The 85,898-nt window shown below is 67.8% G+C and carries 90 protein-coding genes, 1 tRNA gene and 1 pseudogene; 58 read left to right on the top strand and 34 right to left on the bottom strand.

The annotated features are described in order from the left end of the window. Positions 1–388 precede the first annotated feature (388 nt). The 10 genes and pseudogenes from OXM58_01740 (at position 389) to OXM58_01695 (ending at position 6,806) form a co-directional block, all read left to right on the top strand. Positions 389–631: a hypothetical protein gene (locus OXM58_01740; GenBank protein ID MDE0147068.1), complete on the top strand. Its 243-nt coding sequence runs from the start codon at positions 389–391 to the stop codon at positions 629–631. 176 nt (positions 632–807) lie between these two features. Further along, positions 808–1,026, top strand: a complete 219-nt coding sequence (infA, locus tag OXM58_01735) for a translation initiation factor IF-1 (protein MDE0147067.1) — start codon at positions 808–810, stop codon at positions 1,024–1,026. A gap of 85 nt (positions 1,027–1,111) precedes the next feature. Further along, positions 1,112–1,732 carry a Maf family protein gene (locus tag OXM58_01730; GenBank protein MDE0147066.1) on the top strand — a complete coding sequence of 207 codons (621 nt, stop codon included), beginning with the start codon at positions 1,112–1,114 and terminating at the stop codon, positions 1,730–1,732. 91 nt (positions 1,733–1,823) lie between these two features. Continuing rightward, positions 1,824–1,946, top strand: a pseudogene (gene yacG, locus OXM58_01725) (DNA gyrase inhibitor YacG). A gap of 213 nt (positions 1,947–2,159) precedes the next feature. Continuing rightward, positions 2,160–2,235: transfer RNA gene (locus OXM58_01720), tRNA-Phe, on the top strand. Positions 2,236–2,297: 62 nt separating this feature from the next. Beyond that, the gene (locus OXM58_01715) at positions 2,298–3,281 is read left to right on the top strand and encodes a hypothetical protein (protein ID MDE0147065.1); all 984 of its coding nucleotides are present in this window, start codon (positions 2,298–2,300) and stop codon (positions 3,279–3,281) included. A gap of 205 nt (positions 3,282–3,486) precedes the next feature. Then, positions 3,487–3,780: an acyl carrier protein gene (locus OXM58_01710; protein ID MDE0147064.1), complete on the top strand. Its 294-nt coding sequence runs from the start codon at positions 3,487–3,489 to the stop codon at positions 3,778–3,780. 44 nt (positions 3,781–3,824) lie between these two features. Beyond that, positions 3,825–4,313, top strand: coding sequence for a beta-hydroxyacyl-ACP dehydratase (locus tag OXM58_01705; protein ID MDE0147063.1), 489 nt, complete (start codon positions 3,825–3,827; stop codon positions 4,311–4,313). Further along, positions 4,310–5,527, top strand: a complete 1,218-nt coding sequence (locus tag OXM58_01700; GenBank protein MDE0147062.1) for a beta-ketoacyl-ACP synthase — start codon at positions 4,310–4,312, stop codon at positions 5,525–5,527. The genes OXM58_01705 and OXM58_01700 overlap by 4 nt, the downstream gene beginning before the upstream one ends. A 7-nt stretch (positions 5,528–5,534) precedes the next feature. Further along, entirely contained in the window at positions 5,535–6,806 is a 1,272-nt protein-coding gene (locus OXM58_01695) for a beta-ketoacyl synthase N-terminal-like domain-containing protein (GenBank protein MDE0147061.1), read from the top strand. 328 nt (positions 6,807–7,134) lie between these two features. Here OXM58_01695 and OXM58_01690 read toward each other — a convergent pair whose 3' ends face one another. Continuing rightward, complete coding sequence (locus OXM58_01690; protein MDE0147060.1) at positions 7,135–7,296, bottom strand: hypothetical protein; 162 nt, start codon at positions 7,294–7,296, stop codon at positions 7,135–7,137. A 14-nt stretch (positions 7,297–7,310) separates the two neighbouring features. Here OXM58_01690 and OXM58_01685 point away from each other — a divergent pair, with 14 nt between their 5' ends. The 6 genes from OXM58_01685 (at position 7,311) to OXM58_01660 (ending at position 11,041) form a co-directional block, all read left to right on the top strand. Further along, a complete protein-coding gene (locus OXM58_01685) occupies positions 7,311–7,943 on the top strand; it encodes a helix-turn-helix transcriptional regulator (GenBank protein MDE0147059.1) in 633 nt (210 codons plus the stop codon). Between the two features lie 180 nt (positions 7,944–8,123). Then, a complete protein-coding gene (locus OXM58_01680; protein ID MDE0147058.1) occupies positions 8,124–8,924 on the top strand; it encodes an NYN domain-containing protein in 801 nt (266 codons plus the stop codon). A gap of 36 nt (positions 8,925–8,960) precedes the next feature. Further along, a complete protein-coding gene (locus OXM58_01675; protein ID MDE0147057.1) occupies positions 8,961–9,092 on the top strand; it encodes a hypothetical protein in 132 nt (43 codons plus the stop codon). 84 nt (positions 9,093–9,176) lie between these two features. After that, on the top strand, positions 9,177–9,380 hold the full coding sequence (locus OXM58_01670) for a type II toxin-antitoxin system VapB family antitoxin (GenBank protein ID MDE0147056.1): 204 nt from the start codon (positions 9,177–9,179) through the stop codon (positions 9,378–9,380). Between the two features lie 3 nt (positions 9,381–9,383). Further along, positions 9,384–9,758, top strand: a complete 375-nt coding sequence (locus tag OXM58_01665; GenBank protein MDE0147055.1) for a PIN domain-containing protein — start codon at positions 9,384–9,386, stop codon at positions 9,756–9,758. A 392-nt stretch (positions 9,759–10,150) separates the two neighbouring features. Further along, positions 10,151–11,041: a branched-chain amino acid aminotransferase gene (locus OXM58_01660; protein MDE0147054.1), complete on the top strand. Its 891-nt coding sequence runs from the start codon at positions 10,151–10,153 to the stop codon at positions 11,039–11,041. A 158-nt stretch (positions 11,042–11,199) separates the two neighbouring features. Here OXM58_01660 and OXM58_01655 read toward each other — a convergent pair whose 3' ends face one another. Then, positions 11,200–11,778: a phasin family protein gene (locus OXM58_01655; GenBank protein ID MDE0147053.1), complete on the bottom strand. Its 579-nt coding sequence runs from the start codon at positions 11,776–11,778 to the stop codon at positions 11,200–11,202. A gap of 369 nt (positions 11,779–12,147) precedes the next feature. Then, positions 12,148–13,815, bottom strand: coding sequence for a lysine--tRNA ligase (locus tag OXM58_01650; protein MDE0147052.1), 1,668 nt, complete (start codon positions 13,813–13,815; stop codon positions 12,148–12,150). A 128-nt stretch (positions 13,816–13,943) separates the two neighbouring features. On the opposite strand from OXM58_01650, the gene OXM58_01645 reads away from it, so the two are divergent. Continuing rightward, complete coding sequence (locus tag OXM58_01645; protein ID MDE0147051.1) at positions 13,944–14,777, top strand: outer membrane beta-barrel protein; 834 nt, start codon at positions 13,944–13,946, stop codon at positions 14,775–14,777. 40 nt (positions 14,778–14,817) lie between these two features. Here the strand turns inward: OXM58_01645 and OXM58_01640 are convergent, their stop codons facing one another. Next, positions 14,818–15,090, bottom strand: a complete 273-nt coding sequence (locus OXM58_01640; GenBank protein ID MDE0147050.1) for a hypothetical protein — start codon at positions 15,088–15,090, stop codon at positions 14,818–14,820. Positions 15,091–15,275: 185 nt separating this feature from the next. Here OXM58_01640 and OXM58_01635 point away from each other — a divergent pair, with 185 nt between their 5' ends. Together OXM58_01635 and OXM58_01630 are read left to right on the top strand one after the other, a co-directional pair. Then, positions 15,276–18,065 carry an ATP-dependent DNA helicase gene (locus OXM58_01635; GenBank protein ID MDE0147049.1) on the top strand — a complete coding sequence of 930 codons (2,790 nt, stop codon included), beginning with the start codon at positions 15,276–15,278 and terminating at the stop codon, positions 18,063–18,065. A gap of 73 nt (positions 18,066–18,138) precedes the next feature. Then, a complete protein-coding gene (locus OXM58_01630; GenBank protein ID MDE0147048.1) occupies positions 18,139–18,543 on the top strand; it encodes a tellurite resistance TerB family protein in 405 nt (134 codons plus the stop codon). A 231-nt stretch (positions 18,544–18,774) separates the two neighbouring features. On the opposite strand, the gene OXM58_01625 is transcribed toward OXM58_01630, so the two are convergent. From OXM58_01625 to OXM58_01605, 5 genes are all read right to left on the bottom strand, one after another. Next, entirely contained in the window at positions 18,775–18,948 is a 174-nt protein-coding gene (locus tag OXM58_01625; protein ID MDE0147047.1) for a hypothetical protein, read from the bottom strand. Further along, a complete protein-coding gene (locus OXM58_01620; protein MDE0147046.1) occupies positions 18,945–20,402 on the bottom strand; it encodes a DNA methyltransferase in 1,458 nt (485 codons plus the stop codon). Before OXM58_01620 ends, OXM58_01625 begins: the two co-directional genes overlap by 4 nt. Then, positions 20,395–20,820, bottom strand: a complete 426-nt coding sequence (locus OXM58_01615; GenBank protein MDE0147045.1) for a hypothetical protein — start codon at positions 20,818–20,820, stop codon at positions 20,395–20,397. The genes OXM58_01620 and OXM58_01615 overlap by 8 nt, the downstream gene beginning before the upstream one ends. Then, positions 20,817–21,797, bottom strand: a complete 981-nt coding sequence (locus OXM58_01610; protein MDE0147044.1) for an IS1595 family transposase — start codon at positions 21,795–21,797, stop codon at positions 20,817–20,819. Before OXM58_01610 ends, OXM58_01615 begins: the two co-directional genes overlap by 4 nt. Before the next feature lie 239 nt (positions 21,798–22,036). Continuing rightward, positions 22,037–22,219: a DUF1192 domain-containing protein gene (locus OXM58_01605; protein ID MDE0147043.1), complete on the bottom strand. Its 183-nt coding sequence runs from the start codon at positions 22,217–22,219 to the stop codon at positions 22,037–22,039. Positions 22,220–22,386: 167 nt separating this feature from the next. Here OXM58_01605 and OXM58_01600 point away from each other — a divergent pair, with 167 nt between their 5' ends. After that, complete coding sequence (locus tag OXM58_01600; GenBank protein ID MDE0147042.1) at positions 22,387–23,013, top strand: DUF1013 domain-containing protein; 627 nt, start codon at positions 22,387–22,389, stop codon at positions 23,011–23,013. A 33-nt stretch (positions 23,014–23,046) separates the two neighbouring features. Here OXM58_01600 and OXM58_01595 read toward each other — a convergent pair whose 3' ends face one another. From OXM58_01595 to OXM58_01585, 3 genes are all read right to left on the bottom strand, one after another. After that, on the bottom strand, positions 23,047–23,373 hold the full coding sequence (locus OXM58_01595) for a DUF5615 family PIN-like protein (GenBank protein MDE0147041.1): 327 nt from the start codon (positions 23,371–23,373) through the stop codon (positions 23,047–23,049). 3 nt (positions 23,374–23,376) lie between these two features. Continuing rightward, positions 23,377–24,018 carry a DUF433 domain-containing protein gene (locus OXM58_01590; protein ID MDE0147040.1) on the bottom strand — a complete coding sequence of 214 codons (642 nt, stop codon included), beginning with the start codon at positions 24,016–24,018 and terminating at the stop codon, positions 23,377–23,379. A 208-nt stretch (positions 24,019–24,226) separates the two neighbouring features. Further along, positions 24,227–26,128 (bottom strand): propionyl-CoA synthetase, encoded by a 1,902-nt coding sequence (locus OXM58_01585; protein ID MDE0147039.1) that lies wholly within the window; start codon positions 26,126–26,128, stop codon positions 24,227–24,229. Between the two features lie 212 nt (positions 26,129–26,340). Here OXM58_01585 and OXM58_01580 point away from each other — a divergent pair, with 212 nt between their 5' ends. Beyond that, the gene (locus tag OXM58_01580) at positions 26,341–27,966 is read left to right on the top strand and encodes an acyl-CoA synthetase (protein ID MDE0147038.1); all 1,626 of its coding nucleotides are present in this window, start codon (positions 26,341–26,343) and stop codon (positions 27,964–27,966) included. Positions 27,967–27,985: 19 nt separating this feature from the next. After that, positions 27,986–29,614 carry an AMP-binding protein gene (locus OXM58_01575; GenBank protein ID MDE0147037.1) on the top strand — a complete coding sequence of 543 codons (1,629 nt, stop codon included), beginning with the start codon at positions 27,986–27,988 and terminating at the stop codon, positions 29,612–29,614. Between the two features lie 337 nt (positions 29,615–29,951). Here the strand turns inward: OXM58_01575 and OXM58_01570 are convergent, their stop codons facing one another. Next, entirely contained in the window at positions 29,952–30,119 is a 168-nt protein-coding gene (locus OXM58_01570) for a YdcH family protein (protein MDE0147036.1), read from the bottom strand. 96 nt (positions 30,120–30,215) lie between these two features. After that, on the bottom strand, positions 30,216–30,788 hold the full coding sequence (locus tag OXM58_01565; GenBank protein ID MDE0147035.1) for a TIGR02444 family protein: 573 nt from the start codon (positions 30,786–30,788) through the stop codon (positions 30,216–30,218). 80 nt (positions 30,789–30,868) lie between these two features. Between OXM58_01565 and OXM58_01560 the strand changes: the two genes are divergently transcribed. Further along, a complete protein-coding gene (locus tag OXM58_01560; protein MDE0147034.1) occupies positions 30,869–31,102 on the top strand; it encodes a DUF465 domain-containing protein in 234 nt (77 codons plus the stop codon). Positions 31,103–31,317: 215 nt separating this feature from the next. Here the strand turns inward: OXM58_01560 and OXM58_01555 are convergent, their stop codons facing one another. Next, positions 31,318–31,722, bottom strand: coding sequence for a hypothetical protein (locus tag OXM58_01555; protein ID MDE0147033.1), 405 nt, complete (start codon positions 31,720–31,722; stop codon positions 31,318–31,320). A 232-nt stretch (positions 31,723–31,954) separates the two neighbouring features. Here OXM58_01555 and purE point away from each other — a divergent pair, with 232 nt between their 5' ends. From purE to OXM58_01510, 9 genes are all read left to right on the top strand, one after another. Next, the gene (purE, locus tag OXM58_01550) at positions 31,955–32,443 is read left to right on the top strand and encodes a 5-(carboxyamino)imidazole ribonucleotide mutase (protein ID MDE0147032.1); all 489 of its coding nucleotides are present in this window, start codon (positions 31,955–31,957) and stop codon (positions 32,441–32,443) included. Continuing rightward, positions 32,440–33,552 (top strand): 5-(carboxyamino)imidazole ribonucleotide synthase, encoded by a 1,113-nt coding sequence (locus OXM58_01545; GenBank protein ID MDE0147031.1) that lies wholly within the window; start codon positions 32,440–32,442, stop codon positions 33,550–33,552. The genes purE and OXM58_01545 overlap by 4 nt, the downstream gene beginning before the upstream one ends. A 245-nt stretch (positions 33,553–33,797) precedes the next feature. Then, positions 33,798–34,754, top strand: coding sequence for a glycine/betaine ABC transporter substrate-binding protein (locus tag OXM58_01540; GenBank protein MDE0147030.1), 957 nt, complete (start codon positions 33,798–33,800; stop codon positions 34,752–34,754). Positions 34,755–34,849: 95 nt separating this feature from the next. Beyond that, positions 34,850–35,164 carry a hypothetical protein gene (locus tag OXM58_01535; GenBank protein MDE0147029.1) on the top strand — a complete coding sequence of 105 codons (315 nt, stop codon included), beginning with the start codon at positions 34,850–34,852 and terminating at the stop codon, positions 35,162–35,164. Positions 35,165–35,197: 33 nt separating this feature from the next. Beyond that, on the top strand, positions 35,198–36,154 hold the full coding sequence (locus tag OXM58_01530; GenBank protein ID MDE0147028.1) for a glycine/betaine ABC transporter substrate-binding protein: 957 nt from the start codon (positions 35,198–35,200) through the stop codon (positions 36,152–36,154). A gap of 100 nt (positions 36,155–36,254) precedes the next feature. Then, positions 36,255–37,352 carry a betaine/proline/choline family ABC transporter ATP-binding protein gene (locus tag OXM58_01525; protein MDE0147027.1) on the top strand — a complete coding sequence of 366 codons (1,098 nt, stop codon included), beginning with the start codon at positions 36,255–36,257 and terminating at the stop codon, positions 37,350–37,352. Continuing rightward, a complete protein-coding gene (locus tag OXM58_01520; protein ID MDE0147026.1) occupies positions 37,349–38,872 on the top strand; it encodes an ABC transporter permease subunit in 1,524 nt (507 codons plus the stop codon). The genes OXM58_01525 and OXM58_01520 overlap by 4 nt, the downstream gene beginning before the upstream one ends. A 130-nt stretch (positions 38,873–39,002) precedes the next feature. Then, positions 39,003–39,317, top strand: a complete 315-nt coding sequence (locus OXM58_01515) for a hypothetical protein (protein MDE0147025.1) — start codon at positions 39,003–39,005, stop codon at positions 39,315–39,317. A gap of 18 nt (positions 39,318–39,335) precedes the next feature. Continuing rightward, positions 39,336–40,715, top strand: a complete 1,380-nt coding sequence (locus OXM58_01510) for a hypothetical protein (protein ID MDE0147024.1) — start codon at positions 39,336–39,338, stop codon at positions 40,713–40,715. Positions 40,716–40,749: 34 nt separating this feature from the next. Here OXM58_01510 and OXM58_01505 read toward each other — a convergent pair whose 3' ends face one another. After that, positions 40,750–41,430, bottom strand: a complete 681-nt coding sequence (locus OXM58_01505) for a COQ9 family protein (GenBank protein MDE0147023.1) — start codon at positions 41,428–41,430, stop codon at positions 40,750–40,752. 212 nt (positions 41,431–41,642) lie between these two features. Between OXM58_01505 and rpsU the strand changes: the two genes are divergently transcribed. Together rpsU and OXM58_01495 are read left to right on the top strand one after the other, a co-directional pair. Next, the gene (gene rpsU, locus OXM58_01500) at positions 41,643–41,849 is read left to right on the top strand and encodes a 30S ribosomal protein S21 (GenBank protein MDE0147022.1); all 207 of its coding nucleotides are present in this window, start codon (positions 41,643–41,645) and stop codon (positions 41,847–41,849) included. A gap of 109 nt (positions 41,850–41,958) precedes the next feature. Beyond that, positions 41,959–42,216: a DUF433 domain-containing protein gene (locus OXM58_01495; GenBank protein ID MDE0147021.1), complete on the top strand. Its 258-nt coding sequence runs from the start codon at positions 41,959–41,961 to the stop codon at positions 42,214–42,216. A gap of 367 nt (positions 42,217–42,583) precedes the next feature. On the opposite strand, the gene OXM58_01490 is transcribed toward OXM58_01495, so the two are convergent. From OXM58_01490 to OXM58_01480, 3 genes are all read right to left on the bottom strand, one after another. Continuing rightward, a complete protein-coding gene (locus OXM58_01490; GenBank protein ID MDE0147020.1) occupies positions 42,584–43,924 on the bottom strand; it encodes an AarF/ABC1/UbiB kinase family protein in 1,341 nt (446 codons plus the stop codon). Positions 43,925–44,103: 179 nt separating this feature from the next. Further along, positions 44,104–44,250: a hypothetical protein gene (locus tag OXM58_01485; GenBank protein ID MDE0147019.1), complete on the bottom strand. Its 147-nt coding sequence runs from the start codon at positions 44,248–44,250 to the stop codon at positions 44,104–44,106. A gap of 30 nt (positions 44,251–44,280) precedes the next feature. Continuing rightward, positions 44,281–45,288, bottom strand: a complete 1,008-nt coding sequence (locus OXM58_01480) for an NAD-dependent epimerase/dehydratase family protein (protein MDE0147018.1) — start codon at positions 45,286–45,288, stop codon at positions 44,281–44,283. A gap of 240 nt (positions 45,289–45,528) precedes the next feature. Here OXM58_01480 and OXM58_01475 point away from each other — a divergent pair, with 240 nt between their 5' ends. Beyond that, positions 45,529–47,028, top strand: coding sequence for a sulfatase-like hydrolase/transferase (locus tag OXM58_01475; GenBank protein ID MDE0147017.1), 1,500 nt, complete (start codon positions 45,529–45,531; stop codon positions 47,026–47,028). 115 nt (positions 47,029–47,143) lie between these two features. Here OXM58_01475 and OXM58_01470 read toward each other — a convergent pair whose 3' ends face one another. Genes OXM58_01470 through OXM58_01455 form a run of 4 tightly spaced genes read right to left on the bottom strand, consistent with a single transcriptional unit; the run spans position 47,144 to position 53,940 of the window. Beyond that, positions 47,144–49,246 carry a hypothetical protein gene (locus OXM58_01470; GenBank protein MDE0147016.1) on the bottom strand — a complete coding sequence of 701 codons (2,103 nt, stop codon included), beginning with the start codon at positions 49,244–49,246 and terminating at the stop codon, positions 47,144–47,146. A gap of 13 nt (positions 49,247–49,259) precedes the next feature. Continuing rightward, the gene (locus OXM58_01465; GenBank protein ID MDE0147015.1) at positions 49,260–51,980 is read right to left on the bottom strand and encodes a DUF4159 domain-containing protein; all 2,721 of its coding nucleotides are present in this window, start codon (positions 51,978–51,980) and stop codon (positions 49,260–49,262) included. Between the two features lie 34 nt (positions 51,981–52,014). Continuing rightward, the gene (locus tag OXM58_01460; GenBank protein MDE0147014.1) at positions 52,015–52,902 is read right to left on the bottom strand and encodes a DUF58 domain-containing protein; all 888 of its coding nucleotides are present in this window, start codon (positions 52,900–52,902) and stop codon (positions 52,015–52,017) included. 15 nt (positions 52,903–52,917) lie between these two features. After that, complete coding sequence (locus tag OXM58_01455) at positions 52,918–53,940, bottom strand: MoxR family ATPase (GenBank protein MDE0147013.1); 1,023 nt, start codon at positions 53,938–53,940, stop codon at positions 52,918–52,920. Positions 53,941–54,017: 77 nt separating this feature from the next. Between OXM58_01455 and OXM58_01450 the strand changes: the two genes are divergently transcribed. The 4 genes from OXM58_01450 (at position 54,018) to OXM58_01435 (ending at position 56,832) form a co-directional block, all read left to right on the top strand. Next, complete coding sequence (locus OXM58_01450) at positions 54,018–54,587, top strand: DUF1285 domain-containing protein (protein MDE0147012.1); 570 nt, start codon at positions 54,018–54,020, stop codon at positions 54,585–54,587. Further along, the gene (locus OXM58_01445; protein MDE0147011.1) at positions 54,584–55,234 is read left to right on the top strand and encodes a CoA pyrophosphatase; all 651 of its coding nucleotides are present in this window, start codon (positions 54,584–54,586) and stop codon (positions 55,232–55,234) included. Before OXM58_01450 ends, OXM58_01445 begins: the two co-directional genes overlap by 4 nt. Positions 55,235–55,247: 13 nt before the next feature. Next, positions 55,248–55,499, top strand: coding sequence for a DUF6111 family protein (locus OXM58_01440; protein MDE0147010.1), 252 nt, complete (start codon positions 55,248–55,250; stop codon positions 55,497–55,499). Between the two features lie 76 nt (positions 55,500–55,575). Then, the gene (locus OXM58_01435; GenBank protein ID MDE0147009.1) at positions 55,576–56,832 is read left to right on the top strand and encodes a CCA tRNA nucleotidyltransferase; all 1,257 of its coding nucleotides are present in this window, start codon (positions 55,576–55,578) and stop codon (positions 56,830–56,832) included. Between the two features lie 58 nt (positions 56,833–56,890). Here OXM58_01435 and OXM58_01430 read toward each other — a convergent pair whose 3' ends face one another. Then, positions 56,891–57,514, bottom strand: coding sequence for an NYN domain-containing protein (locus OXM58_01430; protein MDE0147008.1), 624 nt, complete (start codon positions 57,512–57,514; stop codon positions 56,891–56,893). A 113-nt stretch (positions 57,515–57,627) separates the two neighbouring features. Next, the gene (gene hemF, locus OXM58_01425; GenBank protein ID MDE0147007.1) at positions 57,628–58,533 is read right to left on the bottom strand and encodes an oxygen-dependent coproporphyrinogen oxidase; all 906 of its coding nucleotides are present in this window, start codon (positions 58,531–58,533) and stop codon (positions 57,628–57,630) included. Positions 58,534–58,903: 370 nt separating this feature from the next. Between hemF and petA the strand changes: the two genes are divergently transcribed. The 3 genes from petA (at position 58,904) to OXM58_01410 (ending at position 61,839) form a co-directional block, all read left to right on the top strand. Continuing rightward, positions 58,904–59,518 carry a ubiquinol-cytochrome c reductase iron-sulfur subunit gene (gene petA / locus OXM58_01420; protein MDE0147006.1) on the top strand — a complete coding sequence of 205 codons (615 nt, stop codon included), beginning with the start codon at positions 58,904–58,906 and terminating at the stop codon, positions 59,516–59,518. A 153-nt stretch (positions 59,519–59,671) separates the two neighbouring features. After that, positions 59,672–60,979 (top strand): cytochrome b N-terminal domain-containing protein, encoded by a 1,308-nt coding sequence (locus OXM58_01415; protein ID MDE0147005.1) that lies wholly within the window; start codon positions 59,672–59,674, stop codon positions 60,977–60,979. Next, positions 60,976–61,839, top strand: coding sequence for a cytochrome c1 (locus tag OXM58_01410; protein MDE0147004.1), 864 nt, complete (start codon positions 60,976–60,978; stop codon positions 61,837–61,839). The genes OXM58_01415 and OXM58_01410 overlap by 4 nt, the downstream gene beginning before the upstream one ends. Here the strand turns inward: OXM58_01410 and OXM58_01405 are convergent. Then, positions 61,787–62,755, bottom strand: a complete 969-nt coding sequence (locus OXM58_01405; GenBank protein MDE0147003.1) for a DMT family transporter — start codon at positions 62,753–62,755, stop codon at positions 61,787–61,789. The genes OXM58_01410 and OXM58_01405 overlap by 53 nt on opposite strands. A gap of 128 nt (positions 62,756–62,883) precedes the next feature. Here OXM58_01405 and OXM58_01400 point away from each other — a divergent pair, with 128 nt between their 5' ends. Both OXM58_01400 and trpA read left to right on the top strand, forming a co-directional pair. Further along, positions 62,884–64,836, top strand: coding sequence for an acetoacetate--CoA ligase (locus tag OXM58_01400; GenBank protein ID MDE0147002.1), 1,953 nt, complete (start codon positions 62,884–62,886; stop codon positions 64,834–64,836). Further along, positions 64,836–65,669: a tryptophan synthase subunit alpha gene (gene trpA, locus OXM58_01395; protein MDE0147001.1), complete on the top strand. Its 834-nt coding sequence runs from the start codon at positions 64,836–64,838 to the stop codon at positions 65,667–65,669. Before OXM58_01400 ends, trpA begins: the two co-directional genes overlap by 1 nt. A 34-nt stretch (positions 65,670–65,703) precedes the next feature. Here trpA and OXM58_01390 read toward each other — a convergent pair whose 3' ends face one another. Next, positions 65,704–65,985, bottom strand: a complete 282-nt coding sequence (locus tag OXM58_01390) for a hypothetical protein (protein ID MDE0147000.1) — start codon at positions 65,983–65,985, stop codon at positions 65,704–65,706. On the opposite strand from OXM58_01390, the gene trpD reads away from it, so the two are divergent. The 3 genes from trpD to OXM58_01375 are packed head-to-tail and all read left to right on the top strand — an operon-like array spanning position 65,972 to position 68,445. Then, the gene (gene trpD, locus OXM58_01385; protein ID MDE0146999.1) at positions 65,972–66,997 is read left to right on the top strand and encodes an anthranilate phosphoribosyltransferase; all 1,026 of its coding nucleotides are present in this window, start codon (positions 65,972–65,974) and stop codon (positions 66,995–66,997) included. The two genes, OXM58_01390 and trpD, sit on opposite strands and share 14 nt — an antisense overlap. Continuing rightward, the gene (trpC, locus tag OXM58_01380) at positions 66,994–67,809 is read left to right on the top strand and encodes an indole-3-glycerol phosphate synthase TrpC (protein ID MDE0146998.1); all 816 of its coding nucleotides are present in this window, start codon (positions 66,994–66,996) and stop codon (positions 67,807–67,809) included. The genes trpD and trpC overlap by 4 nt, the downstream gene beginning before the upstream one ends. Before the next feature lie 3 nt (positions 67,810–67,812). Beyond that, positions 67,813–68,445 carry a phosphoribosylanthranilate isomerase gene (locus OXM58_01375; protein ID MDE0146997.1) on the top strand — a complete coding sequence of 211 codons (633 nt, stop codon included), beginning with the start codon at positions 67,813–67,815 and terminating at the stop codon, positions 68,443–68,445. A gap of 52 nt (positions 68,446–68,497) precedes the next feature. On the opposite strand, the gene ahcY is transcribed toward OXM58_01375, so the two are convergent. Further along, on the bottom strand, positions 68,498–69,913 hold the full coding sequence (ahcY, locus tag OXM58_01370; protein ID MDE0146996.1) for an adenosylhomocysteinase: 1,416 nt from the start codon (positions 69,911–69,913) through the stop codon (positions 68,498–68,500). Between the two features lie 282 nt (positions 69,914–70,195). Here ahcY and OXM58_01365 point away from each other — a divergent pair, with 282 nt between their 5' ends. Then, a complete protein-coding gene (locus OXM58_01365) occupies positions 70,196–71,107 on the top strand; it encodes a DMT family transporter (GenBank protein MDE0146995.1) in 912 nt (303 codons plus the stop codon). 72 nt (positions 71,108–71,179) lie between these two features. On the opposite strand, the gene gcvA is transcribed toward OXM58_01365, so the two are convergent. Next, positions 71,180–72,169 (bottom strand): transcriptional regulator GcvA, encoded by a 990-nt coding sequence (gcvA, locus tag OXM58_01360; protein MDE0146994.1) that lies wholly within the window; start codon positions 72,167–72,169, stop codon positions 71,180–71,182. Between the two features lie 152 nt (positions 72,170–72,321). Here gcvA and OXM58_01355 point away from each other — a divergent pair, with 152 nt between their 5' ends. The 3 genes from OXM58_01355 (at position 72,322) to OXM58_01345 (ending at position 74,647) form a co-directional block, all read left to right on the top strand. Beyond that, a complete protein-coding gene (locus OXM58_01355) occupies positions 72,322–72,816 on the top strand; it encodes a PaaI family thioesterase (protein MDE0146993.1) in 495 nt (164 codons plus the stop codon). Positions 72,817–73,176: 360 nt separating this feature from the next. Further along, entirely contained in the window at positions 73,177–73,437 is a 261-nt protein-coding gene (locus OXM58_01350; protein ID MDE0146992.1) for a hypothetical protein, read from the top strand. 178 nt (positions 73,438–73,615) lie between these two features. Beyond that, positions 73,616–74,647, top strand: coding sequence for a PaaI family thioesterase (locus OXM58_01345; GenBank protein ID MDE0146991.1), 1,032 nt, complete (start codon positions 73,616–73,618; stop codon positions 74,645–74,647). A 10-nt stretch (positions 74,648–74,657) separates the two neighbouring features. Here OXM58_01345 and OXM58_01340 read toward each other — a convergent pair whose 3' ends face one another. Further along, positions 74,658–75,446, bottom strand: coding sequence for a methyltransferase domain-containing protein (locus tag OXM58_01340; GenBank protein MDE0146990.1), 789 nt, complete (start codon positions 75,444–75,446; stop codon positions 74,658–74,660). A gap of 91 nt (positions 75,447–75,537) precedes the next feature. Here OXM58_01340 and OXM58_01335 point away from each other — a divergent pair, with 91 nt between their 5' ends. After that, positions 75,538–76,023, top strand: a complete 486-nt coding sequence (locus tag OXM58_01335) for a MaoC/PaaZ C-terminal domain-containing protein (GenBank protein ID MDE0146989.1) — start codon at positions 75,538–75,540, stop codon at positions 76,021–76,023. A 245-nt stretch (positions 76,024–76,268) separates the two neighbouring features. Here the strand turns inward: OXM58_01335 and OXM58_01330 are convergent, their stop codons facing one another. Together OXM58_01330 and OXM58_01325 are read right to left on the bottom strand one after the other, a co-directional pair. Continuing rightward, on the bottom strand, positions 76,269–76,700 hold the full coding sequence (locus tag OXM58_01330) for a type II toxin-antitoxin system VapC family toxin (protein ID MDE0146988.1): 432 nt from the start codon (positions 76,698–76,700) through the stop codon (positions 76,269–76,271). Beyond that, positions 76,687–76,923, bottom strand: coding sequence for a type II toxin-antitoxin system VapB family antitoxin (locus OXM58_01325; protein ID MDE0146987.1), 237 nt, complete (start codon positions 76,921–76,923; stop codon positions 76,687–76,689). Before OXM58_01325 ends, OXM58_01330 begins: the two co-directional genes overlap by 14 nt. A gap of 135 nt (positions 76,924–77,058) precedes the next feature. Here OXM58_01325 and OXM58_01320 point away from each other — a divergent pair, with 135 nt between their 5' ends. Further along, positions 77,059–77,301: a hypothetical protein gene (locus OXM58_01320; protein ID MDE0146986.1), complete on the top strand. Its 243-nt coding sequence runs from the start codon at positions 77,059–77,061 to the stop codon at positions 77,299–77,301. Between the two features lie 231 nt (positions 77,302–77,532). Here the strand turns inward: OXM58_01320 and OXM58_01315 are convergent, their stop codons facing one another. Continuing rightward, positions 77,533–78,135: a hypothetical protein gene (locus tag OXM58_01315; GenBank protein MDE0146985.1), complete on the bottom strand. Its 603-nt coding sequence runs from the start codon at positions 78,133–78,135 to the stop codon at positions 77,533–77,535. Continuing rightward, positions 78,132–78,827, bottom strand: a complete 696-nt coding sequence (locus OXM58_01310) for a glutathione S-transferase N-terminal domain-containing protein (protein ID MDE0146984.1) — start codon at positions 78,825–78,827, stop codon at positions 78,132–78,134. Before OXM58_01310 ends, OXM58_01315 begins: the two co-directional genes overlap by 4 nt. Before the next feature lie 309 nt (positions 78,828–79,136). Here OXM58_01310 and OXM58_01305 point away from each other — a divergent pair, with 309 nt between their 5' ends. The 5 genes from OXM58_01305 (at position 79,137) to OXM58_01285 (ending at position 85,722) form a co-directional block, all read left to right on the top strand. Continuing rightward, positions 79,137–80,315 (top strand): phosphoserine transaminase, encoded by a 1,179-nt coding sequence (locus tag OXM58_01305; protein ID MDE0146983.1) that lies wholly within the window; start codon positions 79,137–79,139, stop codon positions 80,313–80,315. Positions 80,316–80,372: 57 nt separating this feature from the next. Then, on the top strand, positions 80,373–81,962 hold the full coding sequence (serA, locus tag OXM58_01300; protein MDE0146982.1) for a phosphoglycerate dehydrogenase: 1,590 nt from the start codon (positions 80,373–80,375) through the stop codon (positions 81,960–81,962). Positions 81,963–82,001: 39 nt separating this feature from the next. After that, positions 82,002–83,189, top strand: coding sequence for an ATP phosphoribosyltransferase regulatory subunit (locus OXM58_01295; protein ID MDE0146981.1), 1,188 nt, complete (start codon positions 82,002–82,004; stop codon positions 83,187–83,189). Positions 83,190–83,200: 11 nt separating this feature from the next. Beyond that, entirely contained in the window at positions 83,201–84,493 is a 1,293-nt protein-coding gene (locus tag OXM58_01290; protein ID MDE0146980.1) for an adenylosuccinate synthase, read from the top strand. A gap of 95 nt (positions 84,494–84,588) precedes the next feature. Next, positions 84,589–85,722 (top strand): serine hydrolase, encoded by a 1,134-nt coding sequence (locus OXM58_01285; GenBank protein MDE0146979.1) that lies wholly within the window; start codon positions 84,589–84,591, stop codon positions 85,720–85,722. The last annotated feature ends 176 nt before the right edge of the window (positions 85,723–85,898 follow it).

Raw genomic sequence — 85,898 nt, 5'->3', positions numbered from 1 at the left:
AGGGATTTTCGGTAGCGGTTTCAAGCGAAAAATGTGACTATTCGCTATAATTCCCAAAAAATAACAGGGTATGCGGCGGCGCGAAAACGCTCGTCTCTCCCGCTCCTTCCCGTCATTTCGACCGGAGCGCCGTCAGGCGCGGAGTGGAGAAATGACGGATACGGGATCGGTTCCGGCCGACGCTGAAACTCAAACTGACACATGACCGTATGTTTGAATTTGTTCGCTTTTTATTCAAAATTTTCAATGATTATACGGGATTGCCAAAAAAATTACTAATTTGCGAAAATATGCTCGACACGTATATTCAATATGACTAGTTGATTACACAATCTGCAATCCGGCCGGGCCGATATCCGGTCCTGCGCTTCAAATTCGGGCACGGGCCATGACATTCAAAGCAATCCGCCGCCCTCTCGTCTGGTTGTGCCCGGTGCTGGCCGTCGCCGCCGTCTTCGCGGCCACGTCGCACATGGATTACGCCATCGATCCGCGCGACCGCAATGGCGAAAAGTGGCTCGCCGAACATGGCGGCATGGCGTTCAATCTCGCCATCGTCGTGGACCGGAATGCGCCCTGCGTTCCGGCCGACCGCACCCTGTTCGCCAGCATACAGGCGCCTGTCCGGTAGCGCCGGATACCGCCGGGACCGCAATTCCGGCCGCCCGGAACCGCGACACTTCCGCCATTTTCCGGGCGCCCGGACCGGTACGATCCCGGCTCGATCCCGGCAAGCCGCTTGACCTGACCTGCGGGCCCGGCCATGTTCGGCCGCGACGAATTCACGGTTCCAAGGAAATCGGCCGCATGGCGAAAGAGGATCTGCTGGAGTTTTCAGGGACGGTCACGGAAATCCTGCCGGACGCGATGTTCCGCGTGAGGCTGGAGAACGACCATGAAATCCTGGCGCACACGTCGGGCAAGATGCGCAAAAACCGGATCCGGGTTCTGACGGGCGACAAGGTCAGCGTGGAAATGACTCCCTACGACCTGACCAAGGGGCGGATTACGTTCCGGTTCAAGTAGGGCCGCTTCAAGCAGGGCCGCTTCGGGCGGCGTCGCTTCTTTCGGGTGTCTGCGGCCGGACCGGTCTGTCGGGTGATTGCCGATCGTGACGTTCGTCCTCGCCTCCGCTTCGCCGCGCCGCCTCGACCTTCTCGCCCAGGTCGGCCTCGTCCCGGACCGGGTGCTTCCCGCCGAGATCGACGAGGCGCCGCGCCGCGCCGAATTGCCGGCGGCCTATGCCGCGAGGATGGCGCGGGAAAAATGTGCGCAGGTCAGCCGCCGGTGCAGCGCCGAGCGCGTGCTTGCCGCCGATACGGTTGTCGCCGCCGGGCGGCGCATCCTCGGCAAGCCGGCCGATGCGGCGGCGGCGCGGCGGTGCCTGAACCTGCTGTCCGGCCGGCGGCACCGCGTGATCGGCGCGGTTGCGCTGGCGCTTCCCGCTCCGGCGATACCCGGTCCGGCGGATTCCGGCCCGCCCGGTTCGGAACGGGCGGCCGAACCGGCGCGCATCGCAGTCCGGGTCGTGCAGACCGCCGTCACCTTCAAGCGGCTGCATCCCGGCGAGATCGACCGCTATGTCGAGAGCGGCGAATGGCGCGACAAGGCCGGCGGCTATGCCATCCAGGGCCGGGCGGCGATTTTCGTGCGCCGCCTGTCCGGCTCCTATTCCAATGTCGTCGGCCTGCCGCTGTTCGAAACCTGGGCCTTGCTGGAGGGCGCCGGATGACCTGGCATTGGATGACCCGGCACTGGATGACCGGGCGCGCGGCAACGCCCGGCGGGCCGGCGCGGCCGGAATTCATGCGGCGGGCGTTGCCGTGAGCTGTCCGGTCTGCGGCAAGCCGGCCGAAGCGGCCTATCGGCCCTTCTGTTCGCGCCGCTGCGCCGACGTCGACCTCGGGCGGTGGTTCAACGAGGACTACCGCATCCCGGCCCCGGAAGCGGACGACGGGCCGGACGACGATACGGAAACCGGAGCGGACGAAAGCGTCGGCCGCGGCGGCGCCGGCGCCGGAAACCCGCGCGGCGGGCTGGCGCATCGGGACGCAGGCGGCGGCGCAGCGGGTGGACTTGCCCGGACATCAAACCTATAAGTCGCCTTCTTCGCGCGGGGTCGCCGATCCGGTTCCAGGCCGCCGCCGCAGCGCATCGGGGCCCAGGTAGCTCAGTTGGTAGAGCACGTGACTGAAAATCACGGTGTCGGTGGTTCGATTCCGCCCCTGGGCACCATTCCGGCCCGTCATTACCGTCACATGGGCCATCGCATGGACCGTTCGGGGAGGCCCTGACGCATGGGGCGCCGACGGGCGGCTGCCACGGGGGCGGCCCGGTTGTTGCCGCTGATCCGGGCGCTCGAGGCCGTGCCCGTCTTCCTGTTCTGGGGCCTGATGCGGCTCGTGCCGTCGCCGGCCGCCTCGGCCATCGGCGGCTTCGCCGGTCGTACGTTCGGCCCGCTGCTGCCCTTTTCGCGGCGCGCGAAGGTGAATCTCAAGCGGATATTCCCGGATATGCCGGCGCCCCGGCGGCGCCAGGTCGTGCGCCGGATGTGGGACAATCTCGGCCGGGTCGCCGCCGAATCGGCGCGCATCGAGGCGCTGTGGGATCCCGCCTTGCAGGAGGCCCTTTCGGAGACCGGCATCGCGCGCCTGATGGCGGCGGCGCGGGCCGGCGAAGCCGTCACCCTGCGCGGCGGCCGGCTCGAGATAAGGGGCGCGGAAAACTTCGTCCGCCTGCTGACCCACCGGGGCCCCGCGCTGATCTTCGTGCCCCATATGGGCAACTGGGAGTTCCTGGCGGTCGGGGCGGCGAATTTCGGCGCGTTCACCTCCGTCGTCTTCCGCCGCCCGAACAACCCCTATGTCGGCTGGCTGCTGGACCGGAGCCGGGCCGGCCTGTTCGACCTGCTGCCCAAGGGCTACCAGGGCGGCGTCGCCGCGGGGCGGGTCATGGCCGAGGGCGGTCGCCTCGCGCTGCTGGTCGACCAGAAGAACAATCGCGGCGTCGCGCTGGATTTCATGGGCCGGCCGGCGATGACCGGGCTGACCCTGGCGCGCCTGGCTCTGCGCTTCGATGCGCCCGTGTTCGGCGCCTGCTGCCGGCGGCTGGACGGCCGGCGGTTCGCCATCGAAATCGCCGATCCGATGACGATCGAGCGGACCGGCGACGACCGGGCCGACGAGGCGCGCTTCATGCAGCGGGTCAACGACCGGATCGCCGGATGGGTGCGCGAGACGCCGGAACAATGGCTGTGGCTCCACCGGCGCTGGGGCCGTTAGCCCGGATTTTCCGCCGCATTCGCGGCCTGCGGCGCGACAAAACATACGATGCCCCGGCCCGGCCGCACGACTATTGTTTTCCGGTCTGCGAACTCCAGCCGTGGCCTCGCGCTAACCGTTTGAGATTACATCTTTTTCCGGCCTGTCTTCGGTGCGGCTCCCCGCGAATGGCAACCGGAATACCGCAGTGCGAGCGGAGACCTTGATGACCGCCTTCAACCAGGAAACCTTCGATTCGGTCGCCGACATCATCGCCGACATCTGCTCGATCGACCGGGCGGAGATCGCGCCGGACTCCCATGCCGTGAACGACCTCGGGATCGACAGCCTGGATTTCCTGGACGTCACCTTCGACATCGACAAGAAATTCGGCATCAAGATGCCGGTCGAACAGTGGATGGAAGAGGTCAACCAGGGCGATGCCGACGCCGACGAATTCTTCGTCATGAAGAACCTGGTGGTCCGGATCGAGGAACTGCGCGCCGCGAAGGCCGCCTGACCGGCCCGCCGACGGCGCACCCCGCTCCGCTCCGGCGAACGATCGTGAATCTCGAATATTTCCAGATGGTGGACCGGGTCGAGGCCTTCGACCCGGCGCGCCGGACCATCCGGTGCCTGGCGCAGGTGCCGGAACGCTCGACCGTCTTCGAGGGCCATTTTCCCGGTTACCCGGTCATGCCGGGCACATTGCTGGTCGAGGCGGTCGCGCAGGCCGGCGGGTTCCTCCTGATGGCGCTCAACGGCTACAATCGGATGCCGGTCCTGACCCAGGTCGTGAAGGCGCGCATTCGGGAGGTGGTGGAACCGGGCGCGGTGCTGACGATCGAGGCCGAAGTGCAGCAGGTCAGCTCCGGCCTCTCGGCCGTCGACGGCCGGATTTCGGTGGCGGGCCCCGAGTCCCCGACCCGTGCGGCGGAATGTGAAATCCGCTATAGGACGGTGCCGTTCCCGGCGCCCGGACTGCGCGACCTGGTCATCGCCCGGGCCCGGGAGATCGGCGCGCCGGTGACTTCGGGCGGGGCACAGAGGTGACGGATCGCGAGGTTTGCATAACCGGCTACGGCCTGCTTTCGCCGCTCGGCGAGACGCCGGCGGCCCGGTGGGCGGCGCTCAACGATCCCGCGACCCGGCGCGCCCGCATCGACGAGGCGGCGACGGCGCCGTTCCCGATCCATACCATCGGCGACTACGACCTTGCCGCCCAGGTGCCCCGGCCCGGCGACCGGCGCGCCATGGGGCCGATGATGCAGTACGGCGCCTATGCCGCCGGGCTGGCCCTCGACATGGCCGGCCTCAAGGACGACGCGGACCTGCTGCAGCGCACCCACATGATCGTCGCGTCCGGCGGCGGCGAGCGCGACCTGGAACTGGACCGCCAGATTCTCGAAGGCGCGCCGGGGCGCGGCGAGCGCGACGCCCGGGACGAATGGATTACCGCCCAAATGGCCGACGGGCTGCGGCCGACGCTGTTCCTGGCGCAACTGCCCAACCTGTTCGCCGGCAATATCTCGATCGTCCACAAGGTCGCCGGGTCGAGCCGGACCTTCATGGGCGAGGAAGCCGCCGGCGCCGACGCCCTGCGCATCGCCCACCGCCGGCTGGCGTCGGGCCAGGGCGAGATCTTCCTGGTTGGCGCCGCCTTCGCCTCCGAACGGCCGGAAATCCAGATTTCCTACAATGCCGGCGGCCTGCTGCTGCGCGGCGGCTTCGCCGACCTGTGGAGCCGGCCCGACGCCGGCATCTGTTTTGGCGCGGCCGGCGCCTTCCTGGTGCTCGAATCGCGCGAAAGCGCGGCGGCCCGCGGCGTCGCCGTGCGGGCGGTCCTGCGCGGCGTGGAAAGCGACCGGACCGACCGCCGCACCGGCGATCCGGCGGCGACCGCCCGGCGGCAGTTCGAAAAGCTGGGCATCGGTCCGGCCGGTTCGGACACGGCGGTCCTCAGCGGCGCCAGCGGCGCCGGTGCGGCGACCGGCATCACCGCCGCCGAGCGGGCGATGCTCGAAGATCTGGCCGCCGGCGCGCCGGTGCGCGGCACGGCCCAGGCGGTCGGCCACGCCGTCGAGGCGGCGTTCCTGCAGAATGTCATTCTCGCCGCGGCTTGTGTAGAACAGGGGCAGATCTTCGCTCCCCTGTCGCCGGATGCGCCGGTCGAGGCCGTTGGCGCCGGTCCGGTCTTCCGCGCGCTGGTCACCGGCTGGGGGCATGTCCGGGGCGAGGCCCTGGCGCTCGTGGAAAGAACAGGATGACCCGCCCATGACCGGCTCCCGCGATCCCTTTGCCCGCGCCGTCGCCGTCACCGGCATCGGCATGATCACGTCGCTCGGCCGCGGCGTGGCGGAAAACTGGCAGCGGCTGAGCGCCGGCGACTCCGGCATCCGGCGAATCGCCCGCTTTCCGACCGAGGGCCTGCGCACCCAGATCGCCGGCTGCGTCGATTTCATGGATGTCGATCCGGTCACCATCCCGGCGCTCAGCCGGGCGATGGCCGAAGCGGTCTCCGACGAGGCCGTCGCCGCCAGCGGCATCGCCGAGGACGGCGCCATCGACGGCGACCTGTTCCTCGCCGCGCCGCCGATCGAGCATGACTGGGAATCGCGCTTTGACCTGCTCGATACCGTCGATCCCGGCGGCGGGCCCTATGCCCGCGGCGACGGCGCCGCCGGAACCGAAGAAACGCTGCCCTGGCACCGCGAGTTCATGAACGGCTCGCTGGCCGACTGGCTCGCCGCCCGCCACGGCTGCACCGGTTCGCCGATCACGCTGACGACGGCCTGCGCGTCGGGCGCCTCGGCGATCCAGCTCGGCGTCGAATCGATCCGCCGCGGCGAGCGCCCGGCCGCGCTGTGCATCGGCACCGACGGCAGCATCAACAGCGAATCCCTGATCCGCTTCGCCCTGCTCTCGGCCCTCTCGACCAAGAACGACCCGCCCGAACAGGCCGCGAAGCCCTTCTCGCGCAACCGCGACGGCTTCGTCATGGCCGAGGGCGCCGCCGCCCTGGTGCTCGAACATCCCGACCATGCCAGGGCCCGGGGCGCGAAAGTGCTCGGCTGGATCCTGGGCTGCGGCGAGGCGGCGGACACCTTTCACCGCACCCGCTCGAACCCGGACGGCGGGGCCATCGTCCGCTCCATGGCCGGCGCCATTACCGACGCCGGGCTGGCGCCGGCGGACATCGGCTACATCAACGCCCACGGCACCGGCACGCCGGAAAACGACAAGATGGAATATCTCGGCATTACCGAGGTGTTCGGCGAGCACAAGGAGCGGCTGGCGGTCAGTTCCAACAAGTCGATGATCGGCCACACGCTGACCGCCGCCGGCGCGGTCGAGGCCGTGGCGACGGTGCAGGCGCTGGGCGACGGCCTGCTGCCGCCGACCATCAACTACCGCGAGCCGGACCCGAACATCGAGCTGGATGTCGTGCCCAACGAAGCGCGGGCGCAGACGGTCGAGTTCGCGCTCTCCAACAGCTTCGGCTTCGGCGGCCAGAATGTGAGCCTGGTGCTGGCCGCGGCGGGGTAGGCGGGGTAGCGCACCGGACCTGCGCCCGCACCGGCGGCCGGGTGCTTCGACTGAGGATGCCGGGCCGTAGGGGAGGGTTTGAAACCCTCCCCTGCAACCTTGCCCGCCGGGCGCGCCCGAAACCGCTTGAACCTGTCGTGCTCGCGTGCTAGTTCCCGTATTGTTCCACGCCTCCTCGGCAGTGTCGAACGGCTCGGCGGCGTCCGGTCCGGGCCCTTTGTGCGCGAATTTCGGTCTTTTCATCGGGCGGTCTCCTCCAGCGATCGCCGCTCATATATTCTTGATTTGTTCGATTAACAAGGGTAAAAATCTTATTCAGAAAATATATTCACGGAAACGCGCGGGTTTGTTTCAAAAATTGCTTGATTTTCTGGACTTCCGGCCAATAATAAATAATATTTCCTACCTGGGCGGTCCGGCACACATCCGCCCGGCGGAACGGCCCGCGGCAAAGGGCCGGCCGGGCATCGCCGGTATCCGTTTTCGCCATCGGGAGGCAGCGCCATGTTGACCCACAGCGACGTCTGGGACGCGATCGACCGGCTCGCAAAGAAATACGGCATGTCGGCGTCCGGCCTGGCGCGCCGCGCCGGGCTCGATCCGACGACCTTCAACAAGAGCAAGCGGATCATGCCGAACGGCCGGCAGCGCTGGCCGTCGACGGAGAGCGTATCGAAAGTCCTCAAGGCGACCGGCGCGTCGCTCGACGAGTTCATGGCTCTGCTCCAGGGCGCGGACGGGGACCTGCCGGTGCGGCGGATACCGCTGATCGGCCACGCCCAGGCCGGCGAGGCGGGCTATTTCGACGATGCCGGCTACCCGACCGGCGGGGGCTGGGACGAAGTCGACTTTCCCGACCAGGGCGGCCGCTTCGCCTATGCGCTGGAGATTTCCGGCGACAGCATGGCGCCGGTCTATCGCGACGGCGACCGCATCGTGGTCTCGCCCGACGCCAGCGTGCGGCGCGGCGACCGGGTCGTCGTCCGCACGGCCGGCGGCGAGGTGATGGCCAAGGAGGTCCAGCGCATGACGGCGAGCCGGGTCGAGCTGCTGTCGATCAACCGCGAGCACGACGACCGCAGCCTGGATCGCGAGGACATCGAATTCATCCACCGGATCGTCTGGGCGAGCCAGTAGCGCTTTGCGGCGCGACCGCAAATCGGAACAGCCCGTTGAAATCCGTCTCGACGCGCATTAGGTTCGACGGGTATCCGCCTCAAGCGAGTACGCCCGCTCCCTTATCCCGAGCGTGCGCCGAAAGCTTGGGGCTTTTTGTTTTCGATGCGGTCCGGAGCCATGAGGATACGGCGTATCGCCGTGCTGATCGACGGCGGGTTCTTTCTCAAGCGCTTACCGAAGGTCGTTGAACCGAAATTTCGCGATAGCCCCGACGCCGTTGCCGACACCGCCAGAATTCTGTGCAAACGCCATGTCCAAAGACTGATCGGCGAACCGCGGTCTGCGCAGGAAAGCCGTTGGCTCGATCATGTCTACCGCCTCTTCTATTACGATGCATCGCCCTATGAAGGCGTATCTCACCATCCTGTCCTCAACCGCCGGATATCGTTCGGCACAACCGATCAAGCGGGATTCCGGCGAGAATTATTCAACGCTCTCCGCCGCAAAAGAAAATTCGCTCTTCGTCTGGGCAAGGTGGTCAAGGAAGGCGACTGGCAGATATCGTCGAGACTGACGAAGCAATTGCTGAAAACCGGGGAATGGCTTTCTATCCTGGATGACTACCTGCATGCTCGGGACGTTCCGCCGCCGCCGCTCTCCGAAGACCGTTCCCGGGAGTTCGAAAAACTGATTGCCGCTTGGCGAAGCCTGGATGCGGGAAATGTAGTTTTGGGCTTACGTCAAAAGGGGGTCGATATGCGGATCGGGCTCGATATAGCGTCCCTTGCCCTGAAGAGGCAGGCGGACACCATTATCCTCGTAACGGGGGACAGCGATTTCGTACCGGCGGCCAAGTTTGCGCGCCGCGAAGGCGTCGAGTTCATCCTCGATCCGATGCGGCAAAGCATTTCGGACGACTTGTTCGAGCATATCGACGGCCTCGTTTCTCCGCTTCAGAGGGATGCTCCCGCCGACCGGGACGCCAGCGACGATAGCTGAAGGAAGGCCGTCGTCCGTACCGCCGCCGGCTAGGTGATGGCCAAGGAGGTCCAGCGCATGACGGCGAGCCGGGTCGAGCTGCTGTCGATCAACCGCGAGCACGACGACCGCAGCCTGGATCGCGAAGAGATCGAATTCATCCACCGGATCGTCTGGGCGAGCCAGTAGCGGCGGCGGCGTCCTGACAGGTTTGGGCCGATCGTATGCGATACGGATATTGAAGCGTCTTCAAAATACGCTCATTCTTGCGGCATGAAGACGACCGTCGATATTCCCGAGCGCGAGCTTGAGGAGGCCGTCCGGTTCACCAAGGCCCGGACCAAGCGCGAAGCGGTGGTCGGCGCCATCGCAGACTTCAACCGCCGCATGCGCATGGCCGAACTCGCAGGCTATGCCGGAACCTGCGAGAATTTGATGACGCCGGAAGAACTTCAGGCCCAACGCCGCGGCGCCTGATTCTTGATCCCGATCGACACGTCGAGCTGGATTCACATGCTTCGGCCGAATGGCGACCCGGTCGTACGGGATCGCGTTGTAGCGGCGCTCGCCAGCGGTCAGGCCTGTTGGTGTCCCCCGGTGCAACTCGAACTGTGGAACGGCGCCCGCGGTCAGCAGGAGCGGAAGGTGCTCCGACACTTCGCAAACGCGCTTCCGGAGCTTGCCGCGAACGAAGGCGTCTGGCTGGAAGCCTACAATCTGGCCCGGCGGGCGCGGGCGCGGGGCGTGACGGTGCCCGCCGCCGACGTGCTCATTGCCGCTTGCGCACGGTATCACGGCGCCGCTCTCGAGACGGCGGATAGCGACTTCATGCTTCTGGAAGCGATCGACAACTGACCGGCGCAACGACGGCGCCCCCAAGGCATGGCGGCGATGTGGTAAGGGCATCCGCCGTTTCGGCCGGGCGATCCATCCGTTTCGTCACTTCGACCCCGCGCAGCGCCCCGTCCGTCATTTCGACCGAGCGCAGCGAGTGGAGAAATCTTTCCGCTGCGACGCCCGGGACCTTGCACCGTACCGGAAAGATATCTCCGCTCCGCCCCGGATTGCATCCGGGGCTCCGGTCGATATGACGACGGTAAGCATGCCGGAAAGGCCGGCCGCGCGCGGCGCCGGTCCCAAAGCACGGCGGCGATCGGACTCGCAAAGCGCCGATACCGGGTGCTAGGGTGCCGCCCCTTCCCGCCCGGCCGCGCGATATCCGGCCGGCCACAGACAGCGGACGCGATATGGCCCATTATGTTGACAAGGACACGGGCGCCACGGCCTGGACCTGGTATGACGGCGCGTGGCACGACGAGCCGGTCAAGGTCATGGACGCCATCGGCCCGGGCTCCTGGCTCGCCTCCAGCGTTTTCGACGGCGCCCGCTATTTCGACGGCGTCGCCCCGGATCTCGACCTGCACTGCCGGCGCGTCGTCGATTCCGCGGCGCAGTTCGGCCTGAAGGCGATCAAGTCGGCCGAGGAGATCGCCGCCCTGGCGTGGGAAGGGATCGAACGGTACGCCCCGGACCGCTCGCTCTATATCCGGCCGATGTTCTTTGCCGGCAGCGGCTTCCTGATCCCGGATCCGGACGGCACCGAATTCGCCCTGGTCCTGGAGGTCATGGAAATTCCCGAACCGACCGGGTTTTCCGCCTGCCTCACCCGGTTCCGCCGGCCGACGCCCGAGACGGCGCTGACCGAGGCCAAGGCCGGCGCGCTCTATCCCAACGTCGCGCGCTGCCTCGCCGAGGCCCTCGACAAGGGCTTCGACAACGCCGTGGTGCTGGACGGCAACGGCAATGTCGCCGAGTTCGCCACCGCCAACCTGTTCCTGGTGCGCGACGGGGTCGCGGTCACGCCGGTCGCCAACGGCACCTTCCTCGCCGGCATCACCCGGTCGCGGGTGATGGCGCTGCTGCGCGAAGCCGGCGTCGGTGTGGAGGAGCGGCGGGTCACTTTCGCGGAGGTCAGGGCCGCCGACGAGGTCTTCTCCACGGGCAACTACGGCAAGGTGCTGCCCTGCACCCGGGTGGAGGACAGGGACATGCAGCCCGGCCCGGTCTACCGGCAGGCCCGCGAACTCTATTTCGACTGGGCGCGCCGCCAGCCCTCACCCCTGCGCCCGGCGGCCTGAGGTAGCGGAAGAAAAAAGGCCCGGAGCGGCGCTCCGGGCCTCGTTTCGGCTGTCCGGGGAGGACGGACGGTCGGACGGCGGTATTTGCATTTGCAAATACTAACCTCGTCCCGAGCAGCTCCGGATTAAATCCGGGGCCTATCGAGGGACGGGAAGGTTCAGGCGGCGGGCCGGAACGCCTCGCTCACCTTGGCCCAGCGGGCCTGCAGCGGCTCGGAGACCTCGGACGCCAGGCTGGCGGACATTTCCGAGATCTTGGTCGACTCGGCGACCACCCTGTCGAACGCGCTGCGCACCGATTCGGTCTGCTTCTGCACCAGCTCCGGATAGGACTTGACGGAAATCAGGTCCTTCGCGGTGGCGGCGGCGTCGGCGAGCGCGGCCTGGTTGAACGCGGCCAGTTCCCCGGCCATCGTTTCGGCGCCCTTCTTGGCGATCTCGCTGGCGGCGAACAGGGCATCGAGATTGCCCTTGTTCCATTCGGCCACCTCGTCGATCTTCGGGGCCATGGTCGGCCACACCCTGGCATACTGCTCCCGGGCGGCGGCGTAGAACTTGTCGACATTCTCGCTCAGCGCATCGGCGCCGACCTGGTAGGCCTTGTCGACATTCTCCTTGCCGGCCTTGAGCGCCTTCTCGGCGCTCTCCTGGCCGGACTTGACGGCGGCTTCGAACTGCTCGACGCCGGCTTTGGCGAAGTCCTTGGCTTCGGCCTTTTTCGCGGTCCTGGCGGTCATGGTTTCGTCTTCCTGTTTCGGGTTTCGGGGTGCAGCGCGCACCGGCCGCGTTTCGGCTTCTGTTGCAGTGCGGCAGGATATTGTGCGCTGCGTTATGAGCGGCATATATGCCGCGGTGCAGCAATGTCAAGAAGAAAATTGTGCAATGCACAAAATAACGGTTTGCAGCGAGATTCGGGCGCGGCAGGCCGTTGGGACAGGCGTCATATCGACCGGAATGGTCCGGAAGGACCATGGAGTGGAGATATCTCTCCGGCACGGCGCGATGAACCGAAGCGCGATGCGGGAAAGATTTCTCCGCCTCGCCCCGGATCAAGTCCGGGCCTTCGGTCGAAATGACGGCGGAGAGAGGCCGGATCGCCGCGCCGGTCAGGCCGCCCCGAGCCCGTCTTCGTCCAGCGCCTTGCGCAGCAGGGCAACGAAGTCCGGCAGGCCGTAGAGCGCCACGAAGGAGCCCATGCGCGGGCCCTGGCTCTGGCCGAGCAGGATCTCGTAGAGCGCCCGGAACCAGTCGCGCAGATTGTCGAAGCTGTGGCGCTTGCCGACCTCGTAGATCTGTGTCTGGATATCCTCGCCCGAAGCGCCGGCCGGCATCTTCGCGAGCACCGACGCGAGGTCTTCCAGCGCGGCCCGTTCGCCGCCCTCCGGCGCGCGGTAGGATTTGGCGGGCTCGACGAAGTCCCGGTAATAGGCGACAGCATATTCCGCCAGCCGGTCGAGCAGCGGATGGGTGGCCGGCGACGCCTCGGGCGCATAGCGCGAGACGAAGCCCCACAGCACGCCCTTGTCCGCGGCGTTCACGACGCTCGCCAGGTTGAGCAGCAGGGAGAAGGACAGCGGCGTCGCCTGCGCCGGCGGGCGGCCCTCGTGGATATGCCAGGCCGGATTCTCCGCCTGCTCGGCGGCGTCCTGTCCGCCGGCCTTGCCCAGAAAGGCCAGATACTCGTCGGTCGCCTTCGGGATGACGTCGAAATACAGCCGCTTGGCGCGTTTCGGCTGCTGGTACATGAACAGCGCCAGGCTCTCGTGCGGCGCGTAGCGCAGCCATTCCTCGACCGCCAGTCCGTTGCCCTTCGACTTGGAGATTTTCTCGCCCCTGTCGTCGAGGAACAGCTCGTAGGTGAAGCCGGCCGGCGGCCTGCCGCCGATGGTCCGGCAGATGCGGCCGCCGAGGCGCACCGAATCGATCAGGTCCTTGCCGGACATCTCGTAGTCGACGTCGAGCGCCGTCCAGCGCAATGCCCAGTCGACCCGCCATTGCATCTTGCAGCCGCCGTCGAGAACCGGGTGCTCGAACGGCTCGCCCGTCCGTTCGCCGCCATCGTCGACGCACTGGAACACCGCCGTCCCGTCTGCCGGCCGGCCCTCGACGACGACGGCGTTGTGGACCACCTGGCGGCGCTCCGCACCGACAGCGTCGTCCCAGGCCGTCACCACCGGGAAGAGCGGCGAATAGCTCTTGCGCCGCGCCTCGCCGAGCTCGGGCAGGACGATATTGCGCACCGGCTCGTATTTCTCCAGCACCCGCAGGATTGTCTCGTTGAACCGGCCCGAGGCATAGGCGTCCGTCGCGCTCAGGAACTCGTAGTCGAAGCCGAAGCGGTCGAGGAACGCGCGCAGCCGCCCGTTGTTCGCCGCGGCGAAGCTCTCGCTCTCGCCGAACGGGTCCGGCGTCGAGGTCAGCGGCGAGCCGTGGCGGATCACCCGCCCTTCGCCGTCCTTCGCTTCGGCATAGGGCGCCAGCCGGTCGCGGTTCGGCACGTTGTCCGGCACCTTGCGCAGCCCGTCCATGTCGTCGGAAAAGGCGATCAGCCGGGTCGGCATCCCGGTCAGCGCCTCGAAGGCGCGCCGCACCATGGTGGTCCGCACGACCTCGCCGAAGGTGCCGATGTGGGGCAGGCCGGACGGGCCGTAGCCGGTCTCGAACAGGACGTGGCCCTTGTCGGGCAGCCGGCCGTTCAGCCGCTTGGCGAGCGCCCGCGCCTCCTGGAACGGCCAGGCCTTGGCATGTTCGGCGATGTCGGCCCCGATACGCATGGGCGCTACCTATGCCGCACCGCACAACCGGTCAACGCGCCGGTCCCGGCCGCCGCTGCCTTGGGACAAGGAACCGCATGGAGGAACAGGCCGGCGGCGGGCGTCCGAATGAGGTTCGGAATTGGGGCGTGCCGTGCTATCGGTCGGGCATGTTGGGCGGGCACAACGGCGCCGGCGCACGGCGCGGCCGTGTCGCGGCCCTGGCGGTTGCAGCCGGCATGTGGCTCGCCTCCGGCGCCGCCGCGGCCGGCGAATTCTACCTGCGCGGCGGCTTCGGGCTCGACCGGCCGGGCGACACGGCATTCATGGACGAGGACTGTTCCAGCACCATGCCCGCGGCACTCTACGGCTGCGGCACCGGCGGCGACGGTGCGCCCTACCGGTCGGCCGGCGCGTTCGGGACGGTGCCGGCGGTCGGGCTCGGGCTGGGCTACGCTGCCGGCGCGGCGCGGTTCGAGGCGCTGGTCGAGTATCGTCCGGACCTTGCCTTCCGGGGCCGCACCAACTTTCTGGCGCCGGAGCGGCAGCAATCGGTCTCGGCGAACCTGTCCTCCGTGTCCGGGATGCTGGCCGGCTTCGTCGACCTGGGCGCGCTGGGGCTGCCGGAGCCGGGCCCGCTGGCGCCCTTCGTCGGCGCCGGCATCGGCGTCGCGCGTACCCGGATCGGGACGACGACCATGACCTTTCCGACGACCACGACGACAGTGCCGGGCGGGACCCGGACGGGGCTGGCCTGGATGGCGACGGCCGGGGTTGCGGTCGCGCTGGGCGAGCGGGTGACGCTCGATCTCGCCTGGCGCTACACCGACCTCGGCGCGGTCCGCACGAAACGCGGGCCGGGCCGGGTGGTCTGGCACGACGGCAGCCAGGAGCCGCGGCCGCTCGATCTCGCGCCGACCCGGGCGCGGTTTGCAGGCCACGGCGTCCGCCTGTCCCTGCGCTACGTCTTCGGCGAATTCTGAAGGCCGGAAGCCGGCCCTTGTGCCCGGCGCCGGGCGGCGGTTATTCGGCGGCTTCGATCCGGCCTTCGATATGGGACTGGCGTTCGGCAAGGCGCAGCATCTCCTGCCGGAAGGCGTCCATGGACGCCTGCCATTGCCGCCGGTCGGCGTCTGCCGCGGCCCTTGCAGCGCGGCGGTCGGCTTCGGCGGAGGCTCTGTCTTCGCCGATCCGCTTGTCGAGGCGGCTCGCCATGCGCCAGCCCATGCCGGCCAGGGCGAAGCCGACGGCAAGGATCGTGCCGATAATCGCGTAGGTGTCCGGGGCGAAATCCATGCCGTGACGATAGTCCCGGCGGGCCGGTAAGGTCAATCGGTGAAACGCCGGACCGGCGCACGCCGCCTTGTCTGTCGGGCCCTGGCTGTCGGGCCTTGCCAGTCGGGCCTTGTCTGCCGGCGCCGGTTCCGGGGCCTGTCGAATTGCCGGTGGCGGCGGAGGGCGAAACGGCTGCAAGATCGGTTATGACCGGGATCGATGGATTGCCCGGCGCCGTGCTGGTCGTCGGGTCGCGCGCAGCGCTGTGGCGGACCGGCGGCGTCGACGAGCCGCTCACCCTGCCGACGCTTGCCGGGAAACTGGCTGCGGACGCGGACCGGGTGCTGCCGCTGCACTGCTACGGCGCCGGGATCGCGCGGCGGCTCGGCGTCCGGCGCTTTCCGGGCCGGGATATCCTCGACCTGTTCGCCTTCGCCCGGCCCGGCGTCTTCTGCCTGCCGACGCCGGCCGGGATTGCAGCCGCGCTGAGCCTGGCCAAACCGCACACGCCCGCCGAAGAAGCCGATACGCTCACCGCCGCAGCCGCATCGCTGCTGGAAGAGATTGCCGATCTCGCCGACGACCCGGAGGCCCGGAATTTGTCGGGCGCGCGCCCGATCGCCCGCGCCATGGCGGCCGGCGGCTGGAGCTGGGCCGGCCCGGTGCTGGCGGCCCTGCACATCCCCGCGGCCGAGGCCGGGCGCCCCGGCGCGATGGCCGGCCTGGAAGCGTGGCGTGACCTGCCGGAATGGGCCGAGCGGGCGCCTGAGCCGCCGCCGGGTGACCGGCCCGTATCGGCGGAGGAAGCGCGCGCCCGATTGGCTGCCCTGGTGCCGGAGGAGGCCGAAGAGCGCCCCGAACAGGTGGACTACGCCGCGGCGGCGGCGGGCGCCTTCGTGCCGCGCCTTGCCGAGGACGCGCCGAATGTCGTGCTCGCCGAAGCGGGCACCGGCGTCGGCAAGACCATCGGCTATGTCGCGCCCGCCAGCCTGTGGGCGGAGAAGAACAGCGGCGCGGTCTGGCTCTCGACCTTCACGCGCAACCTGCAGAACCAGATCGACGGCGAGCTCGACCGGCTCTATCCGGACCCGGCCGAGAAGGCGCGCAAGGCCGTGCTGCGCAAGGGCCGCGAGAACTATCTCTGCCTGCTCAACCTCGACGACGCCGTCGCCGTCGCCCGCACGCGCCGGGAGGAGGCGGTCAGTCTCGGCCTCGTGGCGCGCTGGCTGACGGCGACGCGGGACGGCGCCCTGGTCGCCGGCGACCTGCCGGGCTGGCTCGCCGACCGGATCGGCCGCGGCCGGATCGATGCGCTCACCGACCATCGCGGCGAGTGCGTCTATGCCGCCTGCCGCCACTACAGCCGCTGCTTCGTCGAACACAGCGCCCGGCGCGCCCGGCGCGCCCGCATCGTCGTCGCCAACCATGCCCTGGTCATGGCGCAGACGGCGATGGCGGCGGTCCATCCCCGTGATCGTCTGGGCGATCCGCACGCCCCGGCCCGGCTGGTCTTCGACGAGGGCCACCACCTGTTCGGCGCGGCGGATTCGGCCTTCGCCGCCCATCTAAGCGGGCAGGAGACCGCCGACCTGCGGCGCTGGCTGCGCGGGGCCGAAGCGGCGGCCGGCCGCCGGTCGCGGGTGCGCGGCCTGAACAACCGGATCGGCGACCTGATCGTGGAGGACGACGGCGCGGCGGAGGCGCTGGACCGGGTATTGCGCCACGCCGCCCAACTGCCGGCGCAGGGCTGGCTGCAGCGATTGGGCGAAGGCAACCCGCAGGGCACGGCGGAGCGGTTCCTCGCCGCCGTCCGCGAGCAGGTCTATGCCCGCAGCCCGGAGCGCGACAGCCTCTACGGCCTCGAAGCCGATATCCGGCCGGTTCCGGAGGCGCTGCTCGAATGCGCGGGCGACCTGGACGCGGTCCTGCTCGGGCTGGCCGAGCCGCTGAAGCGCCTCCGGCTGGCTCTCGAAGACATGCTCGATTCGGAGGCCGAGACGCTCGATACCGCGACCCGGCAACGGCTCGACGGCGCGGCGCGCAGCATCCTGCGCCGCGCCCTGATGCCGCTCGCCGCCTGGCGCGCCATGCTGGAAACGCTGAAGTCCGATCCCCCGGACGAGTTCGTCGACTGGTTCGCGGTCGACCGCCGGTCCGGCCGCGACATCGATATCGGCATGCACCGGCGCTGGATCGATCCGATGGAACCGCTGGCCGCCGTCCTGTCGCGTCAGGCCCACGGCCTCCTCATGACGTCGGCGACCATGAAGGACCGGACCCGCGCCGACGACAAGGGGGAAGGGGACGAGGGCTGGGCGTCCGCCGACCTGCGCTTCGGCGTGCGCCATCTCGACGGGCCGACCGCGCGTTTCGCCGTCGCCTCGCCCTTCGACTATCCGGCCCAGACCCGGATTTTCGTCGTGCGCGACGTGAACGGCGGCAATGCCGACCAGGTCGCCGCGGCCTACCGGGAACTCTTCATCGCGGCCGGGGGCGGCGCGCTCGGCCTGTTCACCGCCATCGCCCGCCTGCGCGCCGCCCACGAGCGCCTCGCCGAACCGCTCGACGACGCCGGCCTGCCGCTGCTCGCCCAGCATGTCGACGGCTTCGACGTGGCGACCCTGGTCGACCTGTTCCGCGCCGAGCGCAACGCCTGCCTGCTCGGCACCGACGCGGTGCGCGACGGCATCGACGTGCCCGGCGACGCGCTGCGCCTGATCGTCTTCGACCGGGTGCCCTGGCCCCGGCCCGACCGCCTGCACCGGGCGCGGCGCGCGCGCTTCGGCGGCGCGGCGTGGGACGACATGCAGACCCGGCTCAGGCTGAAACAGGCGTTCGGCCGGCTGATCCGGCGCAAGGACGACCGCGGCGTGTTCGTCCTGCTCGATTCGCGCCTGCCGACGCGCCTCACGACGGCGTTCCCGGACGGCGTCGACGTGCGGCGCACCGGCCTCGCCGAAGCCGTGCGGGAAACGCGTGCGTTTCTGGCCGGTTGATTCCGCCCTGCCGGCCCCCTAAGTGCCGGTCCACCGCGCGATCCGCGCCGACGTCACGGCGGAGCCCCCCGGCATGAGCCAGCATCACAACGCCCTGATCTACACCATGGTCATCGTCTCGGCGGCGGACCGGGAAATGACCGACGCCGAACTGCGCCGCATGGGCCAGCTCGTGACGATCCTGCCGGTGTTCCGGGATTTTCCGGTCGACGATCTGCCGGCCGCGGCGCGGGACTGCGCGGCGCTGCTGGCCGACGAGGACGGGCTGGAGAAGACCCTGGGGCTGATCGCCGAGGGCACGCCGCCGAAGCTGCGCGAGACCGTCTATGCCGTCGCCTGCGACATCGCCGCGGCGGACGGCAAGGTCGAGGAGGAAGAGGCCTACCTCCTCCAGATGCTGCGCCATTCCCTGGGCGTCGACCGCCTCGCCGCCGCCGCGATCGAACGCGCCGCCCGCGCGCGGCATACGACGCTGTAGGGGAGCGGCCGGACTGTTACCTGTGTAACCGGTTTGCACTCCCCGGAATTCCCCCTTGGGATTCCTCTGCGAAAAGCCGCAAGTATCCGCCAACGGACGCTTTCCTATCCCTCCCCCTCTTCAGAGGGGGAGGTCAGGTGGGGGTGCAGTGGTGTCAGGCACGGCCTTGCCGGTGCGCGGACACCCCCATCGACCTCGCTGCGCTCGGCCACTTCCCCCTCTGAAGGGGAATTATATACTTGACCGAACAGGGCGGTCGGCTATGACAGGGGATGGCTCGCCCTTTCCGCCGCCGCCCTTCGGCTTGTGCTTCAGCAGCGCGCGGGCCACCATATCCGGCGTAGCGCCCGCATAGCGCGGGTTCAGAACTTCCACCTTCGGCGGCGGCTTCGGCTTGTCCGTCATCGCATGTATCCCCGTTTCTTGTTTTCGCGCCATAATCCCGACAGCGTGAAGATGTTCGACTTGAGCCGGTTGCACGGCCCGCAGAGTAGAATCCGGTTGGTCACATGGTTGATCCCGCCGTCGCTGCGCGGGACGTTGTGATCCAGTTCCAGGTAGCGCGGATCGTCGAATGATCGGTCGCAGCCCTGGCAAACGGGGCCGTGCTGATCGAGCAAGTGCGCGTACATTTCGGCACGCGTCCAGCGCGGCCCCTCCGGCTCTTTGACCCGTTGCTTGACGCGCAGGAACGGCGCGGCCTCGCCGCCATCGTCCGTCCGCTCTGGCGGCGCATCGGTGAACGTCACTTCCCCGAACAGTCCGGTCGTATCCCGCAGGCGCTCCGTGACCAGCCGGTGCGCGCTTTCCCAAATGTCCATGCCGACCCATTGGCGTTGCAATTTCTCGGCCGCGACAAGCGTCGTAGCGCAGCCGGCAAAGGGATCGCAGACAATCTCGCCGGGGTTGCTACTGGCAGCTATGACGCGCTCGTACAGCGCCAACGGCTTCTGCGTCGGGTAGCCAACGCGCTCGTCGGCTCGCGAGTTGATGGGAGCGACATCGTTCCAGACATCGCCCATGGGGCGACCCCTCTGTTCGTCCAAGTAACGTTTCAGTTGAGGAACGCGGCCCGGCCCGGTCTGGACAACCCGACCCTCGGCATGGGCCGCTTCCATCCGCTCGCGCGTCCAGCGCCACACCCGCGTGACGCCGAGAAACTCATAGGTCAAATTCGGGCGGTCGCGGTTCGGATTGATCAGATTATCCAGTCGATACAGGCGACCGCCATCGTCCCTATGGCGGTATTTCGACGCCGTTTTCTCGTCCATATTCGACTCGTCGTATGGACGGAAAACGACATCTGAATTCCATGCAGCTTGGTCGCTTCGCTGATAAGACAGGATCACGTCGTGGTTCGTCGGCAGCCGCTTCGTCATCAATGCCTTCGCTGGCGTCCGCTTCCAAACGATTTCGTTCCGGAAGTTCCGCCATCCGAATATCGCGTCCATGCACGCTTTCAGGTAGTGCGAGGCGGTGGGGTCGCAGTGCAGGTAGATCGAGCCGGTCGGCTTCAACAGCCGCCGCATTTCGAGCAATCGAACCGCCATGAAGCACATGTACGCGCCCATGCCGTCGCTATGCGCGTATCGCGCCGACTCGATGGCTTCCATCAGGAACGGGTAATCGTCCCGGATTTGATCGGACCAGTCTTCGTGCACGTCGCGTTCCCATGACCAGCGGTCTTGAAACTTGGCGCCGGCGGCGAGGCTGTCCGGAGTGGCGTGGAAGTCCCGCCCCTTGTTGAACGGCGGGTCCGTCGCGATCAAATCGACGGACTCGCTATTCATGGCCCGGAGAAAGCCAAGGTTGTCGCCGTGGAAAAGCGTGCGGTTCTGCCAGTTGGCAGATTCAGTCATCGCCGAACATCAGGTCGCCGATGGCCTTCTGACTGACTTGCCAAATCGAGTAGCACTTGCCGTCGATTTTCAGATCGCAGGCAAGCGTATCCTCGTTCCATTCATGCCGGGTCTGAAACAGGCATTGCTTACCGTGGAAAGCATGGATTTTAGTCGCCGCGCGGACTTCGATTTTTACTCCCGGCGATTCTTCTTCTTCGACCCAATCATTCTGACTGTTCAGCCGCCCGACGAACAAAACTGACATGTTTTTTCGTTCACACCTGAGAGTTCGTTGCAACCTTTTCGCCGGGTCGAGTTTGTTGAACCGTTCGACATCGCGTTCAATGGTATCGACGATTTGCTCGAACGTCCCCTGCACCGTGCAGTCCGCACGGATGGCAACCCAATTTCGTTGCCGGCGTTCTTCTTCGGTCATACCGCCCGCGCCCCGCTTGCCAGTCCGTTGTCGGCAATCAGTTCCCGGTACATCAGGCGCTTGCCGATCAGGCCGGTAACGACGCTCGCCATTTGGTCTGCCGTGTCCGCTTCCCGGACGTTGTGCTTGCCGGCGAACTGGCGGACGTAGCGGCCAAGATGCTTCGGGCTGATCTTGTGGTATGTGCCGTGGAAACCGCGCTCGAACATGGACCAGAACGACTCGATCCCCTGCGTGTGAATTTCGCCGTCCCGGACGTACTCGCCTGCCGAGTGATTCACCGCCTCATGCGGGCGGTCCAAGCCGAGATAGGCTGAATGCTCATCGGTGTAGACCGTCGCCGCCGGGTCCGTCCGGCGCTCGACAAACGCCGTCAACGTCGCGGTGCTGGTATCGGGAACGATCCCCGCGCTGACGCGGTTGGTATCCCGGTCTTTCACACCGGCGACGATGGTCTTGCCCGCCGCGCCGGTTCCGGTGCCTTTCAGCGCTTTCCGCTTCGACTGCGACATGTTCTTGCGCAGGCCCCCGATGTAGGTCTCATCCGCCTCAACCGGTCCGGCAAACTGCGCCATTTCATCGGCCCAGGCTTCCCTGATCCGCTGCAACATGAACCATGCCGTCTTCTGCGTCACTTTCAGGTCCCGATGCAAGCGCATGGACGATACGCCCTTGAGCGACACCATTTCGAGATAGATGGCGAAGACCCACTTGCGGAGCGGAACGCGCGACCGCTCAAGCGCCGTGCCGATCCGCACCGAAAAGCCTTTGCGGCAGTCGGGACACCAATAGGGCTGCTTCTTGGTCGCCGGGGCTTCAACGGTTTCGCACGATCCGCAGTGCGGGCAGTGACGGCCCTCCGGCCAAACCTTCGACTCGAACCATGCGGTCGCCGCGGCCTCGTCCGGGAACATCTCGGTCAACTCGATCAGGCTAATGCCTTCGCGGTGTGCCTTTCCCGGTCCCTTCTGCGCCATCGTCTTTGCCTCAAACCTTTGTTACACCTAGTATATAGGGATGATCGGCTGTTCGGTCAAGTATATAATTTCCCTCTGAAGAGGGGGAAGGACAAGTTTGCCGCGGCCCGGCTCATGGCCTTTCGCAGAGGAATCCCAAGGGGAGGGGACGCTTTGCTTGCTCTGTCGTATCCCGTTCGCGGTTATTCTTGTGGAGGAATTCTCTTCGGAGGGGGCGGCCGGCGGCGCGGCAGCGTCGCCTAGCTCTTGAAAAACGCTTCCGCGCCGCTCTTGTAGTCCTGCTTGGCGGCGATGGCGGCGCGGGCGCGGTCGATTTCCGCCTGAAGGCCTGCGATATAGTCGTTCAGTTCGTCGATGGACATCAGGTCCATGTCCGGCTTGCCGGCCGGCCGCGCGGCGGGTTCGAGATCGTCGGTATCCAAGACGCTGCCTCCCTCCGCTTCGCACGGCCCGCGCCTGTCTGGACGCAGGCGCGCCCGTTGCCTATATCACGCCTTCGCCGGGCCGCCAAAAACCACGGCAACGACGCCCGCGCCGCCTGAGCGCCCGAATTCCGGCGCGCGAATCATTTTTCCGCAGGAGGGTTGCGATGAACCGGCCGATGATGCCGAAAGCGACAGCCGTGTGGCTGGTCGAGAATACGGCGCTGACCTTCGGGCAGATTGCCGAATTCTGCGAACTGCACGAGCTGGAGGTCCAGGCGATCGCCGACGAGGATATCGTCTCCGGCATGGCCGGGATCGACCCGATCCAGGCGGAGCAGCTGACCCAGGAAGAGATCGACCGCTGCCAGGCCGATCCCACGGCCAGTCTTGTCCTGAAAGAAACCGATATTCCGACGCCGGTGCAGCGCTCCAGGGGCGCGCGCTACACGCCGATCGCCAAGCGCCAGGACAAGCCGGACGGGATCGCCTGGCTGCTCAAGCATCATCCCGAACTCACCGACGCCCAGATTTCCAAGCTGCTGGGGACGACCAAGACCACGATCAACGCGGTGCGCGACCGCTCCCACTGGAACAGCTCGAACATCCGCGGGCGCGATCCGATGGATCTGGGCCTGTGCAGCTACGGCGACTACAACGCCGCCGTCGAAATCGGCCGCGCCCGGGTTCAGAAGGAAAACGAGAAGGCGGAACCGGCGCCGGAACCAAAACCGGCGATCGATTTCGGAATTTCGTCGCTGGTCAGCGACCTTCCGGGCAGCGAGCGGGCTTAGGGGCCGGCGTCCGGATCGGACGGTTCCGCCCATTCAGCGAATCTCTACAAGAACCTCCCCTGCCTCCAGGGCAGTTTCGATCTCCTCGAGGTGCGGCACCAGCCGGGCCCGAAGCGCGGCGTTGGTGGTATTCCCCCAGCGCAGCCAGACCACTTGCAGACCCGGTTCGCGCCGGGCCCGGTCGGCGAAGTCGGCATCCTTGGACCAGATGACGGCCTGCGCCGCGCGCGCCCACGCTTCGATTTCGCCGTCCGCGGCCGCACCGAGACCGATTTCGTTGACATGATCGCAGGCGTGCCCCCGATCCGAAAGCCATCGCGCGAGGCCCGGCGGCAACTGGGCATCGATCAGGAAGCGCATGGATCAGGCGGCAATCACGATGCGATGGTCGGTTGCCGTCGCCCCATAGGCGAGCGCGGCGTTCAGATCCGCTTCTTCGAGATAGGGATAGTCGTCGAGGATTTCCGCCGCCGCCGCGCCGGACGCCAGAAGCTCCAAAATGTCGGAGACCCGGACCCGGGTTCCCCGGATGTGCGGGCGGCCGGCGCAGATCGCCGGATCGATGGCGACCCGGGCCGGCGTCTGCGGGGCATCGGCCCTGCGGCCGAGGATTTCGGTAGGGATACAGATTCTGGCGCCCTTGCGCGGCGCCGAGTGCCCGTACCTGCTCAGGAAGGCCCGCAGTTCGCTTTCCAGGGCGTCAGCCCGGTGCGTGCCGGGTTCGACGGTATGGAACCATTGCTGGAGAACGCGTTCTGTCTGCCGGCCGTCCCGCTCATTCCGTTCAGAGAAATAGGCTTCTGCCGTGTTGTTCGAATACCCGACGAATTTCGAGGGCGCAAAGAACCACCGCTCGCCATCCGGCTTGGCGGCGTACCATGCATGAACCATCGACATCAGATTGCGCAAACCGGCGCCGCGCGGTCTATCCGCAAGTTCGGTCTGATAGCGCAGGATGTTGGCAATTGCCTGATCCCGATCGGCAACCAAGCTGAGTGTCGCCATGTCAGTTACCGCATGTTAAAATTTACGTAAGATAGGTATAAGGTAAAACAGGTGTAATTGAAAGTCAACAAGAATCGACATTACAGCAGGTATCGGGACGCGCTCGACGTTTGGAACTGCATACTGAAGCCCATGTATCGCAACGCCGAAAGGGAAACGCGACGGGCGTGCCGCTTGTCCGATTGTCGGGCCGCCGGCCAGCCTCGGCCTAAGCCCCCTTCGCGTATCCCGCCGATTGCAGCGCCGCGGTGATCTCATCGAGGATCGCCGGGTCGTCGATCGTCGCCGGCATCTTCCAGGCCTCGTCGTCGGCGATCTTCTGCATCGTGCCGCGCAGGATCTTGCCGGAGCGCGTCTTGGGCAGGCGCGGGACGACCACCGCCGACTTGAACGCCGCCACCGGCCCGATGCGCTGGCGCACCATGCCGACGATTTCCCGGACGATCTCGCCGTCGTCGCGCGCCACGCCGGCATTCAGCACGAGAAATCCGAACGGAATCTGGCCCTTCATGGCGTCGGCCACGCCGATCACCGCGCATTCGGCGACGTCCGGATGGTCGGCCAGGACCTCCTCCATGCCGCCGGTCGAGAGCCGGTGGCCGGCGACGTTGATCACGTCGTCGGTCCGGGTCATCACGAAGACATAGCCGTCCTCGTCGATGAAGCCGGCGTCGCCGGTCTTGTAGTGGCCGGGGTACTCTTCGAGGTAGGATTCGAGGAAGCGCGCCTCGGCGTTCCACAGGTTGGGCAGGCAGCTCGGCGGCAGCGGCAGTTTCGCGACCAGCGCGCCGACCTCGCCCGGCGCCACTTCCTGCTGGTTCTCGTCCAGCACCCGCATGTCCCAGCCCGGCATCGGCAGGGTCGGCGAGCCGAGCTTGACCGGCAGCATTTCGATGCCCGCCGGGTTGGCGCAGATCGACCAGCCGGTCTCGGTCTGCCACCAGTGGTCGATCACCGGGACGTTGAGCTGCCGCGCCGCCCACTGGATCGTGTCCGGGTCGGCGCGCTCGCCGGCGAGGAACAGGTAGCGCATGCCGCTCAGGTCGTAGTTCCCGATCAGGTCGCCGTTCGGGTCCTGCTGCTTGATCGCCCGGAAGGCGGTCGGCGCGGTGAACAGGACCTTCACGTCATGCTCGGAAATCACCCGCCAGAACACGCCGGCGTCCGGCGTGCCGACCGGCTTGCCCTCGAACAGGACGGTCGTGTTGCCGTGCAGCAGCGGGGCGTAGACGATGTAGGAGTGGCCGACGACCCAGCCGACGTCCGAAGCCGCCCAGTAGGCCTCGCCGGGCTCGACGCCGTAGATGTTCTTCATCGACCAGTGCAGCGCGACCATGTGGCCGCCATTGTCCCGGATCACGCCCTTGGGCTGGCCGGTCGTGCCCGAGGTGTAGAGGATGTAGAGCGGGTCGGTCGCCGCGACCGGCACGCAATCGGCCGGCGTTGCGCCGGCGACCGCCTCTTCCCAGTCCTCGTCGCGGCCGGGCACGAGGCCCGCCGTAACTTGTTCGCGCTGGTAGACGATGCAGAAGTCCGGCTTGTGGCTGGACAGTTCGATCGCCTCGTCGAGCAGCGGCTTGTAGGCCACGACGCGCCCCGGCTCGATGCCGCAGGAGGCCGAGACGATCGCCTTCGGCCCGGCGTCTTCGATGCGCACGGCCAGTTCGTTGGCGGCAAACCCGCCGAAGACGACCGAGTGGATGGCGCCGAGCCGGGCGATGGCGAGCATGGCGATGGCCGCTTCCGGGATCATCGGCATGTAGACGATGACCCGGTCGCCCCGGCCGATACCGCGCGCCTTCAGAACGCCGGCGAAGGCCGCCACCGCGTCGCGCAGCTCGCGATAGGTGTATTTGCGCTGCGCTCCGGTGATCGGGCTGTCGTAGATCAGGGCGAGCTGATCGGCCCGGCCGCCTTCGACATGGCGGTCCACGGCGTTGTAGCAGGTGTTGCATTCGGCCCCGGCGAACCAGCGGTAGAAGGGCGGATTGCTGCTGTCGAGCACCCGGTCCCAGGGCTTGTGCCAGTGCAGCCCCGCGGCAGCCTCGCCCCAGAAGCCCTCCGGATCCTCCAGGGAGCGCTTGTGAATGTCGGCGTAGGGCTGGGTCATGGCGGGCCTCGCAATGTCCTGGCGCGGTGGTCCGGGAGCGGTCCGGGAGCGGTCCGGGAGCGGTCCGGGAGCGGTATCCTGCCGCCGAGCCTATCGCGGCCGCGCCCCGGCGCAATCGCGCCCGATGCCGCGCGCCGCAATTGCCGCGCGTTTGAATTTGCCGCGGCCGGCGCTAAAACAACCACCGAAATCTGCCCAGCGGACCCCAAGCCATGCCGAACATCTACGAACAGCATCTCGACCGGAACCCGGCCAACTTCGCGCCCCTGTCGCCGATCCCGCTGCTCGAACGCGCCGCATCGGTGTTTCCCGATCATCCCTCGGTGGTGCATGGCGCCCGGCGCTACACCTGGTCGGAGACCTGGGAACGGGCGCGCCGGCTCGGCTCGGCCCTGTCGCGGCGCGGCATCGGCAAGGGCGATACCGTGGCGGTCATGCTGCCCAACATCCCGGAGATGTTCGAATGCCATTTCGGCATTCCCATGACCGGCGGGGTCATCAATGCGCTGAACACGCGGCTGGACGCGGCGACCATCGCCTTCATCCTGAACCACGGCGAAGCGAAGATCCTGATCACCGACCGCGAGTTCGCGCCGACCGTCGAAGACGCGCTTGGGCAGATCGGCCGCGAGATAACCGTCATCGACGTCGACGATCCGGAATATGGCGGCGACGGCGCCCGGCTCGGCGAAACGACCTATGAGGATTTCATCGCCGGCGGCGACCCGGCCTATGCGGGCCGGGAGCCGGACGACGAGTGGGACGCCATCGCGCTCAACTACACCAGCGGCACGACCGGCAATCCGAAGGGCGTCGTCTATTCCCACCGCGGCGGCTATATCGGCGCGATCGGCAACCCGGTGACCTGGTCGATGCCGCAGCATCCGGTCTATCTGTGGACCCTGCCGATGTTCCACTGCAACGGCTGGACCTTCCCCTGGGCCCTGCCGGCGGTGGCGGGCACCAGCGTCTGCCTGCGCAATGTCAGCGCCGCCGATATCTTCGCCGCCATCGCCGAGGAGGGCGTGACCCATTTCTGCGGCGCGCCGGTGGTGCTCAACCTTGTCATCAACGCCTCGGAGGACGAGCGCCGGCCGCTGCCGCACAAGGTCGAGATCATGACCGCCGCCGCGCCGCCGCCGCCGGCCGTGCTGGAGCGGATCGAGGCCATGGGCTTCCGCGTCACCCATGTCTACGGGCTGACCGAGGTTTACGGCCCGGCCACGATCTGCGCCTGGCACCCGGAATGGGACGCGCTGGAGCCGCAGGAGCGCGCCCGGGTCAAGTCGCGCCAGGGCGTGCGCTATCCGGTCGAGGAGGGCCTGATGGTCGCCGACCCGGAAACGATGGCGCCGGTGCCGAAGGACGGCGCGACCATGGGCGAGGTGTTCTTCCGCGGCAATCTGGTGATGAAGGGCTATCTGAAGAACGCCGACGCGACCGACGAGGCCTTCCGCGGCGGCTGGTTCCATTCCGGCGACCTCGGCGTCTGGCACCCGGACGGCTATATCGAGCTGCGCGACCGCTCGAAGGACATCATCATCTCCGGCGGCGAGAATATCTCGACCATCGAGGTCGAGGGCGTGATCTTCGGCCATCTCAAGGTGCTGGAGGCCGCCGTGGTCGCCCGGCCGGACGAGAAATGGGGCGAGACGCCCTGCGCCTTCGTCACGCTCAAACCGGGAGAGGAGGCGACCGAGGCCGAGATCATCGCGTATTGCCGGGACAATCTCGCCCATTACAAGGCGCCGAAGACGGTGATCTTCACCGGCCTGCCCAAGACCTCGACCGGCAAGGTGCAGAAGTTCAAGCTGCGCGCCCGGGCGGCCGGTCTTTGAGGCGGGCGCTCCGGCTCCGATGACCGCGCCGGGCGCGTCGATCCCCGCGTTCTGCGCCGCCTCGGCGACGCAGGTTACGTTCCGCGGACAAACGACGGGCATCGCGGATTTGGTGCAGCAGGCCGACGACGCGGCCCGGGCGCTGATCCGCCTCGGCGTCGCGCCGGGCGACCGGATCGCGCTCTGGCTGCCGAACTGCCCGGAATGGTTCGCGCTGTTCATCGCCGCCGCCCGGATCGGCGCGATCGCGGTCATGGTCAACACGCGCTACCGCAGCGCCGAGGTTGCCGACATCGTCGGCCGGTCCGGGGCGAAGGCGCTGTTCCTGTGGCCGGATTTCCGCGGCATCGATTTTCCGGCGATCCTCGCCGGGGTCGATCCGGCGGACGTGGATTCGCTTGCCGCCGTGGTGTCGGTGTTCCCGGCGGGGGGCGAAGGCGGTCCCGCGCAACTCGGCGACATTCCGGCAATGGGATTCGGCGAATTCATGGACCGCGGCGCGGCGTCGGACCTGCCTTTGCTCGGCAGCGACGGGCTGCCGGAGGCCGGCGTCGCCATCTTCACGACCTCGGGCACGACCGACAAACCGAAATTCGTCCTGCACAGCCAGCGGAGCGTGACCCGCCACGCAATGGATGTGATCCGGGCTTTCGGGATGACCGACGATGCATCGCCGCTGCTCCAGACGCTGCCCCTGTGCGGCGTCTTCGGCTTCTGCTGGGCCCTGGCGGCCGTCGCCGCGGGCCGCCCGATGCTGCTGGAGGAGAGCTTTTCCGCGGAAACGAGCGTCGCGGCGATTCGCGGCCGGCGCATCACCCACCTGGTCGCGACCGACGACATGCTCCACGCCATGCTCGATCTCGACGCGGACCGGACGGCGCTGCGCAGCCTGCGCATGGCCGGCTTCGCCGCCTTCAACGGCGATCCCGGCGCGCTGATGGACCGCTGCGAGGCCCACGGCGTGCCGCTGGTCGGCCTCTACGGCATGAGCGAGGTGATGGCCCTGTTCGCCGCCCAGCCGCCCGATGCGCCGCGCGGACAGCGGATCAAGGGGGCAGGGCGGCCGGTCTGCGCGGCGACCGCCGTCCGGGTGCGCGACCCGGCGTCCGGCGCACTCTTGGGCGAGGGGGAAACCGGCGCCCTGGAAATCCGCACGCCGAACCGGATGCTCGGTTATTTCGGCAATCCCGAAGCGACCGCCGAAGCGTTCGACAATGACGGCTTCCTGCGCACGGGAGACGCCGGCTACCTGGACGAGACCGGCTTCGTGTTCCTCGCCCGCATGGGCGACGCCCTGCGGCTCGGCGGCTTCCTGGTCGCGCCGGAAGAGATCATGGCCCGGATCGACGAAGTGGCGGGGGTCGCCGCATCGCAGGTCGTCGGCGTCACGGCCGGCGGCAAACCCCGCTGCGCCGCCTTCGTCATCCCCGAAGCGGGCGCGAAGGTTTCGGCGGCGGCGGTGATCGACCATTGCCGGGCCGGGCTCGCCGCCTACAAGGCGCCGGTTGCCGTCTGGGAGATCGCGGAATTCCCGACGACGCCCAGCCCCAACGGAACCAAGGTCCAGCGCCGCAAGCTCCAGCAGTTGGCCCAAGCGCGTCTGGATGCGTTGGCACGCTCCGGAGCGCCGGCCGAAAGCCCGCGCTGAGCCGGGCTGAAATCCCTTCGCCTGGAATTTCTCTGCGAAATGGCTTCACGCCGCAATTCTATCCTTCCCCCTCTTCAGAGGGGGAAGTCCCGGAGCGAAGCGGAGGGGATGGGGGTGTCTCGGGCCGTCGTCGGAGTCGCCTTGCGGCGAAGCGCGCCCCGCTACGGACATATGCGCCACGGCACCCCCACCTGGCCTCCCCCTCTGAAGAGGGGGAGGAATAGCGTCGCGGACGGGCGCAGCCTTTCGTAGAGGAAGCCAGGGGGATTCGTGCGACAGCGCCGCAGCCGCGACCGCTGCGGCCGCCGGGGACCGGCCGGACAGTAAATCAGCGCCGTCAGGCGCTGCTCAACATGGCGATTTCGTCCTTGATGCGGAGCTTCTGCTTCTTCAGCTCGGCGATATGCAGATCGTTCGGAAGGGGGCGGGCTTCCTCGTCTGCGATGGACTGCTCAAGGGTATGATGACGGGCTTTCAATGCTTCGATCCGGGGATCGACGGACATGGGCACCTCCATGTGAAATCCATGTGACATCCGTATGACATCGGCAGCAGAATTTAACAGACGCCGCCGCCGCAATCCAGCGGTTCGGGAGCTCCGTTACCGGCCGGTATCGCTGCGGCAGGCCGCGGCTGCGATGGCGGCCAAGGCGGCCTCTGTCTCCGCGGCATCGGTCTCTGCGCCGGCTCCCGATCCGAGAACCGAGAGATACGCTTCCATATTGGCACGCGCCGCCGCGCTGTCCAGCGGCGCCGCGCCGGAAGCGCCGGAAGCGCCGAAATCGCCGAAGCCGCCGAATCCGGGAGCGTCGGCGAGGGCGGCCAGCCGCAGCTGTTCGATATGCTCGGCGTCGATCTCGATCTTCTGGATCCGGGCGCGCAGGGCCGCCTGCAGTTCGGACGGCGGGCTGCCGTCGAGCGGCGATTTCAGGCGCCGGCGCACCGAACGCAAAGGCCTGACGACCTCCTTGTGCCAGCCGCGGACCGCGCTGCACGCGGCCTCGATCTGCGCCCGGTCGAGGCGCGCGCCGTTGCGGCCGGTCCAGGCGCAGAACAGCAGGATGTTGACGTCCGCGCCGTGCGCCTCCTGGAGCGCGATGCAGGCGTCGGCAACCCCGTCCCGACCATAGGTGGCGAGGGAAAAATCCCAGAACGGATGATCGGGAAACTGCATGGGCCTGCCTGCCGTGCCGCCGCGTTCGTTCGCTTCACTTTCGGGCCGGAAAAGGGTAGTCTCAATCCCGGAGAGAGGCCATGGCCGACGACACGAACAGCGGCGACGACGGCGCGGAGTCCCAGGCCGCGATCCGGCGCAAGCTGGAGGAGTTGCGCGTCGAACACCGCGACCTGGACGACATGATCGCCCGGGTGAACGAGGAAGCGCCGTTCGACCAGCTCCGCATGCAGCGCCTCAAGAAGCGCAAGCTTGCCCTGCGCGACCAGATCAACCGGCTGGAAAGCGAACTGCTGCCCGACATCATCGCGTGAGGGTGTTGAAGGCATGGCGAAGCGGCGTTGAGCAGCGCGACGCGGGCGTTGGTGTCGAGCAGGTAACGCATCACTCGGTCGCGCCGTCGGGCCCGGGACGGCGCGGCAGTTCGGGCTGGCTCCGTCCGTCGACGAAGAAGTCGGAGGAAAATTCGCCGGCAATGGCGTCCAGCCAGGCCCAATCCGATTCGACGGGTTCGGGGAAAGGCGCTGCCCTACAGCAATTTCACCAAGGCGACAATCAGCCCGCCCTGGGCGATCAGCGCGCCAAACATCCATTTCAGCAAGTCGGCCTTCACCGCCTCGATGCGGGCCTCTACTTGAGCGATGTCGGCCTTGAGAGTCGCCTCTACTTGAGCGATGTCGGCCTTGAGAGTCGCCTCTACTTGAGCGATGTCGGCCTTGAGAGCCGCCTCTACTTGAGCGATGTCGGCCTTGAGAGTTGCCTCTACTTGAGCGGTGTCTGTCTGGAGAGCCGCGACATCCGCCTTGGTCGCGAGATTGGCGTTGAGCAGGGCAACATGCTCCTCAGCCAGGGTCTCGGCCTGCCTCTCGGTGAAGCCGCTCTCAGTCAGGCGTTTGACGAAGCGGTGGGTGTCGAATGCGATCGCCTCGGTCATGGTTCGATTATAGGGGTCCGCCAGTGCCGAACAAGAACCGTTGCACCGCTGCTCGGGCCGCTGTCCCGACGAATACGACAACCGGCAGCTGCTGTGAACACTGTGGGAACATTTTGCGCAGATGTCAAATCGGAAAGCGCCTGAAATCGGCGCGGGCGGCCATGATCGGTTGCTCCCGGCCCGGCGCGGCCTATAATCCGCGGCTTCCTTTGAGACGGATCGCAACAGGACCATGGATAGCACCCCGCCGCCGGTGGCCATCGTCATGGGCAGCCAGTCCGACTGGGAAACGATGCGGGAGGCCCGGGACGTCCTGGCCGAACTCGGCGTGACCGCCGACGTCCGGATCGTCTCGGCGCACCGGACGCCCGACCGGCTCTACGCCTTCGCGAAAGGCGCGAAGGACGCCGGCGTGAAAGTGATCGTCGCCGGCGCCGGCGGTGCGGCCCACCTGCCGGGCATGATCGCCTCGCTGACCACGCTGCCCGTGCTCGGCGTGCCGGTTTCCTCGGCTGCTCTCTCCGGCGTCGATTCCCTCCATTCCATCGTGCAGATGCCCGGCGGCGTGCCGGTCGGGACGCTCGCCATCGGCAAGGCCGGGGCGAAGAATGCCGGCCTGCTGGCGGCGGCGATCCTCGCGCTCGGCGACGCGCGGATCGATGCGGCGCTTGCGGCGTGGCGGCAGGCCCAGACCGACGCCGTCGCCGAAACCCCGGCTTGACGGCAGCCGTCCAGCGCGGAAAGCCCGTGCCGCCGGGCAGCGTCATCGGCATCCTCGGCGGCGGCCAGCTCGGCCGGATGATCGCGCTGGCCGCGGCGCCGCTGGGCTACCGCTGCGCGGTCCTGACGCCGGAGGAAGACAGCCCGGCTTCGCAGGTCGCGTGGCGAACCGTCGTCGCCCCGTATGACGATGCCGCGGCGCTCGCCCGCCTGGCCGATCTCGCCGACGTCGTCACGCTCGAGTTCGAGAATGTGCCGGCGCAGGCCGTCGCGGCGCTGGCGGCGCGGGTGCCGACCGCGCCGGACGAACGCGTTCTCGCCGTCACCCAGGACCGGCTGAAGGAAAAGACGCTGGCGCACGAGGCGGGGCTCGCGACCGTCGCCTTCGCCGCCATCGAGGGCGGCGACCTTTCCGCCATGCGCGAAACGGTCGGGTTCCCGGCCATCCTGAAGACCCGGCGCATGGGGTACGACGGCAAGGGCCAGCGCCGCGTCGACAGCCCCGAAGAGGCGGAAAGGGCCTGCCGGGACCTCGGCGACTCCCTGATCGCCGAAGCCGTTTGCCCGTTCGAAATGGAACTGTCGGTGATCGCCGCGCGGTCGCCCGATGGCGAAATCCGGGCGTTCGACGCGGTCGAGAACGCGCATGAAAACCATATCCTGCGCACGACCCGGGCGCCCGCGCGCATCGCCGAAGCCGTGCGGGCGGAGGCGCAGGAAGCGGCCCGCCGGCTCGCCGGGCGCCTGTCGCTCGTCGGCCTGCTCGCGGTCGAGTTCTTCTGGTCGCCGGAGGCGGGACTGCTGGTCAACGAGATGGCGCCGCGGCCGCACAATTCGGGCCACTGGACGATCGAGGCCTGCCGCACGAGCCAGTTCGAGCAGTTGGTCCGGGCAGTCTGCGGCCTGCCGCTCGGCGATCCCGCCCGCCGGCACGATGCGACCATGACCAATCTTCTGGGGGCCGAAGCGGACGATTGGGCAGAGCCGGTCGCCGACCCGGACATGCACCTGCACCTGTACGGCAAGGCCGAGGCCCGCGAAGGGCGCAAGATGGGCCATGTCACCCGGCTGCTCCCGCTCGGCGCCCACATTGCGGACGGCAACGGATAGTACGTCCGCACCGATTACGCAGCGGCGCCTGGTCGGCAAAAATTTATTAAATCGATACTGAAATAGTCAAATATTACACGCACAATTTATAGAAAATTTCGTACTGTTGCCCTTCGCATGATCGTGCCGCTCGGGGCAACGCAATCCCGGGGCGGCCGTCGGCGCAAGGAGGGAGATCCGATCGGCGATCCGGGCGAAAAGAACTCGGATCGTCGGTGTCATCACGTTATCAGCGGAGGAAATCCATGAAACTGAAACCAACCCTGATTGCCGCTGCCCTTGTGGCCGTTGCGGCGCCGGCGCAGGCCGAATCGGTCATCATCGGCAATCCGAACTGGGGCAGCGCCCAGGCGGTCGCCGGTCTGATCAAGGTGGTCGTGGAAACCAAGATCGGGGGCAAGGCCGACTTGGTGCCGGGCACCAACGCCAACATCTTTGCCGGCATGGACCGCGGCAAGGGCGAGATCGACATTCATCCGGACGTCTGGCTGCCGAACCAGGAAAATTTCGTCAACCTGTATGTCAAGAACAAGAAAACGGTCGTTCTGAGCAAGAACCCCTACGCCGGCCGAAGCGGCTTTTGCGTTACCAGGGACTTTTCGAAGAAATACAACATAACCTCGATCTTCGATCTGACCCGTCCGGAAGTCGCCAAGGCAACGGACATGGACGGCAACGGCAAGGGCGAGCTCTGGATCGGCGCGCCGGGCTGGGCTTCGACCAATACCAACGAGATCAAGGTGCGCGACTACGGGCTGCTGACGTTCATGGATCCGTTCCGCGCCGAAGAGAGCGTCTCGCTCGCGCGCGTCGGCGACAGCATCCGGAAAAAGCAGGGCTTCGCGTTCTACTGCTATTCACCCCACGCCATCTGGAGCATGTTCGACATCGTGCGCCTCAAGGAGCCGAAATACGATCCGAAGAAGTACACCATGGTCCAGCCCAAGGTGAGCGCGGACTGGAAGAAGAAGTCGAAGATCACGACCGGAGACGCGCCGCGGAGCATGCGGGTCGCCTTCTCGAAGACGCTGATCAAGCGCGCGCCGACCGTCGTCGCTTTCCTGCGCAACATGAAGCTGGACACGGCGACGGTGAGCGCCATGGTCTTCGAGATCGGCGCGAAAAGGCGGAATCCGGTCGACGTGGCCAAGGACTGGGTCGCCAAGAACGGCAAGCGGGTGGACGGCTGGCTCGGCCTGTAGGCCCGCAGGCAGTTTTCGCCCGAGAAGAATGAGCAGCCATCGGGGCTCCGGCCCCGATGGCGCTTTCTTTCAGTCTATCAGTCTATCGCCGATCCATGAGGGCCACTCCGACCGCCGGCGCCGCAACCGACCCGGACATGCACCTGCACCTGTACGGCAGGGCCGAGGCCCGCAAAGGGCGCAAGATGGGGCATGTCACCCGGCTGCTGCCGCTCGGCGCCTACAGGGCCGGCACCACCGTGGTCAGCGCGCCCCGCGCCCCTTCGATGCGACGTAAAATCCGGCCGGTCCGCCGGGAATTCGGCCGGGAATCGCTTGTCGCCGGAAGAGGCGCCGGTCTATGGAAAGCGCTTGCAGACGGGCACAGAGGGATGTCCGTCCTGCGTTCAGATCGGGACGATCCGGCATGAGCCGGGGCCCGACCATCAAAGTCGGAGGAATCGATGAAATTCAGAGCAACCCTGCTTGCCGCCGCCATCGTGGCCGTCGCGGCGCCTGCGCAGGCCGAATCGGTCAATATCGGCGTACCGAACTGGGTCGGCGCCAAGGCGATCGCCAACCTGATCAAGGTCGTCGTCGAGACCAAGATGGGCGGCACGACGGACATGGTGCCCGGCACCAACGCCAGCATCTTCGCCGGCATGGACCGCGGCAAGGGCGAGATCGACATTCATCCGGACGTCTGGCTGCCGAACCAGGAAACCTTCACCAACGAATACGTCAAGAAGAAGAAGACGGTCGTTCTGAGCAAGAACCCCTATGTCGGCCGCCAGGGCTTCTGCGTTTCGAAGGATTTCTCGAAGAAGCACAAGGTGACCTCGATCTTCGACCTGACCCGTCCGGATGTCGCCAAGGCGATGGACAGCGACGGCAACGGCAAGGGCGAGATCTGGATCGGCGCGCCGGGCTGGGCCTCGGCCAACGTCAACGAGATCAAGGTGCGCGACTACGGTCTGATGGCGTTCATCGAGCCGATCCGCGCCGAGCAGAGCGTGATGACGGCGCGCGTCGGCGACAGCATCAAGAAAAAGCAGGGCTACGCTTTCTACTGCTATTCGCCCCACGCCATCTGGAACATGTACGATATCGTGCGTCTGGAAGAGCCGAAGTTCGATCCGAAGAAGTACATCATGGTCCAGCCGAAGCAGAGCGCGGACTGGAAGAAGAAGTCCAAGGTGATGACCGAAGACGCGCTGAAGGCGGTCCAGGTCGCCTGGTCGAAATCGCTCGAAAAGCGTTCGCCGACCATCGCCGCCTTCCTGCGCAACATGAAGCTGGATTCCGATACGGTGAGCAATCTGGTTTTCCAGATCGCGGCCAAGCGGCGGAAGCCGGAAGAAGTGGCCAGGGAATGGGTCGCGAAGAACGGCAAGCGGGTGGACGGCTGGCTCGGTCTCTAGGCTTGCGGCCGGTCTCCATTTGGGGAAAAAGAGCAGCCATCGGGGCCCCGGCCCCGGTGGCGCTTTCTTGTGGCGCTTTCTTTCAGTCTGTAGCCGATCCATGAGGGCCATTCCGACCGCCAGTGCCGCAACCGGTTTGGACCGGACGGACAGCGCCATCGAGATCGAGGGCGTCTGGAAGATTTTCGGCGCCCGGGCCGGCGAGGCGCTCGACGCCGTGCAGGCCGAAGGAATCTCGAAAGCCGAGGTGCTGGAACGGTTCGACTGCGTCGTCGGGGTCGCCGACGTCACCCTGTCGGTCCCGCGCGGCGAGATCTTCTGCGTCATGGGCCTGTCCGGCAGCGGCAAGTCCACGCTCGTCCGCCATATCAACCGGCTGCTCGAGCCGACCGCCGGCCGCATCCTGGTCAACGGCGAGGATATCCTCTCGATGCAGGACCAGGCCCTGCGGCGCTACCGCAACGAACACATTTCCATGGTGTTCCAGAACTTCGCCCTGATGCCGCACCGCTCGGTTCTGGACAATATATCCCTGCCGCTGGAAATCCGCGGCGCCAGCAAGAACGAACGCACGGAAGTCGCCCAGCGCGCCCTTCAGATGGTCGAGCTCGGCGGCTGGGGCCACAAATTTGCCCACGAGCTGTCCGGCGGCATGCAGCAGCGCGTCGGCCTGGCGCGGGCGCTGGCCGCAGATCCCGAGATCCTGCTGATGGACGAGCCGTTCAGTGCGCTCGACCCGCTGATCCGGCGGCAATTGCAGGACGAGTTCATCAAGCTGGCCGGCGTCATGGAAAAGACGACGGTGTTCATCACCCACGACCTCGACGAAGCTGTCCGCATCGGCGACCGGATCGCGATCATGCGCGACGGCCGGGTCGTCCAGACCGGCCGGCCGGAAGAGATCGTGATGCACCCGGAGGACGATTATGTCGCCGATTTCGTCGCCGGAATTTCGCGCCTTAAAGTGGTGCGCGCCCATGCCGTGATGAAGCCGCTCGACGCGCACGAAGCGGAACACGGGCCGGTCCCGGCCGAAGCGCGGCGCTTCCGGCACGACGAAAATCTGAGCGTCCTGATCGAGGCCGCGATCGAAGACGATGCACCGGTTCTTGTCACCGGCGACAGCGGGCAGGATATCGGGGCGATCACGCGCGCCGACCTGCTGCGCGCCGTGGTGGAAGGGACGGAAACCTCATGACCGGCGTGCCCGAATCAGCCGTGCCGGCTGCCGGTCAGACGGATCAGATCGGCCCGCTCGTCGACGAGTTCACCGGGACGGACGGCGCGTATTACCGCCGGACCTTCGAGCGGATCGGCGGCTCGTCCAAATTCGTCTGGATCTTCCATCCCTGGGCGGCGCTGCTCGGCCCGGTCTGGTACGGCGCGCGCGGCCTGTGGAACGCAGCCCTGCCGTTCCTGCTGGTCGAGACCTTCGCCTTCATCCAGATGGCGCGCGGCCTGTTCGGCAACCTGGCGACCGACGCCTACGCCCGGGTTGCGCAGATCGAGGCGACGCTCGCCTTGCGCAAGAAACAGCTCGAAGCGGCCCGTGCCGCCAACGCCGACAATGTCGACGTGTTCGAACGGACCGTCAAATCGCTGGAAGCGGCCATCGGCGGCATCCGGCAGGAAGCGGTGGAAATCGAACAGGGGGCCATCTGGGTCGCGCTTTCAGGCGTCGCCATGCTCCTGCTGTTCAAGGCGGCCGAGGGTTTCTGGGCCAACCGGGCGCTGGAGAAGCGTTTTTCCGAATGGCTGTCGAACCGGAAGGTCGCCAGCGGCGTCACGCTGCGCCGCACGCTGCTCAGCATCGTCTTCTGCCTCGTCATCGTGGCGGCCTCGATTCTGCACTACGCCTTCCCCGGCGAGTTCGGGATCCTCGCCGGTTTTCCGACCGACGACATCTTCCACAGCGAATCGAGCGAAGGGGTAAAGGCCTTTTTCGAGGCGGTCACGACCGGCGGCAGCGCCTTCTTCGGCTCCATCTCCTACGGCATCCGGGTGATCCTCGATTTCCTCGAAGTCGTCTTCGTCGAAACGCCATGGATCGTCGTCGCCAGCTTCATCATCCTGTTGACGGGCCTGTCCGCCGGCCTGCGCGCCGCGGTCTGGTCCGGCGCCTTCCTCGCCTATATGGGCGTGCTGGGCTTCTGGGACAAAGCGATGACCACCCTGGCGCTGCTCGGCACGGCGGCCTGCATCTCCATCGCCATCGGCATCCCGCTCGGCGTCTATTGCGCCCGCCGGCCGCGGGTCTATTCGGCGATCCGGCCGATCATGGATTTCATGCAGACCATGCCGGCCTTCGTGTTCATGATCCCGGTGATCGCCTTCTTCGGCACCGGCAAGCCCGCCGCCGTCGTCACGACCATGATCTTCGGCGGCACACCGGTGGTCCGGCTCACGGTGCTGGGCCTGCGCGGCGTGCCCGAATCCGTGCGCGAAGCGGCGATCGCCTACGGCGCCTCGAAATTCTACCTGCTGACCAAGGTCGACCTGCCGCTCGCCAAGCCGTCGATCATCGCCGGCATCAACCAGACGATCATGCTGAGCCTCGCCATGGTGGTCGTTGCCTCGCTGATCGGCGCCAAGGGCCTGGGCGAGGACGTGCTGGAAGCGCTGCAATATGCGTCGGTCGGGCAGGGCATCCTGGCCGGCTTCGCCATCCTGTTCTGCGCCCTCATCCTCGACCGCATCGTGGCGGGGGCGAAGACCTGAGGACGGCCTGCGGGCGCGCTTGGCACTGGAAAGCGGAAGGCCGCCCGGCGATAATCGGACCGCGAGGCTGTTGCGGGCGGCGGGCCGGACCTCCCGGCGTGCCGGCGCCATGACCGGAAGGGGAAATGCCATGACTGCGGCCGAAGAATTCGAAGCCCTCTGGCCCGGCGGCGTCAATGCGGTTCCGGCCATATCCCCGGCGCCGCGGCCGGCGGATCTCAACGGCAGGCGTATCGGGTTCCTGTGGGACTATGTGTTCCGGGGCGATGAAATCTTCCCGGTCCTGGAACGGGCCCTCGCCGAGGCCTACGACGATGTGGAATTCGTCGGTTACGACGCCTTCGGCCCGACCTTTGCCGGCGACGAGCACGAGACGCTCGCCGCGCTGCCGCAGCGGCTGAAGGAACTGGAAATCGACGCGGTCGTCTCCGGCGTCGGCGGCTGAGGGGCGTGCACGCCCGCCGTGATGCGGGCCAGCGCCATCGTCGAGAAAACCGGAATTCCCACCGCCTCGCTGGTCTGCGACGGCTTCGTCGGCCAGGCCGCCGGCATTGCGCCGGGGCTCGGTGTTGCCGGGCTGCCGGTCGCCCGTATCGTCGGCCATGTCGACGGGCAGGACCTCGACGAACTGCAGCAGAACCTGAGGGCTGTGACGGCGAACGCCGTGATCGACTGTCTCACCACGCCGGTGGAAGCGGATTCCGCGGCGTCCGGACTCACCAGCGATACCGTCGTCGCGCGCGGCTCGTTCGATGACGTCAACACGGTGTTCTACGAACGCCGCTGGAGCGACGGCCTGCCGGTGGTGCCGCCGACGGCCGGGCGCGTGGCGGCGTTCCTGGCGCACACCGACGACGATCCCGACCGCATTATCGGCGCTCTGAAGCCGTCGGGCTCCGCAGCGACAGTCCGGAACGTGGCGATCAACGGCGTGATGGCGAATTGCCTGCCGGAGCATATGCCGGTGCTGATCGCCATTGCCGAAGCGCTCGCCGATCCGGGCTATGGCGTCGAGCACAGCGGGGATACCACCGGCGGGGACGCGCTGATAATCCTGAGCGGCCCGGTCGTCGACCGGCTGCAGTTCAATTGCGCCGAGGCTTCGCTGCGCGACGGTTACCGGGCGAACACCAGCGTCGGCAGGTTCCTTCGCCTTTTCCTGCGCAACGTCGCACGCTGCCTGCCGGGCGCTACGGACAAGAGCACCTTCGGCAACACCTGGCGCGTCGTCCTCGCCGAGAACGGCACGGCGGCACGCGAGCTCGGCTGGCCGTCGTTCAGCGCCGACGCCGGCTTCGAACCCGATGCGAATCTCGTCACGGTCGGCCGGTTCACCGGCAGCAACGTGATCGGCTCGATCTACGGCAACGACCCGGACACGATCGCCCGCTACCTGGCGGACGGCCTGGTCCGCCAATCGGGCTGGGAACTCGTCTTCACCGTCGGCTTTTCCCGCGGCCTCTATCGGCCGCTGCTGGTCCTGAGCCCGATGGTGGCGAAAACGCTGGCGCGCAGCGGCACGACGAAGGAACGGCTGCGCGGCCTGCTGTTCGACCATGCGCGTCTGCCGGCGCGCAAGCTGGAAGCCTATATCGGCGCCTGGTCCAACATGGTGCCGGGAAACCGGAGCCTGAACCAATTGGTCGAAGCCGGCAGGGCGGCGGCCCTCTACGGCGAAAGCGACGATCCCGAACGGCTGGTGCCGATCGTCGAGAAGCCGGAACATATCCTTCTGGTACTGAGCGGCGACCCGCTGCGCGCCAATGCCTGCGCTTTCGCCAGCAACGGCATGCACGGTTTCCCGACCAGCAAACGCATCCGTCTGCCGGCGAAGTTGCAATAAGGGTCGGTGAAACCCTTGCCGGGAAAGACCGGCCCTAGCGCCGGAAGTCGCCCGCCTGCCCCGGTTTCAGGAAATTGCGCAGGCCCAAGGGATCTGGCAGGCGCTCGAGCGTTTCCCGCAGGCGCTGCGTGGCCTTCGGAATCTGCATCGTCTCGTCGATGCGCCGCTCCAGGAAGCGCCAGGTCCGCGCACTGTCCTCGGAGTTGTCGTTCAGCCAGTGGACGACGGTGGCGCCGTAGACGCCGGCGAGCAGGCCCCGCTTGGTGTAGAAATTGAAGTCCGTCGCCGTGTCACCGGCGGCGCGCCAGATCGTGTCGACCGTCCGGTAGAGAATGCGCATCCCGGCCGGCCCGTTGGGCGGGAAGGACAGGACCGTGAGCCCCCGGCGCACCGCGTCGCGATGGCCGGCATTCTGTTCGAGCCGGAGGCGGACCGCGCGGGCGATCCGGTCGCGCACCCGCATGGCTTCGAGATCTTCCTCCGCCAGCGCGGCGGCCATGTTTTCGTCGGCAACGCGATTGAAATACTCGATCGCGTCGATGGCGCCGCGCGGGAAGGCGCGATGGGGGAATTCGGCATCGAGTCCGGCCTGTTCCGCCGCCGCCGCCATCGCCGTGCCCGTCCAGCCGTCGAACGGAACGTGTTCAAGCAGCGCGTCGAGCAAGGCCCGGCGCTTCGCCTCGAACCGCTCCCTTTCCTTCGTTTCGTCGTTCATCCGGCCGGGTTTCCTGCCGCGCCTGCCTCGATAGTCCCCGTCCCGGTAACCTAGGAACCGCCAGTCAAATTGTCACCGTATTTTGCTTTTGTGGCGCTTTGTGATAGATAGCCTCCGATTGCACGGGCGTCCCGGCCGGCAGGCGGGCGCCTCTTTGTATACGCGGAGTCCGAACCCAACCGCCGGAAACGAGACCGAAGGAGACCCTGGCCATCGTTCAGGTCGTAGTCCGAGACAACAATGTCGATCAGGCCCTGAAGGCGCTGAAGAAGAAGATGCAGCGCGAGGGCGTGTTCCGCGAGATGAAGCTGCGCCGGAGCTATGAAAAGCCGTCCGAGCGCAAGGCCCGCGAAAAGGCCGAGGCGGTGCGCCGCGCCCGCAAGCTGGCGCGCAAGCGCATGGAGCGCGAAGGCTTCTGACCGTTCCGGGTCCCCGGCGGCCGGAATTTGAGGCGGCGTGCAATCCGCCGACTGAGCGGATGCGGCAGGAGCGCCGCGCCGGCAGTGCGCGGAACCGGGGGAATGCAGCATGACCGAAGAGGCGGAACTGCTCGGCCGCATCGCCGTGTGCGCCGGAATTTTCGGGGGTAAGCCTGTCATTCGCGGCATGCGGATCGCGGTCGAGCATGTCCTCGGCATGCTGGCGGCCGGCGATTCGACAGAGACGATCCTGCAGGAATTTCCCGACCTCGACGCTGACGATATCCGGGCCTGTCTGCTGTTCGCCCACCGCTCGGTCGCCGGTGAGCATGTGCACGATCGGGTCGCCATACGGGAAGCTTCGTGAGATTTCTCCTCGACGTCTGCGCGGCATCGCAGACGTTGTACAAGGAGCTGACCGGCCTCGGGCACTGTCGATACCCCTCGGCGCCACAGGCCGGCATGTTCCTTCCCCCTCCTCAGTGGATTGCTCTGCGAAACGATTAGAGCACCATCGGAATCCCCCTCCCCTTGGGGGAGGGGTTAGGGGAGGGGTCGTCCGCCGTTGCAACGATGCCGGTTTGGGCAATGCTCGGGCCGCCGCATACCCCTCCCCCTGCCCCCTCCCCCAAGGGGAGGGGGATTATGGCTTTGGCCTGCGCCGCAGGGTTCCGATTGCCGGGTTTGGGAGGAAATTAGGCCAGTGTCCCGCCCCAGGCGGCGGGAAATCAATGTCATGCCGCCGCCGGGACGCCCGCTGCCTTCAGTGCCGCTTCCTGGCGTGCGGCGAGCGCGTCGACGTCGAAATCGTCGATCATGCCGTGGAACAGCCGGTGCCAGTTCACCTCGGCGCGCAGGCGCATGAACACCGAGCCGAGGCCGATGGCGGCGCGGTCCATCAGCACGAATTCGCGCGGCGGCTTCACGCCGCCGACCCGTTTCAGCTCCTCATGCACCTTGCCGACGGTCCGCGCGCCGTATTGCACGCTGTTGTCCTGCTGGATCGACTGGACCTTGTCCTCCATCAGCGGCTCGTAGAGGAAGCGCGCCCAGATGTTCAGGATGTCGATGGTCTCGCGGTCCAGGCCGATGAAGCCCCAGGTCTCGTAGGCGTGGACCGCCAGCTCCTCGTCGTCATCCTTCAGCGCGTTGTAGAGGTCGATCACGCCCTTCACGAAGGGCGGCGAGAAGACCCGGATGCAGCCGAAGTCCAGCAGGTTGATCGAGTTATCGTCCCGCGCCGCATAGTTCCCCAGATGCGGATCGCCGTGGATGACGCCGAAATCGTAAAAGGGCACATACCAGGCGCGGAACATGGTGCGCGCCAGCGCGTTGCGGGCCTCGACCGGCGCGTCCTCGAACGCCGTCAGCTTGCGCCCGTCGAGCCAGCCCATGGTGAGCAGCCGGCGGGTCGACAGGTCCGGAACGACCGGCGGGACGCGGATATCCGCCTCGTCCTTCAGCATGTGCCGGTAGAGCGCCATATGCGCGGCCTCGCGCTCGTAGTCGAGCTCTTCGAGCAGGCGGGCGGAAAGCTCCTTGTGGATATTGGCGGTGTCGATCGCGCTGTCGTAGCGGGCGTAGAGGCCGAAGATCACCCGCAACTGCCGCAGGTCCGCGGCGACGACGGAGGCCATGTCCGGATATTGCAGCTTGCAGGCGACGGGCGTGCCGTCCTCCAGGGTCGCCCGGTGGACCTGGCCCAGCGAGGCGGCGGCCGCGGCCTTGCGCTCGAAACTGCCGAACCGGCTCCGCCAGTCCGGGCCCAGCTCGGTCGCCATGCGGCGGCGCACGAAGGGCCAGCCCATCGCCGGCGCGTCGCTCTGCAGCTGCGCCAGTTCGCGCGCGTATTCACGCGGCAGCGCGTCCGGCACCGTCGACAGGAGCTGCGCCACCTTCATCAGCGGTCCCTTGAGGCCGCCCAGCGCGGCGCGCAATTCCGCGGCGTGGCGCTCGCGGTCGACCGTGACGCCGAGATAGCGCTCGCCGGCCACCCGCGCCGCCAGCCCGCCGACGGCACGGCCCGCCTTGACGTAGCGGCGGACCCGCCCGCCGAGATTGCCGGTTTCGCTCATGCCGGAAAAATGGGGGCCGCCGCCGGTGCGGCAACCCCCGGATTGCTGCGAGCGGGGAGCGTGCGGCGCGAAGGCCGCGGCGATGTCCGCAACCGTGGGTCGCGGCGGGCTCGCGCCGGTCCCGCTACGGCCGTCGGCCGTGTGCCTTCGGGCGGTTTTGCGCCGCTATTCGGGCCGATTCAGTTGTCCGCCTGCGTTGGCTTCGCCGCCGCGTGGGCGCGAACCAGCGCCTCGATCAGCGCGAACTCGTCATCGGCCCGCGCGTATTCCTCCCGGAATTCAGGATCCTCCATAAAGCGCTTTTTGAGGTCGCTCAGCTTCGTCATGGCGTCATCCGCTTCATCCGCTCCCTGGCCTCAGATCCCGTGATAATCCCGGAACCAGGCGACGAATCGGGGGATGCCCTCGGCGATGGTCGTCTTCGGGCTGAACCCCAGGTCCCGTATGCTGGTGTCGATGTCGGCGCAGGTCTCTTTCACGTCGCCCGGCTGCATGGGTTGCATGTCGAGGATCGCCTTGCGGCCGCACGCCTTCTCGATCTCGCCGATGAAGTCCATCAGGGCTTCCGGCCGGTTGTTGCCGAGATTGTAGAGCCGGTGCGGCGGCGCGCCGTTTTCCGCCGTCCCGTCTTCAGTCCCCCCCTCTGTCCCGGGCGTCCGGTCCAGCGCAGCCAGCGTGCCGGCGACGATATCGTCGATGAAGGTAAAGTCCCGCCGCATGTCGCCGTGGTTGAAGACCGGGATGGGCTCGCCGATCAGGATCGCCCTGGCGAAAATATACGCCGACATGTCCGGCCGGCCCCAGGGGCCGTACACGGTGAAATAGCGCAGGCCGGTCTGCGGCAGGCCGTAGAGATGGGCGTAGCACCAACTCATCAACTCCGCGGACCGCTTGGTCGCGGCATAGAGCGAAATCGGCCGGTCGACCCGGTCCCCGGCCGCAAAGGGCAGCTTCGTATTGCCGCCGTAGACCGAGGACGAGCTGGCATAGGTCAGGTGCCGGATGCCGCCGTGATGGCGGACCGCCTCCAGGATTGCCAACTGGCCGCGGACGTTGGTTTCCAGGTAGGCGCCGGGGTTCTCCAGCGAATAGCGGACGCCGGCCTGCGCCGCTAGATGCAGGACGGCGGAACCGTCCGGAAGGCCGTTCACGGTCCGTGCGACCGCGTCCGCGTCCGCGACGTCGATCTTCTCGAACCGGAACCGGTCGTGGTCCGCCAGCCGGGCCAGCCGGGCCTTCTTCAGCGCGGGATCGTAATAGGCGTTCAGATTGTCGATCCCGACGACCGTATCCCCGCGCGCCAATAGGGCGGCGGCGCAACTCATGCCGATAAACCCGGCGACGCCGGTAATCAGGACGGTCATGGCGGAGCGGTTTCCGGAGGCCGAAACGCGCCGCAGGATAGCCGGCTGCCGTCCTCCCGCCAGCGCCAAATGCGCCGCACGGTGCGGCCGGAGCGTCAGTGCCGCCGCGCGCACCGGGTGCGGACAGACGGACCGCCGCAATGTATATGCTGTCCGGAGAAATCCCCGATCGCCGTGCGGGCTTCCCGGGCCGGGAGGGTTGCGAACCGCCGTTTGGAACATCGGGAACGGAATACCGGAATGACCGCGAAACACCCGAACATCGTCCTGATCATGACCGACAACCAGCCTGCGGATGCCGTTGGCTGCTACGGCAACGATGAACTGCATACGCCGAACCTAGACGCCCTGGCGTCGGACGGCCTCCGGTTCGACAACGCCTATTGCCCCAATGCGATGTGCTCGCCGTCGCGCGCGTCGCTTTGGACCGGCCGGATGCCGTGCCAGCACGGCGTCGCGACCTGGCTCGACGACCGGTTGATGCACACCTGGCCGGAGGGCTGGAGCGCCGTCGAGGAATTCCCGACCTTGCCGGGAATTCTGAAAGAGGCCGGCTACGCGACGGCGATGATCGGAAAGTATCATCTCGGCAGGCCCGACAGGCCGCAAATCGGAATCGATCACTGGATCGCAATGGCCCGGGGCCACACGTTCAGCTTTTACGGCAACGAAATGCTGTTCGGCGGCGGATCGGGCAGCGAGGGCGGCTCCGCCATCTTCGATGGACATTCGGTCGATTTCTTTACCGACAGGGCCGTGGACTATATCGAGAGCCGCGGGAACGGGAACGGCCGGCCCTTCTTTCTGATGCTGCCCTACAACGGCCCTTACGGCCACTGGCCGTCGATCAAGGGGCCCGCGGAGAACGAGTTTTGGGCGCTTTACAAGGACGCGCCCATGACATCGGTTCCGAGGGAGGGGCTCTGCAAGCAGGCGATAGAGATTTACAATTTGACCACGACCCATCTGCTCAAGGGGCAAAAGGGGCCGGATTTCAGCTCGCTCCTGCAGCTTCCGAACGATCTGACATCGCTGCGGAATTATTATTCCCAGGTCACGCTGATCGACGACCGGGTCGGCCGGGTCATGGACGCGCTGGAAGCGAACGGCTTCGGCGACGACACCCTGGTGATCTTCACCGCCGATCACGGCTTCTCCCTGGGTCATCACGGTTTCTGGGGTCACGGCCAGGCGACGTGGCCGTCGAACGGGTTCCGGATCGCCTACAATATCCCGCTGATCCTGTGGGGCACCGGCATCGCGGGCGGGCGCATCAGCGGCCGGCATGTCAGCGGCGTCGACGTTTTCGCGACCCTCCTGGATATGCTCGGGCTTTGGGAGGACCGGTTCAGGGCCGGCGTGCCGTCGCGCAGTTTCGCCCCCGTTATGGCGGGAGAGGACATCGACTGGACCGACGAGGTGTTCCTGGAGCAGGAGGAAACCCGGGTCATCCGAACGCCGGAATGGTCGTATTTCAAAAGGTTCGACGGCAGCAGGGCCTATCCGCTCGAGAACGAACTCTACGATTTGAGCGGCGATCCGGACGAGCGCAACAATGTGGCCGGGCAGGCCGGGTACGGTCCGGTCGAACGCGAACTCGGCGCGAGGATCGACGCCTTCTTCAACGAGTTCGCCGACCCGGAACGCGACCTCTGGAACGGCGGCGCGCCGAAATCGAACACATCCCGCCCCTGGCTCTGGAAGGACGCCTGGGGCGAAGAGTGGCAACCGGTTATCTGACGGCGAAACCCTGAAATTCGCCGGATAACGTCACGTTAGCGGGAGAGTCGCGGCCGTGTGCGGCCATGGATGACGCTGCTCGATTTCAAACGCCGCCGATTTCCCTTTCCGCCCGCTACTGGCTTTCCCGCCGCCAGCCGAACAGCATCGGCAGCAGGGCCAGCAGGAGGGCGAGGAAACCGGCCAGCAGCGGGATCTCGCGGATGCCGGTGACGACATAGTCGTCGTTCCGCCGCAGGCCGATCCAGCGCCCGGAAACGCCGCCCGCGCCGCTGACGCGCCGCTTCGGCGCCACGCGGCGGATGTCCGGCACGCCGGTTTCCGCAAGCCAGACGATGCTGCCGCCGCGCGCCAGGACGGTGCGGCGCGCGTGGCGGTCGGACGTGCGGACGTCCGACATCTCGCGCGGATTGAGCGAGCCGATGGCGACCATCGTGTTGAGCTTGCCGTCGGCAACCCGGTACAGGCCGGGCGTCTCGACCGGGATCGAGCCGGTCGCCGTGCCGTCGCCGCGGTCCTTCAGCCGCGCCGAAAGGGTCCGGCCGCCGGGCGTCGTGACCCGCGCCGCCCGGTTGACCGGCTTCAGGCTGCGGCGCAGCACTTCGAGGCGGCGTTCGCGGATCCGGGCGAGGAGATATTCCTCCTCCAGTTCAGGCTCTTTCATCAGCCAGTGGGAAACGCGGCGCAGCATCTCCGACTGCGGGCCGCCGCCTTCGAAGCCGCGGTCCCACAGCCAGGCCTGGTCCGACAGCAGCTGGGCCACGCGCCCCTTGCCGGCCCGGTCGAGAATAAGCAGCGGCCGGTCGTCGAGTCCGCTCAACAGGATATGGCCGCGCTGCCCGTCTGCGTCGATCTGGCGGAACCAGCGGCCCCAGGGCTCGGGGCCGACGCCGGCGCCCGACAGCCGGGACGTCACCGGATGGCGTTTGCCCTGGTCCGTCCGCTTGGCGCGAAAGCCGCGCCGGTAGACTTCCCCGGTCGGCCGGCCCGGCAGCAACGGGCCGATCGCCGTGTGCGCCAGGCTGAGCGGCCCGGCATAGGCCGGCCCGGCGGCCACCATCAGCGCGCCGCCCTGCCTGACGTAATCGGCGATATTCTGCAGGAAATGGGCGCGGATGACGCCGCGCCTGCGGTAGCGATCGAAGATGATCAGGTGAAACTGGTCGAGCTTTTCCTGGAACAGTTCGCGCACCGGAAACGAAATCAGCGCAAGCTCGTTCACCGGGGTCATGTCCCGCTTTTCCGGCGGGCGCAGGATCGTGAAATGGACCAGGTCGACGCCCGGATCCGATTTCAGGATGTTGCGCCAGGCGCGCTGGCCCGGGTGCGGTTCGCCCGATATCAGCAAGACGCGCAACCGGTCGCGGATGCCGTTGATCGTCACGACCTTGCGGTTGTTCTCCATGGTCAGTTCGCTGCGGCCGGGGCCCACTTCCAGCTCGAAAAAGGTCTGGCCGCGGTGGTCGAGCAGGATTTCCACGGGCACGCTGACGTTCGGCTCGACGGTGATCTGCCGCCATGGCCTGGCATCGCGCTTGATCCGGATAACGGCGTTCCCGCCGGGTTGGGCCGCATTGTCGTCCAGCCGGATCGTCATGGTCAGCGGTTTGCCGAGCAGGCCGTAGGACGGCGCCGATTCGACGACCAGTCTCCGGTCGCGCTCGTTCTTCCTGCCGGTCAGGAGGAAATGGACCGGCCCGCCGCCGGGCCCGCCGCTGGTCCCGCCGCTGGGGTTGCTGCCGGCGTCGGGCGCGTCGTGGATCTGTCCGTCGGTAATCGCGACGATGCCGGCCAGGCGCTTGCGCGGCACTTCGGCGAGCGCGCGCTCGAGCGGCCCGAACAGCAGGGTGCCGTCGTCCCTGCGGTCGAGCCCGACCCGGACGGTCCTGACCTCCAGATTGTCCAGCCCGCGCAGTTGCTCCCGGACCGCCGCCAGGGCTTGCGCGTTCAGTTGGAGGCGCGGTTCGAGGCGCTGGCTGGGCGATTCGTCCACGACGACCACCGCGATATCCGGGAGCGGTTCGCGCATTTCGTCGACCAGCGAAGGATTCGCCAGAATCGCCCAGATCAGGGCCGCCGCCAGGGCCCGGTACAGAATTCCCCGCGCTCTCCTGTAAATCCCGAACAGAAGCAGGGCGGCGGCGGCGCCGGCGAGCGCCGCCAGCAGCCACCAGGGCACCAGCGGCGCAAAGGCGATGCTGGTTCCGGCGCCGATCATTTCTGCGCCCGGATCATTGGCCGAGCCGGCGGAGGATCGTCGGGATGTGCACCTGGTCCGACTTGTAGTTGCCGGTCAGGGCATGCATCACGATGTTGACGCCGACCCGGTAGGCCAGTTCGCGCTGATATTCGCCGCCGGGATGCACCGGAAACATCGGCCGCCCGGCACGGTCGACCGCCCATGCGGTCGCCCAGTCGTTGGCGCCGACGATCACCGGCGAGACGCCGTCCTTCGCCGTCTGGTCCCGCTGTGCGACCCAGACCGGCGCGCCCGTCCGCCGGCCCGGGAAGCGCTGCAGCAGATAGTAGGACCGCGTCAGCACATGGTCGGGCGGCGTGCGCTGCAAGGCGGGAATTTTCAGGCCGGCGACCAGCTTGCTCAGGGCGTCGCTCTGAAATCCGTTGCGGATCCGGATGTCGAAAACGATCATCCCGCCGTTCACGAGGAAGGTGTGGACGCGGGCGTTGCCTTTCCGGCCCGGCGCGGCCTGGCCTGTCGTGACCGGCCAGTAGAGCAGCGGATAGAAGGCGAGCGTATCCACGTTCACGTCCACGGCGTGCGGCGGGCCGGGCTCCACGGACGTGCGGGACGCCAGAATGTTTCCCAGCCCGATCAGGCCGCGGCGGCTGACCAGATCGGCCTCCCGGTCTCCGGTCCTGACATAGGCGAAGACGATTTCGCGGGTCGCGCGGATCGCTTCTTCTTCCGGATCCGCGGCCTGGGCCAGCGCTTGCTGCGGCGCCAGCAGGGCGCCGGCGGGCACGGCGAGCAACAACAGGGCGGCCGCTGCCGCTGCGGCGCGGCGCGGCACGAGCCCGCGCATCAGGAAAGCGATCGCCAGATCGAGCAGGAACAGCGCGAGCGCCGCCACAAGGAGCCACGGCCGCAGATCGATCTCGCGCGCTTTCTCATACGCCAGTCGCGTAATGCCCGCCGGAAGCGCTGCCAGCGGCTCCAGCCCCCGCACCGCGGACGACAGGTTGAGGCTCCGCCGGTTGGCCGGGGCGCCGTAGAGGCCCGGCGGATGCGCCGGCCCGACAACCGCCCGGTGCAGTTGCGCCGTCTCGAGCGGCCGGACCCACTCCTGCGGTTCGCCGAGACGGCCGAACCCGTCCAGCACCCGGAAGGGCGCCAGCGTCGCCCGGTGGGTTCCGGCTTCGGCGACGCCGCGGCCCAGCGCCACCGTCCGCCGCAGCATTTCGACGAAGAGGCCGGACAGCGGCAGGCTCGACCAGCCGGGGTTGGCCATCGTGTGGAACAGCACCAGCAGGCCCTTGCCGCGCGGCTCCGCGGTGACCAGGGGCGTGCCGTCGCGAAGCCGCGCCCAGGTCTTGCGCTCGAGGTCGATACCGGGTTCGGCGAGCACCTGCCGCTTCACGGTGGCGTCGCCGGGAATCGCCAGGCCGGCAAACGGGCTCTCGGCACCGAAGGGCGACAGGCCGAGCGGCTGCGCCCAGGTCATGGCGCCGCCGAACGACCGGTTGCCGCCGCGCAGGCGCACCGGGACCAGCGCGTCCGGATTCCGGGCCAGGGCGGGGCCGGCAAAGCGGACCAGCAGGCCGCCGGCCTCGATCCAGCCGGCGAGCCGGGTGCGCGCCTGCCGGGTCAGGGTCGCCCGGTCGTGCAGGACGATGACCGAGAGCGGCCGCTGGAGCAGCTGGGAGACCGGACCCTTGCGGATTTCGCTGAACGGCGAAAGCGCCCGCTCGATGTAATACAGGTCCGACATCAGCGGCTGGCTGTCGTTGAGCCGCGCCGGCGCGATCAGGCCGACCGGCCGGCGCCGCAGGCGTTCGTCGAGCAGCAGGGTCGCGCCTGCGCTGCGATGCCGCTCGACCGAGACCCGCGCCAGCCGGTTGCGCAGTTCGGACGGCAGCGAGAGCGCAACCTCGACCTTTGTTTCGCGGGCTTCAAACGTCACGGTCCGCCGGCCGATGCCGCGGCCGTTGTCGTCGGTCAGCGAAAGGTCGTAGCCGGCCGGCCGGCCGGCGGCTGCGCGTTCCAGGGCCAGGACGATCCGGGTGCCCACGAGGCGCGCCGGGTGAAGCAGGAGCGGCAGGTCGCTCGCGCCGTCGCTCAGCGCCTCGACGCGCCCGATCGTCTTCAGCGCAGCGGCGAAGGCCTCCGCATCCCGGTGCATCAGCCCGTCCGTCAGCCAGACGACGTTGGCATTGCGCACCCGCTTGGCGAGTTCTTCCAGCGCCCGCGCCGCCGCGGCGTGATCCGCCGGCCAGGGCTGCGGGCTCATGGCCTGGAAGACCGCCCGGGCATCGGCCGGCCGCATCAGGTTGGACGCGCGCACGGTTTCGTCCGGCATCCGCCGCGCCGTCGCGACCAGAACGACCTTCCGGTCCTGGCGGGCCGCGCTGTCCAGCAGTTCCGCAACCCTGTTCCGGCGGGCCTGCCAGTTCGGCGCCGCGCTCCAGCCGTTGTCGATCGCGATGACCAGCGGGCCGTCCTGCTCGAACCCCTTCTGCGGATTCATCAGCGGATGGGCGAGGCCGACGATGAGCAGCAGCACGACCAGAATGCGCAGCAGAAGGAGCCACCAGGGCGTGCGCGCCGGTGTATCTTCCTTCTCCCGGAGGCGCAGGAGCAGGCGGATCGCCGGGAAGCGCACCAGTTTCGGCGCCGGCGGCGTCACGCGCAGCAGCCACCACAGGATCGGCAGTCCGGCCGCCGCCGCCAGCACCCAGGGCGCCGCGAAGGCGAAGGCCCCGAGCGTCAGCATGTCCGGTTCTCCGGCCCACTCATTCCGGCCCCCGTCATTCGGCGGCCGCCATGCGCACATAGAGCGCCAGCAGCGTACGCTCCGGCGCCCGGTCGGTCATGTGGACGGTGAAGGACCAGCCGATGCTGCGGGCGATGTCGCGCAGGCCGGCCTGATGCTCGGTCATCCGGTCGATATACTCGCTGCGGACGTTCTCGACGCGCTTGATCAGGATGCGGCCCTCGTCCTCCAGACCTTCGAAGCGCGTCCGGCCGCCGAACGGCAGGTCGGCCTCCGCCGGGTCGAGCACCTGCACGACGTGCCCGCCGATCCGGTTGCCGGCGAACTGGCGCAACCGCCGGTCGATGTCTTCCAGCGGGCTCAGGAAGTCGCCGAACAGGACCAGATGGCTGTAGCGCGGCAGGTTTTCGAAGTGCGGCAGATCCAGCGACTGCCGCTCCAGTGCGTCGCCGAGCAGGTTGAACGCCATGCGGTCCAGCGCAACGCTGCTGGCGGACGGGCGTTCGTCGATGCCGAGCAGGCCGATCCGTTCGCCGGCCCGGGTGAGCAGGGACGCCAGCGCCAGAAGCATCAGGTCCGCCCGGTCGCGCTTTTCCGGCAGGCCGCGCGCCGAGGACCAGCGCATCGACGCGGAGGCGTCGCGCCACAGCCAGACGCTCTGCGCCGCCGCCCATTCGGTCTCGCGGACGTAGAGACGGTCCGATTTGGCCGACTGGCGCCAGTCGATGCTGCGCACGGAATCGCCGGTCTCGTAACGCCGGAACTGCCAGAAAGTTTCGCCCAGCCCGACCCGCCTGCGGCCGTGGACGCCCTGGTCGACGGTAGCGGCGACGCGGTGCGCCGCCATCAGCAGCGGCGGCAGCCGGCTCGCGCTGGTCTCGGCCTGGCGCCGGACGGCAAATCGGGGAGCGGGGCCTGCCATCGGTCCGGTCTGCGGCTAACGCAGGGGATCGCACATCTGCCCGATCACGTGTTCGACCGTGATTCCGTCGGCCCGCGCCGCGAAATTGAGCGCCATGCGGTGCCGCAGCACCGGCGGGGCGAGCGCGACGACATCGTCGACCGACGGCGCCAGCCGTCCGTGCATGACGGCGCGGGCGCGGCAGGCCAGCATCAGCGCCTGGCTGGCGCGCGGGCCGGGCGCCCAGGCGACATGCTCCGTCACGGCGTCGAGATCGGTCGATTCCGGCCGGCCCCGGCGCGTCAGGCTCAGGATCGCCTCGAGCACGCTTTCGCCGACCGGAATCTGGCGGATCAGGCGCTGGGCCTTGCGCAACGCTTCCGGCGCGATGACCGGGACGGGCTTTTCCTCGGTCACGCCGGTCGTCGCCAGGAGCATCTGCCGTTCGGACGCCAGCTCCGGATAGCCGACATCGACCTGCAGCAGGAAACGGTCGAGCTGCGCCTCCGGCAGCGGATAGGTGCCTTCCTGTTCCAGCGGGTTCTGGGTGGCGAGGACGTGGAACGGCTCGGGCAGGGCGTGGTATTTCCCGGCGATCGAAACCCGGTGCTCCTGCATCGCCTGCAAAAGCGCCGACTGGGTCCGCGGGCTCGCCCGGTTGATTTCGTCGGCCATCAGCAGCTGGCAGAAAACCGGCCCTTCGATGAACCGGAACGCGCGCCGGCCGCCTTCCTGCTCTTCCAGCACTTCGGAACCCAGGATATCGGCCGGCATCAGGTCGGGCGTACACTGGATGCGGTTGGTCTCGAGGCCCAGCACGGTCGACAGGGTCTCGACCAGCTTGGTCTTGGCCAGGCCCGGCACGCCGATGAGCAGGACGTGTCCGCCGGACAGCAGCGTCACCAGCGTCTGTTCGACCACGTCCCGCTGGCCGAAAATTATGCGTTCGATGCCGTCGCGGACCCGGGTGAGCGTTTCGCCCAGCTGTTCCAGTTCGGCCACGGCCTTGTCAGGCGCTTCGCCGGTCACAAGATTTGCGGTGTTGTCGGCCGGCGCCATCGCAACTGAATCGGCGGCGGTATCGGCGGCGGAATGGCTAGTCAACGACAATCTCCGATAGTGGCGGGAGCAGCCGAATGGCCGGGAAAGGGCCGGAAAAACCGACCGGCGCCGACCGCCGGAAGTTCCAGGCCATGGTGCGCGATCTGCACATGCGGATCGGGTTCGACGGAACGTGGTACTATCATAACTCGCCGATCCGCAGGTTGCCGCTGGTAAAACTGTTTGCAACCGTGTTGCAACGGGACGATGCCGGGGAATATTGGCTCATAACGCCGGTCGAGAAGGGCCGCATCGAAGTTGAGGACGTTCCGTTCGTGGCGGTCGAGATGACGGTCGAGGGCGAAGGACGCGACAGGAGCGTGACGCTGCGCACCAATATTGACGAGAATGTGGTTGTCGGAACCGGGCATCCGCTGCGCTTCGATCGCGATCCGGCGACCGGCGAGCCGCGGCCCTATGTTCGCGTCCGCCGCGGGCTGGAGGCCCGGCTGTCCCGGCCGGTCTACTACGAGCTTGTCGACCTCGGCGAGGAAACGCCGGCGGATGCAGCCAGCGGCGGCGCGGATTTAGGCGGCGCGGACTTCGGTGTCTGGGCCGGCGGCCGGTTCTGGCCGATCGGCAGCCTCGAAGGGACGGCGGCATGAACCGGCCGTTCATCGCCGGAGTGCTCGCCGGCTCGCTGCCGCGGCTGCGCGATCCGCTGGATCCGGCGGCTGCGGTCGCGCGCCGCCGGTCGCGCCTGCGCGGCGACCATATCGTCGACGCCCGGGTGCGCATCCCGGCCGAATTGCGCAACGCGGCGGTCCTCGTGCCGCTGGTCGATCATCCCGGCGGTATCCGCGTCCTGCTGACCCGGCGGACCGACGACCTGCCGCATCACGCCGGGCAGGTCGCCTTTCCCGGCGGGCGGCTGGACGATACGGACCGGGATCCGGTTCACACGGCGCTGCGCGAAGCGGAAGAGGAAATCGGCCTGCCGCCCTGCGCGGTCGACGTGGTCGGCCGGCTCGACGATTACATCACCGGCACGGGCTATGTCGTGGCGCCGATCGTCGGCTTCGTCGAACCGGGCGCGGACTATGTCCCCGATCCTTCCGAGGTCGACGACGTATTCGAGGTTCCGCTGGGTTTCTTCATGGACCCGGCAAACCACAAGCGGGAAACCAAGCGGTGGAAAGAGATCGAGCGGACCTTCTACGCCATGCACTGGAACGGCCGGTATATCTGGGGCGCGACGGCGGCCATGCTGGTCAATCTCTACGAAGTTCTCACACGCAAAGCGGCGGCATAGGACGCCTGGAGCCATGGTGCGCACGATCATCCAGCAACTGGCGATCTTCCTCGTCCCGCTGATCCTTTATTTCATCTATTTCCAGATCGAGCGGCGGCGCGCCCGGAAGAAGGGCCTCCCGGGCCCGCGCTGGGAAGACAGCCCGTGGTTCTGGATCGTCCTGTCCGGACTGGTGCTGACCGTGGCGGCCTTCATCCTGTTCGCCGTGCTGAAGGACGCCAATCCGCTCAACCCGGTCATCCCGCCCACCGGGCCGCAGACCTGAGGCCGGCATCCCGGCCATGTCGGCGGCACAGGATAGCGGGGCGGGCGCAACCGACCGCCGTATAAGCGCTGGCTGGATGACCGGCCCAGAGGTAGCGCCGGTCATAGCGGCGCTGGTCGAAGGCGGCGTCGACGTCCGCTTCGTCGGCGGCTGCGTGCGCGATGCGCTGCTCGGCCGGGCGGTGGACGACATCGATATCGGCGTTCCCCTGCCGCCGGATGAAGCGGTGGGGCGGCTCGAAGCGGCGGGACTGAAGGTCGTGCCGACCGGCATCGCCCACGGCACGGTGACCGCCGTTTCGGCCGGTACGGGCTTCGAGGTCACCTCCCTGCGCCGGGATGTCGAGACCGACGGGCGGCGCGCGGCCATCGCGTTCACCGCCGACTGGCGCGAGGATGCGCTGCGCCGCGACTTTACGATCAACGCGCTGTCCCTGCGCCCGGACGGAGCGGTGTTCGACTATTTCGGCGGCCTCGCCGATCTCGACGCACCCTGCATCCGTTTCGTCGGCGATCCGAACGAGCGCATCCGGGAGGACCATCTGCGCATCCTGCGCTTCTACCGCTTCGCCGCGCGCTTCGGCATCGCGGCGGGCGATCCGGCGAGCCGGGCGGCCTGTACCGCCGAGGCCGGGCGCATCGAGACCCTGTCGCGCGAGCGGGTCGGCCAGGAATTTCTCAAGACGCTCGCCGCGCCGCGTGCCGGAGAAGCGGTCGAGGCCATGGCGTCCGACGGCATTCTGGCGGCCGTCGCCGATACGGCCTGGAGCCCGTCCCGATTCCGGCGGCTGGCGGTGCTGGAATCGGCGCTGGACCTGCCGGCCGATCCGGTCCGGCGGCTCGCCGCCCTGGTCGGCGACTCCGGACGGGCGGATGCGGTCGGCCGGTCGCTGCGCCTGTCCCGCAAGCGGGGAGACCGGCTGCTCGCCATCCTCCAGCTTGCGCCAGACGCAGCACCGGACCCGGACGTTGCGGCTGAAGACGCAGCGCAGCGCCCCAAACGGCTCAAGGCGGTGCGCGCCGCCTTCTACCGGCACGGCGCGGAAAACTGGCGCGATGCGTCGCTGCTCGCGGCGGCGTCGCAGGATGCCGCCGATACCGCGCCGCTGCACGATCTGGTCCGGGTCGCCGCCGGCTGGGAACGGCCGGTCCTGCCGGTGCGGGGCGCCGACCTGGCCGCCCGCGGCATCGCCGGGCCGGCGGTCGGCAAGGGACTGAAATTCGTTGAGCGCTGGTGGATCGCCCAGGATTTCCGGCCCGGCCGCGAGGCCGCGCTCGAAAAGCTCGAAGAAGCGATCGCCCTGGTGCGCGGCATGGGGGACGAGCGGCGTTGACCGTAGCGGTGCGACCGGCATGGGGCGCTCTGCGCCAGCCGGTACGCCGGGCAGACGGTCAATCGGGCCAATCGGCGTCGCGCACGAAGTCGGCGTGCCACGTCAGTTCCGCCGCGAGCCTCTGTCCGGGAAAGCGGATGAGCACGACCTGAAGGCCGGAAACCCGGGCCAGTTTCATCGCGGGAAGGCAGTCGGTATCCCCGGTAATCAGTATGATGCGGTCAACGGTTTTTCCGGCGGCATGGGCGGCGATATCCAGGCCGAGCCGCATATCGACGCCCTTTTGCTCGAAGCGCGGTTTGAAATCGCTGTCCGAGAGCGGCTGCGAGGCGTCGGGTCGCTTCAGGACGAAGCCCCGGAATTTCAGCGTGCCAAGCCGCACGGCGAACTGCGGCTTGGCCGCGAGTTCCTTCAACCAGGCGTCCGATCCTCTGAATTCGGCCGGTCTGCCGGAGACCGGCAAAGGCGGGCTGCCCCGGTAGGGCGCGCAATCGTAGTAGAGATTGCGCAACAGGCTCTCATCGGGTGCGATGCAGGCGCGCGCGATTTTCCCGATATGATCGGGATCGTGAGCGCGGCCCGCCTGCCGGGCCAGAACCCGGAGATGTCCGCCGTCGATAAAGATCGCCGCTTTCAGAGAAAGAACCCCCTGCGGGCTGTGCCGCGGAGGGTCCTGCAACATGCCCGCCTACGGGCGTAGCGGATATTGGACGCCGCACATAGGCGCAGCTGGAGGCTGTGTCAACCGGCCCGCCGCCCCGGCCGCGGCTGTGGGACTATGGGGAGAAACCCGCGCTACGGCCAGCGGACCTCCGGCGGCAGGGACATCAGGATGGCCTCGACGTTGCCGCCGGTCATCAGGCCGAACTTTGTGCCCCGGTCGTACAACAGGTTGAATTCGACATAGCGGCCGCGGCGGACCAGCTGACGCTCGCGCTCGGCCGCGGTCCAGGTCTCGCCCAGGTGCCGGCGCACGATCGCCGGGTAGACCTCAAGCAGGGCCTCGCCGACCGCCCTGGTGAAGGCGAACGTGTCGTCCCAGCCGTCGTTGAGCCGGTCGTAGAAGATGCCGCCGACGCCGCGCGCCTCGTTGCGGTGCGGCAGGAAGAAATAGCGGTCGCACCAGTCCTTGAACCGCCCGTAATAGTCCGGGTCGTGGGCATCGCAGGCCGCCTTCATTGCGCCGTGGAAGGTCGCCGTATCGGCCTCGTCCGGGGCCGCCGGCGTCAGGTCCGCCCCGCCGCCGAACCAGCTTTCGGTCGTCACGATATGGCGCGTGTTCATGTGAACGGCCGGTATTTTCGGCGAGCGCATATGGGCAACGAGGCTGATCCCGCTGGCCCAGAAGCGCGGGTCCTCCGAGGCGCCGGGGATCTGGCCCCGGAACTCTTCGGAGAATTCTCCGTAGACGGTCGAGACGTTGACGCCGACCTTCTCGAACACCCGGCCGCGCATCAGGGACATCACGCCGCCGCCGCCGTCGCTGCCGGAGTCGGAACCGGCCGCACCGTCGCCCATCCCCCCGCGAGTCCAGGCCGTGCGTTCGAACCGGCCGGCCGGACCGCCGCCGGCCAGCGTCAGCGGCGCGCCCGCCAGTTCGTCCTCCAGGGTTTCGAAGGCCGTGCAGAAGCGGTCGCGCAGGGCCTCGAACCACTGCTGCGCGTCGTTCTTCCGGGCTTCGGTGCCGGCTACGGTATCCATGATCTTCCGGTCTGCCTCTATCGAAGATTCCGCCATCGGCCGCCGAAATCGAATCCGCCGGCTCCGCTGCCGACTCCGGGGCAGGCGCCGGGCCGGATGGCGGCGCCGGCGTTCCGCGGTTCATCCGGCCGGTGGGGGACCGGTCTCACAAGGCCCTTCCTGCATGGCGCGCCGGAGGCGCTCCGGCGGCGGATTTTCCCCCGTGCGCCGGCCAGAATCGGGCTGCCCGGATGTCTCTGCGTCGCGGTGTCACATTTCGCGTGCGAAAAGCCGGGCCATACCTTGGACCGCGCTGCAAATCCGCTTTGAATGCAGCATAACTATCGGATTTTATTTGTTTTTTCGTGCGCGCTAATGACGTGGGGAGCGGATGGCGAACAGCGCCAGTCCTGACGGTGCCGGCGCGGCCGGCGCACATGAGGAGGGTGCCGGCCGGCGGGACTTTCTGTTCCTGGCTGGCGGCGCTTTCGGTGCGTTCGCCACGGGTGCTTCGCTGTGGCCGCTGCTCGACAGTCTGAACCCGGCCCGGGATACGCTGGCCGCCTCGACCACCGAAGTGGATCTGGCACCGATCGAACAGGGCCAGGCGATCACGGTGAAGTGGCGCGGCTCGCCGGTCTTCATCCGCCGCCGGACCGAGAAGGAAATCGCCGAAGCCAGGGCCGTCAGCCCGGACGACCTGCCCGACCCGCAGACCGACGAGCAGCGCTTCGGCAGCGGCGCCCGCGAGCAGTGGCTGGTCGTCGTCGGCGTATGCACGCATCTGGGCTGCATTCCGCTCGGCCAGAAAGGAACCGATAACAAGGGCGAATACGGCGGCTGGTTCTGCCCTTGCCACGGTTCGCACTACGACATTTCCGGCCGTATCCGCAAAGGGCCCGCGCCGCGCAATCTGCCGGTGCCGCCCTACACCATCACGGCCGAGAACAAACTGATCATCGGCAAGGAGCAGCCGGACGGCGGGCAGGGCGGCAAGACCGCCTGACGCCGAAGCATGTTCCGGGCGAAACATGTTCCGGGCGCGACATGTTCCGGATTTGGGACCGGGCGAGCGAACGGGAAGAATGCCTGCCGGATGGCGCGAACTTCCCGTCGTCCTTCATCGCAGGGGCCCCGAGGCCGGGAACGAGGATAGAGGATGAGCACCAGAGCGCACGGCGCGCCGCGAAACCGGACCCTGAAATGGATCGACGATCGCATGCCGATCGTCTCCCTGGTGGAGCATTCGCTCTACTATCCGGTGCCGCGCAACCTGAACTATATGTGGAACTTCGGTTCGCTGGCCGGTCTCTCCCTGATCATCCTGATCGTGACCGGCATCGTGCTGTCGATGCACTACACGCCGCATACGGACTACGCGTTCGACTCGGTCGAGCGCATCATGCGCGACGTCAATTACGGCTGGCTCATCCGCTACGTTCACACCAACGGCGCGTCGATGTTCTTCATCGTCGTCTATCTGCACGTCTTCCGGGGCCTCTACTACGGCTCCTTCAAGGCGCCGCGCGAACTGCTCTGGTGGCTCGGCGTCGTCATCCTGTTCCTGATGATGGCGACGGCCTTCATGGGCTATGTGCTGCCGTGGGGCCAGATGAGCTTCTGGGCCGCCAAGGTGATCACCAGCATGGTCGGCGCGGTGCCGCTGATCGGCGAAGCCCTGACCGAATTGCTGTGGGGCGGTTTCACGGTCGACAACCCGACCCTCAACCGCTTCTACAGCCTGCACTACCTGCTGCCCTTCGTCATTTTCGGGGTCGTGATCCTGCACATCTGGGCGCTGCACACGGTAAAGGCGAACAACCCGCTGGGCATCGATATGAAGGGCCCGCAGGATTCGGTCGATTTCCATCCCTACTACACGGCGAAGGACCTGTTCGGCACCGGCGTGTTCCTGCTGGTGTTCGCCGCCTTCGTCTTCTACGCGCCGAACTATCTCGGCCACCCGGACAACTACATCCAGGCCGACCCGCTGAAGACGCCGCCCCATATCGTGCCGGAATGGTATTTCCTGCCCTATTACACGATCCTGCGCTCGTTCACCGACGACTGGTGGCTGTTCCAGATCCTGCTCGGCTGGTGGGGCATGGAGGCCAAGCTGGCCGGCGTGCTCGCCATGGCCGGCGCCGTCGCCGTGCTGTTCGTCCTGCCCTGGCTCGACACCTCGAAAGTGCGCAGCGCCCGATTCCGGCCGGTCTACCGGGTGTTCTTCTGGCTGTTCGTGATCGACTGCCTGATCCTCGGCTGGATCGGCGCGCAGCCGGCCGAGCAGCCCTGGACGGCGATCGGCCAGTGGGCGACGATCTGGTACTTCGCCCATTTCCTCGTCATTCTGCCGCTGGTCTCGCGGACCGAGCGGCCAAGGCCGCTGCCGCACAGCATCAGCCAGCCCGTACTGGGCGGCGGCTCCGCCGCGGCCGCCGCTTCGCCGATGGAGGCCACCACATGATCCGCGCCCCGATCCGTTCGGCGAACCGTACGATCCGCCGTCTCGCGGCGCCGGCCGTCCTCGCCGCCGGTCTGGCGGCGGGCGCATCCTTTGCCACGCTGCCGGCGCACGCCGCCGGCGACGCCGTTGCGCCGAAGGAAGTGGCCTGGACCTTCAACGGGGTGTTCGGTCGCTACAATTACGAGCAGCTGCGCCGCGGCCTCCAGGTCTACCGGGAGGTCTGCGCGGCCTGTCACGGCCTGCGCCTCGTCGCCTATCGCGACCTGGCGGCGATCGGGCTGAGCGAGGCGCAGATCCGGGCGATCGCCGGCGAAAAGGAAGTTGCCGGCGAGCCGGATGAAGAGGGCGAACCGACGACCCGCCCGGCCGAGGCGAAGGACCGGTTCGTCGATCCCTTCCCCAACGTCCAGGCGGCGATGGCGTCGAACAACGGCGCGGCGCCGCCGGACCTGTCGCTGATGGTCAAGGCGCGCGGCGGCGGCGCGGACTATGTCTTTTCGCTGATGACCGGCTATGTCTCGGAAGCGGCGTGCAAGAAGGAATTCAAGGATAGCCAGGGCAAGCCGCTGGTCGTGGCCGAGGGCCAGTATTGCAATACTTACATGCCCGGCCACATCATCGCGATGGCGCCGCCGATCACCGAAGACGGCCAGGTCGAATACGAGGAGCAGGGCGCGCCGCCGGCGAGCGTCGACCAGATGTCCAAGGATGTTACCGCTTTCCTCGCCTGGGCGGCAGAGCCCTACATGGTCGAGCGCAAGCGCATGGGCATCAAGGTGATGCTGTTCCTGCTGCTGTTCACCGGCTTCATGTATGCGATCTACCGCCAGGTGAAGAAGGACGTGAAGGGGCAGGCGTAGCCCGGAATTCCCGCTCCGCCCGCGCTTCGCGGCGCGCGATGTAGATGGCGGCCGCGGCGATGATCGCCGCCCCGATTCCGGTCCAGATGTCGGGGATCTGGCTGAAGAAGAGGAAGCCGACAATCGCCGAAAAAATCAGCCGCGCGAAGTCGAACGGCATGAGCGCCGTCGCGTCGGCCATGCCGAAGGACCTGGTCACCAGCAGATGCCCGACGGTGCCCGCGAAGCCGATTCCGGCGGCGACGCCAAGCTGCTCCCAGGTCGGATCCCGCCAGACCAACAACGCCGGGACGAGGGTGATCGGCGCCAGATAAATCACCATCCAGACATAGATCGCGTTTGCCGGCTCGGTCCGCGACAGCAGCTTGATGCAGATGATGGAGACGGCCATCATCAGGGTGGAGAACAAAACCGCCAGCGCGGGCCAGGCGACGGCGTCGCCGCCCGGCCGCAGGATGATCATGGCGCCGATGAAACCGACGGCAACGGCCGTCCAGCGCCGCGCCCGCACCACTTCGTGCAGGAAGATCACCGCCAGTATGGTCACGAAGAAGGGCGCGGTGAAACTCAGCGCGACGGCTTCGGCCAGCGGCATTTGCGACAGCGCCCAGAAAAAGGCGAACATGGCCGCCGCCGCGGTCAGGCCGCGCACGGAAATCAGGCCGATCCGGTCGGTTCTGAGAATGCCGAGGCCCGACTTCATCAGCCAGGGCAGCATGAACAGGAGCCCGAAGGCGCTGCGCAGGAAGGCCAGCTGAAAGGGATGCAGATCCTCGCTGCCGTAGCGGATCAGTCCGGCCATGGCGGCAAAGAACACCGAGGCCACGATCATCAGGGCCACGGCGAGAACGAAGTTCGGTTCGGGAGCCCGAAACGCGATATGGCGCGCTTCGACGGGATAGGCGGGTTCCGGCATGGCCGGCCATATAGGCGTCGGCCCGCGCTTTGGCACCCGCCGCCGGCGCATGGCACGCCAGACTTTCCGGCGGGGCCGGCAATCCGCTATCTGTCGAGTGCAGGAGAAAAGAAGACCGGAGGAGACCCATGGCCAGCCGGATGATGTGGCAGCCGGGCCGGGAACGCATCGAAGCGTCGAATATGACGGCCTTCATGCAGGCGGCGACCGACCGCTGGGGCACCAATTTCTCGGACTACGCCGGCCTGCACGCCTGGTCGGTCAACGAACCGGAGAAATTCTGGACGACGGTCTGGGATTTCTGCGACGTGATCGGCGAACCCGGCGGCCGGGTCGCCGTCGACCGCGAGAAGATGCCCGGCGCCCGCTTCTTCCCGGACGGCCGGGCCAATTTCGCCGAAAACCTGCTGCGCCGCCGCGACGACACGCCCGCCATAGTGTTCCGCGGCGAAGACAAGGTGCGCGGGGAGATGAGCTGGCGCGAACTCCATGACTCGGTCTCGCGCCTCGCCCGGGCGTTCCGCGCCGAGGGCCTGACTGCGGGCGACCGGATTGCGGCCTACATGCCGAACGTGCCGGAAACGGTGATCGCCATGCTGGCGGCAGCCAGCATTGGCTGCGTCTTCACCTCGGCTTCGCCGGATTTCGGCGTGCAGGGCGTGCTCGACCGGTTCGGCCAGGTTGCGCCCAGGGTCCTGATCGCCGCCGACGCCTACCATTACAACGGCAAGGTCCAGCCCTGCCTCGACAAGCTGCCCGGCATCGTCGCCGGCATGCCGTCGCTGGAGCGGGTGCTGATCGTGCCCTATGTCGAGCCGTCGCCGGACATTTCCGCCGTTCCGCGCGCCATGCTGCTCGACGAATACATGGCGCCGCACGAACCGGGCGAGATCGAGTTCACCCGCGTCGGCTTCAACGATCCGCTCTATATCCTCTACTCCTCCGGCACGACCGGCGCGCCCAAATGCATCGTGCACGGCGTCGGCCCGGCCATTCTGACCCACGCCAAGGAGCATCGCCTGCACTCCAACGTGAAGCCGGGGGACCGGGTCTTCTGGTTCACCACCTGCGGCTGGATGATGTGGAACTGGGTCGTCGGCGCGCTGGCGGCCGAAGCGACGATCGTGCTCTATGACGGCTCGCCCTTCTATCCCGACGGCAACGCGCTGTTCGATTATGCCGACGACGCCAGGATCACCCTGTTCGGCATCTCGGCGAAATTCATCGACGCGTGCAGCAAAGCCGGCCTGAAGCCGAGGGAAACGCACGACCTGTCGAGCGTCTCCTCGATCTCATCGACCGGCTCCGTGCTGGTGCCGGAGGGCTTCGACTACATCTACGAGGATGTCAAAGCCGATGTGCATCTCTCCTCCATGTCCGGCGGGACCGATCTGCTCGGCTGCTTCGTCGGCACCAACCCGCTCGCCCCGGTCTATCGCGGGGAGTTGCAGGCGCCGTGCCTCGCCATGAAGATGGACGTGTTCGACGAGGCCGGCGAACCGGTCGTCGGCGAGAAGGGCGAGCTGGTCTGCACCCGGTCCTTCCCGTCCATGCCGTTGGGCTTCTGGGGCGACGACAGCGGCGAGAAATATTTTAGCGCCTACTACGCCGATTATCCCAATGTGTGGCGGCACGGCGACTGGGTGCAATGGACCGAGACCGGCGGCATGGTCTTTTTCGGCCGCTCGGACGCCACCCTCAACGCCGGCGGCGTGCGGATCGGCACGGCGGAGATATATCGGCAGGTCGAACAGCTGGACGAGATCCAGGAAGCCATCGTGGTCGGCCAGGACTGGGACAACGATACCCGTGTCGTCCTGTTCGTCGTTCTGAAGGACGGCCGCGGGCTGACCGAAGGGCTGGAGAGGAAGATCCGCACCGCGATCCGCGCGGGTGCCTCGCCGCGCCATGTGCCCGCCCGGATCGCGGCGGTGCCGGACATCCCGCGCACCAAGAGCGGCAAGATCGTCGAACTGGCGGTGCGCGACGTCGTCCACGGCCAGCCGGTCAAGAATCTGGAAGCGCTCGCCAATCCCGAGGCGCTCAACCATTTCCGCGACCGCCCGGAACTGGCGGCCTGATGAGCGAACGGCTCCAGCGCCGCTTCGACCTGCTGGCCCGTGCCGGGCGTCCGGGGCTTGTGCCCTTCGCGGTCGCCGGCGATCCGGACGCCGCGACGGCCGACCTCGTGTTCGACGCGCTGCGCCGGCGCGGCGGCGACCTGATCGAGATCGGCATTCCGGCGCGGGAGCCGGCCATGGACGGGCCGGTGATCCGGCGCGCCCATGCGCGCGCCGCGGCGGCCGGCGCCGGCTCCCTGGACGCGCTCACACAGGCGGCCCGGCTGCGCGGCCGCGATCCCGACGTTCCGCTGGTCCTGATGGGGTATGCCGCCGAGCTCCGGTCGGCCGGGCCGGCGCCCTATATGGATGCGCTGGCGAACGCCGGCGCCGACGGCCTGCTGATCGTCGACGCGGAACCGCCGGAGCGCATTGCCTGGTCGCAGCTTGCGCGCGAGCGCGGCGTCGCCTTCATCCAGATCGTCGCCAGCGACGAGGACGCCCGTTCGCCGCCGGGACCGGCCTGGGCGCGCAGCGGTTTCGTCTACTGCGTCGCCTCCGACGGCCCGACCGGCGGCACGCCGCCCGCAGTCGCCGCGCTCGCCGGCCGGGCCGGCACCGTGCGCCGCGTGACGGATCTGCCGGTCGTCGCGGGTTTCGGCGTGCGCACGCCCGCCATGGCGACGGCCGTCGGCGGCTTCGCGGACGCCGTCGCCATCGGCACGGTGGTGGTCGATGCGCTGGAGACGGCGCTCGCCGCCGGCCGCACCGGCCGGGCCGCGGCCGACGCCGTCGGCAACGTCGTGGCGGACCTGGCCGCCGGTTTGGCCGCCGCGCGCCTCACCATTCGGTGACTTGACAGCCGAAAATCCCGCAGTTACAAACGGTTCAAATGTTCAACCTTGGGTTTGCTGTGAACCAGTCCCGCACCCAGTTCGGCACCATCTTGACCGCGCCCACCGGCGCGGCGGCGGTTGCCGTGTGGTGGTGGCGCTGCTCACAGGGCCCGGCCGGGGTGCGCGCCTGATCGACTGAACCGATCTTTTCCGCAAACCGGCCATCCGAATTCTCAAGGGGCCCGCCAGAAACAACTGGCGGGCCCCTTTCCTTTTCCGGGACGACGATCCGCAACCAGACGCCAAAAAGAACCGCCGCCATGTTGAACGACACCCTCGAAAAAATCGCCCGCCGCGAAGATCTGACAGCCGACGAAATGGCTTCCGCGGTCGGCGCTTTCGTCGACCACGACTGCGAACCCGCGCAGATCGCCGGCTTCCTCATGGCCCTGCGGGTCAAGGGCGAGACCGTCGACGAACTGGTCGGCGCCGCGATGGCATTCCGCGCGCGCGCGGTACGGCTGCCCGATACGGTCCGGCCCGTGCTGTGCACCGCAGGGACGGGCGGCGACCGCTTCGGCTCGATCAACCTGTCGACCGCCGCCGCCCTGGTCGCGGCCGCGGCCGGCGTTCCGGTCGCCAAGCACGGCAACCGGTCCGTCTCGTCCCGGTGCGGCAGCGCCGATGTGCTCGATGCGCTCGGCATTCCCACCGGTTTGTCACCTCAGGGAGCCGCGGCGGCGATCCGGGACAGCAACTTCAGCTTCCTGTTCGCTCCGCACTATCATCCCGCCATGAAGAGCGTCGCCCCGGTCCGCAAGGCCCTGGGGGTTTCGACGCTGTTCAACCTCCTGGGCCCGCTCACCAACCCGGCGCGTGTGCCGACGCAAGTTGTGGGCGTTTTCCATCCCTCCCGTACCCGCTTCATGGCGGAGGCGCTGCTGCGTCTGGGAGTTGAGCGGGCCCTCGTTATTTCGGCGGAATGCGGTCTTGACGAAATCGCGCCGACGGGGCGGACCCTGGTGGTCGAAGTCGGCGGAGGCGCCCTGACGGAACGAACCGTCACCCCGGCCTATTTCGGTCTCGCCGAACGGCCGGTCGAATCGGTGCGCGGCGGCGATTGTACGTTCAACGCACGGATCATCCGCGCGGTCCTGGAGGGCAAGGATGTCCCGGCCCGCAACGGAATCCTGCTCAATGCGGCAGCGGCGCTCTATGCCGCCGGCGCTGCCGGGAGCCTGCGCGACGCCGCCGGCCTTGCGGCCCGGACCATCGACAGCGCCGCCGCGGCAGCGACGCTGGCCCGCCTCGGCTACGCCGCCGAGACGCAGGCGGCTGCGGCATGAACCGCCTGACGCCGATCCTCGAGGCGCGGCGCGAGGCGGTCGCCGCCGCCAGGCATGCGCTGCCGCTCGAAGCGCTGCGCGACCGGTTGCCCCTGGCGCCGGCCTTCCGCGATTTTGCCGGAGCGCTGCGCGCGCCGGGCCTCGGCGTGATTGCCGAGGTCAAGCGCCGGTCGCCCTCGGCGGGGACGCTTGCAGGCGACGCCGATGCCGGCGCGACCGCCCGGCGCTATGCCGATGCAGGCGCCGCGGCGATTTCCGTGCTTACGGAGCCGGATCATTTCGGCGGCGCGCTCGAAGACCTGGAGATCGTGCGGGACGCGCAGACCGCGCCGGTCCTGCGCAAGGATTTCGTGGTCGATCCCTATCAGCTTGTCGAAGCCCGCGCGGCCGGGGCCGATGCCGTGCTGCTGATCGTCGCCGCCCTCGGCGAGGCGCTGCAGGACTATCTCGGCCAGGCCGCAGAGGCGGGGCTGGACGCGCTGGTGGAGGTCCATGACGAGGCCGAACTGCGCGTTGCGCTGGATGCCGGCGCCCCGGTCATCGGGGTCAACAACCGCAATCTGACCGATCTCAGCGTCGATCTGGCGGTTTGCGAACGCCTGCTGCCGCAAATTCCGCCGGCGACCGTCAAGGTCGCGGAGAGCGGCATTCATTCCGGTGCCGACGCCGCGCGGATGCTCGATGCCGGCGCCGACTCTGTGCTGGTCGGAACCTCACTGATGACCGCAGAGAAGCCTGGCGCGCTGATCGCCGAGTTCCGGGCGCAGGGCGAGACAGCGCGCCGGGCCTTTGTCCGGAGCGAAGCGGCCTGAGCGATGCGGATCAAGATTTGCGGCATTACGAGCGAGCGGGATGCCCGGGCCGCAGTCGGGGCCGGCGCCGACGCCCTTGGCTTCGTCTTCCATCCGCCGAGCGCGCGGGCGGTTACGGCCCTCCGGGCTGCGGAAATTGCCCGTTGCCTGCCGCCCTTCGTCGCCCGGGTCGGCGTGTTTGTGAACTTGCCGCCGGCGCAGATCCACACGATCCGGGACCGGGTCGGGCTGACCGCAATCCAACTGCACGGCGACGAGCAGCCGGACACCGCTCACGCCCTGCCGGGCCCGGTGATCAAGGCGTTCCGCGGCGCCGTGCCGCGCCGGCGGGTGTTCGAATACCGGACCGCCGGCTATCTGCTCGACGGCGACGCGGGCGACCGCTACGGCGGCGCCGGGCTGCCGGCGGACGAGGCGGCGGCTTCGGCCCTGGCCGGCGATCCGCGGTTCATTCTCGCCGGCGGCCTGGACGCGGACAATGTCGCCGGCCGCATCCGCCGCTTCCGCCCGGCAGCCGTGGACGTGTCGAGCGGCGTCGAACTGGAGCCGGGGCGCAAGTGCCCGGAAAGGATGCAGGCCTTCGTCGTCGCGGCGCGGGCGGCTCTCCTCTCCGGCAACGTCGCGCTGGCGGCGTAGCAGGCCGGAAGGGGCGGCGCGAACCGGCGTTTCCCCGGTCCGGGTGCAACCCTCAATAGCGATAGTGCTCCGGCTTGTAGGGCCCGGCGGCCGGGACGCCGATATAGTCGGACTGCGCCGCGCTGAGCTGGGTCAGCCGTGCGCCGACCTTGGCGAGATGCAGGCGGGCGACCTTCTCGTCCAGGTGCTTCGGCAGCACATAGACTTCCTTCTCGTACCGGCCCGGATTCTGCCAGACCTCCATCTGGGCGATGACCTGGTTGGTGAACGAGGCGCTCATGACGAAGCTCGGATGGCCCATGGCGTTGCCGAGATTCACCAGCCGGCCCTCCGACAGCAGGATGATGCTGTGGCCGTCCGGAAACTCCACCCGGTCGACCTGCGGCTTGATGTTGGTCCATTTCATGTTGCGCAGGGCGGCGACCTGGATCTCGCTGTCGAAATGGCCGATGTTGCAGACGATCGCGCCGTCCTTCATGCCGCGCATATGGTCGACCGTGATGACATCGACATTGCCGGTGGCGGTGACGAAGATGTCGCCGCGGGTCACGGCGTCCTCCATCGTCACGACATCGTAGCCCTCCATCGCCGCCTGTAGCGCGCAGATCGGGTCGATTTCGGTCACCATTACCCGGCAGCCGGCGTTGCGCAGCGACTGCGCGGAGCCCTTGCCGACATCGCCGTACCCGGCGACGACGGCGATCTTGCCCGACATCATGACGTCGGTGCCGCGCCGGATGCCGTCGACCAGCGATTCGCGGCAGCCGTAGAGATTGTCGAACTTGGACTTGGTCACGCTGTCGTTGACGTTGATCGCCGGGAACAGCAGCTCGCCCTTTTTCTGCATCTCGTAGAGCCGGTGGACGCCGGTCGTCGTCTCTTCGGTCACGCCGCGGATCGAAGCGGCGACTTCGGAATACCAGCCCGGTTTCTCTTCCAGCCGATTGCGGATCGAGGCGAAGGCAGCCTCCTCCTCCTCGTTCTGCGGATCGTCGAGGACGGACGGATCGCTCTCCGCCTTCTTGCCGAGATGGACCAGCAACGTGGCGTCGCCGCCATCGTCGAGGATCATGTTGGGCACGCCGCCGTCGGCCCAGTCGAAGATGCGGTGGGAATAGTCCCAGTATTCGTCCAGCGTCTCGCCCTTGACCGCGAAAACCGGCGTGCCGTTGGCCGCGATGGCGGCGGCGGCATGGTCCTGGGTCGAGTAGATGTTGCAGGTCGCCCAGCGGACATCGGCGCCCAGCGCCTCGAGCGTCCGGATCAGCACGGCGGTCTGGATCGTCATGTGCAGCGAACCGGCGACGCGCGCGCCCTTGAGCGGCCGAGCGGCGGCATATTCCTCGCGCGTCGCCATCAGGCCCGGCATTTCGGCTTCCGCCAGCGCGATTTCCTTCTCGCCGAATTCGGCCAGGGAAATGTCGGCGATCACATAATCCTTGGGGGGATCCCGGTCAGCCTCGCTCATCGTATCTCCTCTGGCGGCGCGTAGACCCGAAGATCATGACGGGCGCCGTCCGGGTCGAGTTTGCGTATCGGGGTGGTGTGGCGGCGGCGCCGATCCGGACCGCGCGACGAAAAACCGGCCCGTGTGTTAGCAGCGGGCAGGCCGGCATGCAAATATAACCATTTCCTTATCCGGCTTCCGCGCACCGGTGCCGGCCACGCGGTCTGCGATCGGTACTCGCCATCGCCGTGTGCGCCGATGGCGCTTGTGCGAAGGCCGGTTCCATGGTCAACCGCGCGGGCCATGAACGCACCGCCCGCCCATGACCGGACAGCGACGACTGCGCTTGCCGCAACGAGGGGCTTTCCGGCGGCGGCGGCGCTGTTCCTGTTCGCCATGTTCTGCTTCATCAGCATGGACGCGGTCGCGAAATGGCTGACCGGCCAGATCGACCTCGTCATGATCGTCTGGGGCCGCTACGCCGCGCAGACCCTGCTGCTCGCGCTGATCTTCGGCACGTCCTTTCCGCGCCGGCTGCGCACCCGGCATGTCGGGCTGCAGACCTCCCGGTCGCTCCTATTGCTGACGGCGACATTCTTCTTCTTCGCCGGGCTCGAGGCGCTGCCGCTCAGCGAAACCACGGCGATCTTTTTCGTTGCGCCGCTCATCGTCGTGGCGCTTGCCGGCCCGTTGCTCGGCGAGCCGATCGGCCTGTTCCGCTGGTCGGCGGTCGCCGTCGGCTTCGGCGGGATGCTGATCATCCAGCAGCCCGGCGCGGCGACGTTCCAGTGGGCCTCGCTGCTGCCCTTCGCGGCGGCGACCTGCTACGCGCTCCAGCAGATCGCGACCCGCAAGGTCACGGCCGGCGATGCCGCGACGACGACCCTCATATTCACGACGCTCGCCGGCACCCTCGTGGTGTCCTGCATCGCCCCCTTCTTCTGGGAGACGCCGGACTGGCGCCAGGTGCTGGCGATGCTGGCAATGGGGGCGCTCGGCGGCCTTGGCCATTTCGCGATGATCGTGGCGCTGACCCGCGCTCCGGCCTCGGCGCTGGCGCCGTTCGACTATTCCTCGCTGATCTGGGCGGCGCTGATCGGGGTCATCGTCTTCGACGAGGTCCTGCCGCCCAACACGCTCGCCGGCGCCGCCATCATCGCCGCCGCCGGCCTGTTCGTCATCTGGCGCGAGCGGCAGGCGCGGCGGCGCGGTTAGCCGGTCGCGGGCAGCAACGGACGTTCGGCCGATCCAAGCGCCCCGCCGACGGCGAGGATCAGGATATTGTTGTCAGGATTGCGCATCGGCATCCCATTCGACGCCGGTCGAGAAGATGTCGCCGCGGACCTCGACCTTTTCCCGCAAGCTGCCTGTCGGATCGGTCACGCCGCCACCCGGCATCGCGGCAATCTCCTCCCGCATCCAGTCGCGGAAGGCCCGGAGTCGCGGGTCTTCCGCGCTGCCGGGCGGATAGACGAGATAGTAGCCGGCCGTCGACGGCATGTGGACGTCGAAGGGCTCGACCAGCCGGCCCTCCGCCAGGTCCCGGGCAAGGATCTGCCGGTCGGCGATGACCATGCCGATATGGTTCAACGCCGCTTCCAGGGCGACCGGAACGGATTCGAAGACCGGGCCCGCCGCCGGATCGACGCCCTCGACGCCGGCGGCGAGCAGCCACATGCGCCAGTCGTCCGGCCGGTTCTCGACATGGATGCGCACGCGGTGGGCGACATCGACCGGCGCATCGAGCGGCGGCCCGCCGGCCGCAACCTCCGGCGTGCAGACCGCGGTGGCGTCCAGCGCCATCAGCCATTCGGCCTCCAGCCCCGGCCAGTCGCCGCGGCCGTAGCGCACCGCAAGGTCGAGATCGCCGGACCGGAAATCGTGGACGTCCGACGTGCTGACGAAGCGCAGTTCGATGTCGGGGTGGCGCTGCTGGAACCGGGTCAGCCGCGGCAACAGCCAGCGCAGCGCGAAAGCCGGCGAAAGGGTCATCGCCAGCGGCCCGTCGGCGCGATTGGCCGACAGGCGCCGGGTTGCCGAGCGCAGGATTGCGAGCGCTTCGGCCACCGAGGCCGCATAGCCGGCGCCCTCCGGCGTCAGCACGACGCGCCGGTGCGCGCGGTCGAACAGGCGCACGCCAAGTGCGTCTTCAAGCGTGCGTATCCGGTGACTGACGGCCGACGGCGTCAGGTTCAACTCGGCCGCCGCCGCGATGAAGCTGCCGCGCCGGGCGGCGGCTTCGAACACGCGCAGGCCATCGAGAGGGGGCAGGTTCATATATACCTTCTCAGATGAATATTTTTTATTTTAATAATATGAAATGACCGATTGCGAAACAGGATTTTTACTTCTAGACGGATGTCTGCGGCGATACTGCATCGTCAATTTTGGTTTTCAGTTGAAAAATATCGAATCAGGGAGAGAGGTCTATGTCGACCCTTTCGGACGAAATCATCGAACGGTCGAATGGCGCTGCCACAATCCGCGACGCAAAAGATGCGAACGGCTTCGATTTCGTGTCCATGATTGCCGACGGGCGACTGCCGACGCCCGCAATCGCCCGGACGCTCGGCTTCACCCTGGATTCGGTCGGAAACGGCGAGGCGGTTATCGTCTACGAGCCCGGTGAAAGTCACTACAATCCCATGGGCACCGTCCATGGCGGCCTGCCGGCGACGTTGATCGACAGCGCCGCCGGCGCCGCCCTCTACACGCAACTGCCGCCGGGCTACAGCTTTTCGACGGTCTCGCTGACCTGTGAATATTTCCGCGCCATCACGGCGAAAACCGGGCCGGTACGGTGTGTCGGCCAAGTCGTCAAGCGCGGCCGGCGGATTTCCATCGCCGACGCCACGGTGACCGACGGGAACGGCATCGTCTACGCCCGCGGCACCGCGACCTGCCTCGCCCATCCGCTCCGATAAACCGCTGCGGCGTCGCGCGAGCCCCGGCTTCGCCGCGCCGCGCCGGTCCGCGCGTTCGAACCGTTGCGCCTGAAGGACGTCCGCCGCCGCCCGGTTCCGGTGGCTGACCGCCGAAGGCGTCAGGTTCGGTTTAACCGCAACCGCCCTGAAGCTGCCACGCCGGGCGGCTTCGAACCCGCGCAGGGCATCGGGAGCCGTGGCAGGTCCACGATCGGTTTTCAGATGAATAATTCTAATTATTGTGATGAGAAATGATCCTTTGCCGAATGTGGAATTGGCTACCACATTGAGGTCCATGGACATGCCGTATGTCCGATTGCGGCAGTCAGATGAAATGAATCGAAATGAGGAAGCATCGCCATGTCGACCTTTACCAACGAACTTTCCCGACGGCCCGACTGGCCCGCGACGAACCGGATGGGCCTCGACGACCGGACCCCGGACCTGAAGCGTACCGCCGAAGGAGTCATCGACTACGATTTCTACCTGCGGCGCGCCCATCGCATCCGGGCCGAGGCGGCGCGCGGTTTCCTCCGGCGGTCCGGATCGGCGTTGCGCAGCGCGTTCGCCCGGGCCGGAAACCGCTGGACGCCGGGATACAGGCTGCTCTCAAGCCACTGAACGCCAGCCGGAGACCGGCCGCATCCCGATAGCGCCGCGCCGGGCCCGTTCATTCCCGGCGCGGCATCCGGTCCCGCCGATTGCCCGGCAGCCGCCCCCTGGAGTATCACGGGCGCCACCGCCCGCCATTCGGCCGCGGCCCTCCGTTCGGCAACCCCCCGGCAAAAATCCGCGCGCCATGCCCGACGCTTCGCTGAACATCGGCAATGCCCGCACCCTGCGCTGGGTCGATCCGGGCGTCCTGGCCTACCACCGCCGGCGGCTCGGCGGCCTCGACTTCTTCCGGGCGATGGCGCGGGGCGAGATTCCCGCCGTGCCGATCTATTCGGTGCTGGACATGCGCCTGACCGACGTCGGGCGCGGCTATTGCCGGTTCGAATGCGATACCGGGCCGCACATGGTCAATCCGGTCGGCGGCATTCATGGCGGCGTCTATGCCATCCTGGCGGATTCGGCCGCCGGCATCGCCGCCCAGTCCTGGATCGAAGAGGGCTCCGTCACCCGGACCGTGCGCCTCAACGTGGATTTCCAGCGCCCGCTGACCGCCGACTCCGGCACGGTCGTCTGCGAGGGCCGGACCGCGAAGGTCGGCCGCCGGATCGTCCTGTCCGACGCGACGATCACCGACCGGGAAGGCCGCGAAGCGGGGCGCGCCCAGGGCACATTCATGGTCGTGCCGGCCACCGGACCGGCGAGTCCGTCCGGCGGGCCGCCGCCGCCCGCCGGGCGCGAATTTCTCGCCGAATGGGGCGATACGGGCGCGATCCGCGCTGCGACGGCGGACCGGACCGGACTCGAACTGCTGTCCATGATTGCGGCCGGCCGGTTGCCCGCGGCGCCGATCGGGCAGACGCTCGGCTTCAGCCTCGAATCCGTCGGCGACGGCGCGGCGACATTCGTCTGCGCGCCGGCGGAGCGCCAGTACAACCCGTTGGGGATCGTGCATGGCGGCGTGCCCGCCACCCTGATCGACGCGGCGACCGGCTGCGCCATCCAGACGAAGCTGCCGGCCGGATACAGCTTCTCGACCGTCAGCCTGACCTGCGAGTTTTTCCGCGCCATCACGCTCGAAACCGGGCCGGTGCGCTGTATTGGCCGCATCGTCAAGCACGGCCGGCAGGTCTCGGTCGCAGATGCGGACGTGGTCGACCGCGACGGCAGGGTCCTGGTGCGCGGCACCGCCACCTGCCTCGCCCATCCGCTCCGCTGAGCCGCCGCCGTTACCGCTTGGCGACAAGGAACAGGCGCCGGAAGGGGAACAGGGTCCGGCCGTCCGGGCCGGGCGGGTAGGCGTCGGCGATGCGGGCGCGATAGGCTGCCTCGAAACCGGCGCGCCAGTCAGCGCCGAGCGCGTCGAGCATCGGCTTGAGCCAGGTGCCCTTGGTCCATTCGGCGACCGGGTTCTCGCCTTCGAGCAGCTGGAAATAGGTCGTCTCCCACAGGTCGAACTCCGAAACGACCGGCGCCAGCACCCGGTGGTAGAAGGCCGGCTCGTGCACCGGCGGCGGCTTCAGCAGCGGTTCCAGGGTTTCGATCCACGGCCCGTCGCGCGCGGCATCGGCCATCGCGGTGTGCGACGGCTCCGCGAAATTGCGCGGCATCTGCACCGCGAGCACGCCGCCCGGCGCCAGATCGCCGGCCAGCTTCGGGAACAGGGCCTCGTGAGCCGGCAGCCAGTGCAGCGCCGCGTTGGAGTAGATCAGGTGCTGCGGCCGGTCCGGCGCCCAGGCGGCGATATCGGCCTGCCGCCAGCGGATCTCCGGCAGGGTTTCCGCCGCCTTTTCGAGCATGGCGGCCGAGCCGTCGATCCCGGTCACGGCGGCCTCCGGCCAGCGCTGTGCCAGCCAGCGGGTGACGTTGCCGGCGCCGCAACCGAGGTCGGCCACCGTCGCCGGCCGCTCCAGGTCGATCCGGTTCAGCAGGTCGAGCGCCGGGCGCAGCCGGTGGCCGGCGAAGCGCAGATACTGCGCCGGATCCCATGCGTCGCGGTTCGTCGTTACGCCTGTCATGCCTGCAATGTCACATCCTGCTGGACCTTCCGTATTCGAACCCCGTAACACAGGGACGGAAATTGCGCGACCGGTGGACGGGGGAGACCCGATGGGCGGCTACGATCTTTTCATGGAGGACTTCGCACCCGGCGACCGGTTCGTCACCGAAGGCGAGACGGTGGCCGAGAGCCAGGTGATCGATTTCGCCATGCAGTGGGATCCGCAGCCCTACCACACCAACGCGCGCCACCCGCGCACCGTGGCCCAGGGCGGCCTGATGGCGAGCGGCTTCCACACGGTCTGCATGACCTTCCGCCAGTTCCAGATGGACGGCGTCATCGGCGCGGCGGCGCTGGCGAGCCCCGGCATCGACAAATTGCGCTGGCTCAAGCCGGTGCGCCCCGGCGATACGCTGCACGTCGAATCCGAGGTCGTCTCGGTCCGGCGCTTCGAATCGAAGCCCGACCGCGGCGCGGTGACCATGGAGCACCGGACGGTCAACCAGGACGGCGCGGCGGTGTTCTCCTGCGAATGTACCCACATCCTGCAATGCCGGGACGGGGGAGAAGAGCGATCCGAAACCAGGGAAGTATAGATCGATGAAAACGACAATCGAACTTCCCGCCCCCCTGTTCCGGCAGGCCAAGGCGCTTGCCGCCGCCCGCGGCGTCACGTTGCGGGAATTCATTGCCGAAGCGGTGGAAGAGCAGATCCGGCGCTGCTCGCACGAGGATCGCGCCGGCGGCACGGAACCGCCGTGGATGGCGGGGTTCGGCGCTTCGTCCGCAGGGTCAATGGGGTGCCCTGCAATCGAGGCTCTGCTTCGCCGGGCGCGACCCGTCAGCCGTCCAGCAGGTTGAGAATGCGCAGGCCGGGAAAGAGGGCGTAGCCGCGGTCGAGCGTCACCCATTCGCAGCCGTGCTCGATGGCAAGCGCCGCGTGGTAGGCGTCCGGCAGCCGGTTGCCGGTCAGCCGGAGCGTGTCCGCCATGCCGCGGAAGATGCGCCAGTGGCTGTCGCCCGGGCGCAGCGCCACGGCGGCCGACTGGGCGCGCAGGGCGTCGACGAACGCAATAGCGGCCTCGCCCGGCGTGGGCGGATGGAAGACCCGGGGATGCGTCAGGACCCGGAGGACGCCGCTGAGCGCAAGCTCGGACAGGCCGACGCTCTCCCGGCCCGACATCGCCTCGGCCAGCCAGCGCCGGCACGCCCGGTGGTGGGGCGCGTCGGCGCGAAACGCGCTCACCAGCACGCTGACGTCAGGACTCTGCATCCAGGATGGCCAGAAGCGCCGCGTTGTCCGTCAGGTCCACGCCGGGCTGGACGCCCTGCCCCCTGAAAACCGGAAGGGCCGGCGCGTGGGCGACCGGCGCCGGGTTGGCAAGAAAGGCGCGAAGGGCCTGCTCGAAGGTCTCCTTCAGGGTCTTGTGCTCGCGCGCCGCGCGGGCCTTGACCGCCTGGAGCAGCACATCGTTGATATCGATCGTCGTTCTCATGTGTGAAAACATACAGTAAAATATGTTTTCACACAATAGTTGATAATGGCCCGGTGCCGCCACTTTGACAGTATAGAAACGGCTGCCCGCAAGAGGTCAATCGACACGAAATGCGTGATTCGGTAAATTCGTGTCATGAAAAACATTACCGTCACCTTGCCCGACGATGTCGCGGCCTGGGTGGAAGTCCGGGCTGCCGAAAGGGGGCGCAGCGTATCCGGCTGGCTGGCCGAGCTTCTGGAAGAATTGCGGCACAGCGAGGACGCGTACGATCGCGCCATGGCCCGCTACCTCGCGAGGAAGCCGCGCAAGCTCCGCTGGGTCGACAGCCGCAAGCCGGCGCGCGACGACCTGCATGACCGTGCCGGTCTTCGTTGATACCGGCGTCCTCGTCTACCAAGAGGACGGGTCGGAACCGGCGACGCAACCGGGAATGCCCTTTCGAAAGGCTCAGGGCAGGCCCTTCGATACGCCCCGGATTTCATCCGGGGCTACTCAGGGTGAGGGGAAATAGGGGTGGCAAAAACACCCCTCATCCCGAGTAGGCGCGCTTGCGCGCCGTATCGAGGGGCGCCCTGCCGCCGTGGTTCAACTTAAGGCGGATATGCTCTAATTCCGCATCGGCGGCAGTTTCCGGTAGCCGGCGGGCACGGCGAACAGGGCCGGATCGACGGGGCCGATCTTCAGGTTCTGCAGCTCCAGGGTGAGCGGCTGCGTCTGCGCGCCGCGGACGACGGTGCCCGCCATCTTGACGACGATCCGGTGTTTCGTCGCCCAGGCGAGGCCGCTGAACCGGTCGCCCGCCGCCGACCTGCTCGATACCCTGTATTTCGTCACCGCCAGGCCGGCCAGCGTCTCCCCGCCCAGCTTCTCCCGTTTCGAGGCCGGGTCGGACAGGCCGAAATTGTATTGCGGGGCGGTTGCAACGACCGGGCGCCAGCCGCGCTGGCTGAGCAGGAGCTGAATCGCCTGGCCGCCCCTCCGGTCGAAAATCATGGCGACGATCTGCTTGCCCGACTTGAATTCCAGCCGCTGCCGGTTTGCCGTGTAATAGAGCCGCGCGGTGCGCGAGCGGCCGCGGTCGTCGGTGAATACCATGTCCGCCCTGTAGTCGACCGTCGGCGGCCCCCACGCTCCGCCGCTCCGGTCCTGCGCCGCGGCCGCGGCCGGGACCAGCAGGATGGCGGCGGCGAAGGCGCGCGTAAGGATCATGCGGCGACGGCCGGTTCGGCGGCGGCATAACCGCCGTGCAGGTCGAGGATTCGGTCGCGCCAGGCGAGCACCGGATCGTCGGGGCGCAACAGGGCGCAATCGCTGGTGCAGCGCGCGAATTGCAGCATTCCGAATATGCAATAGTCAGCGTAGTGCGGCCGGTCGCCGGTCAGGAAGGGCTGCCGGCCGACGATCCGGCGGACCGGGACCATGGCGGACCGGAAGCGGGCCACGAAGTCGTCCCGCTCCGGGCGCAACTCCTCGAAGCTGCGCCGCATCATTGTCTCGCGGGAGGATTTGAAATAGGCGCGGTCGGCGTCGACGGTCCATTCGAAGATGTCGTAGACGATGGCCCCGGCGATCGGCGGCAGCATCACCGTGTCGGCGAATTCATTGGCGAACCGCGCGAACGCCTTTCCTTCCGGACCGCCGAACAGGCTGGGGGCCTCGGGATAGGCCTCTTCGAGATACTCCGCGATGGCCCAGCTGTCGCCGATGCTGCGCGCGCCGTCCTTCAGTGTCGGCACCCGCTCGGCGCCGGCAAACGAGACCTTCTCCCTGACCTCGGTGAAGATGCACGGCTCGGTCTCGAACGCGAGCCCCTTGTGTTTCAGCGCCATCTTCGTCTTCCAGCAGTGCGGGCTGAAGCGCCGGTCTTCGGCGCCGGAGAGGTCGTAGAGGATGCGGGACATGGGCGGCCTTCCGTCGCTCGGTTATCCGGGGGAGAGGGGGTGCGCCGGGCCGGGCGCTGTTCAAGGCGTCACATAGGCCTGACCGGCAACCCCTCAACGGGTCAGCACGCCGCTTGGCCGAAGCTTCGCCGAGATGGCGCGACGCGGGCGGATTCCGGGCGCCGGCGCGGGCTTGCGGCACATTGTCAGCGCGTCGGCAGTCTGTTTGACCGGTCCGGGGCCGGCCCATACCGTTCGCGGCGGTTATCGACCGACCGCGCTTCCGTCCGCCGGCCTGCCAGGGCGGCGGCGAAGCGCCGCGAGGCAGCGATGGCGACACAGTGCGCGAAACCGGCCGTCCGTCCGGCCAATCCGAATTTCTCGTCCGGCCCGTGCGCCAAGCGCCCCGGCTGGACGGTGGACGTTCTGCAAAGCGCGATGCTGGGCCGTTCGCATCGCTCGGCCGAAGGCAAGGCGCGGCTGAAGGACGTCATCGACCGTACCCGCGCCGTCCTCGGCATTCCGCAGGACTACCGGATCGGCATCGTGCCGGCGTCCGACACCGGCGCCGTCGAAATGGCGATGTGGTCGATGCTCGGCGCCCGCCCGGTCGACATGCTGGCGTGGGAGAGTTTCGGCAAGGGCTGGGTGACCGATGTCGCCAGGCATCTGAAGCTGGACGACATGCGCCTGATCGAAGCGCCCTACGGAGAACTGCCGGATCTCGGCCGGGTCGATCCCGCCCACGATGTCGTGTTCACCTGGAACGGCACGACCTCCGGCGTGCGTGTGCCCGACGGCGACTGGATCGATCCCCGGCGCGGCGGCCTGACGCTGTGCGACGCCACCTCGGCGGTCTTCGCCATGGACCTGCCGTGGGACAAGCTGGATATCACCACCTGGTCCTGGCAGAAGGCGCTGGGCGGCGAGGCGCAGCACGGCATGCTGGTGCTGGGCCCGCGCGCGGTCGAGCGGCTGGAGAGCTACCTGCCGCCCTGGCCCCTGCCCAAGCTCTTCCGGCTCACCAAAAACGGCGCCCTGATCGAAGGCGTGTTCGAGGGCGAGACGATCAACACGCCGTCGATGCTGTGCGTCGAGGATGCGCTGGACGCCCTGCGCTGGGCCGAGGAAATCGGCGGGCTCCCGGCCATGATCGTCCGGTCCGAGGCGAACCTGGCCGCTATTGCGGCGTGGATCGGCGGCTCGCCGGCGTTCCGCTTCCTGGCGGCAGACCCGGCGGTCCGGAGCAGCACGTCGATCTGCCTGGCCTTCGCCGATCCGGAGGTCACCGCGCTGCCCGAAGACAGGCAGAGGGCCCTTGCCCGGTCGATTGCCGGCCTGCTGGCGGCCGAAGGCGTGGCCTACGATGTCGCCGCCTATCGCGATACCCCGCCAGGACTGCGCATCTGGGGCGGATCGACGGTCGAGACCGCCAACATTTCGGCGCTTTTACCGTGGCTCGACTGGGCATATGGTGAAGCGGCCGGCCGGCTGAAGGCCGCCGCCTGAAGGCCCGTCGACCGGCCCGGCCGCCCGTTCCGCTCCAACCGAATTCACGGCGACATCATGCCTTCAGAGACGCCAAGAGTTCTGATCTCCGACAGGATGAGCCCGCGCGCGGCGGAAGTCTTCCGGCAGCACGGGGTCGACGCGGATATCAAGCCCGGCATGGCGCCCGAAGAGCTGAAGAGCGTCATCGGCGCGTATGACGGGCTGGCCGTGCGCTCTGCGACCCGCGTGACCGGCGACATCCTCGATGCGGCCGCCCGGCTGAAGGTCATCGGCCGGGCCGGCATCGGCGTCGACAATATCGATATCAACGCGGCGACCTCGAAGGGCGTGCTCGTGATGAACACGCCGTTCGGCAATTCCATCACCACCGCCGAGCACGCCATCGCGCTGATGTTCGCGCTCGCCCGGCAGATACCCGCCGCCGACCTCAGCACCCAGGCCGGAAAATGGGAGAAATCCCGTTTCATGGGCGTGGAGCTGACCGGCAAGGTGCTGGGGGTCGTCGGCTGCGGGAATATCGGATCGATCGTCGCCGAGCGGGCCCGCGGCCTGAAAATGAAGGTGATCGCCAGCGATCCCTTCCTGTCGCCGCAGCGCGCCCGGGAAACCGGCGTCGAGAAGGTCGAGCTCGATGAGTTGTTGCAGCGCGCCGACTTCATCACGCTGCACACGACGCTGTCCGACGGCACAAGGCACCTGATCGACGCCGCCGCGATCGGCCGGATGAAGCCGGGCGTGCGGATCGTCAACTGCGCCCGCGGCGGCCTGATCGATGAAGACGCGCTCAAGGCGGCGCTGGACGATGGCCGTGTCGCCGGGGCCGCGCTCGACGTGTTCGAAACCGAACCGGCGAAGGAGAACCCGCTGTTCGGCTCGGACAAGGTCGTGGCGACGCCGCATCTCGGCGCCTCGACCGAGGAGGCGCAGGAGAATGTCGCCGTCCAGGTCGCCGAACAGATATCCGGATACCTGCTGAACGGCACGGTCACGAACCCGATCAACATGCCGGCCGTGTCGGCCGCGGAAGCCTTCCGGCTGCGCCCCTATATCGAACTGGCGCGCCAGCTCGGCGGCTTCGCCGGCCAGATCACGGAGAGCCCGCTGGTGGACGTCAAGATCCGCTACGAGGGCCAGGTGGCGGACCTCAACACCCGTCCGCTGACCGCATCGCTGCTCACCGGGCTGCTGGCGCCGCTCTACGAGGGGGTCAACCCGGTCAACGCACCCCACCTCGCCCGGGAACAGAATATCGCGGTGACCGAGGAAACCGACGAACGGGCGACCGACTACCAGACCCGCATCCACCTCGCGATCACGACCGAGAAACGCCGGCGCTCGATTGCCGGCACCCTGGTGCACGGCGACCAGCCGCGCATCGTCGAGATCGAAGGCATCCAGATCGAAGCCACGCTCAGCAGCGTCGTGCTGTTCGTCCGCAACCGGGACAAGCCTGGGATGATCGGTTCCCTGGGCAAGGCGCTGGCCGACGCCGGCGTCAACATCGCGACCTTCCATCTCGGCCGGTCGGAACCGGGCGGCGACGCGATGGCCCTGGTGTCGGCCGACAGCGACATCACGGAGCCGGTCCTGATGCAGCTTTGCACCCTGCCTCATGTCAAACAGGTGAAAGTCCTGCGCTTCTAGGCGCCGGCACCGCCGGCGTTCCGCGCGCGAAATCGATCCATGGCGACTTCCGACAACCGAGGCCTTCTGCCGGCCGGCCTGCGCGACGTGCTGGCGCCGGACGCGGCGCATGAAGCGGCCGTCGTCGAGCGGCTGCTCGACAGTTTCGCGCGCTGGGGCTACCGCCGGGTCAAGCCGCCGCTGGTCGAGTTCGAGGCGTCGCTGCTCGAAGGCGCCGGGGCGGCGATGGCCGGCGAGACCTTCCGGCTGATGGATCCGGTCAGTCAGGCGATGATGGGCGTGCGCGCCGACATGACGCTGCAGATCGCCCGGATCGCCGCCAGCCGGCTCGCCGCGGAGGCCCGGCCCCTGCGGCTCTCCTACGCCGGCGACGTGCTGCGGGTGCGGGGTACGCAGCTGCGGCCGGAGCGGCAGTTCGTGCAGGTCGGCGGCGAGCTGATCGGCGCGGCCGGGCCGGCGGCCGATACCGAAGTGATCCTGATGGCGGTCCGGGCTCTGCGGGATATCGGGCTCGACCGCCTGTCGGTCGACCTGACCTTTCCGACCCTGATTTCGTCGCTCTGCCGCGCCCTGACCATTGCCGACGAACGGGAGGCCGCTGTACGCGCGGCGCTCGACAGCAAGGACCGGCAGGCCCTTGCCGCGGCGCTGCAAGGCGATGCGGAAAGCCGCGCGATATTCCTCGCGCTGCTCGATGCGACCGGACCGGCTGGGCCCGGCCTCGCGCTCTTGGAGGCGACCGGAATGCCGTTGGAGGCGCGGGCCGATGTCGACCATCTGGCCGACGTGGCGGCCCGTATCGCCGCCGCCGCGCCCGATCTCGCGCTGACCGTCGATCCGGTCGAATATCGCGGCTTTGAGTATCACACCGGCATCGGCTTTACCGTCTACCGGAACGGCAGCCGGGGCGAGATCGGCGCCGGCGGCCGCTATCTCGCCGGTTCCGGCTTTGCCGACCGGGCCATCGAACCGGCGACCGGCTTCACGCTTTTCCTCGATACCGTCATCCGCGGCCTGCCGGCGCCGCAGGAGCCGTCCCGCCTGTTCGCACCCTGCGGGACGCCGCCGGAAACCGTCGACGCTCTGCGCCAGGAGGGCCGCACCGTCGTCGCGGGCCTCGAGCCGGCCGGCGATATCGACGCGGAGGCCCGGCGGCTCGGTTGCGACGCGGTGCTCGAAGACGGCGCCCCGCGCGCCGTCGCGCCCGCCGCGGACGCGCCGGAGTAGGGAGGCGGGCCATGGCCAACGTGGCGGTCGTCGGCAGCCAGTGGGGCGACGAGGGCAAGGGCAAGATCGTCGACTGGCTCTCGGAGCGCGCCGATGTCGTCGTGCGCTTCCAGGGCGGCCACAATGCCGGCCACACGCTGGTGATCGACGGCGTCACCTACAAGCTGAGCCTGCTGCCCTCCGGCATCGTCCGGCCGGGCAAGCTTTCGCTGCTCGGCAACGGCGTGGTGATCGACCCCTGGGCGCTGCTGGAGGAAATCGACACGGTGAGCGCCCAGGGCGTGGCGGTCGATCCGGACCGGCTGCGCATCGCGGAAAACGCGGCGCTGATCCTGCCCCTGCACCGCGAACTCGACAATCTGCGCGAGGCGGCGAGCGGCAGCGGCCGGATCGGCACCACCGGCCGCGGCATCGGGCCGGCCTATGAAGACAAGGTCGGCCGGCGCGCCGTCCGCGCCGGAGACCTGGCGCATCCGGACGTGCTGCGCAGCCGGATCGGCCGCGTCCTGCAACACCACAACGCGCTGCGCGCCGGCATGGCCGCGGCGCCGGTTGGCGGCGACGCGCTGTTCGACAGCCTGATGGAGATCGCGCCGCGGATCGCGCCCTTCCTGGAGCGGGTCTGGGAGCGGCTGAACCGGCTGCGCCGGGAAGGCAAGCGCATTCTCTACGAGGGCGCCCAGGGCGCCATGCTCGACGTCGATCACGGGACCTACCCGTTCGTCACCTCGTCGAACACCGTGGCCGGCCAGGCGGCGATCGGCAGCGGCCAGGGGCCGGGCGCCATCGGTTATGTCCTCGGGATCACCAAGGCCTACACCACGCGGGTCGGCGCCGGGCCGTTTCCGACCGAGCAGGACAACGAGACCGGCGCCCGGCTGGGCGAACGCGGCCACGAATTCGGCACGGTGACCGGCCGGCCCCGGCGCTGCGGCTGGTTCGACGCCGTCATGGTCCGGCAGGCGATCAAGGTCGGCGGCATCGACGGCATCGCGCTGACGAAGCTGGACGTGCTCGACGGCTTCGAAAAGCTGAGAATCTGTACCGGCTACCGGCTGAACGGCGACCTGATCCAGCACTTCCCGTCCAGCGAGAGCGAGCAGGCTGCGGTCGAACCGGTGTGGGAGGAGATCGACGGCTGGTCCGACAGCACGAGGGGCGCCCGGTCGTGGGCCGAGCTGCCGGCGACGACGGTGAAATACGTCCGCCGTATCGAAGAATTGATCGAAACGCCGGTCGCGCTGCTGTCCACCAGCCCCGAAAGAGACGATACAATCCTGGTGCGCGATCCCTATGCGGATTGACGCAAGACGGTTGCCCGGCGGCCGCCGCGCCCCGTAACCTGCCGGCCTTCCGGCGGCCCGGACCGGCATCCGCCGCCTTTCGCGAGGATTTCCGCATGGTGCGTAGACTGATCGGCATGATGGCGCTGGCGGCCCTGGTTACGGCCGCCCTGGCCGGCCCGGCGGCGGCGCAGCGGGTCGATGGGCAGCGGGTCGATGGCAAGCGCACGGAATCCTCCATCTCCGCAGCCGGGCAGGCGAAGGTGGCGGCGCTGGCGCGCGGCTTCATGCGCGCCCGGGGCGTCAAGGGCATGTCGATCGGCATCGGCGCCAACGGCAAGCTCCTGCTCGCCACCGGCTTCGGCGAGGCGCGGCCCGGCCTGCCTTCCGGCAAGGATACCGTCTACCCGATCGGCGACATCACCCAGCAGCTCACCGCCGCCGCCCTGCTGTGGTGGCAGGACCGGAACTATCAGAACGCCGGCCCGGTCCGGGTCAACGATCCGGTTAACGAATACTTCTTCGGCGTCGCCCACTGGCAGGGCATGAAACTCGGCCATCTGCTGACCCATACCTCGGGCCTGCCGCCGCTGGCCGATTCGGTCTTTTTCGAGGAACGGCTCTATTCCAGCATCAAAGCCCACCGGATCCTCGACTTCGTCAAGGGCCGGGAGCTGGATTCCCGGCCGGGAGAGAAGTTCCGGGCCAGCCGCTCCAACTATTTCCTCATCACCCAGGTGATCGAGGTCGGACTGCGGCTGTTCTTCCACGACTATATCCAGACCGAGATCTACGATCTCAACGGAATGACCCGATCCGGCTTCCTCGGCACCACGCCGCTCAGCCGGCGGGCGCAGGGCTATGCCGACGGCCGGCCGAGCCGCGAAGTCAACCCGACCATGTTCCTCGGCAGCGCCGATGCAACCTCGACCGTTGTCGACCTGATAAAATTCGACCGCGAACTGATGCGCGGCCGGCTGTTCTCGGCGGAGGCGAAGCAGGCCATGTTCAGCCGGCATATCCGCGCCGGCGAAAAGGATTTGTGGCATGGCGCGGGCTGGTATGTCCGCGGCGCCGGCGCGCGGCAGGCTTATTTCACCCTCGGCCGGCTTCCGGGCTTTTCGTCGATCAACAAGATTTACCGAAGCACCGCCGCCGGCACGGACCGCTATGTCGTCATCCTGACCAATGCCGATGGCATAACCGGGCTCGAAGGGCTGGCCGACCGCCTCCTCGCCGCGGCGCGCTGAAGCGCGTCCGTATATCCGATAAGTTACCTCCTCTTCCTTGGGATTGTTCTGCGAAATGGGCCAGACCGCCGCAACCTTGTCTATCCCCCTCTTCAGAGGGGGATGTGGCCGAGCGCAGCGTGGTCGATGGGGGTGCCGTGTCGAATCTGCAAGAAGCGCCTTGCGGCGCTGCGCGT

The organism is Rhodospirillaceae bacterium (assembly GCA_028819475.1).
Lineage (GTDB): Bacteria > Pseudomonadota > Alphaproteobacteria > Bin65 > Bin65 > Bin65.
The sequence above is the reverse complement of the archived record's forward strand: the minus strand, read 5'-3'. Positions and strand labels throughout refer to the sequence as shown.

Coding starts and splice junctions, on each gene's coding strand:
- OXM58_01740 (MDE0147068.1), top strand. CDS start 389: ATGACATTCAAAGCAATCCGCCGCCCTCTCGTCTGGTTGTGCCCGGTG.
- infA (MDE0147067.1), top strand. CDS start 808: ATGGCGAAAGAGGATCTGCTGGAGTTTTCAGGGACGGTCACGGAAATC.
- OXM58_01715 (MDE0147065.1), top strand. CDS start 2,298: ATGGGGCGCCGACGGGCGGCTGCCACGGGGGCGGCCCGGTTGTTGCCG.
- OXM58_01710 (MDE0147064.1), top strand. CDS start 3,487: ATGACCGCCTTCAACCAGGAAACCTTCGATTCGGTCGCCGACATCATC.
- OXM58_01695 (MDE0147061.1), top strand. CDS start 5,535: ATGACCGGCTCCCGCGATCCCTTTGCCCGCGCCGTCGCCGTCACCGGC.
- OXM58_01690 (MDE0147060.1), bottom strand. CDS start 7,296: ATGGCGAAAACGGATACCGGCGATGCCCGGCCGGCCCTTTGCCGCGGG.
- OXM58_01685 (MDE0147059.1), top strand. CDS start 7,311: ATGTTGACCCACAGCGACGTCTGGGACGCGATCGACCGGCTCGCAAAG.
- OXM58_01675 (MDE0147057.1), top strand. CDS start 8,961: ATGGCCAAGGAGGTCCAGCGCATGACGGCGAGCCGGGTCGAGCTGCTG.
- OXM58_01670 (MDE0147056.1), top strand. CDS start 9,177: ATGAAGACGACCGTCGATATTCCCGAGCGCGAGCTTGAGGAGGCCGTC.
- OXM58_01660 (MDE0147054.1), top strand. CDS start 10,151: ATGGCCCATTATGTTGACAAGGACACGGGCGCCACGGCCTGGACCTGG.
- OXM58_01655 (MDE0147053.1), bottom strand. CDS start 11,778: ATGACCGCCAGGACCGCGAAAAAGGCCGAAGCCAAGGACTTCGCCAAA.
- OXM58_01650 (MDE0147052.1), bottom strand. CDS start 13,815: ATGCGTATCGGGGCCGACATCGCCGAACATGCCAAGGCCTGGCCGTTC.
- OXM58_01640 (MDE0147050.1), bottom strand. CDS start 15,090: ATGGATTTCGCCCCGGACACCTACGCGATTATCGGCACGATCCTTGCC.
- OXM58_01635 (MDE0147049.1), top strand. CDS start 15,276: ATGACCGGGATCGATGGATTGCCCGGCGCCGTGCTGGTCGTCGGGTCG.
- OXM58_01630 (MDE0147048.1), top strand. CDS start 18,139: ATGAGCCAGCATCACAACGCCCTGATCTACACCATGGTCATCGTCTCG.
- OXM58_01625 (MDE0147047.1), bottom strand. CDS start 18,948: ATGACGGACAAGCCGAAGCCGCCGCCGAAGGTGGAAGTTCTGAACCCG.
- OXM58_01620 (MDE0147046.1), bottom strand. CDS start 20,402: ATGACTGAATCTGCCAACTGGCAGAACCGCACGCTTTTCCACGGCGAC.
- OXM58_01615 (MDE0147045.1), bottom strand. CDS start 20,820: ATGACCGAAGAAGAACGCCGGCAACGAAATTGGGTTGCCATCCGTGCG.
- OXM58_01610 (MDE0147044.1), bottom strand. CDS start 21,797: ATGGCGCAGAAGGGACCGGGAAAGGCACACCGCGAAGGCATTAGCCTG.
- OXM58_01600 (MDE0147042.1), top strand. CDS start 22,387: ATGAACCGGCCGATGATGCCGAAAGCGACAGCCGTGTGGCTGGTCGAG.
- OXM58_01595 (MDE0147041.1), bottom strand. CDS start 23,373: ATGCGCTTCCTGATCGATGCCCAGTTGCCGCCGGGCCTCGCGCGATGG.
- OXM58_01590 (MDE0147040.1), bottom strand. CDS start 24,018: ATGGCGACACTCAGCTTGGTTGCCGATCGGGATCAGGCAATTGCCAAC.
- OXM58_01585 (MDE0147039.1), bottom strand. CDS start 26,128: ATGACCCAGCCCTACGCCGACATTCACAAGCGCTCCCTGGAGGATCCG.
- OXM58_01580 (MDE0147038.1), top strand. CDS start 26,341: ATGCCGAACATCTACGAACAGCATCTCGACCGGAACCCGGCCAACTTC.
- OXM58_01575 (MDE0147037.1), top strand. CDS start 27,986: ATGACCGCGCCGGGCGCGTCGATCCCCGCGTTCTGCGCCGCCTCGGCG.
- OXM58_01570 (MDE0147036.1), bottom strand. CDS start 30,119: ATGTCCGTCGATCCCCGGATCGAAGCATTGAAAGCCCGTCATCATACC.
- OXM58_01565 (MDE0147035.1), bottom strand. CDS start 30,788: ATGCAGTTTCCCGATCATCCGTTCTGGGATTTTTCCCTCGCCACCTAT.
- OXM58_01560 (MDE0147034.1), top strand. CDS start 30,869: ATGGCCGACGACACGAACAGCGGCGACGACGGCGCGGAGTCCCAGGCC.
- OXM58_01555 (MDE0147033.1), bottom strand. CDS start 31,722: ATGACCGAGGCGATCGCATTCGACACCCACCGCTTCGTCAAACGCCTG.
- purE (MDE0147032.1), top strand. CDS start 31,955: ATGGATAGCACCCCGCCGCCGGTGGCCATCGTCATGGGCAGCCAGTCC.
- OXM58_01540 (MDE0147030.1), top strand. CDS start 33,798: ATGAAACTGAAACCAACCCTGATTGCCGCTGCCCTTGTGGCCGTTGCG.
- OXM58_01535 (MDE0147029.1), top strand. CDS start 34,850: ATGAGGGCCACTCCGACCGCCGGCGCCGCAACCGACCCGGACATGCAC.
- OXM58_01530 (MDE0147028.1), top strand. CDS start 35,198: ATGAAATTCAGAGCAACCCTGCTTGCCGCCGCCATCGTGGCCGTCGCG.
- OXM58_01525 (MDE0147027.1), top strand. CDS start 36,255: ATGAGGGCCATTCCGACCGCCAGTGCCGCAACCGGTTTGGACCGGACG.
- OXM58_01520 (MDE0147026.1), top strand. CDS start 37,349: ATGACCGGCGTGCCCGAATCAGCCGTGCCGGCTGCCGGTCAGACGGAT.
- OXM58_01515 (MDE0147025.1), top strand. CDS start 39,003: ATGACTGCGGCCGAAGAATTCGAAGCCCTCTGGCCCGGCGGCGTCAAT.
- OXM58_01505 (MDE0147023.1), bottom strand. CDS start 41,430: ATGAACGACGAAACGAAGGAAAGGGAGCGGTTCGAGGCGAAGCGCCGG.
- OXM58_01495 (MDE0147021.1), top strand. CDS start 41,959: ATGACCGAAGAGGCGGAACTGCTCGGCCGCATCGCCGTGTGCGCCGGA.
- OXM58_01490 (MDE0147020.1), bottom strand. CDS start 43,924: ATGAGCGAAACCGGCAATCTCGGCGGGCGGGTCCGCCGCTACGTCAAG.
- OXM58_01485 (MDE0147019.1), bottom strand. CDS start 44,250: ATGACGAAGCTGAGCGACCTCAAAAAGCGCTTTATGGAGGATCCTGAA.
- OXM58_01480 (MDE0147018.1), bottom strand. CDS start 45,288: ATGACCGTCCTGATTACCGGCGTCGCCGGGTTTATCGGCATGAGTTGC.
- OXM58_01475 (MDE0147017.1), top strand. CDS start 45,529: ATGACCGCGAAACACCCGAACATCGTCCTGATCATGACCGACAACCAG.
- OXM58_01470 (MDE0147016.1), bottom strand. CDS start 49,246: ATGATCGGCGCCGGAACCAGCATCGCCTTTGCGCCGCTGGTGCCCTGG.
- OXM58_01465 (MDE0147015.1), bottom strand. CDS start 51,980: ATGCTGACGCTCGGGGCCTTCGCCTTCGCGGCGCCCTGGGTGCTGGCG.
- OXM58_01460 (MDE0147014.1), bottom strand. CDS start 52,902: ATGGCAGGCCCCGCTCCCCGATTTGCCGTCCGGCGCCAGGCCGAGACC.
- OXM58_01455 (MDE0147013.1), bottom strand. CDS start 53,940: ATGGCGCCGGCCGACAACACCGCAAATCTTGTGACCGGCGAAGCGCCT.
- OXM58_01450 (MDE0147012.1), top strand. CDS start 54,018: ATGGCCGGGAAAGGGCCGGAAAAACCGACCGGCGCCGACCGCCGGAAG.
- OXM58_01445 (MDE0147011.1), top strand. CDS start 54,584: ATGAACCGGCCGTTCATCGCCGGAGTGCTCGCCGGCTCGCTGCCGCGG.
- OXM58_01440 (MDE0147010.1), top strand. CDS start 55,248: ATGGTGCGCACGATCATCCAGCAACTGGCGATCTTCCTCGTCCCGCTG.
- OXM58_01435 (MDE0147009.1), top strand. CDS start 55,576: ATGACCGGCCCAGAGGTAGCGCCGGTCATAGCGGCGCTGGTCGAAGGC.
- OXM58_01430 (MDE0147008.1), bottom strand. CDS start 57,514: ATGTTGCAGGACCCTCCGCGGCACAGCCCGCAGGGGGTTCTTTCTCTG.
- hemF (MDE0147007.1), bottom strand. CDS start 58,533: ATGGATACCGTAGCCGGCACCGAAGCCCGGAAGAACGACGCGCAGCAG.
- petA (MDE0147006.1), top strand. CDS start 58,904: ATGGCGAACAGCGCCAGTCCTGACGGTGCCGGCGCGGCCGGCGCACAT.
- OXM58_01415 (MDE0147005.1), top strand. CDS start 59,672: ATGAGCACCAGAGCGCACGGCGCGCCGCGAAACCGGACCCTGAAATGG.
- OXM58_01410 (MDE0147004.1), top strand. CDS start 60,976: ATGATCCGCGCCCCGATCCGTTCGGCGAACCGTACGATCCGCCGTCTC.
- OXM58_01405 (MDE0147003.1), bottom strand. CDS start 62,755: ATGCCGGAACCCGCCTATCCCGTCGAAGCGCGCCATATCGCGTTTCGG.
- OXM58_01400 (MDE0147002.1), top strand. CDS start 62,884: ATGGCCAGCCGGATGATGTGGCAGCCGGGCCGGGAACGCATCGAAGCG.
- trpA (MDE0147001.1), top strand. CDS start 64,836: ATGAGCGAACGGCTCCAGCGCCGCTTCGACCTGCTGGCCCGTGCCGGG.
- trpD (MDE0146999.1), top strand. CDS start 65,972: ATGTTGAACGACACCCTCGAAAAAATCGCCCGCCGCGAAGATCTGACA.
- trpC (MDE0146998.1), top strand. CDS start 66,994: ATGAACCGCCTGACGCCGATCCTCGAGGCGCGGCGCGAGGCGGTCGCC.
- OXM58_01375 (MDE0146997.1), top strand. CDS start 67,813: ATGCGGATCAAGATTTGCGGCATTACGAGCGAGCGGGATGCCCGGGCC.
- ahcY (MDE0146996.1), bottom strand. CDS start 69,913: ATGAGCGAGGCTGACCGGGATCCCCCCAAGGATTATGTGATCGCCGAC.
- OXM58_01365 (MDE0146995.1), top strand. CDS start 70,196: ATGAACGCACCGCCCGCCCATGACCGGACAGCGACGACTGCGCTTGCC.
- gcvA (MDE0146994.1), bottom strand. CDS start 72,169: ATGAACCTGCCCCCTCTCGATGGCCTGCGCGTGTTCGAAGCCGCCGCC.
- OXM58_01355 (MDE0146993.1), top strand. CDS start 72,322: ATGTCGACCCTTTCGGACGAAATCATCGAACGGTCGAATGGCGCTGCC.
- OXM58_01350 (MDE0146992.1), top strand. CDS start 73,177: ATGTCGACCTTTACCAACGAACTTTCCCGACGGCCCGACTGGCCCGCG.
- OXM58_01345 (MDE0146991.1), top strand. CDS start 73,616: ATGCCCGACGCTTCGCTGAACATCGGCAATGCCCGCACCCTGCGCTGG.
- OXM58_01340 (MDE0146990.1), bottom strand. CDS start 75,446: ATGACAGGCGTAACGACGAACCGCGACGCATGGGATCCGGCGCAGTAT.
- OXM58_01335 (MDE0146989.1), top strand. CDS start 75,538: ATGGGCGGCTACGATCTTTTCATGGAGGACTTCGCACCCGGCGACCGG.
- OXM58_01330 (MDE0146988.1), bottom strand. CDS start 76,700: ATGCAGAGTCCTGACGTCAGCGTGCTGGTGAGCGCGTTTCGCGCCGAC.
- OXM58_01325 (MDE0146987.1), bottom strand. CDS start 76,923: ATGAGAACGACGATCGATATCAACGATGTGCTGCTCCAGGCGGTCAAG.
- OXM58_01320 (MDE0146986.1), top strand. CDS start 77,059: ATGAAAAACATTACCGTCACCTTGCCCGACGATGTCGCGGCCTGGGTG.
- OXM58_01315 (MDE0146985.1), bottom strand. CDS start 78,135: ATGATCCTTACGCGCGCCTTCGCCGCCGCCATCCTGCTGGTCCCGGCC.
- OXM58_01310 (MDE0146984.1), bottom strand. CDS start 78,827: ATGTCCCGCATCCTCTACGACCTCTCCGGCGCCGAAGACCGGCGCTTC.
- OXM58_01305 (MDE0146983.1), top strand. CDS start 79,137: ATGGCGACACAGTGCGCGAAACCGGCCGTCCGTCCGGCCAATCCGAAT.
- serA (MDE0146982.1), top strand. CDS start 80,373: ATGCCTTCAGAGACGCCAAGAGTTCTGATCTCCGACAGGATGAGCCCG.
- OXM58_01295 (MDE0146981.1), top strand. CDS start 82,002: ATGGCGACTTCCGACAACCGAGGCCTTCTGCCGGCCGGCCTGCGCGAC.
- OXM58_01290 (MDE0146980.1), top strand. CDS start 83,201: ATGGCCAACGTGGCGGTCGTCGGCAGCCAGTGGGGCGACGAGGGCAAG.
- OXM58_01285 (MDE0146979.1), top strand. CDS start 84,589: ATGGTGCGTAGACTGATCGGCATGATGGCGCTGGCGGCCCTGGTTACG.